The 110626-nt window shown below is 68.1% G+C and carries 114 protein-coding genes and 2 pseudogenes (1 of these 116 only partly in view); 59 read left to right on the plus strand and 57 right to left on the minus strand.

Translation table 11 applies throughout. The features are described 5' to 3' along the window. Positions 1-367: 367 nt before the first annotated feature. The 6 genes from LCL61_RS40250 (at position 368) to hisS (ending at position 5370) form a co-directional block, all read left to right on the plus strand. On the plus strand, positions 368-760 hold the full coding sequence (locus LCL61_RS40250; RefSeq protein WP_340684582.1) for a helix-turn-helix transcriptional regulator: 393 nt from the start codon (positions 368-370) through the stop codon (positions 758-760). Further along, positions 757-1278, plus strand: a complete 522-nt coding sequence (locus LCL61_RS40255; RefSeq protein WP_016331300.1) for a hypothetical protein — start codon at positions 757-759, stop codon at positions 1276-1278. Before LCL61_RS40250 ends, LCL61_RS40255 begins: the two co-directional genes overlap by 4 nt. Next, on the plus strand, positions 1275-2408 hold the full coding sequence (locus LCL61_RS40260; RefSeq protein ID WP_340684583.1) for an MAB_1171c family putative transporter: 1134 nt from the start codon (positions 1275-1277) through the stop codon (positions 2406-2408). Before LCL61_RS40255 ends, LCL61_RS40260 begins: the two co-directional genes overlap by 4 nt. Next, entirely contained in the window at positions 2405-3589 is a 1185-nt protein-coding gene (locus LCL61_RS40265) for an amidohydrolase family protein (RefSeq protein ID WP_340684584.1), read from the plus strand. Before LCL61_RS40260 ends, LCL61_RS40265 begins: the two co-directional genes overlap by 4 nt. 91 nt (positions 3590-3680) lie before the next feature. Further along, complete coding sequence (locus LCL61_RS40270; protein ID WP_340684585.1) at positions 3681-4073, plus strand: hypothetical protein; 393 nt, start codon at positions 3681-3683, stop codon at positions 4071-4073. Between the two features lie 10 nt (positions 4074-4083). Further along, positions 4084-5370: a histidine--tRNA ligase gene (hisS, locus tag LCL61_RS40275; RefSeq protein WP_340684586.1), complete on the plus strand. Its 1287-nt coding sequence runs from the start codon at positions 4084-4086 to the stop codon at positions 5368-5370. Between the two features lie 57 nt (positions 5371-5427). Here hisS and LCL61_RS40280 read toward each other — a convergent pair whose 3' ends face one another. Genes LCL61_RS40280 through LCL61_RS40290 form a run of 3 tightly spaced genes read right to left on the minus strand, consistent with a single transcriptional unit; the run spans position 5428 to position 7836 of the window. Further along, positions 5428-6429, minus strand: a complete 1002-nt coding sequence (locus tag LCL61_RS40280; RefSeq protein ID WP_340684587.1) for an aldo/keto reductase — start codon at positions 6427-6429, stop codon at positions 5428-5430. A gap of 25 nt (positions 6430-6454) precedes the next feature. Then, the gene (locus tag LCL61_RS40285; protein ID WP_340684588.1) at positions 6455-7438 is read right to left on the minus strand and encodes an aldo/keto reductase; all 984 of its coding nucleotides are present in this window, start codon (positions 7436-7438) and stop codon (positions 6455-6457) included. Further along, positions 7435-7836, minus strand: a complete 402-nt coding sequence (locus LCL61_RS40290) for a MerR family transcriptional regulator (RefSeq protein ID WP_340684589.1) — start codon at positions 7834-7836, stop codon at positions 7435-7437. The genes LCL61_RS40285 and LCL61_RS40290 overlap by 4 nt, the downstream gene beginning before the upstream one ends. An 84-nt stretch (positions 7837-7920) precedes the next feature. Between LCL61_RS40290 and LCL61_RS40295 the strand changes: the two genes are divergently transcribed. Next, positions 7921-8514, plus strand: coding sequence for a TetR/AcrR family transcriptional regulator (locus tag LCL61_RS40295; protein ID WP_340684590.1), 594 nt, complete (start codon positions 7921-7923; stop codon positions 8512-8514). Positions 8515-8731: 217 nt separating this feature from the next. Here LCL61_RS40295 and LCL61_RS40300 read toward each other — a convergent pair whose 3' ends face one another. Genes LCL61_RS40300 through LCL61_RS40315 form a run of 4 tightly spaced genes read right to left on the minus strand, consistent with a single transcriptional unit; the run spans position 8732 to position 11741 of the window. Further along, positions 8732-10012, minus strand: a complete 1281-nt coding sequence (locus LCL61_RS40300; protein WP_340684591.1) for a hypothetical protein — start codon at positions 10010-10012, stop codon at positions 8732-8734. Continuing rightward, positions 10009-10602 (minus strand): RNA polymerase sigma factor, encoded by a 594-nt coding sequence (locus LCL61_RS40305; RefSeq protein ID WP_340684592.1) that lies wholly within the window; start codon positions 10600-10602, stop codon positions 10009-10011. Before LCL61_RS40305 ends, LCL61_RS40300 begins: the two co-directional genes overlap by 4 nt. A gap of 53 nt (positions 10603-10655) precedes the next feature. Further along, positions 10656-11279 (minus strand): uracil phosphoribosyltransferase, encoded by a 624-nt coding sequence (upp, locus tag LCL61_RS40310; RefSeq protein ID WP_037332384.1) that lies wholly within the window; start codon positions 11277-11279, stop codon positions 10656-10658. A gap of 18 nt (positions 11280-11297) precedes the next feature. Next, positions 11298-11741 (minus strand): protein-tyrosine phosphatase family protein, encoded by a 444-nt coding sequence (locus tag LCL61_RS40315; RefSeq protein WP_340684593.1) that lies wholly within the window; start codon positions 11739-11741, stop codon positions 11298-11300. A gap of 105 nt (positions 11742-11846) precedes the next feature. On the opposite strand from LCL61_RS40315, the gene LCL61_RS40320 reads away from it, so the two are divergent. The 5 genes from LCL61_RS40320 to LCL61_RS40340 are packed head-to-tail and all read left to right on the plus strand — an operon-like array spanning position 11847 to position 16934. Then, a complete protein-coding gene (locus LCL61_RS40320; protein WP_340688803.1) occupies positions 11847-12458 on the plus strand; it encodes a DUF1707 SHOCT-like domain-containing protein in 612 nt (203 codons plus the stop codon). Between the two features lie 22 nt (positions 12459-12480). Continuing rightward, positions 12481-13644: a serine hydrolase domain-containing protein gene (locus tag LCL61_RS40325; RefSeq protein WP_340684594.1), complete on the plus strand. Its 1164-nt coding sequence runs from the start codon at positions 12481-12483 to the stop codon at positions 13642-13644. A gap of 19 nt (positions 13645-13663) precedes the next feature. Then, positions 13664-14638: a deoxyribose-phosphate aldolase gene (gene deoC, locus LCL61_RS40330; protein ID WP_340684595.1), complete on the plus strand. Its 975-nt coding sequence runs from the start codon at positions 13664-13666 to the stop codon at positions 14636-14638. Positions 14639-14641: 3 nt separating this feature from the next. Next, the gene (locus tag LCL61_RS40335) at positions 14642-16075 is read left to right on the plus strand and encodes an aldehyde dehydrogenase family protein (protein WP_340684596.1); all 1434 of its coding nucleotides are present in this window, start codon (positions 14642-14644) and stop codon (positions 16073-16075) included. Continuing rightward, entirely contained in the window at positions 16068-16934 is an 867-nt protein-coding gene (locus LCL61_RS40340; RefSeq protein ID WP_340684597.1) for an aldehyde dehydrogenase family protein, read from the plus strand. The genes LCL61_RS40335 and LCL61_RS40340 overlap by 8 nt, the downstream gene beginning before the upstream one ends. A gap of 444 nt (positions 16935-17378) precedes the next feature. Here the strand turns inward: LCL61_RS40340 and LCL61_RS40345 are convergent, their stop codons facing one another. Beyond that, on the minus strand, positions 17379-18017 hold the full coding sequence (locus tag LCL61_RS40345) for a helix-turn-helix domain-containing protein (protein ID WP_340684598.1): 639 nt from the start codon (positions 18015-18017) through the stop codon (positions 17379-17381). Between the two features lie 216 nt (positions 18018-18233). Between LCL61_RS40345 and LCL61_RS40350 the strand changes: the two genes are divergently transcribed. Together LCL61_RS40350 and LCL61_RS40355 are read left to right on the plus strand one after the other, a co-directional pair. Beyond that, positions 18234-19448, plus strand: coding sequence for a cytochrome P450 (locus LCL61_RS40350; protein ID WP_340684599.1), 1215 nt, complete (start codon positions 18234-18236; stop codon positions 19446-19448). Between the two features lie 8 nt (positions 19449-19456). After that, positions 19457-19651 carry a ferredoxin gene (locus LCL61_RS40355; RefSeq protein WP_034304647.1) on the plus strand — a complete coding sequence of 65 codons (195 nt, stop codon included), beginning with the start codon at positions 19457-19459 and terminating at the stop codon, positions 19649-19651. A gap of 102 nt (positions 19652-19753) precedes the next feature. Here LCL61_RS40355 and LCL61_RS40360 read toward each other — a convergent pair whose 3' ends face one another. From LCL61_RS40360 to LCL61_RS40375, 4 genes are read right to left on the minus strand one after another with little or no spacing between them, the layout of a single operon-like run. Next, positions 19754-20569 carry a carbohydrate ABC transporter permease gene (locus tag LCL61_RS40360; protein WP_340684600.1) on the minus strand — a complete coding sequence of 272 codons (816 nt, stop codon included), beginning with the start codon at positions 20567-20569 and terminating at the stop codon, positions 19754-19756. Beyond that, entirely contained in the window at positions 20566-21501 is a 936-nt protein-coding gene (locus LCL61_RS40365; protein WP_038519394.1) for a carbohydrate ABC transporter permease, read from the minus strand. Before LCL61_RS40365 ends, LCL61_RS40360 begins: the two co-directional genes overlap by 4 nt. Further along, positions 21501-22841 (minus strand): sugar ABC transporter substrate-binding protein, encoded by a 1341-nt coding sequence (locus LCL61_RS40370; protein WP_340684601.1) that lies wholly within the window; start codon positions 22839-22841, stop codon positions 21501-21503. Before LCL61_RS40370 ends, LCL61_RS40365 begins: the two co-directional genes overlap by 1 nt. Continuing rightward, complete coding sequence (locus tag LCL61_RS40375) at positions 22834-23838, minus strand: zinc-dependent alcohol dehydrogenase family protein (RefSeq protein ID WP_340684602.1); 1005 nt, start codon at positions 23836-23838, stop codon at positions 22834-22836. Before LCL61_RS40375 ends, LCL61_RS40370 begins: the two co-directional genes overlap by 8 nt. 129 nt (positions 23839-23967) lie before the next feature. On the opposite strand from LCL61_RS40375, the gene LCL61_RS40380 reads away from it, so the two are divergent. Continuing rightward, positions 23968-24948 carry a sugar-binding transcriptional regulator gene (locus LCL61_RS40380; RefSeq protein ID WP_340684603.1) on the plus strand — a complete coding sequence of 327 codons (981 nt, stop codon included), beginning with the start codon at positions 23968-23970 and terminating at the stop codon, positions 24946-24948. 56 nt (positions 24949-25004) lie between these two features. Here the strand turns inward: LCL61_RS40380 and LCL61_RS40385 are convergent, their stop codons facing one another. Continuing rightward, a complete protein-coding gene (locus LCL61_RS40385) occupies positions 25005-25370 on the minus strand; it encodes a helix-turn-helix domain-containing protein (RefSeq protein WP_340684604.1) in 366 nt (121 codons plus the stop codon). A gap of 76 nt (positions 25371-25446) precedes the next feature. Here LCL61_RS40385 and LCL61_RS40390 point away from each other — a divergent pair, with 76 nt between their 5' ends. Together LCL61_RS40390 and LCL61_RS40395 are read left to right on the plus strand one after the other, a co-directional pair. Then, entirely contained in the window at positions 25447-26037 is a 591-nt protein-coding gene (locus LCL61_RS40390) for an NADPH-dependent F420 reductase (RefSeq protein ID WP_340684605.1), read from the plus strand. Between the two features lie 54 nt (positions 26038-26091). Then, the gene (locus LCL61_RS40395; RefSeq protein ID WP_340684606.1) at positions 26092-26730 is read left to right on the plus strand and encodes a hypothetical protein; all 639 of its coding nucleotides are present in this window, start codon (positions 26092-26094) and stop codon (positions 26728-26730) included. On the opposite strand, the gene LCL61_RS40400 is transcribed toward LCL61_RS40395, so the two are convergent. Continuing rightward, positions 26693-29212 carry a DEAD/DEAH box helicase gene (locus tag LCL61_RS40400; RefSeq protein WP_340684607.1) on the minus strand — a complete coding sequence of 840 codons (2520 nt, stop codon included), beginning with the start codon at positions 29210-29212 and terminating at the stop codon, positions 26693-26695. The two genes, LCL61_RS40395 and LCL61_RS40400, sit on opposite strands and share 38 nt — an antisense overlap. Before the next feature lie 151 nt (positions 29213-29363). Here LCL61_RS40400 and LCL61_RS40405 point away from each other — a divergent pair, with 151 nt between their 5' ends. After that, the gene (locus LCL61_RS40405) at positions 29364-30608 is read left to right on the plus strand and encodes a primosomal protein (RefSeq protein WP_340684608.1); all 1245 of its coding nucleotides are present in this window, start codon (positions 29364-29366) and stop codon (positions 30606-30608) included. A 169-nt stretch (positions 30609-30777) separates the two neighbouring features. Here the strand turns inward: LCL61_RS40405 and LCL61_RS40410 are convergent, their stop codons facing one another. Together LCL61_RS40410 and LCL61_RS40415 are read right to left on the minus strand one after the other, a co-directional pair. Beyond that, the gene (locus LCL61_RS40410; protein WP_340688804.1) at positions 30778-31983 is read right to left on the minus strand and encodes an MFS transporter; all 1206 of its coding nucleotides are present in this window, start codon (positions 31981-31983) and stop codon (positions 30778-30780) included. Between the two features lie 56 nt (positions 31984-32039). Further along, the gene (locus LCL61_RS40415) at positions 32040-33149 is read right to left on the minus strand and encodes an adenosine deaminase (protein ID WP_340688805.1); all 1110 of its coding nucleotides are present in this window, start codon (positions 33147-33149) and stop codon (positions 32040-32042) included. Positions 33150-33359: 210 nt separating this feature from the next. On the opposite strand from LCL61_RS40415, the gene LCL61_RS40420 reads away from it, so the two are divergent. After that, the gene (locus LCL61_RS40420; protein WP_340684609.1) at positions 33360-34448 is read left to right on the plus strand and encodes a PA containing protein; all 1089 of its coding nucleotides are present in this window, start codon (positions 33360-33362) and stop codon (positions 34446-34448) included. A gap of 376 nt (positions 34449-34824) precedes the next feature. On the opposite strand, the gene LCL61_RS40425 is transcribed toward LCL61_RS40420, so the two are convergent. The 6 genes from LCL61_RS40425 to LCL61_RS40450 form a co-directional block, all read right to left on the minus strand. Then, on the minus strand, positions 34825-36105 hold the full coding sequence (locus tag LCL61_RS40425; protein ID WP_340684610.1) for a thymidine phosphorylase: 1281 nt from the start codon (positions 36103-36105) through the stop codon (positions 34825-34827). Continuing rightward, on the minus strand, positions 36102-36491 hold the full coding sequence (locus tag LCL61_RS40430) for a cytidine deaminase (protein ID WP_340684611.1): 390 nt from the start codon (positions 36489-36491) through the stop codon (positions 36102-36104). Before LCL61_RS40430 ends, LCL61_RS40425 begins: the two co-directional genes overlap by 4 nt. Before the next feature lies 1 nt (position 36492). Beyond that, positions 36493-37767, minus strand: coding sequence for an ABC transporter permease (locus LCL61_RS40435; RefSeq protein WP_340684612.1), 1275 nt, complete (start codon positions 37765-37767; stop codon positions 36493-36495). Beyond that, entirely contained in the window at positions 37764-38861 is a 1098-nt protein-coding gene (locus tag LCL61_RS40440; RefSeq protein WP_340684613.1) for an ABC transporter permease, read from the minus strand. The genes LCL61_RS40435 and LCL61_RS40440 overlap by 4 nt, the downstream gene beginning before the upstream one ends. Beyond that, the gene (locus LCL61_RS40445; RefSeq protein ID WP_340684614.1) at positions 38858-40441 is read right to left on the minus strand and encodes an ABC transporter ATP-binding protein; all 1584 of its coding nucleotides are present in this window, start codon (positions 40439-40441) and stop codon (positions 38858-38860) included. The genes LCL61_RS40440 and LCL61_RS40445 overlap by 4 nt, the downstream gene beginning before the upstream one ends. Before the next feature lie 77 nt (positions 40442-40518). Next, on the minus strand, positions 40519-41658 hold the full coding sequence (locus LCL61_RS40450) for a BMP family ABC transporter substrate-binding protein (RefSeq protein ID WP_340684615.1): 1140 nt from the start codon (positions 41656-41658) through the stop codon (positions 40519-40521). Positions 41659-42200: 542 nt separating this feature from the next. Here LCL61_RS40450 and sdhC point away from each other — a divergent pair. From sdhC to LCL61_RS40470, 4 genes are read left to right on the plus strand one after another with little or no spacing between them, the layout of a single operon-like run. Beyond that, complete coding sequence (gene sdhC, locus LCL61_RS40455; protein WP_081809635.1) at positions 42201-42644, plus strand: succinate dehydrogenase, cytochrome b556 subunit; 444 nt, start codon at positions 42201-42203, stop codon at positions 42642-42644. A gap of 2 nt (positions 42645-42646) precedes the next feature. Further along, complete coding sequence (locus LCL61_RS40460) at positions 42647-43066, plus strand: succinate dehydrogenase hydrophobic membrane anchor subunit (protein WP_016331258.1); 420 nt, start codon at positions 42647-42649, stop codon at positions 43064-43066. Between the two features lie 33 nt (positions 43067-43099). Continuing rightward, entirely contained in the window at positions 43100-44854 is a 1755-nt protein-coding gene (sdhA, locus tag LCL61_RS40465; protein WP_340684616.1) for a succinate dehydrogenase flavoprotein subunit, read from the plus strand. After that, positions 44854-45624, plus strand: coding sequence for a succinate dehydrogenase iron-sulfur subunit (locus LCL61_RS40470; RefSeq protein ID WP_125680091.1), 771 nt, complete (start codon positions 44854-44856; stop codon positions 45622-45624). The genes sdhA and LCL61_RS40470 overlap by 1 nt, the downstream gene beginning before the upstream one ends. Positions 45625-45906: 282 nt before the next feature. Here the strand turns inward: LCL61_RS40470 and LCL61_RS40475 are convergent, their stop codons facing one another. From LCL61_RS40475 to LCL61_RS40485, 3 genes are all read right to left on the minus strand, one after another. Beyond that, positions 45907-47124 carry a M14 family zinc carboxypeptidase gene (locus LCL61_RS40475; protein WP_340684617.1) on the minus strand — a complete coding sequence of 406 codons (1218 nt, stop codon included), beginning with the start codon at positions 47122-47124 and terminating at the stop codon, positions 45907-45909. A 119-nt stretch (positions 47125-47243) separates the two neighbouring features. After that, complete coding sequence (locus LCL61_RS40480) at positions 47244-48656, minus strand: S8 family peptidase (protein WP_340684618.1); 1413 nt, start codon at positions 48654-48656, stop codon at positions 47244-47246. A 78-nt stretch (positions 48657-48734) separates the two neighbouring features. After that, a complete protein-coding gene (locus tag LCL61_RS40485) occupies positions 48735-48989 on the minus strand; it encodes an SCO4848 family membrane protein (protein ID WP_340684619.1) in 255 nt (84 codons plus the stop codon). A gap of 43 nt (positions 48990-49032) precedes the next feature. Here LCL61_RS40485 and LCL61_RS40490 point away from each other — a divergent pair, with 43 nt between their 5' ends. After that, a complete protein-coding gene (locus LCL61_RS40490) occupies positions 49033-50271 on the plus strand; it encodes a D-alanyl-D-alanine carboxypeptidase family protein (protein WP_340684620.1) in 1239 nt (412 codons plus the stop codon). A 2-nt stretch (positions 50272-50273) separates the two neighbouring features. Here the strand turns inward: LCL61_RS40490 and LCL61_RS40495 are convergent, their stop codons facing one another. Together LCL61_RS40495 and trpS are read right to left on the minus strand one after the other, a co-directional pair. After that, complete coding sequence (locus LCL61_RS40495) at positions 50274-51302, minus strand: YhjD/YihY/BrkB family envelope integrity protein (protein WP_340684621.1); 1029 nt, start codon at positions 51300-51302, stop codon at positions 50274-50276. A gap of 35 nt (positions 51303-51337) precedes the next feature. Then, positions 51338-52357, minus strand: coding sequence for a tryptophan--tRNA ligase (trpS, locus tag LCL61_RS40500; protein ID WP_340684622.1), 1020 nt, complete (start codon positions 52355-52357; stop codon positions 51338-51340). Between the two features lie 163 nt (positions 52358-52520). Here trpS and LCL61_RS40505 point away from each other — a divergent pair, with 163 nt between their 5' ends. Further along, entirely contained in the window at positions 52521-53267 is a 747-nt protein-coding gene (locus tag LCL61_RS40505; protein ID WP_340684623.1) for a serine protease, read from the plus strand. Between the two features lie 516 nt (positions 53268-53783). Here LCL61_RS40505 and LCL61_RS40510 read toward each other — a convergent pair. Continuing rightward, entirely contained in the window at positions 53784-54107 is a 324-nt protein-coding gene (locus LCL61_RS40510) for a hypothetical protein (protein ID WP_340688806.1), read from the minus strand. A 398-nt stretch (positions 54108-54505) separates the two neighbouring features. On the opposite strand from LCL61_RS40510, the gene LCL61_RS40515 reads away from it, so the two are divergent. Further along, positions 54506-55393, plus strand: coding sequence for a glycoside hydrolase family 19 protein (locus LCL61_RS40515; RefSeq protein ID WP_340684624.1), 888 nt, complete (start codon positions 54506-54508; stop codon positions 55391-55393). A gap of 231 nt (positions 55394-55624) precedes the next feature. Here the strand turns inward: LCL61_RS40515 and LCL61_RS40520 are convergent, their stop codons facing one another. Beyond that, entirely contained in the window at positions 55625-56125 is a 501-nt protein-coding gene (locus tag LCL61_RS40520) for a MarR family transcriptional regulator (RefSeq protein WP_340684625.1), read from the minus strand. A 65-nt stretch (positions 56126-56190) separates the two neighbouring features. On the opposite strand from LCL61_RS40520, the gene LCL61_RS40525 reads away from it, so the two are divergent. Further along, a complete protein-coding gene (locus tag LCL61_RS40525; protein ID WP_340684626.1) occupies positions 56191-56691 on the plus strand; it encodes a cupin domain-containing protein in 501 nt (166 codons plus the stop codon). Here LCL61_RS40525 and LCL61_RS40530 read toward each other — a convergent pair. The 3 genes from LCL61_RS40530 to LCL61_RS40540 form a co-directional block, all read right to left on the minus strand. After that, complete coding sequence (locus tag LCL61_RS40530) at positions 56685-57533, minus strand: hypothetical protein (protein ID WP_340684627.1); 849 nt, start codon at positions 57531-57533, stop codon at positions 56685-56687. The genes LCL61_RS40525 and LCL61_RS40530 overlap by 7 nt on opposite strands. A gap of 71 nt (positions 57534-57604) precedes the next feature. Further along, positions 57605-57856 (minus strand): HepT-like ribonuclease domain-containing protein, encoded by a 252-nt coding sequence (locus tag LCL61_RS40535; RefSeq protein ID WP_340684628.1) that lies wholly within the window; start codon positions 57854-57856, stop codon positions 57605-57607. Positions 57857-58123: 267 nt separating this feature from the next. Next, positions 58124-58930 (minus strand): exodeoxyribonuclease III, encoded by an 807-nt coding sequence (locus LCL61_RS40540; RefSeq protein WP_340684629.1) that lies wholly within the window; start codon positions 58928-58930, stop codon positions 58124-58126. 56 nt (positions 58931-58986) lie between these two features. Between LCL61_RS40540 and LCL61_RS40545 the strand changes: the two genes are divergently transcribed. After that, complete coding sequence (locus LCL61_RS40545) at positions 58987-59730, plus strand: MBL fold metallo-hydrolase (protein WP_340684630.1); 744 nt, start codon at positions 58987-58989, stop codon at positions 59728-59730. Positions 59731-59833: 103 nt separating this feature from the next. Here the strand turns inward: LCL61_RS40545 and LCL61_RS40550 are convergent, their stop codons facing one another. After that, complete coding sequence (locus LCL61_RS40550; RefSeq protein WP_340684631.1) at positions 59834-60139, minus strand: SH3 domain-containing protein; 306 nt, start codon at positions 60137-60139, stop codon at positions 59834-59836. Between the two features lie 191 nt (positions 60140-60330). After that, positions 60331-61554, minus strand: coding sequence for an NADP-dependent isocitrate dehydrogenase (locus LCL61_RS40555; RefSeq protein ID WP_340684632.1), 1224 nt, complete (start codon positions 61552-61554; stop codon positions 60331-60333). Positions 61555-61792: 238 nt separating this feature from the next. Between LCL61_RS40555 and LCL61_RS40560 the strand changes: the two genes are divergently transcribed. The 3 genes from LCL61_RS40560 to LCL61_RS40570 all read left to right on the plus strand — a co-directional run bounded on the left by LCL61_RS40560 (position 61793) and on the right by LCL61_RS40570 (position 63986). Continuing rightward, the gene (locus LCL61_RS40560; RefSeq protein WP_340684633.1) at positions 61793-62302 is read left to right on the plus strand and encodes a hypothetical protein; all 510 of its coding nucleotides are present in this window, start codon (positions 61793-61795) and stop codon (positions 62300-62302) included. A gap of 82 nt (positions 62303-62384) precedes the next feature. After that, positions 62385-62969 (plus strand): hypothetical protein, encoded by a 585-nt coding sequence (locus LCL61_RS40565; protein WP_340684634.1) that lies wholly within the window; start codon positions 62385-62387, stop codon positions 62967-62969. Between the two features lie 21 nt (positions 62970-62990). Beyond that, positions 62991-63986, plus strand: coding sequence for a DUF2203 family protein (locus tag LCL61_RS40570; protein WP_340684635.1), 996 nt, complete (start codon positions 62991-62993; stop codon positions 63984-63986). 3 nt (positions 63987-63989) lie between these two features. Here LCL61_RS40570 and LCL61_RS40575 read toward each other — a convergent pair whose 3' ends face one another. Further along, positions 63990-64844 carry an esterase/lipase family protein gene (locus LCL61_RS40575; protein WP_340684636.1) on the minus strand — a complete coding sequence of 285 codons (855 nt, stop codon included), beginning with the start codon at positions 64842-64844 and terminating at the stop codon, positions 63990-63992. Between the two features lie 108 nt (positions 64845-64952). Next, positions 64953-65387, minus strand: coding sequence for an Lrp/AsnC family transcriptional regulator (locus LCL61_RS40580; protein WP_340684637.1), 435 nt, complete (start codon positions 65385-65387; stop codon positions 64953-64955). 115 nt (positions 65388-65502) lie between these two features. Between LCL61_RS40580 and LCL61_RS40585 the strand changes: the two genes are divergently transcribed. Together LCL61_RS40585 and LCL61_RS40590 are read left to right on the plus strand one after the other, a co-directional pair. Then, positions 65503-66342: an NAD-dependent epimerase/dehydratase family protein gene (locus LCL61_RS40585; RefSeq protein ID WP_340684638.1), complete on the plus strand. Its 840-nt coding sequence runs from the start codon at positions 65503-65505 to the stop codon at positions 66340-66342. A gap of 5 nt (positions 66343-66347) precedes the next feature. Further along, positions 66348-67172: an aldo/keto reductase gene (locus LCL61_RS40590; RefSeq protein ID WP_340684639.1), complete on the plus strand. Its 825-nt coding sequence runs from the start codon at positions 66348-66350 to the stop codon at positions 67170-67172. On the opposite strand, the gene LCL61_RS40595 is transcribed toward LCL61_RS40590, so the two are convergent. Further along, positions 67173-67787, minus strand: coding sequence for a LysE/ArgO family amino acid transporter (locus tag LCL61_RS40595; RefSeq protein ID WP_340684640.1), 615 nt, complete (start codon positions 67785-67787; stop codon positions 67173-67175). It abuts the gene before it with no gap. 66 nt (positions 67788-67853) lie between these two features. Between LCL61_RS40595 and LCL61_RS40600 the strand changes: the two genes are divergently transcribed. Further along, a complete protein-coding gene (locus tag LCL61_RS40600; RefSeq protein WP_340684641.1) occupies positions 67854-68732 on the plus strand; it encodes a LysR family transcriptional regulator ArgP in 879 nt (292 codons plus the stop codon). A 93-nt stretch (positions 68733-68825) separates the two neighbouring features. Further along, the gene (locus LCL61_RS40605) at positions 68826-69413 is read left to right on the plus strand and encodes an HhH-GPD-type base excision DNA repair protein (protein WP_340684642.1); all 588 of its coding nucleotides are present in this window, start codon (positions 68826-68828) and stop codon (positions 69411-69413) included. 7 nt (positions 69414-69420) lie between these two features. Here LCL61_RS40605 and LCL61_RS40610 read toward each other — a convergent pair whose 3' ends face one another. Beyond that, entirely contained in the window at positions 69421-71109 is a 1689-nt protein-coding gene (locus LCL61_RS40610; RefSeq protein WP_340684643.1) for an FAD-binding oxidoreductase, read from the minus strand. 505 nt (positions 71110-71614) lie between these two features. On the opposite strand from LCL61_RS40610, the gene LCL61_RS40615 reads away from it, so the two are divergent. Both LCL61_RS40615 and LCL61_RS40620 read left to right on the plus strand, forming a co-directional pair. Further along, a complete protein-coding gene (locus LCL61_RS40615) occupies positions 71615-72202 on the plus strand; it encodes an LmbU family transcriptional regulator (protein ID WP_340684644.1) in 588 nt (195 codons plus the stop codon). Between the two features lie 230 nt (positions 72203-72432). After that, entirely contained in the window at positions 72433-73209 is a 777-nt protein-coding gene (locus tag LCL61_RS40620; RefSeq protein WP_340684645.1) for an SDR family NAD(P)-dependent oxidoreductase, read from the plus strand. Positions 73210-73299: 90 nt separating this feature from the next. Here LCL61_RS40620 and LCL61_RS40625 read toward each other — a convergent pair whose 3' ends face one another. Then, positions 73300-74793 (minus strand): DHA2 family efflux MFS transporter permease subunit, encoded by a 1494-nt coding sequence (locus LCL61_RS40625; protein WP_340684646.1) that lies wholly within the window; start codon positions 74791-74793, stop codon positions 73300-73302. Positions 74794-75338: 545 nt separating this feature from the next. Next, on the minus strand, positions 75339-75800 hold the full coding sequence (locus tag LCL61_RS40630; RefSeq protein ID WP_340684647.1) for an Rrf2 family transcriptional regulator: 462 nt from the start codon (positions 75798-75800) through the stop codon (positions 75339-75341). 404 nt (positions 75801-76204) lie between these two features. Between LCL61_RS40630 and LCL61_RS40635 the strand changes: the two genes are divergently transcribed. From LCL61_RS40635 to LCL61_RS40705, 15 genes are all read left to right on the plus strand, one after another. After that, the gene (locus LCL61_RS40635) at positions 76205-77290 is read left to right on the plus strand and encodes a 3-deoxy-7-phosphoheptulonate synthase (RefSeq protein ID WP_340684648.1); all 1086 of its coding nucleotides are present in this window, start codon (positions 76205-76207) and stop codon (positions 77288-77290) included. Between the two features lie 89 nt (positions 77291-77379). Next, positions 77380-78726: a salicylate synthase gene (locus LCL61_RS40640; protein WP_340684649.1), complete on the plus strand. Its 1347-nt coding sequence runs from the start codon at positions 77380-77382 to the stop codon at positions 78724-78726. Next, positions 78723-79766, plus strand: coding sequence for a ketoacyl-ACP synthase III family protein (locus tag LCL61_RS40645; RefSeq protein WP_340684650.1), 1044 nt, complete (start codon positions 78723-78725; stop codon positions 79764-79766). Before LCL61_RS40640 ends, LCL61_RS40645 begins: the two co-directional genes overlap by 4 nt. A 1-nt stretch (position 79767) precedes the next feature. Beyond that, positions 79768-81396 carry a (2,3-dihydroxybenzoyl)adenylate synthase gene (locus LCL61_RS40650; RefSeq protein WP_340684651.1) on the plus strand — a complete coding sequence of 543 codons (1629 nt, stop codon included), beginning with the start codon at positions 79768-79770 and terminating at the stop codon, positions 81394-81396. Position 81397: 1 nt separating this feature from the next. Further along, positions 81398-81655, plus strand: a complete 258-nt coding sequence (locus tag LCL61_RS40655; protein ID WP_340684652.1) for a phosphopantetheine-binding protein — start codon at positions 81398-81400, stop codon at positions 81653-81655. Continuing rightward, positions 81652-82068, plus strand: a complete 417-nt coding sequence (locus LCL61_RS40660) for a cupin domain-containing protein (protein WP_340684653.1) — start codon at positions 81652-81654, stop codon at positions 82066-82068. The genes LCL61_RS40655 and LCL61_RS40660 overlap by 4 nt, the downstream gene beginning before the upstream one ends. Beyond that, entirely contained in the window at positions 82065-82391 is a 327-nt protein-coding gene (locus LCL61_RS40665) for a hypothetical protein (protein WP_340684654.1), read from the plus strand. The genes LCL61_RS40660 and LCL61_RS40665 overlap by 4 nt, the downstream gene beginning before the upstream one ends. Then, the gene (locus LCL61_RS40670; RefSeq protein WP_340684655.1) at positions 82388-82789 is read left to right on the plus strand and encodes a cupin domain-containing protein; all 402 of its coding nucleotides are present in this window, start codon (positions 82388-82390) and stop codon (positions 82787-82789) included. Before LCL61_RS40665 ends, LCL61_RS40670 begins: the two co-directional genes overlap by 4 nt. Further along, complete coding sequence (locus LCL61_RS40675; protein ID WP_340684656.1) at positions 82782-83501, plus strand: cupin domain-containing protein; 720 nt, start codon at positions 82782-82784, stop codon at positions 83499-83501. The genes LCL61_RS40670 and LCL61_RS40675 overlap by 8 nt, the downstream gene beginning before the upstream one ends. Further along, on the plus strand, positions 83498-83884 hold the full coding sequence (locus LCL61_RS40680; protein ID WP_340684657.1) for a cupin domain-containing protein: 387 nt from the start codon (positions 83498-83500) through the stop codon (positions 83882-83884). Before LCL61_RS40675 ends, LCL61_RS40680 begins: the two co-directional genes overlap by 4 nt. Before the next feature lie 18 nt (positions 83885-83902). Further along, entirely contained in the window at positions 83903-85480 is a 1578-nt protein-coding gene (locus LCL61_RS40685) for a GMC oxidoreductase (RefSeq protein ID WP_340684658.1), read from the plus strand. After that, positions 85449-86684, plus strand: coding sequence for a DegT/DnrJ/EryC1/StrS family aminotransferase (locus LCL61_RS40690; RefSeq protein WP_340684659.1), 1236 nt, complete (start codon positions 85449-85451; stop codon positions 86682-86684). The genes LCL61_RS40685 and LCL61_RS40690 overlap by 32 nt, the downstream gene beginning before the upstream one ends. A 2-nt stretch (positions 86685-86686) precedes the next feature. Beyond that, positions 86687-88201, plus strand: a complete 1515-nt coding sequence (locus LCL61_RS40695) for an iron-containing alcohol dehydrogenase (protein WP_340684660.1) — start codon at positions 86687-86689, stop codon at positions 88199-88201. Further along, positions 88198-88746, plus strand: coding sequence for a VOC family protein (locus LCL61_RS40700; protein ID WP_340684661.1), 549 nt, complete (start codon positions 88198-88200; stop codon positions 88744-88746). Before LCL61_RS40695 ends, LCL61_RS40700 begins: the two co-directional genes overlap by 4 nt. Before the next feature lie 8 nt (positions 88747-88754). Continuing rightward, positions 88755-89243 carry a quercetin 2,3-dioxygenase gene (locus LCL61_RS40705; protein WP_340684662.1) on the plus strand — a complete coding sequence of 163 codons (489 nt, stop codon included), beginning with the start codon at positions 88755-88757 and terminating at the stop codon, positions 89241-89243. Between the two features lie 3 nt (positions 89244-89246). On the opposite strand, the gene LCL61_RS40710 is transcribed toward LCL61_RS40705, so the two are convergent. From LCL61_RS40710 to LCL61_RS40725, 4 genes are read right to left on the minus strand one after another with little or no spacing between them, the layout of a single operon-like run. Continuing rightward, complete coding sequence (locus LCL61_RS40710) at positions 89247-89813, minus strand: GNAT family N-acetyltransferase (protein WP_340684663.1); 567 nt, start codon at positions 89811-89813, stop codon at positions 89247-89249. 7 nt (positions 89814-89820) lie between these two features. Next, positions 89821-90402: a hypothetical protein gene (locus LCL61_RS40715; RefSeq protein ID WP_340684664.1), complete on the minus strand. Its 582-nt coding sequence runs from the start codon at positions 90400-90402 to the stop codon at positions 89821-89823. After that, positions 90384-91028 carry a spermidine synthase gene (locus LCL61_RS40720; RefSeq protein ID WP_340684665.1) on the minus strand — a complete coding sequence of 215 codons (645 nt, stop codon included), beginning with the start codon at positions 91026-91028 and terminating at the stop codon, positions 90384-90386. The genes LCL61_RS40715 and LCL61_RS40720 overlap by 19 nt, the downstream gene beginning before the upstream one ends. A 22-nt stretch (positions 91029-91050) precedes the next feature. Next, the gene (locus LCL61_RS40725; RefSeq protein WP_340684666.1) at positions 91051-91569 is read right to left on the minus strand and encodes a TrmH family RNA methyltransferase; all 519 of its coding nucleotides are present in this window, start codon (positions 91567-91569) and stop codon (positions 91051-91053) included. 105 nt (positions 91570-91674) lie between these two features. Here LCL61_RS40725 and LCL61_RS40730 point away from each other — a divergent pair, with 105 nt between their 5' ends. Beyond that, the gene (locus LCL61_RS40730) at positions 91675-91863 is read left to right on the plus strand and encodes a DUF1918 domain-containing protein (protein WP_125680051.1); all 189 of its coding nucleotides are present in this window, start codon (positions 91675-91677) and stop codon (positions 91861-91863) included. 3 nt (positions 91864-91866) lie between these two features. Here the strand turns inward: LCL61_RS40730 and LCL61_RS40735 are convergent. After that, a pseudogene (locus LCL61_RS40735) lies at positions 91867-93036 on the minus strand (MFS transporter). Positions 93037-93213: 177 nt separating this feature from the next. On the opposite strand from LCL61_RS40735, the gene LCL61_RS40740 reads away from it, so the two are divergent. Beyond that, positions 93214-93528, plus strand: coding sequence for an ArsR/SmtB family transcription factor (locus LCL61_RS40740; protein WP_034304518.1), 315 nt, complete (start codon positions 93214-93216; stop codon positions 93526-93528). Positions 93529-93711: 183 nt separating this feature from the next. After that, entirely contained in the window at positions 93712-94884 is a 1173-nt protein-coding gene (locus tag LCL61_RS40745; protein ID WP_340684667.1) for an MFS transporter, read from the plus strand. Between the two features lie 110 nt (positions 94885-94994). On the opposite strand, the gene LCL61_RS40750 is transcribed toward LCL61_RS40745, so the two are convergent. From LCL61_RS40750 to LCL61_RS40785, 8 genes are all read right to left on the minus strand, one after another. Continuing rightward, positions 94995-95582: a pentapeptide repeat-containing protein gene (locus LCL61_RS40750; RefSeq protein WP_340684668.1), complete on the minus strand. Its 588-nt coding sequence runs from the start codon at positions 95580-95582 to the stop codon at positions 94995-94997. A gap of 22 nt (positions 95583-95604) precedes the next feature. Continuing rightward, entirely contained in the window at positions 95605-96675 is a 1071-nt protein-coding gene (locus LCL61_RS40755; protein ID WP_340684669.1) for a reverse transcriptase family protein, read from the minus strand. A 139-nt stretch (positions 96676-96814) separates the two neighbouring features. Then, a complete protein-coding gene (locus LCL61_RS40760) occupies positions 96815-97297 on the minus strand; it encodes a VOC family protein (RefSeq protein WP_340684670.1) in 483 nt (160 codons plus the stop codon). Positions 97298-97364: 67 nt separating this feature from the next. Beyond that, the gene (locus LCL61_RS40765) at positions 97365-97874 is read right to left on the minus strand and encodes a hemerythrin domain-containing protein (RefSeq protein ID WP_340684671.1); all 510 of its coding nucleotides are present in this window, start codon (positions 97872-97874) and stop codon (positions 97365-97367) included. Positions 97875-97980: 106 nt separating this feature from the next. Beyond that, positions 97981-101334, minus strand: coding sequence for an error-prone DNA polymerase (locus LCL61_RS40770; RefSeq protein WP_340684672.1), 3354 nt, complete (start codon positions 101332-101334; stop codon positions 97981-97983). 3 nt (positions 101335-101337) lie between these two features. Further along, entirely contained in the window at positions 101338-101490 is a 153-nt protein-coding gene (locus tag LCL61_RS40775) for a hypothetical protein (protein WP_340684673.1), read from the minus strand. 2 nt (positions 101491-101492) lie between these two features. Continuing rightward, entirely contained in the window at positions 101493-103094 is a 1602-nt protein-coding gene (locus LCL61_RS40780) for a DNA polymerase Y family protein (protein ID WP_340688807.1), read from the minus strand. A 14-nt stretch (positions 103095-103108) separates the two neighbouring features. Further along, a complete protein-coding gene (locus LCL61_RS40785) occupies positions 103109-103783 on the minus strand; it encodes a hypothetical protein (protein ID WP_425342086.1) in 675 nt (224 codons plus the stop codon). 414 nt (positions 103784-104197) lie between these two features. On the opposite strand from LCL61_RS40785, the gene LCL61_RS40790 reads away from it, so the two are divergent. The 3 genes from LCL61_RS40790 to pip all read left to right on the plus strand — a co-directional run bounded on the left by LCL61_RS40790 (position 104198) and on the right by pip (position 106113). Then, positions 104198-104527, plus strand: a complete 330-nt coding sequence (locus tag LCL61_RS40790; protein WP_340684675.1) for a tyrosine-protein phosphatase — start codon at positions 104198-104200, stop codon at positions 104525-104527. A 70-nt stretch (positions 104528-104597) separates the two neighbouring features. Beyond that, the gene (locus LCL61_RS40795) at positions 104598-104957 is read left to right on the plus strand and encodes a tyrosine-protein phosphatase (protein ID WP_425342087.1); all 360 of its coding nucleotides are present in this window, start codon (positions 104598-104600) and stop codon (positions 104955-104957) included. A gap of 208 nt (positions 104958-105165) precedes the next feature. Next, entirely contained in the window at positions 105166-106113 is a 948-nt protein-coding gene (pip, locus tag LCL61_RS40800) for a prolyl aminopeptidase (RefSeq protein ID WP_340684676.1), read from the plus strand. A 222-nt stretch (positions 106114-106335) separates the two neighbouring features. Here pip and LCL61_RS40805 read toward each other — a convergent pair. After that, a pseudogene (locus LCL61_RS40805) lies at positions 106336-106821 on the minus strand (pyridoxamine 5'-phosphate oxidase family protein). A 181-nt stretch (positions 106822-107002) separates the two neighbouring features. On the opposite strand from LCL61_RS40805, the gene LCL61_RS40810 reads away from it, so the two are divergent. Next, positions 107003-107707, plus strand: coding sequence for an SRPBCC domain-containing protein (locus LCL61_RS40810; RefSeq protein WP_340684677.1), 705 nt, complete (start codon positions 107003-107005; stop codon positions 107705-107707). Here the strand turns inward: LCL61_RS40810 and LCL61_RS40815 are convergent. The 3 genes from LCL61_RS40815 to purN form a co-directional block, all read right to left on the minus strand. Then, a complete protein-coding gene (locus LCL61_RS40815) occupies positions 107704-108462 on the minus strand; it encodes a hypothetical protein (protein WP_340684678.1) in 759 nt (252 codons plus the stop codon). The genes LCL61_RS40810 and LCL61_RS40815 overlap by 4 nt on opposite strands. A gap of 198 nt (positions 108463-108660) precedes the next feature. Then, positions 108661-110223: a bifunctional phosphoribosylaminoimidazolecarboxamide formyltransferase/IMP cyclohydrolase gene (purH, locus tag LCL61_RS40820; protein ID WP_340684679.1), complete on the minus strand. Its 1563-nt coding sequence runs from the start codon at positions 110221-110223 to the stop codon at positions 108661-108663. Next, positions 110220-110626, minus strand: partial view of a phosphoribosylglycinamide formyltransferase gene (gene purN, locus LCL61_RS40825; RefSeq protein WP_125680035.1) — the 3' portion only. 211 nt of this gene lie beyond the right edge of the window; the window shows 407 of its 618 coding nt (coding positions 212-618); the start codon falls outside the window, past its right edge; it ends in the stop codon at positions 110220-110222. The genes purH and purN overlap by 4 nt, the downstream gene beginning before the upstream one ends.

Raw genomic sequence — 110626 nt, forward strand, 5'->3', positions numbered from 1 at the left:
TGGCCATACGAACGACCGCATTCAGAGGACGAAACGCGGGAGAAAATAAAGGGGCCTGTCACCGGAAGCCCTGGGGGTCGACCTCCGGCAACAGGCCGAGACCAAGGGTTCGCCGTGACGGCGATCAACCTTGGCTGCCTCAGCGTACTACATCCGGCACGATCTTGTGCACCCACCGGGAAAAACGGCTCTCACTCCGGCGTCCGTACACCCCCAGGGCACGGATTCCGGAGTGAGAGACCGGACACGGCACGAAACCGCTTGACAACTGTAAACCACTGCATACAGGCGCTGTCAACAGCTGCGGACAGGCTGTATCGCGTTACACTCCCACTACGGAACGGGACCAGTGAACGGATGGGGGGTCATGTCGCCGTACCAGACCTTCGCCCAGAAACTGAGCGCGCTGATCGATTCGGCACGCGCACACGAAGGCGCCCCGCACAGCTATCGCGAGCTGTCCGCGGCGATCGATCGCGCCGGCGGGCCCACCATGTCGCCCGCGTACCTCCAGCAGCTCGCCACGGGCAAGCGCGTCAACCCGAAGATCCACTACGTCGAGGCGCTGGCGAAGCTGTTCGGGGTTCCGATCACCTACTTCTTCGAAGACCAGGAACCGCAGCCCGTCGGAGAGGCGAAGCTCATGGCCATGCGCGCGCAGGAGCTTTCCCCGCAAGGCCGTCGCCAGGTCATGGACCTGCTGGAGCTCGTCGAGCGATACGAACGGGCCGAGCGCGACCAGCCGGACGAAAGCCGATGAAGGAACGGGAGCTCCGCAAACGCTGCCGCAAGATGCTGAACAAGCTCGACATCGAGCCACCGCTCGACGTCGGCGTGCTCTGCGAGCGGCTCGGCGAACAGCGTGGCAGGCCGATCCGGCTGATGCCGTATCCGCTGGAGGTACCCGGTCCGTTCGGCTGCTGGATAGCCACCGGTTCGGCGGACTACATCTTCTTCCAGCAAGAGACCACGAAGTCCCACCAGGATCACATCATCCTGCACGAACTCGGGCATATGCTCGCCGATCACCATCCCGGCGGCGACGCCGAACCCGCCGACTTCCTGCGCGGCCCCGCCCCCGGGCTCGACGGCGACGCGGTACACCGCGCTTTACGCCGCACCTCCTACGATGAGGCGCACGAATGGGAAGCCGAGACCGTGGCGACCATCATCCTCGAATGGGCGTCGGTCTTGAACTACACGATTCCCCGTCGCGCCGACGACGATGACGTCCGCCGCGTCCAAGGCGCGCTGGGCGACCATCAAGGGTGGCTGTGAACTCGCTGTTCTCTCCTCTCAACGTCGTGGCGATGGTGCTGTTCGCGACCGCGCTCGCCTGGCGGATCTACCAGACATACCGGGCGCCCCGGCTGCTGCCGAACTGGGCGATCACCATCACGATCGTCTGCGTCGCCGGATCCTTCCTCGCCCAGCAGAAGGTCATCTCCGGCTGGCTCGACGGCCTGACCGGCAAGGGCACGGGGCGCCTGGTCAACAACATCATGCTCGCCATCGGGGTATGCGCGCTGTTGATCGTTTTCCTCGGCTCCGCGCTGGGCCCGCGCAGGCCACGGCGCGTCCTGTTCGAGCTCGTCCCGCTGTCCGGCGCGATCGCGCTCATGCTGGTCGCGATGGCCCTCACCCCGCCGGAGGTACGCGGGCTCGCGCTGAGCCCGAAGCTCGTGCACGTGCCCGGGGTGGCGCTGTTCTACCTCGGCGCCGGGATCTACCTGATCTACGGCCTCGCCGCGTGCGCCTGGTGGATCTTCCGCTACATCCGCACCGCGGACCGCCATCTGAAGACCGGGCTGAAACTCAGCGCCGCCGGGCTGATCTGCCTTTCCGTCGGCAGTGTGTTCCGCGCGCTCTACATCGTGATCGCGTGGGCGTTCGGACCGTCGGTCCCGCTTCTGCTCACCGTCGCCGTCCCGCTGGTGATCCTCGGGATCGCGCTCTTCCTCGCCGGGATCACCTATCCCGGCGTCCGCGCGCGGTTCGCCGCGCTGCGGCGCCGCCGCCAGCACCGGCGCCACCACGACGAGCTCACCCCGTTGTGGACCGCACTGGCCGGGATCTACCCGAACATCGTGCTCCGGACCACGCCGCAGGGCAGGTGGGAGCGGTGGCGCCCGCGCACGGTCCACCGCCGGTACTACCGCCGCGTGATCGAGATCCGGGACGGGCTCGTACAGCTGAGCCCCTATCTGGAAACCGACCTCACCGCGCTCGCCGCCGACGACCCGCGGGCGGCGGCGGAAGCGCTGAAGACGGCGATCGCCAGGCAGACCGCGGGCGAGGAGACCGACGGGCGGGCGAAGCTCGTGCTCCCGGGCGGCGCCTCCGACATCGAATCCGACGTGCGCCCCCTGCTCGCCCTGTCCGCCGCCGTCTCCAGGAGCGAAGCATGACCGCACAACTGCTGCTGACGGCCGGCCGCGTCCTGCCGCGTCCGAGCACACCGGTCGAGGACGGCGCCGTGCTCGTGGAGGGCGGCCGGATTCTCGCGGCGGGCCCTCGAGCCGAGGTCGTGGCACAGGCGTCGCCGGACGCCGAAAGGCTCGGCTTCCCCGAAGCGACGCTGCTGCCCGGCCTGTTCAACGCCCACGTGCACCTGGCGTTCGACGCCTCCCGCGAGATGTTGCCGAACTTCCTGGCGAGCGAAGACGAAGCGCTGCGCGCAGGCGCCAAGGAACGCTTGGGACAGCTGCTGCGCAGCGGCGTCACGACGGTGCGGGATCTCGGCGATCGCGACGCGCTGGGCGCGCGGGTCCGGGCGGAACTCGACGCCGAAGGCGCCGCCGCTCCGCGCCTGCTGACCGCGGGGTCACCTCTGACCGTCCTCAAAGGACATTGCCATTTCTTCGGCGGCGAGGTCGCGGACGACGACGCGATCCGGGCCCTGATCGACGCCAACGCGGCCGCCGGCGCGGACGTGATCAAGGTGATGGCCAGCGGCGGCCAGATCACCGAGGGCGGCGCGGACATGTGGGAGTCCCAGTTCGACGTCCGGACGCTGCGCCTGATCGTCGAGCACGCGGCGCGCCACGGGCTCCCGGTCGCGGCGCACGCCCACGGCTCCGACGCGATCGAGGCATCGGTCGAAGCGGGTGTCCGGACGATCGAGCATTGCACGTGGATGACCGGGCCCCAGCGTCAGGACAGGCGCGAAGGCGTCGCCAAGCGCATGGCGGCCGAGGGTATCGCGGCGTGTTCGACGAGCAGCCGCAACTGGCGGATGCTGGCCGAGCGCATGGGCGAGGAGCTCGCGAGGACCGTCTACGGACGGCTGTCCTGGCTGGAGGAGCTGGGTGTCCCGCTGCTGTCGGGGACGGACGCCGGGCTGCCCGGTTCGGTCTTCGACGATCCCGTCGGCGCCCTCGAACTCTACGAATGGCTCGGTTTCGGCAGGCGCCGGATCCTCGAAATCGCGACCGAGGACTCCGCCGCCGGGCTCGGCCTCGGCGACGTCACCGGACGGCTCGCGCCCGGTCTGAGCGCCGACGTCCTGGCGGTCGACGGCGATCCGCTCGCCGATCTTTCCGCGCTCCGGAACGTTCGCCTGGTCCTTTCGCGGGGCATCCGAGCCTGACTCCCGAAAGTGGGACGCCAGCTTTGGTGACACTGTTTTAAAACGGTGTTATCGTTGTCGTCGCTCCCCACCCGCCGCGAAAGGAACCACCATGGAAGGCCCGATCAGGCTCTTCACCGTCATCGCGCTCGTCTCGCTGCCGACGGTGATGTACGGCGGTTACGCGCTGATGGGTGTCCTGCGCGAGAAGAAGCTGACCGAACACCAGCGCGGGATGTTCCGCGCCGGCCACGCGCACGCCGGTGTCCTGCTGGTTCTCGCGCTGGTCGCGCTGCAGATCCTCGGGCAGACCGGGCTCCCGGCCGCCGCGCTGTGGGTCGTCTGCTTCCTGCTGCTGTTCGGCGTGCTCGCCCAGTCCGGCGGCTTCTTCCTGCACCTGGCACCGGGCAAGGGCAAGCTCGGCGGGCGGGTCACCAGTGCCGGGGCGGTGCTGCTCGGGGCGGCGATCCTGACCACCGCGTACGGCGTGGCCTTCGCTGGTTAAGCTGGTTGACGTGCCTGAATACCTGCCGACAGCCCCCGCCAAGGGGACCCGCGACTTCCTGCCCGCCGAGATGTCCGTCCGGACGCAGGTGTTCGGCCATCTCTACGACGTGCTCGAACTGCGCGGTTTCCTCCGCTACGACGGGCCGATCCTCGAACCCGCCGAGATCTACGAGCGGAAATCCGGGCAGGAGATCGCGGACCAGCAGCTGTACACGCTGACCACCAAGGGCGGCGAGCGGCTGGCGCTGCGCCCGGAGATGACGCCGTCGGTCGCCAGGATGATCGCGGGCAACGCCAAAGCACTGCAGTTCCCGGTGCGCTGGTACAGCCACCCGAACTGCCACCGCTACGAGCGGCCGCAGCGTGGCCGGGTCCGTGAGCACTGGCAGATCAACGCGGACATCTTCGGTTCGGACAGCGCGAACTGCGAGATCGAGATCTTCGAGCTCGTCCACGACATGATGAGCGCGCTCGGCGCGACCCCGGACATGTTCCAGGTGCGGGCCAACGACCGGAACCTGCTCTCTTCGGCGCTCACCGACATCGTCGGCGTGACCGCGGAACAGCTGCCGCAGGTGTTCACCCTGGTGGACCGCTGGGAGAAGTCGGACCGGACGAAGCTGAGCGACACCGCGAGCGAGATCGGCCTGACCGACAAGCAGTTCGAGAAGCTGACCGAGATCCTGACCTCCGGCGCGGCCCTGCTCGACGAGCTGCCGGACCAGGTCAAGGAGAACTCGAACCTGGTCAAGGTGCTGAACAGCGGCGCCGCGGACCTGATCACGTTCGACCCGATGATCGTGCGCGGGCTCGCGTACTACACGTCGACCGTGTTCGAGGTCTTCGACACCTCTCCGGAGAACCGTCGCGCCCTCTTCGGCGGCGGCCGGTACAGCGACCTGGCGTCGCTGTTCACGTCGCAGCAGATCCCCGGGATCGGCTTCGGCATGGGCGACGTCACGCTGATCGACTTCCTCGACACGCACGGCCTCACCCCGAAGCCGCGCAGCGAGGTCGACGTCGTGGTGATCCCGGTGACCGAAGAACTCACCGACGCCTCGCGCGAGGTCGCGGGACGGCTTCGGAAGGCCGGACTGCGCACGTCCACGCCCGTCGAACTCCGCAAGCTGGGCAAGGAGCTCACCCGCGCGGACAAGGCCGGGGCGCGGGGCGTGGTGATCGTCGGCCAGGAAGACTGGGACGCCGGGAACGTGACGGTGCGCGGTCTCGCGACCCGCGAGCAGCAGACGGTGGCCGTCGACGGCGTGGTCGACGCGGTCACTTCTCTGCTCTGACGACGCTCTGACAACAAAGGCCGGCGCCCTTGATCGGGGCGCCGGCCTTTGTCGTGTTCAGCGGGACAGCATCCGCATGGACGCCTCGGGGTAGCGCTCCCCCGCGACCGCGTCGGCGGGGACCGCCTCCTCGATCGCCGCCACGTCTTCGGCGGTCAGCTTCAGGCCGACGGACGCCACGTTCTCTTCGAGGTACTTGCGGCGTTTGGTGCCCGGGATCGGCACGACGTCGTCGCCTTGGGCCTGCACCCAGGCCAGCGCCAGCTGACCGGCGGTGACGCCCTTCTGCTCGGCCAGCGCGCGCAGCGCCTCGACGATCGCCAGGTTCCGCTCCAGGTTGCCTTCGGCGAACCGCGGCTGGGTCGTCTGGCGGAAGTCGCCGTCCGCGAAGTCCTCTTTGGACTTGAAGCGCCCGGTGAGGAAACCGCGGCCCAGCGGGGAATACGGCACCAGTCCGATGCCGAGCTCCCGGCAGGCCGGGACGACCTCGTTCTCGATGTCGCGCGACCACAGCGACCACTCGGTCTGCACGGCCGTCACCGGATGCACGGCGTGTGCCCGGCGGATCGTCTCCGGGCCGGCCTCGGACAACCCGATGTGCCGGATCTTCCCCTGCTCTACCAGCGAGGACAGCGCACCCGCGGTCTCCTCGATCGGCACGTTCGGATCGACGCGGTGCTGGTAATAGAGGTCGATGTGATCGACGTTCAGCCTGCGCAGCGAAGCCTCGACCTGTTGCCGCACATAGAATTCGTCCCCCCGGATCCCCCGCTTCGAGGGATCTTCCTCGTCGCGCACGATGCCGAACTTGGTCGCCAGCACGACCTGGTCCCGTTTGCCCGTCAGGGCGCGGCCGACCAGTTCCTCGTTGCGGCCGAAGCCGTACATGTCGGCCGTGTCGATCAGGGTGACTCCCAGTTCGATCGCGCGGTGGATCGTCGCGATCGATTCGGTGTCGTCCCCTTGGCCGTAGAACTCGCTCATGCCCATGCAGCCGAGCCCCTGCGCGCCGACTTCCAGCGTGCCGAGCCTGCGGGTGGGCAGGGTGGAACCCGTCATGATTTCTCTCGCAATTCTTCCGGTTTTACTTGCCGGCGGCGCGGGCGAGCCGCTCCGGGTAACGCTCACCGGCGATCGCCTCGACGGGCGCGGCCTTTTCGATGGCCTCTATGTCCGCTTCGGACAGTTCCAGCTCCGCGGCGGCGGTGTTCTCTTCGAGGTACTTGCGCCGCTTGGTGCCAGGGATCGGCACGACGTCGTCGCCTTGGGCCTGGACCCACGCGAGCGCCAGCTGACCGGCGGTGACGCCCTTCTGCTCGGCCAGCGCGCGCAGCGCCTCGACGATCGCCATGTTGCGCTCGAAATTGCCCTCGGCGAACCGGGGCAGCCCGCGCCGCAGGTCGTCCGCCGGAAGGTCCTTCACCGACGTCACGCTGCCGGTGAGGAAACCGCGGCCGAGCGGCGAGAACGGCACGACGCCGATGCCCAGCTCGCGAACGGTCGAGAGGATCTCGCCTTCGATGCCGCGGGTCCAGAGGGACCACTCGCTCTGCAGCGCGGTCACCGGGTGGACGGCGTGCGCGCGACGGATCGTCTCGGCACTGGCCTCGGAGATCCCGGCGAATCGGATCTTCCCCTCGCTCACCAGCTCCGCGAGCGCACCCCAGGTCTCCTCGACCGGCGTATTCGGGTCGACACGGTGCTGGTAGTAGAGGTCGATGTGGTCGACGTTCAGCCGGCGAAGGGACTCTTCGCAGCTCTGCTTGACGTACGCCGCGTCGCCGCGAGCGGACATGCCGCCGTCCTGATCCCATACGATGCCGAACTTGGTCGCCAGCACGACCTGGTCCCGCTTGCCTGCGATCGCCCGGCCGACCAGCTCTTCGTTCGCTCCGGCGCCGTAGACGTTCGCGGTGTCGATCAGGGTCACGCCCAGCTCGAGCGCGCGGTGGACGGTGGCGATCGACTCCGTGTCGTCGTCGCGGACGCCGTAGGCCTGGCTCATCCCCATGCAGCCGAGCCCCTGCGCCCCGACCTCCAGACCGCCGAGCCTCCTGGTGCTGATCACGCTGAAATTCCCTCCACGGTGGCTCCGGTGCCGAGCACCTTCCGCTCCACCTGGTCGTAGTGGTCGATCTTGTAGTCGAGGATGTCGAGGCAGGTCTGCAACTCGGCGATCCGGTCGGCGACCGATTTACGCTGGTCGACGAGGATCGCCTTGCGCCTTCCCGCGCTCGCCGCCCCGTGGTGGCGCAGGGAGGCGTACTCCCGCATCCGCTTGATGGGCATGCCGGTCAGGCGGAGCTTGGTCAGGAACCCCAGCCACCCGAGGTCGTCGTCGCTGTAGGCGCGGCGGCCCGCGGCGTCCCGCGCCGGGGGCTCGACGAGTTTGATGCGCTCGTAGTACCGGAGAGTGTCGATGGACAGTCCGCTACGTCGCGCGGCTTCCGCTATCGAGTAGCTCATGCGAACGACACTACGACCTGGAGTGCGCTCCAGGTCAACTCCGAATCCGAGCGATTGATAACAGCGTTGCGATACCCTCTGCGCATGCCCCGCCCCAGGACGCACGACGAGAACCTCCGGCTGAAACTGCTGGACCGCGCCGGTGAACTCATCTCGGCCGACGGTCCCAAGGCGCTGAGCCTCCGCAAACTGGCCGCCGACGTCGGCACGTCCACCACCGCGGTCTATTCGCTCTTCGGCGGGAAGACGGACCTCGTCAGCGCTCTCTTCACCGAGGGCTTCCGCCGCTTCGGCCGCCGGATGTCCGGGGTCACGCTGAGCGGTGACCCGGTCGAGGATCTGGTGCGGCTCGGCGTCGCGTACCGGGAAAGCGCGCTGGCCGACCCGCATCTCTACGCGATCATGTTCACGAAGTCGGTGCCGGGTTTCGAACCGGCGGAGGAGACGTCCGAGCAGGCTCGCGCCACGATGGCGCCGCTGGAGGGAACGATCCGCAAGGCCGTCGCCGACGGCGTCTTCCTCGACGTGCCGCCCGAGGTCGTCACGGTGGCGTGCTGGGGGTTCGTGCACGGGCTCGTGTCGCTGGAGCTGAACGGGAACCTTCCGGAGCAGTACACCGTGAGCACGGCTTACGAGACCGCGCTGCGGGTGAACGCCACGGGCTGGCTGCGCCGGTGACCTGCGTTCAGCGGGCTAAACGCGATCCGGCGGACTTCGGGACTGGGGTGTGCCGGGCGCGCAAGTCCGTGAAGGCCTCCTTGCCTACCTTCAGAGTAGGGAAGGAGGCCTTCACTACCTCGCCGATCCGGCAAGTACATGAAGGTCCTTCAGGTACTTCCTCATAACGCGCCCCAGCCCCGGATCGCGTTTAGCGGGCTAAACGCGATCCGGGTACTCAGTAGAGCGCGAGGGTGCCCTCATGGAGCGTCTTCCCTGCGGCATCGAGGACGACGACGCCCACCTGCGCGTTCGGGTCCATGGCTCCGGGAAGCTCAGGTCGCCAGACCGCGAAAGTCCCTTCGGTGACCGCCGCGTCGACCTTCTTGCCCGCCCCGAAATCGAGTTTCACCGTGGTCGCGGTCCGCGGCACGACCCCGATGAACGGGGTTTGCGCGTTGCCTGTCCCACCCTGCTCGGCGGCGCCGAGCGTTTCGGTCGACAGTTTGCGCACCGGTGGCCGCTCGGCTGTCAGGTCCTCGAAGACGCGGTAGTACTCGCTCGTTCCGTCGCGGTAGCCAAGCCCGCCTTGGCAGACCGCGACCCTGTCGCCGAGCCGCGCGGTCACCACCTTGACATCGTCGCCTTCGAGCAGTGTGCCGAGCTCGTACGCGTCTTCGTCCGGCAGCGGTTCGGACGCTCCGGCGACACAAGTCTTGAAGAACTCCCCCGCCGGCGTGTCCCGGATCGGCACCGCCGGTGGGACGCGATCGATCTCCGTCACGACCGGCTCGGGCGCGGGCGGGAGGACGTGCGGCGCGTCGGTGAGGGCGTCGTCCGACTCCCCGGTGTACGGCCCGACCGAGTACGTGGTCGTCGAAGGCTTAGATCGCGCGACCTCCACGAACAGGTTCCCGTTCCGGAAGAGACGCACCTCGGACGAGGCCGTCGAGTCGGCGGTCCGGCCGAAGAGCTCCATCTTGTCCCAGCCGGGGTCGGCCACCCCCGCGACCGTCCCGGCGCGAGTCATCAGCAGTGCGGCGGTCCTGGTCCCGGCGGCGTAGGGCGGCGAGGCGTTCGGATCGGAGACAGTCACCGTGATCGACGTGGTTTCACAGAAGAAGGTCTTGTCGCCCGCACGCACCGCGACGACCGTGATGGACGTCCAGGTGGGAGTGGTGGTGAACTGCGGCACCCACTCGTCACGGGCGGGGAAGTCCGCCGTCCTGCCCTTCTTCTCGATCGCCGCCCAGCACCGGTTCATCGCCTCCGCGGCCTTCGGCCGGTCGAGGGAGAAGTCAGGGTTCGCGACGACGGGCCCCTGCCTGTCCGGCTCCCGGATGAGCACGGTCGTGACCAGAGCGCCCGCGAGGACCAGGACCACGGCGGCCGCGGCGACGGCGATCGGCCATCGCCGCCGCTCGGGTTTTCCCATGCCCTCCCGCAGGGACATCCGCAGGTTGTCGAGCACTTCCGGAGGGAGTTCGCGCCTGCCGGGCAGGCCGAGGTCGTCGGTCATTTCTCCTCCAGGGCGGCCCGCAGCTGCGTACGGGCCCGCGAGATGTGGGCGCGAACGGTCACCTCGGCGACACCGAGCAGTTCGGCGGCGTCGGCGAAGGAGAGATCTCCGAGCAGGCAGAGTTCGACGGCTTGCCGCTGCGATTTCGGCAGCTTCGCGACCAAGGCGAGCACCTGCCGGAGGCGGTCTTCGCCGTCGAGCTGGTCGACGACGGTGTCGGCGTGGTCGGACACCGACCGGGGCTCCGGCAGCCGCCGGACGAGCCGGAGCCGCCGGCCGGTGCTGCGGTGTTCGCTGCGAGCGAGGTTCCCCGCGACGGTGTACAGCCAGGGCAGCGCGCTGTCGCGGATGAGCGTGATGTCCGCCCGGCGCCGCCAGGCGGTGAGAAACGTCGTCGACGTCAGGTCTTCGGCCGACGCCCACGACCCGGTGAGCCGGTAGGCGTGGTTCCACACCGACTGGACATGCCGTTCGAACAGCTCGGTGAACGCCGGGTGATCACCGCCCGCGGCCGCCCGCCAAAGCTCCGTGTCGCTCCTGTCGGGAGGAGGTTCGCACGAGTCCACCGGCACCCCCACCGTTCCGGTCACTATTCTGGTCACACCTGTCAGTGACCGGCAACGGCGGAGTTGTTGCGAACCGGTCAGACGGCCCCGTACTGCCGGTCCCCCGCATCCCCGAGGCCGGGCACGATGAACCCGGAGTCGTTCAGCCGCTCGTCGATGCTCGCGGTCACCACCCGCAGCGGCAGCCCGGTCTTCTCCAGGTGCTCGATGCCCTCGGGCGCGGCGAGCGCGCAGATCGCGGTGACGTCGGTGGCGCCCCGGTCGGTGAGCAACCGGATCGTGTACTCCATCGAGCCGCCGGTCGCGAGCATCGGGTCGAGCACCATCACCGGCCGGTCGGCGAGCGATTCGGGCAGCGACTCGAGATACGGCGTCGGCTTGAGCGTCTCTTCGTCGCGGGCGAGGCCGACGAAACCCATTTGGGCGTCCGGGATCAGCTTGTGCGCCTGGTCCGCCATCCCGAGCCCGGCCCGCAGCACCGGTACGAGCAGCGGCGGGCTCGCCAGCGCGTAACCGTCGGTGCGCGCCACCGGCGTGTGGATCCGCTCGATCCGCACGGGCATGTCGCGGGTGGCTTCGTAGACCAGCATGACGGTCAGTTCGTGCAGCGCCGCGCGGAAGGCGGCGCTGTCGGTGCGCGCGTCGCGCATGGTGGAGAGCCTGGCCTTGGCCAGCGGGTGATCAACGACGTGCACATCCATGCCGGTCAATTTAGCCCGTCACGCCTGCCGCGCGAACCAGCCGACCCAGCGGCGCTGCCAGGGCGTCTCCACCGAACGCTTGTCGTGGTTGGCCCGCGCCCATGCCACCGCCTCGTCGGCGCTCAGCCCGGAAAGGGTGGCGAGACAGGACAGCACCGTGCCGGTCCGCCCGACTCCGCCGTAACAGGCGACCTCGACGCCTTCGCCCGCCGCCGCCCTGGCGTGCAGGTCGACGATCCGGCGCCGCGCGTCCGCCCAGTCCGTCGGCAGCAGGAAGTCGGGCCAGCGGATCCACGCCCGCTCCCAGTCCATTTTGTGATCGTGCTTCCGGCGCAGCTTCGCGCCGCCCAAATACAGTCCGAAATCCGGTGAGGGCCCGTCTGGCCAGGGACGACCCAGGCCTCGTCCGCGCACCCTGATTCCGTCCGGCAGCTCGACGGCGCCGGGTAGTGAGTTCCCCATCACGGGAGGATGCCACTGTCGACCAGAAGATGGACGCTTGGCCCTCTCGTCGGCGCTAGGCTCCTCCAGGTGAGTGAAGAACCGGCCCTGCCGGGCCCCGAACAGATGCGCATCTCCGACGCCGATCGCGAACAGGTCGCGCAGGTGCTGCACGCGGCGATGTCCGAAGGGCGCATCACCATCAACGAGCTGGAAGAGCGGCTCACCACCGTCTACGCGGCCAAGACCGTCGGCGACCTCAAGCCGGTCACCGCGGATCTGCCGCAGCATTCGCGGTCGGCGATCGAGCCGGCGACCTCGCGCGCCCTGGGCCTGCCCGACGACCGCATCGGCGGGCATCCGGGCTCCGGCGCCTCGATCGCCGTCATGTCCGGCGCGTCGCGCAAGGGAAGCTGGGTCGTCCCGCCGCAGCACAACAGTTTCGCGTTCTGGGGCGGCGCCGAGCTCGACCTGCGGCACGCGCGGTTCGCCGAGAAGCACTCGACGATCACCGCGGTCGCGATCATGGGCGGGATCGACATCACCGTGCCCGACGACATCAACGTGGACGTCACCGGAATCGGCTTCATGGGCGCCTTCGAGCTGGAAGATCGCGCCGGCACGCCCGCGGCGCCGCCGACGGCGCCGACCGTGAAGATCACCGGCCTGGCATTCTGGGGCGGAGTCACCGTCATCCGGAAGCCACGCAAGAAAGACGTACCCGAACTGGAAGCCTGACCTGAACTGGGGGGTTCACCACATGCGCCGAAGTTTCGTCGCGATCGCTTGTGCCGCAATGCTTTCCGTCACCGCCTTCCCGGCGGTGGCCGCCGGGAAGACCGATCCGCGCCAGGCCGCGATGGACGCGGCGGTCGCCGCGGGCATTCCCGGTATGGTCGCCGTCGCCGACGATTTCCGCGGTGTCAGCGGCGTCGCGAGCATCGAGCGTCCCGGCAAGCCCGACGCGTCGGGCCGCTGGCGGATCGCGAGTGTGTCCAAGGTGTTCGTCGCGACGCTGGTCCTTCAGCTCGTGGCCGAAAAGCGCGTCGGGCTCGACGAGCCCGTTCAGCGGCACCTGCCAGGGCTGCTGCCGTATCCGGAGCCGATCACCGTCCGCCAGCTGCTGCAGCACACCAGCGGCCTCCCGCGTGACCTGCTCCCCGAAGACACATGGTCGTCGCCGGCGGAGGTCGACACCGAACGCTTCGAGCATTTCGACAGCGACGACATGATCCGCCTGAGCGTCACGAAGCAGCCGCTGCAGTTCAAGCCAGGGACGAGCTGGGCGTACTCGAACACCGGCTACAACGTCCTCGGCCTTCTGGTCGAGAAGACCACCCGGAAGCCGCTGGAACGCGCGCTCGCCGAGCGGATCACCGGGCCGCTGCACCTGCGCGACACCTCGCTCCCCCGCGACTTCCCGTTCCTGATCCGCCCGGCCGCCCGCGGCTACGAGCAGCTGTACGACGCGCCGCGCGGCCTCACGGACCTCACCACCTACAACTACACGCGCTATTTCGGCGCGGGCGGCATGGTGTCGTCGGGCAAGGACCTCAACCGCTTCTTCGAGGCGCTGTTCGGCGGCCGCCTGCTGCCCGCGGACCTGCTGAAGCAGATGAGGACGACGGTCCCGATGGGCGGCGGCTCGGAGTACGGCCTCGGTCTGATGAAGGTGAACCTCAAGACCGCCGGCGCCTGCGCGGAGGACCACGTCGTCTGGGGTCACGGCGGTGACCTGCCGGGCTTCAACACCCTCAGCTTCCACGACGACTCCGGCAAGGACATCTCGACGCTGGCCACTGTCGACCTCACCGCGTCGCCGGACGCCGACCTCAAGCGCCAGCTGCCCATGGTCAGCGAGTTCTGCACCCCGGTCGTGCCCTCGACCAGGGCGGTCGCCCAGGCCCCGGTGCCCAGCTTGTAGGCCGCTTACACTCACCCGTATGACAGCTACGACCAGCTCGTCAGCGGCGACGGCCACCCCGTCGCCGCTGGCGGACGCGACTCGCGACGAGGCGAGCCTGCGCCGGTTCCTGCACGGGCTGCCTGGTGTCGACCAGGTCGGCGTCGAGCAGCGGGCGGCCGGACTCGGCACGCGCAGCATCAAGAAGGCCGCCAAGCTTTGGGCGATCGACACCGCCATTTCGATGGTCGACCTGACGACCCTCGAAGGCGCCGACACCCAGGGCAAGGTCCGCGCGCTCGCGGCCAAGGCCAAGCGGCCGGACCCGGAACGCCCGGACACCCCGCGGGTCGCGGCCGTCTGCGTGTACCCGGACATGGTCGAGACGGCTGTCGAGGCGCTTCGCGGCACCGGCATCCACGTCGCGAGTGTGGCCACCGGCTTCCCGGCGGGCCGCACGAGCCGCGAGATCAAGCTGGCCGACACCAAGATCGCCGTGGACGCCGGCGCCGCCGAGATCGACATGGTGATCGATCGCGGCGCGTTCCTGGAAGGCCGCTACCTGGAGGTCTTCGAGGAGATCCAGGCCATCAAGGCCGCCTGTGGCAGCGCTCACCTCAAGGTCATCCTCGAAACCGGTGAGCTCGCCACCTACGACAACGTCCGCCGCGCGTCCTGGCTCGCGCTGCTCGCGGGCGGCGACTTCATCAAGACCTCCACCGGCAAGGTCTCGCCCGCCGCGACGCTGCCGGTCACCCACGTGATGCTGCAGGCCGTCCGCGACTGGTTCGTCCAGACCGGTGAACTGCGCGGCGTCAAACCGGCCGGTGGCATCCGGACGACCAAGGACGCGATCAAGTACCTGGTCGCGGTGCACGAGGTCGCCGGCGAGCAGTGGCTGAACCCGGATCTCTTCCGGTTCGGGGCGTCCAGCCTGCTCAACGACCTCCTGCTGCAGCGCCGCACCCAGGCCGACGGCCACTACAGCGGTCCCGACTACGTGACGGTGGACTGATCCATGGGCATCTTCGAGTACGCGCCCGCGCCCGAATCGCGCGACCTCGCGAACCTCAAGTCGCATTACCGGCCGTTCGTGAACGGCGAATTCGTCGACGGCTCCGGTGAGCCGCTCAAGACGATCAACCCGGCCACCGAAGAGGTGCTCGCCGAGGTCGGCACCGCGTCGGTGTCCGATGTGGACACCGCGGTGAAGGCCGCGCGCAAGGCGTACAACGGCGTCTGGTCCAAGATGCCGGGCTCTGAACGCGCCAAATACCTGTTCCGTGTCGCGCGCCTGATCCAGGAGCGGTCGCGGGAACTGGCCGTGCTGGAAAGTCTCGACAACGGCAAGCCGATCAAGGAATCGCGCGATTCCGACGTGCCGACGGCCGCCGCGCATTTCTTCTACCACGCCGGCTGGGCCGACAAGCTCGGCTACGCGGGCTACGGCCCGAACCCGAAGCCGCTCGGCGTCGCGGGCCAGGTCATCCCGTGGAACTTCCCGCTGCTGATGCTGGCGTGGAAGATCGCGCCCGCGCTGGCCACCGGCAACACCGTGGTGCTCAAACCCGCGGAGACCACGCCGCTGACCGCGCTGGTGTTCGCGGAGATCTGCCAGCAGGCGGAACTCCCGCCCGGCGTGGTGAACATCCTGCCCGGCGCCGGGGACATCGGCGCCGCGCTCGTGGGCCACGGTGACGTGAACAAGGTCGCCTTCACCGGATCGACCGAGGTCGGCAAGGCCATCCAGCGTCAGATCGCGGGCACCGCGAAGAAGCTGACGCTGGAGCTGGGCGGCAAGGCGGCGAACGTCGTCTTCGATGACGCTCCGCTGGACCAGGCCGTCGAGGGGATCGTCAACGGGATCTTCTTCAACCAGGGCCACGTGTGCTGCGCGGGCTCGCGCCTGCTGGTGCAGGAGTCCATCGCCGAGGAGCTGCTCGAGAAGCTGCGTTACCGCGTCTCGACGCTGCGGCTGGGCGATCCGCTGGACAAGAACACCGACATCGGCGCGATCAACTCCGCCGAGCAGCTCGCGAAGATCAAGGGCCTCGTGGAGTCCGGCGACGCCGAGGGCGCGCAGCGCTGGACCAGCCCGTGCCCGGTGCCGGAACGCGGTTTCTTCTTCGCCCCCACCGTGTTCTCCGATGTCCAGCAGTCGATGCGCATCGCCCGCGAAGAGATCTTCGGGCCGGTGCTTTCGGTGCTGACCTTCCGCACGCCGGACGAGGCCGTCACCAAGGCGAACAACACGCCGTACGGGCTCTCCGCCGGAATCTGGACCGAGAAGGGTTCGCGCATTCTCTGGATGGCGAACCAGCTCCGGGCCGGCGTCGTCTGGGCCAACACGTTCAACCGCTTCGATCCCGCCGCGCCGTTCGGCGGCTACCAGGAGTCGGGTTTCGGCCGCGAAGGCGGACGCACCGGACTGGAGGCCTACCTCGATGTCTGACCGTATTTCGGTGGCGAAGACCTACAAGCTCTACATCGGCGGCAAGTTCCCGCGCTCGGAATCCGGCCGCGTGTACCCGGTCACCGACACCAAGGGCAAGTTCCTCGCGAACGCCTCGCACGCGTCCCGCAAGGATGTCCGCGACGCGGTTTCCGCCGCCCGCAAGGCTTTCGGCGGCTGGTCGGCGGCGACCGCGTACAACCGCGGCCAGGTGCTGTACCGGGTGGCGGAGATGCTGGAAGGCCGCCGCGAACAGTTCGTCGCGGAGGTTTCGGCGTCCGAAGGCGTCGCGGCGAAGAAGGCACAGTCCCTTGTGGACGCTTCGATCGACCGCTGGGTCTGGTACGCGGGCTGGACGGACAAGATCGCGACCGTGCTCGGCGCGGCCAACCCGGTCGCGGGCCCGTACTTCTCCTTCACCGTGCCGGAGCCGACCGGTGTCGTGGGAGTGCTGGCTCCGCAGGAGTCGTCGCTGCTGGGCCTGGTCAGCGTGCTGGCCCCGGTGCTGGCGACCGGCTCGACCGCGGTGGTCGTCTCCAGCGCGGACCGGCCGCTGCCCGCGATCACGCTTTCGGAGGTCTTGGCGACGTCCGACCTGCCCGGCGGGGTCGCGAACATCCTGACCGGCCGCGCGTCGGAGCTGGGCTCGTGGCTGGCGTCGCACGGCGACGTCAACGCCCTCGACCCGACCGGCGCCGAGCCGTCCGCTCGGGCGGACCTGGCGCGCGAGGCCGCGGGAACCGTGAAGCGGGTCCTGACCGTTCCGGACACCGAGCCGGACTGGACCGCCGACGCCGACATCTCGCGGCTGCGGCGGTACCTGGAGGCGAAGACCGTCTGGCATCCGCTGGGCGTCTGACCCGCCCGGTTTGCGCAGTTGGACACCTGAAGTCCGTGAAGGCCTCCTTCCCTACTTTCGGGGTCAGGGTCCCGGCAAAGTCGTGTTCGCGCTGCCCAAGTGGGGAGTGAAGGACCCGTCACGGTGGCCTGACACTTCTCGACTGTCCGCAGGGGACGCTTTCGGGGTGAACGTGCCCGATTCGGGCGTTTTGTGAAGGGGTCGTGAGTGATAAGGACGGTTAGAACCGTCCTGACCGCTCACGACCCCGATCAAAACCGTACAGATAAGCATCAAACGGACATTCATTTGTCCTCTGGCGTCCTTTGTGGACATCGTCCGTTCAGGGCCTCTGTCATCCTTTCGGAAGGTCCAGTTCGAATCACCAAGAACGGCACCGGCCAGCGTTCAGGCGACTTCGCCGGGACCCTGACCCTCAAGGTAGGGAAGGAGGCCTTCACGGACTCACGGATCCAGGTCGGCCCCGGTCAGCGCCCGGCCCGGCAGCGGCTGGTGCGTGCCGACGGCCCGCAGGCCGTCGATCATGATCCCGATGCACCGCCTCGTCGCCATCCGCGCCACCTCCTCACCCTTGCCCGGCATCTGCCGCAGCAACGTCGCGAACAGGATCGCGACGTCACCGGTGGCGACGTCCGTCCGCAGCCTGCCCTCCGCCTGCGCGCCCCGGACGAAAGTGTCCATCACCAGCAGCAACTCGTCACGCAGGGCCTTGATCGCGGGATCACTCTTCAGGATCGCCAGCGCCCGGGGCGACACCATCGCGAGCTGGATGCTCAGCTGTAGCTCCATCGACTGGTGCAGCAGCCGGATCAGCGCCTCCCAGTCCGAGGCCTCCTGATCCCTCGCGGCCTTCGCGTCCCTCAGGACCCGGTCGAAGTTGTCGACGGCGACCGCCCGGATCAGCGCATCGCGGTCCGGGAACCGCCGGTACAGGGTGCCGACACCGACGCCGGCCGAGCGCGCGATCTCCTCCATCGGGACCTCGGCGCCTTGGGCGGCGAAGATGGCTCTCGCGGCGGCCAGGATCTGATCCCGGTTCCGGCGCGCGTCGGCGCGCAAGCGGGTCTCGGGGTCGGCAGTCATGATCCTCGCCTCTCGAAGGGTCCTTCAGGGCCGTGATTCTCGCACGTGAGGGCGCGCCCTTCACGCTTCCCGGGAAACCACCCCTTCGCGAGTGGACGACCCGCCTCCGCTTGAGTACCTTGGTGGCATAAGCGGAATGAAATCATCCGCATACGTTTTGGGGTCCCCTGTCCGCTATCGCCCGAGCCACCCGACACCTGGGGAAAGGACAACCCGATGACCGACGTCGAGGAAACCACCGCGACCTTGCCGATGGCGCGAAAGTGCCCGTTTTCGCCCCCTCCCGAATACGAGACGCTTCGCGAGAAAAGTCCGGTTTCCCGGGTCGGTCTCCCGTCCGGGCAGACGGCTTGGGCGCTCACCCGGCTGGAAGACATCCGCGAAATGCTGAGCAGTCCGCATTTCAGTTCCGACCGGCGGAATCCGTCGTTCCCGATGCTGGTGGCGCGCCCGGTCCGCCCGGAGGACGATTCGTTCCGCCCGTCCCTCATCGGGATGGACCCGCCGGAGCACAGCCAGGCCCGGCGTGACGTCGTCGGGGAATTCACGGTCAAACGCATGAAGGCGTTGCAGCCGCGGATCCAGCAGATCGTGGACGACCATATCGACGCCCTGCTCGCGGGCCCCCGGCCCGCCGATCTCGTCCAGGCGCTTTCCCTGCCGGTTCCGTCACTGGTGATCTGCGAACTGCTCGGCGTCCCCTATTCGGACCACGATTTCTTCCAGGCGTGCAGTTCCAAGATGCTCAGCCGGGAGGTCAGCCCCGAAGAACGGCAGACGGCGTTCGAGAGTCTCCGGAACTATCTCGACGAACTCGTCACCAAGAAGGAAGCGGACGCCACCGAGGACGACCTCCTCGGCCGTCAGATCCTGAAGCAGCGGGAAACGGGCGAAGCCGACCACGCCGAACTCGTCAGCCTGGCGTTCCTGCTGCTCATCGCCGGACACGAGACCACGGCGAACATGATCTCGCTCGGCACGGTGACCCTGCTGGAGAATCCCGATCAGCTGGCGAAGATCAAGGCGGACCCGGGCAAGACCCTCGCCGCCATCGAGGAACTCTTGCGGGTCTTCACGATCGCGGAAACGGCGACCTCGCGCTTCGCCACGGCGGACGTCGAGATCGGCGGAACGCTCATCCGCGCGGGAGAAGGCGTCGTCGGCCTGAGCAACGCGGGCAACCACGATCCGGACGGCTTCGAGAACCCGGACACGTTCGACATCGAACGCGGCGCGCGGCATCACGTCGCCTTCGGATTCGGAGTGCACCAATGCCTCGGCCAGAACTTGGCGAGGTTGGAACTCCAGATCGTCTTCGATACGTTGTTCCGGCGAGTACCGGGCCTCCGGATCGCCGTTCCGGTCGACGAACTGCCGTTCAAGCACGATTCGACGATCTACGGCCTCCACGCCCTTCCGGTCACCTGGTAGGAGGAGCCATGAAGATCATCGCGGACACCGGGAAATGTGTGGGCGCGGGCCAGTGCGTGCTCACCGATCCCGATCTGTTCGATCAGAGCGAGGACGACGGGACGGTCCTCGTCCTGAACGCCGAGCCCGAAGGCGAAGAGGCGGAAGAGAACGCCCGCACCGCCGTGCATATTTGCCCGGGGCAGGCATTGTCGCTCGCGTGAGGCGTGGGGCGTCGTGAGTGGCGTTTCGGGCTGAACCCGGACGGCACNTGGCAATGAGGGTTCTAACCCGAAACGCCACTCACGACCACCCCGGCCCAGGCCCTACTTGACCGCGCCCATCGACAGGCCGCGGACCAGGTGGTTCTGCGCGATCCAGCCGACGATCATCACCGGCAGCGACGCGAGCAGCGCGGCCGCGGAGAGCTGCGCCCAGTACAGGCCCTCGCTGGTGATGAACCCGACCAGGAACACCGGCACCGTCCCGGCGCGCGCGGCGGTGAGGTTGACCGAGTAGAAGAACTCGGTCCACGAGAAGATCACGCAGATCAGCGCGGTCGCGGCCACCCCGGGCGCGACCACCGGCATGATGATCTTCCGCAGCAGGATCGGCAGGGTCGCTCCGTCGATCCGCCCCGCCTCGATCATCTCGTGCGGCACCTCCAGGAAGAACGACCGCATCATCCAGATGGCCAGCGGCAGGTTCATCGAGGTGTACAGGATGATCAGCGCCCACACGTTGTCCAGCAGCTGGGTGTTCTGCGAGATCACGTAGAGCGGGATGATCGCCGCCACGATCGGCAGCATCTTCGTCGACAGGAAGAAGCCGAGCGCGTTGCTCGTCCCCTTCACCGGCGCCAGCGAAAGCGCGTACGCCGCCGGGATTCCCAGCAACAGCACGAAAAGCGTCGAAACGACGGTCACGAACGCCGAGTTCGACAGGTACGGCAGGAAGCCGCGTTCGAGCACGCCCGCGAACTGGTCGAGGGTCGGGCTGAAGAACAGTCGCGGCGGATCGGTGTAGGCGTCGGCCTCCTGTTTGAAGGCCGTGAGGATCATCCACAGCAGCGGGAATACGAACAGGATCGCGATCACCCAGGTCGCGACCGTCAGCGCGCCGGGGCCGAAGCGGCTTTTCATTTCGCGCCTCCCTGGACCGAAAACGTGCGGAACATCAGCCGCAGCGCGAAGGTCGCGACGATCATCGTCAGGATCACGACGATCACGCCCATCGCGGACGACTGCCCGATGTCGAAACCTTGGAACGCCCGCTGGTAGATGTAGAACGGCAGGTTCGTGCTGGCCGTCCCCGGACCGCCTTGCGTCATCAGGAAGATCGCGTCGAAGCTGTTGACGATGTAGATCGCGCCGAGCAGCGTCGCCAGCTGCAGGAACCGGCTCAGATGCGGCAACGTGATCGCGGTGAACGTCCGCCAGCGGCCGGCGCCGTCGACCGACGCGGCCTCCAGCACGTCCTTCGGCTGACTCTGCAACCCGGCCAGGATCAGCAGCATCATGAACGGCGTCCACTGCCAGACGACCTGAGCCATCACGGCGGCCAGCGGGAACTCCGAAAGCCAGTCGACGTCGGTGCCGAACACGAAGTGCAGCAGCCCGTAGGTCGGGTCGAACATCGTCGTCTTCCACAGCAGCGCGCCCGCCGCGGGCAGGATCAGGAACGGCGTGATCAGCAGGGTGCGGACCACACCACGGCCGAGGAACTTGCGGTCGAGCAGGATCGCCAGCCCGAGGCCGAGCAACAGCGAAAAGAACACGCACACGACCGTCAGCACCACGGTGTTCAGCAGCGCCCCGAGGAACGTCGAGTCGGCGAAGACGTCAATGTAGTTTTGCAGCCCGACGAAATGCCGCGAGCCAGGGCGCACCAGGTTCCACGACTGGAACGAGTAGAACACCGTCAGCACGAAGGGCAACTGCGTCACGGCGACGACGAACAGCAGGGCGGGCAGGAGCGGCAGCCGTCGTTTGAACGGCGTATCGGTGCCGCGCTTCGGAGCCGCCTTCTTCGCGTGGGCGGGCTCCGGACGGGCAGGAGCGGAGATCGTGGCCATCACTGCACCTCCTGATACGACTTGCCGACGGTCTGCGCGTACTCCTGTGACTGTTCGAGTGCTTCGTCCACGGTGATCTGGCCCGCGATCGCCGCCGAGAGCTGCTGGCTCACGCGGGTGCCGAGATCCTGGAACTCGGGGATGCCGACGAACTGGATCCCGGGGTAAGGCACCGGATTCGCCATCGCCTTGCGCTGGTCGGCGTCCGCGATCCCGTCCAGCGTCGGCTGCGCGTAGGCCTTGGCGGCCTCGCGGTATTCAGGGATGTCGTAGGTCGATTTCCGCACACCCGGCGGGACGCGGTTCCAGTCGCCGAACTCCTGGGCGACCCGCTGCACGTACGCCTTGTCGGTCATCCAGGACATGAACTTGAAGGCCGCGTCCTTGTCTTTGGCGACCTTGGGGATAGCCAGAGCCCATGTGTAGAGCCACCCGCTCGACTGCGTCTTCTCCACCGGCGCCGGGGCGTAGCCGGACTTCCCGACGACCTTGCTGGCCGACGGATCCTCGTTCGTCCCCGCCATGACCGTGGCGTCGTACCACATCGCGGCCTGGCCCTGCGTGTAGCGCGTGCCGCATTCGGAGAAGCCCGCGCTCGACGCGCCGACCTCGCCGTGGTTCCGCACGAGGTTCACGTAGAACTCAGCGGCCGCCTTGAACTCGGGGCTGGTCAGCTTCGCGTTCCAGTCCTTGTCGAACCACTGCGCGCCGAAGGTGTTGGCGACCGTGGTGAACGGCGCGAGGCTCTCCCCCCAGCCCGGCTTGCCACGCAGGCAGATCCCGGCGATGCCCTTGGCCTTGTCGTCGAGTTTCGCGGCGTACTCGGCGATCTGTGTCCACGTCGGCTTGGCGGGCATGGTGATCCCGGCCTGCTCGAACAGATCCTTCCGGTAAGCCAGGAACGACGACTCGCCGTAGAACGGAACCGCGTAGAGCGATCCGTTGTGCGACAACGATTCCTTGATGCTCGGGATGAAGTCGTCCGCGTCGTAGGAGGGGTTCGCCGCGATATGCGGTCCGAGGTTCTCCAGCCAGCCGTTCGCGGCCCACTGCGGCGCCTCGTAGTTGCTGATCATGACGACGTCGAACTCGCCGCCTTCAGTGGCCGTCGACGCGGTGATCTTCGCGCGTGCCTGGTTTTCCGGCAGCGACACGAACTTGAGGCTGATGCCGGGATTCGCCTTCTCGAACTCGCCGGAAAGCTCGATGGCGTCCTTCATCTGCGGGTTCGCGACGATCGCGACGACGAGCGTCCGGTCACCGGTCCCGAGCGCGCCCGCACCGGCGCACCCGGTGAGAGTCAGCAGGAGGACCACGAGCAGAGCGGCTGCTTTACGCACCTTCGCCTCCCGGTATGACCTGCACCTTCAGGCCGGCGCCGCTGCGCATGAGGGCGAGAGCGTCGGGGTACTGCTCCAGCGGCAGGGTGTCGGTGAGCAGCGCGGCGGTGTCGACGGCGCCGTCGGCGACCAAGTCGAGCGCGGCACCGAAACTGTTCATGACGGCCATCGAGCCCACGACGGTGATCTCGTCGTTGTAGATCCGGAACGGCGAAAGCGCGACGCGTGCTTCGGCGGGCGCGACGCCGAAGACCAGCAGGCGGCCTCCGCGCTGAAGCGAGTCGAAAGCGGCTTCGATGGCGGGCGCGGCGCCGGTGCAGTCCGCGGCGGCATCGAACTTCTCGTCGTCCAGGTCCTTCACGTCGCCCGCGACCGCGGCCGCGCCGAGGTCCATCGCCCGGCCGAGGCGGGAAGTGTTGCGGTCGACCACCGTGACGTGGGCGCCCGCGCGCTGCAGCAACTGCTGCATGATCAGCCCCATAGTGCCCGCCCCGACGACGAGGAACCGCTCCCCCGCCTCGACGCCGATCCGGCGCACGCCGTGGACCGCGCAGGAGACCGGCTCGACGAGGGCACCCTGTTCCCAGGTCATCGTGTCCGGCATGCGGTAACAGTTCGCGGACGGGACGGCGACGTACTCGGCGAAAGCGCCGTTCACGGTGTCGCCGGTGGCGTTCCAGTTCTCGCAGAGGTTGCCGCGGCCGGACCGGCAAGGCTTGCAGTAGCCGCAGAACAGCGACGGGTCGACGGCCACCCGGTCGCCGACCTTCCAGCCGCCCGGCACGTCCGCGCCGAGTTCGACGATCTCGCCGGCGAACTCGTGGCCGGGGACGATCGGATAGGGCGTCGGCGGGAAGTGCCCGTCGGCGATGTGGAGGTCGGTCCCGCAGATCCCGCAGGCACCCACCTTGACGACGACCTGGCGATCCCCCGGTTTCGGATCGGGCACCTCGCCGACCCTGATCTCACCGGGCTTGTCCACGATCGCGGCACGCATGCCAGCTCCTCTTCTCTCCGCTCAAATGAGCGGGATGGGCCTATGCTTCGGACTGCATGTTCAGGCATGGTGAACTTTTCCCTGTTGTTACGTCAACCTTTCGGGTTGATTTCGCGCTATAGTGCTCAGATGAGCGGGAAGAAGCAGGGTCCCGGCCTGGTGGAGTCACTACGCCTGGCCGCGGTGGCCCGGCGGTTCTACGACCAGGGCGCCTCGAAACTCGAGATCGCCGACGAGTTCGGGATCAGCCGGTTCAAGGTCGCGCGAATGCTGGACGCGGCCAGGGAAAGCGGCATCGTCCGGGTCGAGTTCCGGTTGCCGGCGCCGGTCGATCTCGTGCTGTCCGAGGAGATCCGCGAGGCGTACCGGCTCGACCGGGTCCTCGTGCTCGAACGAGCGCCGGAGCCCGAATCCCGCGAAGTGGCGCGACGCAAGATCGGCACGCTCGCCGCTCGCCTCCTGACCGAAATCGTCACTCCCGGCGACGTCCTCGGCCTGTCGTGGGCACGTTCGGTGAACGCGATGACCGACGCGATCGAGTCATTGCCGAAATGCCCGATCGTGCAACTGTGCGGGGTGCAGGCGGGGATGGACATGCGCGACCGGTCGGTGGAGACGGTCAGCCGGGTCGCGTCGGTGTCCGGCGGCGAGCCGTACCCGATCTTCGGCCCGCTCGTCCTCCCCGACCGCCGCACCACCGAAACGCTGCGCAGGCAGCCGGGCATCGCGGAGACCTTCGGGCAGTTCAAGAACCTGACCAAGGCCGTCGTCAGCATCGGCGCGTGGAAGCCCGAAGAGTCGACGGTGTACGACGCGCTCGACGAGGCCGAGCGCGGCGCCATAGCGAAACGCGGGGCCAAAGCCGAGGTTTCCGCGCGCCTGTTCGACGCCGACGGGACCCCGATGTCCACCGGCCTTGCCCACCACGTGCTGGCCATCAGCGCCGAGGACCTCCTGGCCGTCCCCGAAGTGATCGCGCTGGGCTACACGGAACCGAAGGCCGAAGCGATCGACGCCGTCTTGCGCTCCGGCATGGTCTCGACCCTGATCACCGACGCCGCCGCGGCCGTCCCGCTGCTCAAGCTGGCCGAGGCCCGCCCGCTCCCCTAGTGCTGCTGAAGGACGCTTTCCCCGCATGCGATGAGACGAAAGCGCCCTTCACCGCGTCAGATGCGGGGAAAGCGTCCTTCAGCGCCCGCCTCGTCCTGCGCCGCCATCACCTCGTCGCCGTGCCTGAACGCCCACTCCCCGAAGGCTTCGATGGGCGCCAGCAGCGTGGTCCCGAGTTCCGTCAGCGAGTACTCGACCTTCGCCGTCCGGCCACAGTCGCGCCTGCTGACCAGGCCGTTGAACTCCAGCCGCCGGACCGTCTCCGTGAGCACCTTCGTGCTGATCCCGCCGAGCCGCCGCCTCAGTTCGGCCGGGCGCAGCGGTCCTTCGCGCAAGGCCCACAACACGACCGGGTTCCACGTGTTCGCCATCAGGTCGAAGGCCAGCCGGGCACGGCAATCGGCGAGGAAGACGTCGTTCATCGGACCTCCGGTAACCATTCGGTACCCGCGCGGCTTTCTACCGTCGTGTTGTCCACTCGATCTTAGGGAGCAGCACATGCGTATCGGTATTTTCGGCGCGGGCGGGATGGCGGAGGCGCTCGGTGGCCAGTGGGCCGAGGCCGGGCACGAGGTGATGGTCGCCGCCCGCGACCTGGCCAAGGCCGCCAAAATCTCCCCGCGGGTGGGGACCTGGGAGGAGACCGCCCGCGACAGTGACGTGATCCTGCTCGCCATTCCCGCCGCGTCGGTGACGGAAGTTCTTGCCGCAGCAGGGGATCTCGCCGAGAAGGTGCTGATCGACTGCACCAACGCGGTCGGCCCGGGCGCCACGCTCACGGTTTCCGGCCAGGCCGCGCGGATCGCCGCCGCCGCACCGGACGCGCATGTGGTCAAGGCGTTCAACCTGTGCCACGTGGACGTCTGGCGGATGACTCCGCCGGTGTTCGGCGGCCGTCCGCTCGCGGTCCCGATCTGCGGCGACAAGGTCGGCGAAGTGAGCGAACTGGTCCGCGACATCGGGTGCGTTCCGCTGGTCGCGGGCGGCCTCGACCGGGCCGCGCTCATGGAGGCGACGATGGCGTTCATGGTCGGGCTCTGGTTCGACGGCCACGACGCCCAGGCCTGCTTCCCGCCCCTTCCGGTGTGATTTCAGGGTCGTCCCCGATGTGCCGGGCCTGGCGGTCACGCGAGCCTGTGCGCCATGGGGACGAAGATCTGGCGGCAGCTGACCGTGTGGCTGCACGTCGTCACTTCGGTGGGCTGGATGGGGCAGGCCCTGGCGCTGTTCACCCTCCTGGCGATCAGTCGGGCGAGTGAGGACGGCGCGGTCCGCGTCGCGGCGACGTCGATGGCGCACGAAATCGACACGCTCCTGCTGGCCCCACTTGCCAACGCCTCGGCGTTCACCGGTTTCATGCTCGCCGCCGCGACGGCTTGGGGCTTCACCCGGCACTGGTGGGTGCTGGCGAAGTTCGCGATCACGCTCGTCCAGCTCTACGCCGGGATCTTCCTGCTGTCGGGGGCTTTACGGGATTCCGTGGGCAGTGATCCACCGCCGGTGGCGCTGGTCGCCGGTACCGCGCTGATGGCGAGCGCGCTCGCGTTCCAGGCGTGGCTTTCGGTGGCGAAGCCGTGGGGCAAGGTCCGCTCGGGCGCGAAGCCGCCGACCGCGCCGACGTGGGTGTTCGTCGCCGCGGTCCTCGCGCCACTCACCGACATCACGGTGGGCCTGCTGCTGGGCTATCCGCTGCCCGCGCTCTCGCTGATCGTGCTGATCTTCCAGCTGGTCCGCCGCCGCGCCGTCACCCGGCCGAAAGTCCCAGCTGGTCCACCGCCGTGATCCGGATGACCGCCGAACCCGCCTCGTCCGAAGCCGCCAGGTCGACCTCGGCGCTGATACCCCAGTCGTGGTCGCCCGCCGGATCGTCGAAGATCTGCCGCACCCGCCAGATCTCCTTCTCCTGCTCGATGATCAGCAGCTTCGGCCCGCGCGCGTCCGGCCCGATGCCGAGCGTTTCGTGCTCGTCGAAGTAGTCCTCGACGGCGTCTTCCCACGCGTCCGCGTCCCAGCCCGTCGCGGCGTCCAGTTCGCCGAGCGTCCCGTAGGCACGCCGCGACGCCAGCTCCACCCGGCGGAACAGTTCGTTGCGCACGAGCACCCGGAACGCCCGCTCGTTCCGCGTGACCGCGGGCGGCTCGGACGGCGGCCGCGTCGAAACCGGGCCCTCCTCTTCGGGATGCCGCAAGGCTTCCCACTCGTCGAGGAGGCTGGAGTCGACCTGGCGCACCAGTTCGCCGAGCCATTCGATGAGGTCCTGCAACCCCTCGTTCTTGGCCTCGTCCGGAACGGTGTGCCGCAGCGAGTCGTAGGTGTCGGTGAGGTACCGCAGCACCAGCCCCTCCGAGCGCGCCAGCTGGTAGAAACCGATGTACTCCACGAAGTTCATCGCGCGCTCGTACATGTCGCGCACGACGGACTTCGGCTTGAGCTCGTAGTCCTCGACCCACGGATGCCCTTGCCGGTAGCGGGAATACGCCGCCTCCAGCAGTTCCTCCAGCGGCTTCGGGTACGTGACGTTTTCGAGCAGTTCCATCCGCTCGTCGTACTCGATGCCCTCGGCCTTCATCGCCTGCACGGCCTCGCCGCGCGCCTTGAACTGCTGCTGCGACAGGACCGGACGCGGATTGTCCACAGTGGATTCCACAATGGACACGACGTCGAGCGGGTAGGACGGTGACTCGACGTCGAGGAGCTCGATCGCCGCCAGCGCGAACGGCGAAAGCGGCTGGTTCAGCGCGAAGTCGAACTGCAGGTCCACGGTGAGCCGCACGATGCGGCCCTGCTCGTCGGGCTCGTCGAGCCGTTCCACGACACCCGCCGCGAGCAGCGCGCGATAGATCGCGATCGCGCGCAGGATCAGTTTCCGCTGGGCGGAACGGTCGGAGTGGTTGTCCTCCAGCAGATGCCGCATCGAGTCGAAGGCGTTGCCCGGCCGGGAGATGACGTTCAGCAGCATCGAGTGGCTGACGTGGAAACTCGACGTCAGCGGCTCCGGCTCGGCCGCGATCAGCCGGTCGAAGGTGCTCTCCGTCCAGTTGACGAACCCCTCGGGCGCCTTCTTGCGGACGATCTTCTTTTTCTTCTTCGGATCGTCGCCCGCCTTCTCCAGCGCCTTGGCATTTTCGACGACGTGGTCCGGCGCCTGCACGACGACGTAACCGTCGGTGTCGTAGCCCGCACGGCCCGCTCGGCCGGCGATCTGATGGAACTCGCGCGCCTTGAGATGCCGTTGCCGCACACCGTCGTACTTCGTCAGCGCTGAAAAGACCACTGTGCGGATTGGTACGTTGATGCCGACACCGAGCGTGTCGGTCCCGCAGATCACCTTCAGCAACCCGGCCTGCGCGAGCTGCTCGACCAGGCGCCGGTACTTCGGCAGCATGCCGGCGTGGTGCACGCCGATCCCGTGCCGGACCAGCCTCGACAGCGTCTTCCCGAACCCTGCCGAGAAGCGGAAGTCGCCGAGCATCTCGGCGATGGCCTCCTTCTCCGCCTTCGAGGTGACGTTGATGCTCATCAGCGTCTGCGCGCGCTCGATCGCCGCGGCCTGCGAGAAGTGCACGACGTAGACCGGTGACTGGCCCCCGTTGAGCAGCTCGGACATCGTCTCGTGCAACGGCGTCAGCGCGTAGCGGAAGGTGAGCGGCACCGGCCGCTGCGCCGAGGTGACCACCGCGGTCGGACGGCCGGTCCGGCGGGTGAGATCTTTTTCGAAGAACGAGACGTCGCCCAGCGTCGCCGACATGAGCACGAACTGCGCGTTCGGCAGCTCCAGCAGCGGCACCTGCCACGCCCAGCCGCGATCCGGCTCCGAGTAGAAATGGAACTCGTCCGCGACGACCTGGCCCACCGGCGCGTCGGCACCGAAGCGCAACGCCATGTTCGCCAGGATTTCCGCCGTGCAGCAGATGATCGGCGCGTCGGCGTTCACCGCCGAGTCACCGGTCATCATGCCGACGTTCTCCGGGCCGAAGATCTCGATCAGCTGGAAGAACTTCTCCGAGACGAGCGCCTTGATCGGGGCCGTGTAGTAGCTGCGGCGGCCGTGCGCGAGCGCGGTGAAGTGCGCCCCGACCGCGACCAGGCTCTTTCCCGAGCCCGTCGGCGTCGACAGGATCAGGTTCGCTCCGGAGACCACCTCGATGATGGCCTCTTCCTGCGCGGGGTACAGCTCCAACCCGCGCTCGGCCGTCCAGGTGGAGAAGGCTTCGAACAGCGAGTCGGGGTCGGGATCCGCAGGCAGGAGGTCTGTAAGTGTCATCAGAGGACCTATCGTGCCATCCGTTGGTCGCTTCTTGCCCAGGGGTGATCGCGCCCTCCGCCGGAAACCCGTAGGCTTCGCGGTACCGCGCACCTTCCGGGCACCATCACCCGGCCGCGCACACAGGCGGTAATCCGAGAGGGCTAAAGGAATGGCACAGGACATCATCCCGATCGAACTCGGCCTGCCACAGGGTGACGTCGTCACTCTCTGGGCGCCGCGCTGGCGGGAAGACGGCGAGGAGTGGGAAGCCTTCCTCGGCGACGAGGAGGACCTGTACGCCTTCCCGGACGCCGCGCATCTCGCCGCTTTCGTACGGACCTCCGAGCAGCACGACCTGCTCGACCACCCCGCGTGGGAGGTCGTCCCGGCGCTGAACGTGCCCGAGCTCATCCCGGACGACGACCACACCTACGACCTGGTGGGCGTCCCCGAGCTGGTCGCCGAGAAGCCGGACCAGTGGACGCTCGGCGAGCTGGCCGAGATCATCGGCATCGTGCGTTCGCTCGCGGACGTGTGCGAGCTCGAAGAGGTCCACGAAGTCCTCGACGCGCACGAGAGCTTCTCGCTGCTGGACCAGGGCACGCTGCCCTTCTCCGGCCGTGACGGCGAGCGCCTCTGGGCGGACCTGTCGCAGGCGGTCTCCGAGAAGTGGGACACCGTGCTCGACGCGATCGACGGTCTCGTGACCGTCCCCGACGTCGACGAGAAGGTGCTGGAGCAGACCGCGGAGGAACTCGCGACCTTCCTCGCGGAGTCCGCCGAGGCCGAAGCGGCCGCTGTCGACGCGGATCTGGTGGACGACGCGGACGAGGACGACGACGAAGACGACGAGCCCGTCGGCTTCTGGGGCGAGGTCGGCATCGACCCGATCAAGATCATCACCTCCGGCGCCGAGTACTACACGCTGCGCTGCTACCTCGACGACAAGCCGATCTTCCTCGGCAGCGAAGGCGAGATCGACGTCTTCACCTCCGAGAAGGCCCTGATCCGCGCGATCGCGGACGGCAAGGACCTGGCGGACAACGACCTCGCCCAAGTGTCCACTTGGGACGAGGTGGCCACGAAGGCCACCGCCGGTGAGCTCGAGATCGAGGTCGACGCCGAGAACACGTACGTGCTGAACGGCATCGCCGAGGACATCGCCGAAGGCCCGGAGTCGATCGACCCGACCCAGCTGGAGCTGGCCGTCGAGCTGATCACCGACGCCGCCGAGTGGGCCGACGACGACAGCGTCGAAACCGCGCTGGCCGCCAACGAAAGCCTCGGCTGGCTGGTGTCGTTCGTGCTGCGGCCGGACCCCTCGCGCCTCGAGCCGAGCGCTCCGTTCGACGCCGAGCAGTCGGAGTGGCGCAAACTCGTCGAGACCTTCGAGAACCGGCTAGCTGTGTTGTAGCTCGCGCGCTGACGAAAAGCGCGCCGAAGGGGCGTCGTTCCGCTTCAACGTCGAGTTGAGCGGGAGGCGCCCCTTCATCGCGTTTTCGTGGGCCTTCGGCCCGAAAGAGGCGCGCGAGGTGAAGTCTCCGTCGGGCGCGGAGCGCCCTTGGGGAGACCTCCTTGGTCACCTAGTGGGGCCCCTCAGCTCTTTCGTGGTTGACGGGGACCAAGGCAACGGCGAGTGCTGGGAAGACCGCGGCCACGCAGAACGCCAGGGCGTACCGCGAATCACCGATCACGAGCCCCAACATCGGCGGCGTCAGGGCCGCGGCGATGTTCTGGCCGGTGTTCTGCGTGCCCATCGCCCGCCCCGCCCACGCGAGCCCGGCCATCTCCGCCGACGCGGTGAACCCGAGCCCGTTGTCGGACACGGTGATCACCGCGGCCAGGACGAGCGCGAGCAGCACCAGCCACGGCCACGTCGCGTCCCCGAGCGCGACCAGCAGCATCACCGCGGCGCTCGCGACCGCCAGCCGCCGCATCGGCCGCAGCCTGCTGCCGACGCGGTCGGACCAGTAGCCCGACGCGATCCTGCCCAGCGCGCCGAGGATCTGGACGGCGCCGACGAACCAGCCCGCGGACGCCGCCGTCCAGCCGTGCACGGTCACCAGGTACACGGGGGTGAACGCGGAGACCGCGAACTGCGGGACGACGAGCAGCGCGCTCGCGCCATGGACCCGCCACAACGCCGGCTTCCGGTACGGCGACGGCGGTTTCTCCACCTTGCCCGCTTCGGCCTCCGGACGCGGCGGATCGACCAGGAGCCAGGCGACCAGGAGCGCGACACCGATCGCGGTCAGCGCGGGCAGCAGGAACGAGACTTGGAAACCCCAGCGGTCCGCGATCGGCGGGAGCCCGAAGGCGGCGACACCCACCCCGAGCGGCTGGGCCATCTGGCGGATGCCCATCGCGAGGCCGCGTTCGGCCGGGCCGAACCAGCCGAGGACGGCCCGGCCGCTCGCGGCGTTCACTGACGCGGTGCTCGCGCCGGCGAGCAGAAACACCCCAAAGAGGGTCCCGAGCGAGTGGTCGCCGACGGCGGCGTACACGAGGAGTAACCCCGAGACGCCGAGCCCGACGGCCATTACCAAACGCTCTCCGTAACGGTCTGCCGCCGCACCCCACAAGATCAAGGTGAACAACAGGCCAAGGCTCGGCGCCGCGACCACAGTCCCCGCTTCGGCGAGCGAGAGCCCCTCCGCACTCTGCATCGACGGCACCAGGAACGGGATCCCGTAGAGGAACGAACAGCTCGCGGTCTGCGCGGCAAGACCGAGCGTGAGGATGAGCCAGCGTCGTTTGCCGCCGTTCCTCACGTCCACGACCTGCGCCATCTTCGCCACCGTTTCACTATATGGGAAATAACTCCTATATAGTGAACAATAGTTGGCTATGCTAACGAACGCAAGGACGCATACCCCGGCTTGATGACCGTGTTGATGATGTCGAGCCGCTGGTCGAAATCGAGGAAGGCGGATTTCATCGCATTGATCGTGAACCACTCGAGATCGGCCAACCCGAAGCCGAACGCCTCGCTCAGCGCCGCGAATTCGCTGGTCATCGAGCAGCCGCTCATCAGCCGGTTGTCGGTGTTGACGGTGACCCGGAACCGCAGCCTGGCGAGCAGGCCGATCGGATGCTCGGCGATCGAGCGCGCCGCTCCCGTCTGGACATTGGACGTGGGACAGATCTCGAGCGGGATGCGCCGGTCGCGGACGTAGGCGGCCAACCGTCCCAAATGGACCGTGCCGTCACTGTCGGTCTTGATGTCGTCGACGATGCGCACGCCGTGTCCGAGCCGCTCCGCGCCACAATGCTGAATCGCCTCCCAAATGGACGCGAGCCCGAACGCCTCACCGGCATGAATGGTGAAATGCGCATTATTCGTCCGCAGGAACTCGAATGCGTCGAGATTTCTGGTAGGCGGAAATCCGTCTTCCGGTCCGGCGATGTCGAACCCGACCACACCGGCGTCGCGGTAGCGGACGGCGAGGCCGGCGATCTCGAGCGCCCTGGCGTGCTGGCGCATCGCGCAGAGCAACGTCCCGACGCGGATCCGGCCGCCGCCGGCCGCCACTCTCCGTTCACCTTCGGCGAACCCGGCCTGAATGGCCTCGACCACCGCATCGAGTGACAGTCCGCGTTCGACGAAGAGTTCGGGGGCGTAACGCACCTCGGCGTAGACGACGCCGTCGGCCGCGAGGTCTTCCACCGCCTCGGCGGCCACTCTGACCAGCGCTTCCTCGGTCTGCATGACGCCACAGGTATGCGCGAACGTCTCAAGGTACGAGACGAGGGAGCCGGAATCGGCCGCGTCGCGGAACCAACGGCCGAGTTCGACGGGATCGCTGGTCGGCAAGGCCTGATACCCGGTCTGTTCGGCGAGTTCGGCGACCGTGGCAGGCCGCAATCCGCCGTCCAGGTGGTCGTGGAGGAGAACCTTGGGAGCGCGGGCCAGTACCGCCTCCGGGATGCTGGGTCTGCTGCTTTCAGAGGACATACGTAACGGTAACCAGCCTGTCATTCCCCTACATGGTGGTAACTTCCGCGAGCCGGTTAACCCTCGGCTTTGTCGATCACGAGCTGAATCGGCCATCAGGGGCAGAGCTCGGCATTGTCCGATACCCGGGGGCCATACGCAGAGCAATTTCGCAATGGATAAGCTTCACGTCACGTCCCTCCCATTTCCCCGCCCACGAAGGACACCGCAGTGACCACTGACAACCACATTGCAGCCCCGTCCTTCGACCGGATGCGCAACATGCTGGTGCGCGCGGCCGAAGTGCGTGAGAGCGAACAGCAGCAGATCTTCGACGCGCTCGACGACATCTACGCACGTCTGGCCCCCGTCGACTCGCTCGGCGCGGTGCGCAAGCGGCTCTCGGAGATGCCCGACCGCACCGAGACCAGCGTGCTCGCCGAACGTCTCGACGAGACCATGTCGCGGCTCGAAGCGCAGGACACCGCGATCGCCGCGCTGACCCGCGCCGTCGAAAGCATCGTCGACAAGCTGGCCAAGCCGTTCGCTCAGCTCGACGGCCGCCTCGACGGCATGGCCGCGCGTCTGGAAGGCGTCGGGGGCCGGATGGACGGGCTCGAGGACAAGCTCCAGAACATCCACCGCCGCCTCGACGAGCTCGGCGCGCACCTCGACAAGCAGGACGTGAGGACCGACGCGCTGCCGCAGTCGGTGATCGGCCCGGTGCGCGAGCGCGTCGAGCAGGCCGAGTCCACCTTGCGGGACCGCGTCGACACCGTCGACCGCGAGCTGCGCACCCGCGTCGAGAACCTCGACAAGGCGACCAAGGAAAGCCTCACCGCGAACACGGAGGCGCTGAAGACCGCGCTGACCGAGACCGGCGAGATGATCGACGCCTCGGAGCGCCTCGACGGCCTCGGCGACCGCCTCGAGAAGGTCACCTCGCGACTGGACGACCTGGCCGAGCGGCTCGACAAGGTCGAGGACGGCTTCACCGGGCGCCTCGGCGACCTCGACGGCTCGATCCGCTCCGGCCTGTCGAAGGTCGAGAGCACGCTGCAGAAGCAGCCGGACACCGATTCGGTCGACTCGCTGGTGCGCAAGAGCAACGACGAGTCCGTGCGCCGCATCGGCGGCCAGCTGGACGAGGCCATGGCGACCTTCGCGGAGCTGATGCTCGGCGGCGGACCGGCCGTGCAGCAGATCGCCCCGCCGCCGCCCGCCCCGCGTCAGCCGCGTCGCAGCTCGCGCAACGGCCGGGCGCCCAAGGCGGCCGACGCCAAGGCGAAGGCCGACGGCGCCGACGAGACCACCGACTGACGCTCTCTTAACGCGTGAAGGTCCCCTTCCTCCGGCTCCGCCGAGGGAAGGGGACCTTCACGCTTCTCGGGCCACGACCTGCGTTTAGCGGGCTAATCGCGATCCGCCGCCCCCATGCGTTTCGTCCTCTGGATGCGGCAGGGCCCAACCTCGACGAGGGTGCATGTCCGGGGCCCGGCGTCGGTCGGGCCGGGTCGATGTCCCCAATGCCACATTGGGGACACTCTCGCTCCCGGCAAGACCCAGCCGCCACGCCCTGCGCCTTAGGCATTTCGTCCTCTGGATGCGGTAGTTGCACGCGCAAGTACCGCATCCAGAGGACGAAATGCGGGGGTCCGGGGCGCGGACAGATCGCGTTTAGCCCGCTAAACGCAGGTCAGGGCCGCACGGTCTCCAGGACGAGCGGAGCGGAGGCCGGAGCGTCCGAGGAGACGGCGTAGGCGTCTTCGAGCGCAGCGAGAGCCGAAGGAACAGCGTCCGGCGTATCGGTGTGCAGCTCCAGCAGCGGCTGCCCGGCCGAAACCTTGTCGCCCGGCTTCGCCAGGCATAGAACGCCGGCCGCGGCCTGCACCGGATCCTCCTTGCGCGCCCGTCCGGCCCCGAGCCGCCAAGCGGCGACCCCGACCGAATACGCGTCCAGAAACGTCAACACTCCATCAGTGGGCGCCGAGACGACGTGGACGTGCTTGGGTCGCGGCAAAGGAGCGTCCGGATCACCGCCCTGCGCGGCGATCATCCGGCACCACGTCTCGTAAGCCCGACCCGACGCAAGCACCGCTGCGGGGTCCACATCGGACAATCCCGCCAGCGCCAGCATCTCCCTGGCCAAAGCCACGGTCAGCTCGACGACGTCGGCCGGGCCACCGCCGCGCAGCACCTCGACCGACTCCGCGACCTCGATCGCGTTGCCGACGGCATGGCCCAACGGCACGTTCATGTCCGTGATCAGCGCCGTCGTGGCGACGCCGTGCGCGGTCCCGATCTCCACCAGCGTCCGCGCGAGTTCGCGGGCCTGCGGAAGCGTCTTCATGAACGCGCCCGAACCGGTCTTCACATCGAGGACCAGCCCCGCCGAACCTTCCGCGATCTTCTTGCTCATGATCGAGCTCGCGATCAGCGGGATCGACTCCACCGTCGAAGTCACGTCCCGCAGCGCGTACAGCTTCTTGTCCGCCGGAGCCAGCCCGGAGGTCGCCGCGCAGACCACCGCGCCGACCTCGTCGAGCTGCTGGATGATCTCCGATGTCGACAAAGAGGCACGCCAGCCCGGAATCGACTCCAGCTTGTCCAGCGTTCCGCCGGTGTGCCCGAGCCCGCGCCCGGACAGCTGCGGCACGGCCGCGCCGCAGGCCGCGACGAGCGGCGCCAGCGGGAGCGTGATCTTGTCGCCGACCCCGCCCGTCGAGTGCTTGTCGATCGTCGGACGGCTGACCTTCAGCTCCAGCCGCTCCCCCGACGAGATCATCGCGCCGGTCCAGCGCGCGATCTCCCCGGAGTCCATCCCCCGCAGGAAGATGGCCATCGCGAGCGCGGCCATCTGCTCCTCGGCGATGTCGCCGCGCGTGTACGCGTCGATGGTCCAGTCGATCTGCTCGTCGGACAGCCGTCCGCCGTCCCGCTTCGCGCGGATGACGTCGACGGCGGCGAACGCGCTCACGGCAGGTCGTCCGGCCCGAACGCGTCCGGCAGCACCGCGGACATCGGCAGGATGCCACTCGGGGTGTCCACCAGGCAGTCGGATCCGCCGTGCTCGAACAGGATCTGACGGCAGCGCCCGCACGGCATCAGCAGGTCACCGGCGCCGCTGCGGCAGGCGACGGCGACGAGCTTGCCGCCGCCGGTCAGCCGCAGCTGCCCCGCCATCGTGCATTCCGCGCACATTCCCAAGCCATACGAAGCGTTCTCGACGTTGCAGCCGACGACGATCCGGCCGTCGTCCACCACGCCCGCCACACCGACGTGCAGACCGGAGTACGGCGCGTACGCCGACTTCGCCGCCTCGACGGCCTTGGCCCGCAAGGCTTCCCAGTCGTACTCCGCCATGTCAGTCCTCACCTCGCCGGTACAGCGCACCATCGGCCTTCGGCGGCCGCAGCCGCTGCGAAGCCACCGCCAGCACGATCAGCGTCACGAAGTGCGCGGTGTACGGGATGAGGTCGCTGGGCAGGTCGTCGTTGGTCCAGTAGATCGCGTACAGCGCGCCGGCGCCGACGACACCGAGCGCGGAAGCGATCCACTGACGGCGGAACAACTGCACCGCCACGATCACGGCCAGCAGGATCACCGCGCCGTACAGCAGCGCGAGCACCGCGGTGCCGCCACCGGCGAGCTGGAGACCGTCCGCGTAACCGAACAGCGCCGCGCCGCCGAGCAGGCCGCCCGGCCGCCAGTTGCCGAAGATCATCGCCGCGAGGCCGATGTACCCGCGGTTGTTGGTCTGGTTCTCCAGGTAGTCCGCACCACCGGCGAGCAGCACGAGCGACGCGCCACCCATCCCGGCGAGCCCGCCGGAGATGATCATGGCGACGTACTTGTGCAGGTAGACGTTCACGCCGAGGGATTCGGCCGCCACCGGGTTCTCACCGCAGGACCGCAGCCGCAGGCCGAACCGCGTCCGCCACAGCACGAGGTAGCTGATCGGGACCAGCGCGATCGCGATCATCGTCAGCGGCGCGACCTCGGTGATCAGGCCGTTGAGGATGCCGGCGAGGTCGGAGATGAAGACGCGCTGCATCTTCTCCAGATCCGAGAGCCAGTCCGAGAGGAACGTCGCCGAATAGGTGTCGAACTTCGGGACCGGCGGCGACTGGCGCGGGTTCCCCGAAAGCGGGGTGAACACCAGGTTCGCCAGGTACTTCGCGACCCCGAGACCGAGCAGGTTGATCGCCACGCCGGAGACGATGTGGTTGACGTTGAAGGTCACCGTCGCGACGGCGTGCAGCAGGCCGCCGAGCGCGCCGAACACGACCGCCGCGATCAGCCCGGCCCAGACACCGCCGTGGTACGCGCCCCAGGCGGCACCCCAGGTGCCGAGGATCATCATGCCTTCGAGACCGATGTTGATCACGCCCGCGCGTTCGGCCCAGAGGCCGCCGAGCGCGCACAGCAGGATCGGCAGCGCCAGCCGCAACGCGGTGTGCGCGGTGTTGGTCGAGGTCAGCGTGTTGACGCCGGTGGCGTACGACGCGATCGCGAGCACACCGACCGCCAGCAGACCCCAGATGGCGCCCTTGAGCCAGCCGGGGATGCGCCGCTTCGGCGGCTTCACCGGCATGGTGGTCCCGCCGGTGTTGGGCGAAAGAACGTCCGCGGTGGTCACACCGCACCTCCCTCGGACACGCTGGAACCCTTGCGGCCGTTGCCTGCCAGCGCGCGACCCACGCGGTGTTGTTCGGCGGCCAGTTCGGCGCGGCGCACGATCTCGTACGCGATGACGACCGACAGCACGATCACGCCCTGCATGATCGTGGCGATCTCTTTGGACACGTTGATCTGCTCCAGCGACACCGCGGACCGGTCGAGGAACGCCCACAGCAGGGCGCCCAGCGCGATCCCGGCCGGGTGGTTACGCCCGAGCAGGGCGACCGCGATGCCGGTGAAGCCGTACATCTGGGTCGAGGTGATGCCGTAGCTGAAGTCGCGGCCGAGCAGTTCCGGCATCGCGACCAGACCGGCGACACCACCGGAAAGCAGCATCGCGATCAGCGTCATCTTCTTGGCGTTGACGCCACCCGCCGCGGCGGCCGTCGTCGATTCGCCGGAGGCCTTGAGCTCGAAGCCGAACCGGGTCCGGTTGAGCATGAACCAGTAGGCCGCGCCGATCAGCGCCGCGATGAGCACGAAGCCGAACAGCTCGCCGGACCCGATCGGGATACCGGGGATCCGGCCGGTCTCGGCGATCTCGCGGGTGGCGATGTTGTTGCCGGTCTGCACGCCGAACTGGTCCGCGTTGACCAGGAACGCCACGATGCCGCCGACGATCGCGTTCAGCATGATCGTCGAGATGACCTCGGAAACACCTCGGGTCACCTTCAGCACGGCGGGGATGGCCGCGTAGAGCATGCCGCTCGCCACCGCGACGATCAGGATCGCGATCACATGGATCACCGGCGGCAGCTGCAACGCCCCGCCGATGATGGCGGTGACGATGGCGGCGAACCGGTACTGGCCCTCGACACCGATGTTGAAGAGGTTCATCTGGAAGCCGATGGCCACCGCGAGCCCGGACAGGTAGTAGACCGTCGCGAGGTTCACCGTGTCGACGGCGGTCGAGCCCTTGAAGAGCTGGCCGATCATCGTGCCGTAGGCCTGGAGCGGGTCGGCGCCCGAGATGATCAGCGCGATGGCCGTCAGGATGACCGCGAATACGATCGCGAGCAGAGGCGGCAGCAGCCTCGTACGCCAGGAACTCACGCTGTGCCTCCATTTTCTTCGGAGTCTTCGGAGGCACCCGTCATCGCGGAGCCCAGTTCCTGCGGGGTCACGGTCGCGGGGTCGGCCTCGCCGGCCAGTCGTCCGCGCAGCATGACCTGAATGGTGTCGGAAAGCCCGATCAGCTCGTCGAGGTCGGCCGAAACCAGCAGCACGGCCAGCCCGGCCGCGCGCGCCTGGCGGATCTGCTCCCAGATCAGCGCCTGCGCGCCGACGTCGACACCGCGCGTGGGATGCGACGCGATCAGCAGCACCGGGTTGCCGGAAAGCTCGCGCCCGACGATCAGCTTCTGCTGGTTACCACCCGAAAGCGCGGCGGCGGGGACATCGATGCCCGGCGTGCGGACGTCGTACTCCTCGACGATGCGGCGGGTGTCCTCCCGCGCGCCGTCGATGTCGAGCAACTGTCCTTTCGCGACCGGCTTGCGGGTCTGGTAGCCGAGGATCCGGTTGACCCACAAGGGTTGCCTGAGCAGAAGGCTGTGCCGTGTGCGGTCTTCGGCGATGTAGCCGATCCCGGCCTCGCGGCGGGCGAGCGTCCCCAGTTTGTGCAGTTCGACGGTCTTGCCGTCGGCCCCGGTCAGTTCGATCCGGCCGCCGCCCTTGCGCATGCCCATGATCGTCTCGACGAGTTCGGTCTGGCCGTTGCCTTCGACGCCGGCGATCCCGAGCACTTCACCCGCGTGCACGGTGAAGGAGATGTGGTCGAGCACGTTGCGCTCGGAGCCCTCGACGCTCAAGCAGACGTCGTCCAGGCGGAGGACCGGCCGATCGGTCACAGTGGACTCACGGGTCTCCGGGCTGGGCAGCTCCGTGCCGACCATCATCTCGGCCAGCTGACGTGAGGTGATCGTCTTCGGATCGGCCGTGCCGACGGTGGTGCCGCGGCGGATCACGGTGACCGTGTCGGCGATCGCGCGCACCTCGTCGAGCTTGTGCGAGATGAAGATGAAGGTGAAGCCGTCCTTCTGCATGGCGCGGACGGTCTCGAACAGCGCGTCGACCTCCTGCGGGACGAGCACCGCGGTGGGCTCGTCGAGGATGATGATCCGGGCGCCGCGGTAGAGCACCTTCACGATCTCCACGCGCTGGCGGTCGGCGACGCCGAGTTCTTCGAGCAGCGCGTCCGGCCGGGCGTGCAGGCCGACGCGTTCGGCCAGCTCCGCCAGCCTCGCCCTGGCCGCGCGGCCGATGCCGTGCAGGTTCTCCGCGCCGAGGAAGACGTTCTCCCCGACGGTCAGGTTGTCGGCCAGCATGAAGTGCTGGTGGACCATCCCGATCCCGGCCTTGATGGCGTCCTGCGGGTTGCGCAGTTTCACCGGTTCGCCGTTGATCGCGATGTCGCCCTCGTCCGGCTGCTGCATACCGTAGAGGATCTTCATCAGGGTCGATTTGCCCGCGCCGTTCTCGCCGCAGACAGCGTGCACCTCGCCCTTGGTGACGGTGAGGTTGACGTCGGAGTTGGCGACGACACCGGGGAACCGCTTCGTGATCCCGGTCAGCTGCACGGCCGGTTCACCCCGGTCGGGGGCGTCGGTGACCTCGGCCTGGGGAGCGCTCATGAAAAGCCATCCAGTTCTGGGTAAACAGGTTGGGGCTCGGAAGGGGTTACCCTCCCGAGCCCCGTACCTGGTGAAGCTTACTTCTGCGGCTTGTCCGAGACGGTGATCGCCCCGGAGACGATCTGCGCCTTGTACCCGTCGAGGACGTCCTTGATGTCGTCGACCTTCCCACCGGAGGTGGCGTAGCCGATGCCGTCGACCTTGAGGTCGAACCGCTTCGGCAGCGACGTCAGGTCGCCCTTCGCCAGCGCGCGCAGGTAGTCGAACACCGCCACGTCGACGCGCTTGAGCATCGAGGTGATGATGACGTCCTTCGACGCCTCGACCGTCTTCTGGTTGTACTGGTCGGAGTCGACGCCGATGGCGAACGCGTTGTTCGACTTCGCGGCCTCGAAAACGCCCTTACCGGAGGCGCCGGCGGCGTGATAGATCACGTCCGCGCCCTTGGCGATCTGGGCGGCGGCCTTCACGTTGCCCTTCGCCGGGTCCTGGAACCCGGAGAAGTCACCGGCCGGGGTGAGGTACTCGTCCTCGATCTTGGCCTTGGTCGAAGCGGCCTTCACCCCCTGGAGGAAGCCGGCCTCGAACTTCTGGATCAGCGGCGTGTTCACGCCACCGACGAAGCCGACGTGGCACTTCTTCGACTTGTAGGCGGCGGCGACACCGGCCAGGAACGAGCCCTGCTCCTCGGCGAAGACGAGCGAGGTGACGTTCGGGGCCTTGACGGAGTCGTCGTCGACGATCGCGAACTGGGTGTTCGGGTACTTCGGCGCGATGGCGCCGACGGCCTTGGCGTAGGCGAAGCCGACCGCGATGATCGGGCTGAAGCCCTGCGAAGCGAGCTGGTCGAGACGCTGCGACTTGGCGGCCTCGTCCTCGGTCGCGGCGGCGGTGCTTTCGGTGACCGTCGTGACGCCGAGCTCGGCCTTCGCCTTGTCGGTACCGGCGGCGGCGGAGTCGTTGAAGGACGCGTCGCCGCGGCCGCCGACGTCGAAGGCCAGCGCGACCTTGAGCTTGCTGCCGTCGACCTTCTCGGTCGACTGCGCGGAGCTGCTCGACGCGGCCGGCGCGGCGGGCGGCTTCGGCGCCGTCACGCAGCTGGCGGACTGGTCCCCAGAGCCCGCGTTGTTGTTGTTCCCCGCACCTGAATCCTTCGCGCATCCGGCCAGTACCAGAGCACCGGCCATGGCGGCGGCGGCCAGCGCGGTTCCACGCATGCGACGCAACGTGTGTCTCCCTCCCCGCTGATCCAGCGGATGGTCCGAAGAAAGCGACCCGGCGACACTGCCGGGTTCGACCGAGAGACGGTACCTAACGGCCGCTTTGCTGCCATAGGAAAGGCACGCTACGTAACACAAACGTTTACTCATGAGTCGTACGCGCGACGAATGGAGTACTCACCGTGAGCACAACGGAGTAATCGCAGCCAGCACTCGGCCCACCGGCCGCGGGGAAGACCCAAGATCGTCACGCACCGTTCTGGGCGCCCCCGACGACCTTCGCGTCCACAGTGGACGAACCGGTGAGTTACCGGCCCGCATCACCCGATCGGGCAAGGGCCCCGATGTCTGGTCCATCACACAGAGGAACCCGGAGGTGAGCCCACCGTGAGGTGCGGGTCTAGCATCCCTGGTATCCACGCTCGATGACCATGATCTCGGCACCGTCGCCGGAGCCGTCCCCAGGTGGACGTCCCGGCGGCAGGCGCGGAAACCAGCGGTCAGCGGGCCCAAGCCATGACGTTGGAGGCCGTTCACCGATGTCCACCACGGCTAGCACCGCCACCGAGGCGGCCGCGAGCGATCGGGCGGGTGCCTCACGCCGGCAAGGGACCTTCTACCGGGGCGACCCCGGTATGTGGTCCTGGGTGCTGCACCGCATCACCGGCGTGCTGACATTCTTCTTCCTCTTCGTGCACGTGCTCGACACCGCGCTCGTGCGCGTGTCGCCCGACACGTACAACGAGGTCATCGAGACCTACAAGACCCCGCTGGTCAACCTCCTCGAGGTCGGCCTGGTCGGCGCGGTGCTGTTCCACGCGCTCAACGGCATCCGGGTCATGCTGGTCGACTTCTGGGAGAAGGGACCGAAGTTCCAGAAGCCGATGCTCTGGACCATCCTGGCCATCTGGGTCGTGGTGATGATTCCCGGTGCCTTCTTCATGATGAAGCGCACCGTCGAAGTTATGTTCGGGGGGCACTGACCATGGCAACCGAAGTTCTCGCACTCGACAAGCCGCGTTCGCCGAAGCGCCCGGCCGCCCGCCGCAGCAACTTCGAGCTCTACAGCTGGCTGTTCATGCGCATCTCGGGCCTCGCGCTGGTCGTGCTGGTGCTCGGCCACCTGTTCATCATGAACATCCTCGACGGTGGCGTGCACCGCATCAACTGGGGCTTCGTCGCCGGCCGCTGGGCCTCGCCGTTCTGGCAGTTCTGGGACCTGTCGATGCTCTGGCTCGCCGAGATCCACGGCGGCAACGGGCTGCGGACGATCATCGACGACTACGCCCGCAAGGACAGCACCCGGTTCTGGCTGAAGATCGTGCTCTACGTCTCGATGGTGCTGATCCTCGCCGTCGGCACGATGGTGATCTTCACCTTCGATCCCGGCATCTCGGCCAACTGACGGCCCCACCACACACGTAAAGCGGAGTTCTCAATGCAGTTCCACAAGTACGACGTGGTGATCGTCGGCGCCGGTGGCGCCGGCATGCGCGCGGCCATCGAATCCGGCCAGCGTGCCCGCACCGCGGTGCTCACCAAGCTCTACCCGACGCGTTCGCACACCGGCGCCGCCCAGGGCGGTATGTGCGCCGCGCTGGCGAACGTCGAAGAGGACAACTGGGAGTGGCACACCTTCGACACGATCAAGGGCGGCGACTACCTGGTCGACCAGGACGCCGCCGAGATCATGGCGAAGGAAGCCATCGACGCGGTCCTCGATCTCGAGAAGATGGGCCTGCCGTTCAACCGGACGCCCGAGGGCAAGATCGACCAGCGCCGTTTCGGCGGGCACACCCGTGACCACGGCAAGGCCGCGGTGCGCCGCGCCTGCTACGCCGCGGACCGCACCGGGCACATGATCCTGCAGACGCTCTACCAGAACTGCGTCAAGCACGGCACCGAGTTCTTCAACGAGTTCTACGTGCTCGACCTGGTGCTGACCCCGGACGAGGACGGCAACCCGATCGCGTCCGGCGTCGTCGCCTACGAGCTGGCGACCGGTGAGCTGCACGTCTTCCAGGCGAAGTCGATCGTGTTCGCCACCGGCGGCGCGGGCAAGATCTTCAAGACGACGTCGAACGCGCACACCCTCACCGGTGACGGCCTCGGCATCATCTTCCGCAAGGGCCTGCCGCTGGAGGACATGGAGTTCTTCCAGTTCCACCCGACAGGTCTGGCCGGGCTCGGCATCCTCATCTCCGAGGCCGTGCGCGGTGAGGGCGGCATCCTCCGCAACGCCGACGGCGAGCGGTTCATGGAGCGCTACGCCCCCACCATCAAGGACCTCGCGCCGCGCGACATCGTCGCCCGGTCGATGGTGCAGGAAGTGCTGCAGGGCCGCGGTTGCGGGCCGAACAAGGACTACGTCGTCCTCGACGTCACGCACATCCCGGAAGAGACGCTGAACGCGAAACTGCCGGACATCATGGAGTTCTCGCGGACGTACCTGGGCGTCGACCCGGTCACCGAACCGGTGCCGGTGTTCCCGACCTGCCACTACGTGATGGGCGGTATCCCGACCAACGTCCACGGCGAGGCGTTGCGGGACAACGAGAACGTCATCCCCGGCCTGTACGCCGCGGGTGAGGTGGCGTGTGTGTCCGTGCACGGCTCGAACCGGCTCGGCACCAACTCGCTGCTCGACATCAACGTGTTCGGCCGCCGCGCCGGCATCGCCGCCGCGGAGTACGCGCTGGCGCACGACCACGTCGAACTGCCGGAGAACCCGACTCGCGTGGTGGAAGACCAGCTCGCGCTGCTGCTTTCGGAGCACGGTGACGAGCGCGTCGCCGACATCCGCACCGAGCTGCAGCGGACCATGGACTCGCACGCCTCGGTGTACCGCACGGAGGACACGCTCAAGCAGGCGCTGACCGACGTGCAGGCGCTGAAGGAGCGGTACAGCCGGATCACCGTGTCGGACAAGGGGAAGCGGTACAACACCGACGTCCTCGAGGCCGTCGAGCTGGGCTTCCTGCTCGAACTGGCCGAGGTCCTCGTCGTCGGCGCCCTGGCGCGTAAGGAATCCCGCGGTGGGCACGCGCGCGAGGACTACCCGAACCGCGACGACACGAACTTCATGCGGCACACCATGGCCTACAAGCAGGGTGAAGGCCTGACGGCCGACGTCCGCCTCGACTACAAGCCGGTGACCTTCACCCGCTACGAACCGATGGAGCGGAAGTACTGATGACCACGGCCACCCCCGAGAAGTCGGAGGCCGTGTCCTCCGACCACACGCCGATCACCGTCACGCTGAAGATCCTCCGGTTCAACCCCGAAGTCGACACCGAGCCGCACTGGGAGTCCTACGACGTCCCGGCGCAGCGCACCGATCGGCTGCTGAACCTGCTCTTCTACGTGAAGGACTACATCGACGGGACGTTCTCGTTCCGGCGCTCGTGCGCGCACGGCGTCTGCGGTTCCGACGCGATGCAGATCAACGGCATCAACCGGCTGGCGTGCAAGGTCCTGATGAAGGACCTGCTGTCGCAGGACGGCAAGAAGACGACCATCACCATCGCGCCGATCAAGGGTCTGACCACGCTCAAGGACCTTTACGTCGACATGGACCCGTTCTTCGAGGCGTACAAGGCCGTCAAGCCGTACCTCATCGCCTACGGGAACGAGCCCACGCGCGAGCGGATCCAGTCTCAGGCCGACCGCGACCGGTTCGACGACACGACCAAGTGCATCCTGTGCGCCTGCTGCACGTCCTCGTGCCCGGTGTACTGGAACGACGGCTCGTACTTCGGCCCGGCCGCGATCGTCAACGCGCACCGGTTCATCTTCGACTCGCGTGACGAAGGCGCCGAAGAGCGTTTGGACATCCTGAACGACTCCGAGGGTGTCTGGCGCTGCCGGACGACGTTCAACTGCACCGATGCCTGCCCGCGCGGCATCCAGGTCACCAAAGCAATCCAGGAAGTCAAACGCGCCCTGCTCTTCAAGCGCGTCTGACGGAGCGGAGCGTTGGGGTTCTCGAATTCGCCACCGAAGCAGGTCGCATTCATTTCATCGGCCACGTGCCCCAGGCGGAACTTGCTGGTCCGCTCACCATCGATGCTGACCGCGGTCAGCTTGGAGACGATGTCGGACTTGCGGTCCATGTACACCCAGGCCGATGCGCTGAAGCTCTCGTCCGTGCGCAGATCGACACCGGTGGTGCCGACGGCTCCGGTCTTGCCGTCGAACTGCACGGAGNACTCTCAGGGTAGGGAAGGAGGCCTTCACGGAAAGCCGCTACTCCAGCACCCGAGCGAGAGCGGCCGAGTCGGCTGTACCCGGCAGCCGGTCGAAAGCCTCCGGGTCGATGTACCCGACAGCGCCCGTGCTCACGTCCCGCAGCATGTTGTACAGCCCCGCCATCACCGCGCGCGTGAACCGCTCCCGGTGCTGCTGCCCGAGCGTCTGCGTCTGCCCGCGTACCTCGAACAGCACCGTCCCCGTCCCGTTCAGCGCGAACGAAGACCGCGCCTGCCCCGGCAGATCCCGGTCCGGCGCATGCGGATACCGCGCCCCGACGAAACCGCGCGACGTCATCCCGTTGAACGCGCTGATCGCCAGCTGCCGCGATTCGTCCTTTGTGTACACATCGCGGTACTTCGCGTACTTCTGGCCTGGCTCGAAGAACTTGTCGGGCAGCGGCGGGTAATCGATGCCGACGTCGAGCAGCCGGTTGCTGCCTTCCTGCCGGACGCAGGCGCCTTGATGGTGGAGATCGACATAGACGTCGGGCACCTTCCCCCGCGAAGCGGTCAGCTCCAGGTAAACCGAACGCAGCGCCCGCGCCTCGGGCGTGACGAACCACCCCGGCCGATCCGGCGCGCCCGGGAAGTCCTCCGCGCGCGGGACGTAGGCCAGGTCCGGGTTGAAGTCGCGGTTGACGTCGAATCCCGGCCGCTTGCGGTAGTCGTCGCCCTGGAGGACGCCGCTGAGGTAGTTCCAGGCGGGCGGCCGGTCCTTCAGCTGAGGGAACTTCCGCTGTACCTCCGCCCACGAAAGGTCGTTGCCGCGCCGGTCGAGTTCGGCGCCGTCCGGGTTCAGTTTCGGCACCGCGACGAAGGTGATGGTCTTCCGCAGCCGCTCGGCGTCCCGCGACTCCGACGTGCCGAGGTAGTCGAGGATGCGCAGCAGGGCGTCGGTGCCGGTCTTCTCGTTTCCGTGGATCTCGCTGGAGACCACGAAGACCTTCGGGCCGGTCCCGACGGTCGCCTGGTGGATCACCCGGCCGCGGTTGGACCGCCCGGCCTCCTTGACCGCCACCCGCCCTTTGCTCACCCGTTCGAGCCTGCCGAGTTCCCGCACCATCTCGCGATAGTCGGTGAACTCGTCGATGGGCAGCTCCCGCGGCTCGTCGCTGCAGGGCGCCACCGGGGCCGCCACCGCCGCGGGCGCGCTGACGAGCGGGAGCATCGCCAGCCCCACCACCAAGGGAACCAACCGACCGGACAACGACATCGTGAACTCCCCACTGTCGAAGGTGCTCACAACGTAGCGAGGACACCATCGGAAGGGCCAGGAAAACGAAACCGGGGCCGAGCCACGAACGTGGACCGGCCCCGGCGATCGCGCGAAAACTACTTCACCGCGTCCAGAGCGTTGACGCGGCCGTGACCGTAGTACGAGTTGTCCTTGTCCGGACCTTCACAGACCGGCGCCGCGGTTCCGCAGGGAACCGTGTCCGCCTGGTGTTCGAGCAGCCACCTCAGCGCCGCGGGCGGAGCGTGCCGGAAACGGGACGCCAGCAGCGCGGCGACACCGGCGACGTGCGGAGACGCCATCGAGGTGCCGCACTTGGCGCCGTAGCCGCCGTTGAAGATGGTCGACAGCGGGCAGCCGACCCCCTGTCCGGTGGGCGGCAGCTGGGCGCGGTCGCCACCGGGGGCGGTGACCGAAACGTCGTCACCGTAGTTGCTGTACGACGACTTCGTGCCCGCGTAGCCGATGGCCGAGACGTTGACGACGCCGTCGATGGCCTTGGGCAGGATGCCGCAGCTCTCGTCGACCGGGTGAGGACGGTTCGGGTCGGTGGTCTGCTTGTCCGGGTCGAAACCGCTGTTGCCGGCGGCGGCGACGTTCAGCACGCCACGGCCGGTCGAGTAGACCACCGCGCGGCGGACGGCCTCGTACGCGGCCGCGTCGCCCGGCTCCTTCGAGCAGTAGAACATGCCCGGGTCGATGTAGTAGCTGTTGTTCGTGACCGGGAAGCGGTGCTTCGCCGCCCACATGAACCCGCACACCGCGGCCTCGGGGAGGATCAGGCCGTCGTCGTTCACGACCTTCACCGACGCCAGCTTGACGCCGGGCGCGACACCGGTGAAGCCGCGTGCGGCGTCCTTGCCCGCGATCGTGCCGGCGACGTGCGTGCCGTGGTCGGAGTTCGTGGGTGCCCAGGCGGCGGGCGTGGTGTCGGGCGCGCCGCTGTTGCAGCCTGCCGACACCTTCGGGTCGAGGGCCGCCTTCAGCGCGGGGTGGGTGGGCTCGATGCCCGAGTCCAGCACGCCGACGGTCACCGACCGGCTGCCACCGGAGATCTTGTTCGCCTCGGGAGCCTGGATCGCCCGCATGTCCCACTGCTGGGCCGACAGGTCCTCTTCGACGGCGACGCTGGTGGTCTCTTCGTTTTCCTTGGTGTCGACCACGGCGGAGCGGGTCGAGCGGGTGGTGGCCGCGGGCGGGAACGCGACGTCACGGCCGCCCGAGTAGGCGCGGAAGACGCCGATCTTCGCCTGGAAGTCGGCGTTGCGGGAGGTCGCGACCGCGACCCCGATCTCCGGGTAGTACGCGACCTTCTCGCCGCACTTGGCGCGCAGCTCGTTGTCGACCTTGCGCTCCGGGGTGCGCGGGTCGTAGAGCACCACGTAGTTGAACGGGGCGCTCGCGGTGTCGCACTGCGGCGCGGGCGCGGCGCTCGCCGACGGAGCCGCGAACACGCTTCCCGCCGCCGCCGCGACGAGCGCGGGGACGAGCAGGCGTCTGATCCGGGACATTCCACCTCCATGATTCGGTGGAGTGAACGTAAGGGAGCCGAAGGCCGGCCACCACCGTCAAAAGGACGACAAACCTGATCAGGCGTCAGCCTTTTCAGCGCCCCGTGACTTGGCGCCACGCAGCGTGCGCAGACCGATGAGCCCGATGATGGTGCCGAGCACGAACGAGACGACCGTCAGCACGGCGTGCACGATGAAGTAGGCGGTGGGCGAGCCGTCCGCGGCCCAGGCGCGGTCACTGTCCCAGAGGTTCTTGGCGAACGTGATCCAGATGATCCACGACCACACGCCGAAACCCAGCAGGAACATCGAAGTACCTCGCGAAATGCGCATGCCCCTGAGTATGCAGCGAGCCCGGCGACGCTACATTGCTCGGGTGCACAGCGCTATCTCCCGGTTGCTCCTGGTCCTCGTTTCCGGTGTGCTCGCCCTCGCGGTGACGCCGGTGGCCACAGCCGCCCCGAAGCCACCAGCCCAGGCGCAGCCGTGCGCGAACAAGGTGACGCCTCCCCCGCCCGTCGACACCTCCGAGAAACCGCGCCCCGGCGAGGCCGCTCCGGCGCCGCTGCCGGTGCCGCCGGTTCCGGTGGGCGGCGAACGGATGGCCGAATGCGGGCTCGTGCTCCCGAAGCGCGCGCTGAACCCGCCCGAGGGGAACACCTCCGCGTCGTGGGTGCTGCAGGATCTCGACACCGGCGACGTCATCGCGGCGAAGGATCCGCACGCCCGTCAGCGGCCGGCGTCGCTGATCAAGGTCCTGCTCGGGCTGGTCGTGGTCACCGAACTCCCGCCCGCCAAGATCGTCGTGCCGACCAAGGAGGACGCCGAGCAGGAGTGCACCTGCATGGGCATCGCCGCGGGCGGTCAGTACACAGTGGACCAACTGTTGCACGGCCTGCTGATGCACTCGGGCAACGACGCGGCGCACGCGCTCTCCACCGTGCTCGGCGGCCTGGACGCGACCCTCGCGAAGATGAACGCACTGGCCACCCGTATCGGTGCCACGGACACCCGGGCCGCCACACCGTCCGGGCTCGACGGCCCCGGTATGTCGACCTCCGCCTACGACATGAGCCTGATCTTCCACTACGCGATGAAGAACCCCGAATTCGCCAAGGTGGTCAAGACCAAGAGCTTCGAAGTCCCGGCCACCGCGGGAAAACCGGTCGTCACGATCTACAACGACAACAAGCTCCTCGGCAGCTATCCCGGGTTCACCGGCGGGAAGACCGGCTTCACCGACGACGCGCGCCACACCTACGCCGGCAGCGCGGTCCAGAACGGTCACCGGGTCGGGGTCGTGATGCTGCGCGCCGAGCAGCGTCCGACCCGGGTCACCGAGCAGGCCGCGAAGCTCCTCGACTACGGCATCGCGCTACGCGAGTCCAAGGCCGAATCGGTGGGACGCATCGAATACCGGTCACCGGAAACGGTGAACGCGGACCCGGCCAACGCCGCGCCGAACGCCGATGGCGCGGCGAACAGCGGAGCGGCGGCCGCGGCCGAAGACCCGTTCGGCGTGACGGGCTGGATCATCACGCTGGTCGTCTTCCTGATCATCGTGGCGTCGTTCGTCGTCGGCCACCAGCGCAAGAAGGCCATGGCCGGCGAATAACGTCAGGACTTGCGACGGCCGAACCAGCCCAGGAGCGCGCCGGTCGCGAAAGCCCCGCCGACGGCGCCGAGCCCCGGCCCCTGCTGAACGGTCACCCGCGGGTGGATCAGCACCGGGGCAGGCGGCTCGATGACCGTCTTCAGGTTCTCCTTCGCCGTCGCCGTCCACGCGGTGACGAACAGTAGGAACCGCGAAACGAGGTTCGCGAACACGAGCAGGCCGATCACCGGGCCGAACAACGTGAACGCCGGTGATTTCGTGACGCTGCCGAGGTAAACGGTCGCGGCCTGCTGGAGCACGACGAAACCGACCGCGGCGAAGATCGCGCCTTTGACCGCGCTGCGCAGCGCGACATGCTCACGCGGAAGCCTCGCGATGACCCACAGGAAGACCAGGGTGTTCGCGAGCAGGCCGAGCAGGATCGTCGCGGCCTTCAACAGGAACACGGCCCAGCCCTGGTTCTCGAGGCCGACCAGTTCGAGCAGGAACCGCCCGACGCCGCTGCCCGCGGCGGTGAGCCCGAACGAGATCACCAGCGCGACCCCGAGCCCGACGAGGGACAGCAGATCCTTGATGGTGGTCGAAACCAGCGGGAGCTTCTGCTTTTCCTGCCCCCATTGGGCGGTCAGCGCGTCACGCAGGTTCGACATCCAGCCGACCCCCGAGTACAGGGCGAGCAGCAGCCCGAAGATCCCGATACCGCCGCCGGAGTCCAGCGCCGCCTTGATGATGCTGCCGACGAGGTCGCTCAGCCCTTCCGGGACGGACTTCTTGATGCCGTCGACGAGCTGGTTCGTCACCACCTGGTCACCGGCGAGCACGATCTTGATGATCGCGAAGGCGACCATCAAGATCGGGATCACCGAAAGCACGCTGAAGTAGGTGATGGCGGCGGCATAGTGATTGCCGTAGCGCTCGGTGAAGGCGTCGTTCGCCCGGATGAGGTGATCGAGCCAGCCGTACTTCCGCCTCAGGCGCGGTAACAGCTTGTCCTGTTCCGGCTTCGCGCCGTCATCATTCGCCACCGTCAAACGCTAACCACACCGCGACGACATCGCAGCGCGAATCAGCCCGCCGGGGGAAGGAACCCGATGTTCTCGTAGACGTTCCGCAACGTCACCGAAGCGACTTCCCTGGCCCGTTCCGCACCGAGCGCCAAGGCCTTGTCGAGCTCGGCGACGTCGTCCAGATAGGACTGGACGCGTTCCTGCACCGGCGTGACCCAGTCGACGAACGCCTCCGCGACACCCTTCTTCAGGTCACCGTAACCCTTGCCCTCGTACGAGTTCTCGAGTTCGGCGACCGGCTGGTCGGTCAGCGCGGAGAGGATCGTCAGCAGGTTCGAGACGCCCGGCTTGTTCTCGGCGTCGAAGACGATCTCGCGGCCGGTGTCCGTGACCGCCGAGCGCACCTTCTTCGCCGACTTCTTCGGTTCTTCGAGCAGCTCGATGAGGCCGTTGCCGGTCGACGAGGACTTGCTCATCTTCGCGGTCGGGTCCTGCAGGTCGTAGATCTTCGCCGTGTCCTTGACGATATGCGGCTCCGGCACGGTGAACGTCTTGCCGTAGCGGTTGTTGAACCGCTGCGCGAGGTTGCGCGTCAGCTCCAGGTGCTGCCGCTGGTCCTCGCCGACGGGGACCTCGTTCGCCTGGTACAGCAGGATGTCGGCGGCCTGCAGGACCGGGTACGTGAACAGGCCGACACTGGCGCGATCGGTGCCCTGCTTCGCGGCCTTGTCCTTGAACTGCGTCATCCGGCTCGCTTCGCCGAACCCGGTCTGGCACTCCAGCACCCAGCCCAGCTGGGCGTGCTCGGGCACGTGGCTCTGGACGAACAGCGCGCTGCGGGCCGGGTCGACCCCGAGCGCGAGCAGCTGCGCGGCCGAGCGGCGCGTGCGATCGCGCAGCACCTTCGGATCCTGCTCGACGGTGATCGCGTGCAGGTCGACGACCATGTAGAAGGTGTCATGGGTGTCCTGCAGCCGCACCCATTGCCGCAGCGCACCCAGGTAGTTGCCCAGGTGGAACGAGTCGGCGGTCGGCTGGATCCCGGAGAGCACGCGCGGGCGCTTCTGTTCGTCGGACACGCCCGGATTCTCTCAGGCCACGCCGCGGCGGGTCATTCGGCCTCGCCCCGGCCGAACGGTCTAAACGGTTAAACGCCACATACTTCCGACGGTTCTGGGCACGGTGCCCGATTCCTAGCGTTCAAGGCACCGGATCTTCCGGCCACACCGAAGGAGAACCCAGATGAAGGCACGATCCCTACTGATGGGCTTGGCCATGGCGGCCGCGGCCGTCTTCTCGCTTTCCGGCGTCGCGGCGGCGGCCGAGCCCACCGGAGGCGTCCAGCCGAACATCGTCGGCGGCGGCAACGCGACCCAGGTCTACTCGTTCATGGTGTCCCAGCAGTCGAGCTCCGGCGGCCACCAGTGTGGTGGCTCACTGATCAGCTCGACCTGGGTGGTCACCGCGGCGCACTGCGGCACGCCGTACCAGGTGCGCGTCGGCACCACGAACCGCACCAGCGGCGGCACCGTCGCCCGCGTGGCCCAGCGCATCGCCCACCCGAGCGCCGACCTGGCGCTGCTGCGTCTCTCGACGGCGGTGCCGCAGGCGCCGGTCACGATCGCCGACGCGTCCGGGGCCGTTGGCACCGCGACGCGGATCATCGGCTGGGGCCAGACCTGCCCCGTCCGCGGTGGTTGTGGCGCCCCGATCAACCTCCAGGAGCTGAACACCTCGATCGTCTCCGACAGCCGGTGCCTCGGCATCAACGGCGCCAGCGAGATCTGCACCAACAACCCCAACGGCAACTCGGGTGCCTGCTACGGCGACTCGGGCGGCCCGCAGGTCAAGCAGGTCAGCGGTGTCTGGCAGCTGGTCGGCGCCACCAGCCGCGCCGGGAACAACAGCAGCACCTGCGCGACCGGGCCGTCGATCTACGTGGACGTCCCCTACTTCCGCAGCTGGATCCGCACCAACTCCGGCGTCTGATCCGGTCCCCGCGTCGCCCCACCGCCCCCGGGGGCGACGCGGGCCCAGCCGGTTCAGCAAGGAACCGTGCGGAAGTTCGAAGAGCCGCTCCAGCAGCGCGACCGCCTTCAGGGAGTCGCATCGCTCGGGGCGGCTTCTTCCTGTCCGCCAGTAGCTCAAGGTCGCGACGCTGACCCGGACACCCTCCAGGGCGAGCCGGTGCCGGATCCGGTCGAGACCGAGGCCGCTGTCCGTGATCGCCCGGTCCAGGGCGCGGGGGAAGGGGTCACCGGGCCGGCTGCGACGCCGTGTCACCGTCATGGACCCGAGCGTGGCGATCAGCGAGCGGCTAAACAATCCGGGCCGGACTAGGTGTACCTACCCAAGAAATCCGCCGACCTGCGTTTAGCCCCCTAATCGCGATCTGCCTCGTCCCGGCACCGACCTGCCTTTAGCGGGCTAATCGCGATCCGCCAGGCCCAGGGCACCGACCTGCGTTTAGCCCCCTAATCGCGATCCGGGGCCGGGAGGCGCAGGTCAGGGGCGCTGCTGGCGAGTGAGGGCGTCGTCCGCGAGCACGGCTTCGGCCATCGCGGCGACGTGCGGGGTGGCGGGCTGCGCCGGGGCGGGAGCGGGGGCGGCGGCCGCGCGGGCCTTCCGGCGCTGGCGGAACACCCCGAAGGCCATCCCGACGACGCCGAGCGCGACGGCGATCAAGCCGACCGGGCCCAGAAGACCGAACGCCATCTCCGACCGCGACGTCGTGTCCGCGGCCGATGCCGGTACCGCGCCCGCGACGAGCAGCGCGACCGGGATCGCGACGACCGCCGCGGCCCTAGCCGCGGGCATGGCCGATCGCACCAGGAGATGAACTGGGTTCCGCACCGGAGTGCCTCCCGTGACGTGACTTTGCCGAACCGGAACGCTAACCCGAACGAGTGAGCATTTCCAGGCTGCTGGTCAAAAAACTACCGAGCGTGTCAAGACCTGTGAGTTCTGATCAACTCGGGGCACGAGACTAGCCCCTCACAGGGGGGATGTTTCGAGCACCCCTCTTCTCAGAGTTGTCGAGCTCGAGATCGGTTTCTGACAAAACCGGACAGGGTTGGACCATTCGACTGTCACACGCGGCCGAACAGGCGGTATCCGGCTTTCCGCGGTTGGTTTCTTGTCCGTAATGGTCTATACCTGTTGGCCATACCCCTTAAAAGGTATAGACCAATCTCCCTGCATGGTCCCCTCGTACGAAGGAGCCACCGATGTCTCTTCGACGTATTCTCGCGGCGGTCGCCGCCACTTTCGCCGCCACCACGGTCGCCGTGGTCGTCCCGGCCCAGTCCGCCTCCGCCGCGGACTGCGTGGCGCCGTGGAACGCGAGCTCGGTCTACTGGGGCGGCAACACCGCCTCCCACAATGGGCACAACTGGTCCGCGAAGTGGTGGACGCAGAACGAAACCCCTGGTAGCGCGCAGGTCTGGGCCGATCAGGGCACCTGCGGTGGCGGCACGACCAACCCGCCGAACCCGTCCGGCTTCGTGGTCAGCGAGGCCCAGTTCAACCAGATGTTCCCGAGCCGGAACCCCTTCTACACCTACAACGGCCTGGTCACCGCCCTAAGCGCATACCCGGCCTTCGCGGGCACGGGCAGCGACACCGTGAAGAAGCAGGAAGCGGCGGCCTTCCTGGCGAACGTCAGCCACGAGACCGGCGGCCTGGTCCACATCGTCGAACAGAACGAGGCCAACTACCCGCACTACTGCGACACGAGCCAGTCCTACGGCTGCCCGGCGGGCAACGCCGCGTACTACGGCCGCGGCACGATCCAGCTGAGCTGGAACTTCAACTACAAGGCCGCCGGCGACGCGCTGGGCCTGCCACTGCTGACCAACCCGTGGCTGGTGCAGAACGACGCGGCGGTCGCTTGGAAGACCGGCATCTGGTACTGGATGACCCAGAACGGTCCCGGCACGATGACCCCGCACAACGCGATGGTCAACAGCCGCGGCTTCGGCGAGACCATCCGCAGCATCAACGGCAGCATCGAGTGCAACGGCGGCAACCCCGCCCAGGTGCAGAGCCGCGTGAACAAGTACCAGCAGTTCACCGGCATCCTCGGCGTGAGCCCGGGCGGCAACCTGTACTGCTGATCCATCCAGGGTGCTGAAGGGGCCCCGAAGCGGCGCCCCGGAAGCGCTTCTCACGCGCCTGGCTGGTGCNGTTGCTGGCCTGTTTTCTCGGGACTGCCGCCGTCCTGCAGGCCTCGGCCGCGGGTGGCGCGGCCGTCACGCATCAGTCCGGCATCGTGTGCCCGGACTACTACGGGCCGGTCTTCAGCAAGGACAACGTGCCCGCCGCATGTGACGCGGCGAAGGGCCCCTTCAGCTTTCAAGGGACGTCAGCAGTCGTCGCAGCGAAGCGTCCAGGACGCCGAGGTCGTCACCAAGCGGCGCGAGCAGCTTCGCGACGTTCGCCGTGTGCTCGGTCATCGCGGCGTCGACGACTTCGAACCCGCGCCCGGTCAGCGTGACCCGGAAGCTGCGCCGGTCTTCCGGATCCAGCGCCCGTTCCACCAGCCCCGCCGACTCGAGCCGGTCGATCCTGCTGGTCATCCCGGCCCTGGACATCATCAGCGTCGCGGAAAGCTCGGACGGGATCAGCGTGTACGGCTTCCCGGATCGCCTGAGCGCCGCGAGCACGTCGAACTCCCCTTGCTTCAAGCCGTGCTTCGCGAACACGGCTTCCACTTTGGGAGTGGTCAGCATCGCCACGCGGCCGAGGCGGCCTGCGACCCCGATCGCGGTCAAGTCCAGCTCCGGCCGCTCGCGGCGCCACGCGCCGACGACCGCGTCGATCGCGTCCGTGTTTCGTTCTTCGCCCACGGACGCAGTCTATTCGACAGGAGATAGTTTGACAGCGAACTATCAGTGATGGAACTATCGCGGGCATGACCCAGCGCATCGAAACCCGTGAAGCCGTCCTCGTCCGCGCCGCCGAAGCCGAAACCGTCGGTGCGGCCCCCACCCTTGTCACCCTGCTCGCCGACGTCTCGACCACAGGCGGAGTCATGAGCGGCGCGCGAACACGGTTAGGCGTCGGCGCCGATGGGGCCGCGCCGCACTACCACACCGGCTCCTCCGAGATGTTCTTCATGCTCGGCGGAAGGCTGGAAGTCCTTGTGGGAGAGGAAATCGTCACCGTTTCCGAAGGCGACATGCTGGTCGTCCCGCCACTGACCACACACGCGTTCCGCGCGGCCGTCGACTCGCCGGCGGACGTTCTGATCGTGTTCATCCCCGGCGTGGAACGGTTCGACTACTTCCGCCTACTGGAGAAGGTCGGACACGGCGAAGCGACCGTCCAGAATCTCTTGGAAAGCCAGGAAAAGTTCGACAACCACTTCGTCGAGAGTCCAGTGTGGACGGAGAGCGCGAAGTCCCGTCAGTAGCCGCGCGGCGGGTACCCCGGCGGCGGATACCCGGGCTGCGGGTACTGCGGTGGCGGGTAGTGCGGCGGCGGATAACCGTGATGCCGCGGCGGGTACGGCTGCTGTCCGTACTGCGGCGGAGGCAGGTACTGCTGCGGATAGCCGGGGTTCTGCGGCGGATACGGCTGGCGCGGGTACTGGGGCTGCTGCGGGGCGGGCTGACCGCCGCCGAGGTGGAACGGCAGCAGCGACACGAGTTGCGCGAGACGCCCGAGCGTCGAGAGCACGTCATCCGGCTTGGTCCGCCCGAAGGTCGGATTCTCGACGTAGACCAGCTCCGCACCCACCAGCGACCAGGTGTGCAGCTTCAAGGACCGCATCGTGGCGGCGACCTGTGGTGTCAGCACGCCGACCGCGACGTTCGGGTCGGTGTCGATCAGCTTGTACCAGCGGTTGAACTTCCGGTCCGCGGTGGCGGGCTCCGGATACTGCTCGACGTCCCAGGCGGACTCGATGCTCGACACGATCTGGAAGTTCGGCATCGGCGCGGGCAGGGTGACGGCCCAGACCGTGTCGATCGAGATCGTGTCGAGCTCGTTGACCTTCTTGTTGGTCCAGCGCGTGTGCACGCTCGTGACCGTCGGGCGGCGGTGGTAGTCGAAGACGCTGAACCGCAGCCCTTGATACATGCCGCTCAGCGCGCCGAACGCCATCCGCTTGTCGCCGCGCTGGTTGAACGGCAGCACCGTCCACCGTTCCAGCATGTTCGGCGCGTCCGGGCTGAACTCCCACCCGTACTGGCCGGACATCGCGTAGCGCTCGGCGTTCGTCGCCTCGATGCGCCTGGCTTCGTTCGTCTCCATCGCGACCCCCGATTCTCCCGGCGTGCAGCCTATCCGGAGTACATCGGCGTCACGGGCGCGCGTGGTCGGACCTACGCGTCTTGCAACTCCTCGACCGTCGCGTAACCATGGATGAGGATGGTACGGAATGCGACGATACGCCCGAGGTCAGGCACTTGCGCCGCCAAGTCGCCATCCGCTTGGGACAGCTGGTTCAGTGCCTCACCAACGATTTCGAGCTGGCGCTCGACCGCCGAGCGCAACATGGCGTTCGACCGGTAGGCATCGAAGTCCTCGCCTTTGCTGAACTCACTCAGCGGTCCGCTGCCCTCAAGGCGTCCCAAAGGTAGGTTCGAGCGTCACGCTGCATAGAGCAGCTCCCGGGTCTCCACCACCTGTTGCTTGAAGTACGGATTGCGAATGCTGGTCACGCTGACGAGGCCCACGGGAGGACCCAGGACCCGCTCAAGGCCTTCCTTAAGACCGAAGCATCGAACTCGACAAGCACGTCGACGTCGCTGGATTGCAGGTCGAACCTACAGCTGCTCGTGCCTGACCGGATCCCGGAGGTCACGGCGAACAGCCGGGACCCGGAATTGCCTGCCGACTGCTCAGCCGGAGTAGGTGGCCGTCACCGGCGCGTGGTCGGACCAGCGCCGGTCGTAGGAGTCGGCGCGCTCGACCACGACGGAGGTGCACCGCTCGGCCAGGCCGGGGGTGGCGATCTGGCAGTCGATGCGCCAGCCGGTGTCGTTGTCGAATGCCTTCCCGCGATACGACCACCAGGTGTACGGGCCGGGGCCTTCCGGGTCGAGCTTGCGCTGTACGTCGACGTAGCCGGCCTCGCTGAACACGCGGCCGAGCCATTCCCGCTCCTCCGGCAGGAAGCCCGAGCTCTTCTGGTTTCCCCGCCAGTTCTTCAGGTCGATCTTGTCGTAAGCGATGTTCCAGTCGCCCACGACGACGACCTCACGGCCGCCGGCCTCGGCCTTGGCGCGCAGGTCGACGAGGTACGGCAGGAACGCCGTCATGAAGCGCTCCTTTTCGTCCTGACGCGGGGTCCCGACGTCGCCGCTGGGCAGGTACAGGCTCGCGACCACGACATTCGGCAGGTGGATCTCGGCGTAGCGGCCGCTGTCTTCGAATTCGGGCTCGCCGAAACCGATGCGGACCTCTTCCGGCTCCGCCCGGCTGAAGAGCATGACGCCATTACGCCCCTTCTGCGCCGACGGCGCGTGCACCACGTGCCAGCCTTCGGGCGCGGCGGCACCGGCCGGGAGCTCCTTGAGCTCGGCCCGGACCTCCTGGCAGGCGACGACATCGGCCTTCGTCGAGCCCAGCCACTCGACGAAGCCCTTTTTCGCGGCGGCACGAAGGCCGTTGACATTCACAGTGGAGACGGTCAGCACCCGTCGCACGCTACCCGGGGGGTCCGACAGAACCGGCAGGGCGTTCGCTCTGCGAGACTGCGCACATGAGCGAGCTGACCGTGCTGGGCAGCTGCGGCGCCTGGCCGGAACCTGGCCGGGCCTGCGCCGGCTTCCTCCTGGTCCACGAGGGCTTCAAAGTGGTGCTCGACCTCGGCTACGGCTCCGCGTCACGGCTGTTCGAGTACTGTCCCGGCGGCCGGGTCGACGCGGTGGTGGTGACGCACGAGCATCCCGATCACTGCGCCGACGTGAGCGCGCTCGGCCGGGCTCGCGCCTATGGGCTGCCGGGCGAGCCGAGGATCCCGCTGCACTGCACGCCGGGCACGGTGCGACGGCTCGAAGCGATGGAACCGCGACCGCATCCGACGACGATCTTCGACGTGTACGAACTCGGCCCGCCGCGCGAGGTCGGCCCGTTCCGGATGACCACGTTCCTGCTTCCGCACCATGTGCCGAACTACGGGGTCCGCCTGACCGCGCCCGGGCTCACCGTCGCCTACACCGGCGACAGTGGGCCAAGCCCGATCCTCGCGGAACTGGCGCGCGACGCCGACCTCCTCATCGCCGACGCCACGCTTCAGGGGCCGTCGCCCGACGAGACGCCGCGTCTGGTGTCCACGGCGGGCGAGGCCGGATACTGGGCCAAGCGAGGCGGTGCCCGGCGGCTGCTGCTGACCCACTTCTGGCCCGGTTCCGACCGCGGGATCTCGGTGGCCGAAGCGCGGAAGGAGTTCAGCGGCGAGGTGCTGGCGGCCGAGGAAGGCACCCACTTGCGTTTCGCGGGCTAAACGCGATCCCCCAGGTCAGGGCCCACTTGCGTTTCGCGGGCTAAACGCGATCCCCCAGGTCAGGGCCCACTTGCGTTTCGCGGGCTAAACGCGATCCTGCAGGTCACGGGCCGCATTTCGCGCCTTCGACGGGGGGCGCGAACTCGGCGGAGACCCACTTGCCCTCGGCGATCTTGCGGAAGCCCTTCTCGACCACCGGCTGCGCGTCGATCTTCGTGTCCTTGACGTACTTGCCGACGATCTTCTGCCCACCGGGGGTGTCGCGCGCGTTGAGCACGTCGGCCGTCACCACGACCTGGCAACCGGTCGGGCTCGACGCGCTCGACTCCCTGTCCTGCCCCGAGATGGCGACGACGACGATCAGCGCCAGTCCGCCGCCGATGAACAAGACCGGTTTCGAGATGGCCATGATGGTCACTCCTCGAACAAGGGAATCGTTTTCTGTCCGGTCCAGAGTGGCAGAAGCCGGGGCGGTCGCCCAGATCCCGGATTGCCAACCACCCGGAGGCGCCAACCCCGGCCGGTCACGGGCTACCCACCGTCACCACGCGAAAAGGCCCCCTTCCGCGAGGGAAGGGGGCCTTCAAGCGTTCACGAGACTCAGCCCTGGGCGATCTTCTCGGCCAGGTTGGCGTCCAGCGTCGCGAGGAACTCCTCGGTGGTCTGGAACGGCTGGTCCTTGCTGATCAGCAGCGCGAGGTCCTTGGTCATCTTGCCGCTCTCGACGGTCTCGACGACGACCTGCTCCAGCTTGTTCGCGAAGCCGATCAGCTCCGGGTTCGAGTCCAGCTTGCCGCGGTGCTCGAGCCCACGAGTCCACGCGAAGATGGACGCGATCGGGTTGGTCGAGGTCGGCTTGCCCTGCTGGTGCTGGCGGTAGTGCCGGGTCACCGTGCCGTGCGCGGCCTCGGCCTCGACGGTCTTGCCGTCCGGGGTACGCAGCACCGAGGTCATCAGGCCCAGCGAGCCGAAGCCCTGCGCGACCGTGTCGGACTGCACGTCACCGTCGTAGTTCTTGCAGGCCCAGACGTAGCCGCCCTCCCACTTCATCGCCGCGGCGACCATGTCGTCGATCAGGCGGTGCTCGTAGGAGATGCCCTTGGCGTCGAAGTCGGCCTTGAACTCCGCCTGGTAGATCTCCTCGAACACGTCCTTGAACATGCCGTCGTAGGCCTTCAGGATGGTGTTCTTGGTCGACATGTAGACCGGGTACTCACGGTCGAGGCCGTACTGCAGCGAGGCGCGCGCGAAGTCCTCGATGGACTTGCGGAAGTTGAACATGCCCATGGCGACGCCGCCGCCCTCGGGGTACTGCGCGACCTGGAACTCCATCGGCTCGGAACCGTCGGCCGGGGTGTAGGTCATCGTCAGCGTGCCGGGGCCGGGGACCTTGAAGTTGGTCGCCTTGTACTGGTCACCGTGCGCGTGACGGCCGATGATGATCGGCTTGGTCCAGCCCGGCACCAGGCGCGGGATGTTCTGGATGACGATCGGCTCGCGGAAGATCACGCCGCCGAGGATGTTGCGGATCGTCCCGTTGGGCGAGAGCCACATCTTCTTCAGGCCGAATTCTTCGACGCGCGCCTCGTCCGGCGTGATCGTGGCGCACTTGACGCCGACGCCGTGCTTCTTGATCGCGTTGGCGGAGTCGATGGTGATCTGGTCGTCGGTGCGGTCCCGCTCCTCGATGCCCAGGTCGTAGTACTCCAGGTTCACGTCCAGGTACGGGTGGATCAGCCTGTCCTTGATGAACTGCCAAATGATGCGGGTCATCTCATCGCCGTCGAGCTCGACGACGGTGCCCTGGACCTTGATCTTGGCCATGAGCAGCGGTGCTCCTTCCGCGGATCTTCGCGTTCTACTTCAGTCTCCGGTAGCGGTACAAGCGTACTGCTTAACGGTGCTGGATGGTTCCAGTAGTGGTCGGTATCAAGTCTCCACGAGGCGAATGTGTCCGACGTCACTCGGTCGTACGACGGCCATCCGGCCGTCACGGGAACGACGGCGACCGCGTCATCATCGAACAACACTCCTCCGCCGGCCCACCGGAAAGGGCGATCCCATGTCGACCAACCCCTACGCCGTGCCTCCGTACGAGCAGCCTCAGGCGCCGGAGCCCTACGCCCAGCCTAGGCAAAGCAGTCGCGCGGCGCCCCGGGTGCTCAGCGGGCTCGGCGGTGTTCTGCTCACGCCGGTCGCGCTCGGCCTGACGATCTACGGCGGCTCGCTGCTCCAGCGGGGTTTTTCGCGCTCCCTGTCCATCAGCGAGGACCCGCTCGGCATCGTCCTCCTGGTCCTGGGCGGCCTGCTCCTGCTCGGCGTCGCGTTCCTCGGGGCGCTGTCCGGGCTCGGGCCGGTACTGGGCGGGCTGCTGTGGGGAGTACTGCCGGGCCTGGCGTTCCTCCTGAGCCCGCGCGATGCCATGAGCCTCGTCTACGACGTCGGCGGCAGCGGCCTCGGCGTCGGCCTGGTGACCTGGCTGGTGATGGGCGCGCTGGTCGGGAGCGGTTTCCTGTTGATCGGGGCAGGCCTGGTCGGCACCTTCTCGCGGCGTCGCTCAAATCGCGTTTAGCGGGCTAAACGCGATCCGCGGAGATCGAAGTGAACCGAAGGGGGCCGGCGTCCGTAGTCCGGTGCAGGGAGGTGACCCGCCCATGTCAACGCACCGGTACGTCGCGGAGTACGACGACGAGGACTACCAGGAGTACGGCGAGTACGAGCAACCCAAGGATCCCCGGAGGCCGTACGAGGACGTCGAGTCGTACGAACCGTACGAGCCCTTCGACGACGAACTGGGATCCGAAGACCCGCGCGCGGGCCGAGGCGTGCGGCGCGTCCTCAGCGGCGCGGGCGGCCTGATCCTGACGCCGGTCGCCCTCGGCCTGCTGGCTTGGGGCGGGCTGCGGCAGCAGATGCTCGTCCAGGCGACGCTCAGCACCCAGCGTGACGTCTTCAGCATCGGCCTGCTCGTGGGCGGCGGGATCCTCCTGCTGGCCGTTGGGCTGCTCGGCGCGCTCTCGGCGACCGGCCCGATCCTCGGCGGCCTCGTCTGGGGTGTCGCCCCCGGCGTGGCCACGATCGCGGTCCCGGAATGGGGCTTCCGGCTGGTGAAACTGTTGCCGCAGAACGATGTCACCTACGGCGTCACGAGCTGGCTCTTCATCGGCGGCCTGCTCGCGACGGGCTTCCTCCTGATCGGCGCGGGCCTCGCGTCGAGACTCGCCCGGCGGCGCCGCTGAGCGGGCTGGGACCATCGGCACATGGGTTTGTTCACCGTTCCCGAAGCCCGCGCCGAGCTCGCCCGGCTACGCCCCGTGCTCGACGAACTGGTCCGTCTCCGCGCCGACGCGGCCGAGCTCGCCGCTTCCCTGCGCCCGGGCGGCCGGGAGACCTCGCTCGGCGGAATGCCGGAATGGAAGGCCGCGCAGGCCCGGCTGGACGACCTGATGACCACCGTCCAGCGGACGGGCGCGGAGCTGAAGGGATTCGCCCCGCTCCTGATCGACTTCCCCGCCGAACTCGACGGCGCCGACGTCCTGCTCTGCTGGCTCGAAGGCGACGCGGAGCTGTCCTGGTACCACCGCGCCGACCTGGGTTTCGCCGGACGCCGCCGCCTCCCGGATAAGGTCGCGGTCGTGAGCGAGGAGATCGCGGCCGGGCTGTTCGACGGCATCGCCGCGCGCTACGACGAAGACACCTTTCACGGCTTGGTCGCCGACGCGCTCGTCGACGGCCTCGGCTGCACGGCACCCGAGCGTGTTCTCGACGTCGCGACCGGGACGGGGGTGGCCGCGTTCGCCGCGCTGCGGCTGGAGCCGGGTGAAGTGCTCGCGATCGACATCTCGCCGGGCATGATCGCCCAGGCCGAGACGAAGGCGGCGACGCACGATCCCGGCAAGCGCATCACCTGGCAGGTGGCTTCCGCGGTCCCGTCGCCGGTGGAGGACGAAGGCGCGGACGCCGTGCTGTGCGCGTCTTCGCTGCATTTCCTCGGCGCGGCCGCCCTGCGCGACTGGCTGCGCGCGCTGCGCCCCGGCGGACGCGTCGGCTTCAGCCTGCCGATCGCGTCGGCGTTCCGGCCGTCGGAGGCGTTCGCCGCGATCGTCCCCGCCGACCTGAAGCTGCCGGAAACCGAGGACGACGCGGCGGAACTGGCCTCCGAAGCCGGCTTCACCGAGGTGACCGTGAAGCGGCTCGACGTCGAGTCCGAGGATCGGGTCCGGTCGGTGTTCGTGGTGCACGCGACCAGGCCCTGAGGTCTACAGCGGCGCGAAGAACGGCACGCACTTCGGCGCGGGAGCGCCTTCCGGGTCGAGCGCCTTGAGGATCAGGCTCGTCACGTTCGGGTCGATCGCCTGGCTGAGGTGCCCGGAAACGTCCGCGCCACAACGGTCCTGCAACACGATGTCGGTCGTGCCCGGCTCGTCCAGCACGCCGCTGGTGTACGGCGTGACCACTCGATCATGCCGGCTCACGATGCTCGTGTACATCGGTCCCGGCACGCTCACCCCACCGCGGGCGAGGTCGTCGAGGAACGCCGATGGCGCGAGGTATTCGCGGCACGCGCCGCACACGCCGTCGGCGAGCAGGTCGATCCCGGGTAGCGACAGCACGGCCTTCGCCAGCTCGGAGAACCCGTTGAGCGACGTGCCCTTGAAGTTCGAGCCGAAGCCGACGAAATGCTTCACCTTCTCCGCGCCTCCCTCGAATTTGAGGTAGTACGCGGGCATCGTCGTGCCCTCGGAATGCCCGACGATGTCGACCTTGTCCGCGCCGGTGCTCGTGCGCACGCGGTCGACGAACGCGCCGAGTTCGACCGCGCTCTTCCGCATGGAGGCGAGCCCGCCGAACAACTGTCCACCCAGGACGGTGGAGCCGTAGGTCAGCGAGTAGACGCAGTAACCGGCGTCCTTGAGCTTCGGCGCGTGGTGGAACCAGTTGGTCGTCGCGTTGCCGCCGAGGCCGTGCACCAGCACGACAGGCTCGGGATGGCTCGCGCTCGGTTCGCACGACCAGTCGTTCCAACCGCTCGACGGCGCCGCGCTCGCCACCGCCGGGACGGCGATCGTGAACGTCAAAGCCGCGACAAGCGTGGTGAGGATCCGAGCCCGCATCCCTGCCTCCGGTTACTCGTCAGTATGTGATGCGAGTCATCCTGCGTCACAAACTGATGGCCGGAACCGGGAGAAAGACCAGACTTACGCGCCACCTCTTGTGATGGATCACAAGGGCAGCAGCACTCGCCTCTCGATCGGGCTGGACATGACGATCGACGTCGTCGTGGCGCCCAGCACGGAGAGATCCTCCAGCAACTCCTCCAGGTGGGTGGTGTCGCGCACGGCGATCTTCAGGATCCAGCAGTCCTCGCCCACCACATGGTGCAGCTCGAGGATTTCGGGGCGGTCCATGATCTTCCGCGTGCGCGGATGGCGGACGGTGAACCCGCTGTGCGGCGCCATCCGCACGAACGCCCGCAGCCCCAGTCCGATCCCGGCGGGCGAAACGAGCGCCGCATAACCGGTGATCGTGCCGTCGGCTTCGAGCCGTTTGACCCGCTCGCCGACGGCGGCGGGACTCAGCGAAACGCGGCGCCCGAGCTCGCTCAGAGTGATGCGGCCTTCCTCCTGGAGGAGTTCCAGGAGTCGCCGGTCGATCACGTCCAGTGAGCTTTCAGCGAAACCGCGATTCGACCGAGATTCTTTCAGTGATTCCGCGGATTCACCCATGTTCTCCCCTTCAAGTGCCCGGATCGCCACCGTAACACTGGTGGGCATGAATAAAGTGCTCGTTCTCGGCGGAAGCCGGTACTTCGGCCGCGGGGTGGTCGAGCGACTGCGGGACGCCGGGATGGACGTCACCGTCCTCAACCGCGGCTCCACGCCCGCGCCGTCCGGCGTCGCCCACCTGATCGCCGACCGCGACGACGAAGCCGGGCTCAAGGCCGCGCTGGGCTCTCGTTCGTTCGACGTCGTGCTCGACCAGGTCTGCTACACGCCGGTCCAGGCGGAGATCGCGCGCCGTGTGCTCCGCACGGACCGCTACGTGATGACGTCCACGATCGAGGTCTACGACCAGGTCCGGACGGAGACGCCGATGGCTGAATCGCTGGTCACCCCGGCGACAGTCGACCTCGGGCTTCCCGAGTACGAGTACGGCGAAGGCAAGCGGCAGGCAGAGGCGGTCTTCTCGGCGGGAGACACGCCGTTCGTTTCGGTACGCGTCGCGCACGTCCTCGGTGGCGAAGACTTCACCGGGCGGCTGCGCCATTACGTCGAACGGCTGGACGCGGGGGACGCCGTGGACATCCACGCGGGACCGCGGCCGTCGACGTTCATCCACGCGAGTGAGATCGCGGACTTCCTGACCTGGGCCACGCTCGCGGACTTCACCGGTCCGGTCAACGCCGGTTCACACGGCGGGCTTTCCGCTGTGGACATCGCCCGCGCGATCTCGATCGAGCCCCGGTTCCGGGTCGTCGAGCGGGACGCCTCGCCGTTCTCCTTCGACCGGTACGCCGTCCTGGACACCTCGCGCGCGACCGGCCTCGGCTTTTCCTTCTCCTCCACCACCGATTGGCTCGGCGAAGCCATCGAAGACGCCAGAAAGGGATGACCCCCATGCGTTACCGCAACATCGGAGACGTCGAAGTGAGCGCGATCGGGCTGGGCGCGATGCCCCTGTCGATCGAGGGCCGTCCTGATCGGGACCGCGCGATCGCCACGATCCACGCCGCGCTCGACGCCGGGGTCACGCTGATCGACACGGCCGACTCCTACCACTGGCACGCGGGCGAAACCGGCCACAACGAGATGCTCATCGCCGACGCGCTGGCCGTCCGCGGCGACTCGGCCGGGGTTCTCGTCGCGACCAAGGGCGGCCGTGGCCGTCCCGGTGACGGTTCGTGGACCGTCACCGGGACTCCCGCGCACCTCAGGAACGCCTGCGAGGGGTCTCTGAAACGCCTCGGCGTCGACGCCATCGGGCTCTATCAGCTGCACAAGCCCGATGAGAACGTGCCGTGGGCGGATTCCGTGGGCGCGATCAAGGAGCTGGCCGACGAAGGCAAGATCCGGCTCGCCGGGATATCCAATGTGTCCCGCGCGCAGATCCTCGAAGCGCGGGACATCCTCGGCGAGACACTGGTTTCGGTGCAGAACGAGCACGCGCCCGCGAATCTGTCGCACGAACCGGAACTGGCCCTGTGCACCGAGCTCGGGCTCGCCTACCTGCCGTGGGGCCCGCTCCGCGGCATCGGCGGGGAATTCCTTTCCGTGGCCGAAGATCTCGGGGTCAGCCCGCAACGGGTATGCCTGGCCTGGCTGCTCGCGAAGTCGCCGTCGATGATCGTGATCCCCGGCTCGACGAGGCCCGCGACCATACGCGATTCGGCGGCCGCAGCCGATCTGGTGCTCACCGCCGAGATGCTGGCTCGCTTGCCGTGATCAGGCCCCGGCCACCAGTGCCACCCCCAGGCCGATCATCGTCGCGGCGACCAAACCGTCCAGCACCCGCCACGACGACGGCTTGCGGAAGAACCCGCTGAGCAGCCGGGCGCCGAAACCCAGCGCGAGGAACCAGATCACGCTGGCCGACACCGCACCCACGCCGAACGCCCACCGGTCGCTGCCGTGTCCGGCCGCGATGGCGCCGAGCAGGAGAAGGGTGTCGAGGTAGACGTGCGGATTCAGCCAGGTGATCGCCAGCGTGGTCAGCACGATGCGGCGCAACGATCCGCCGGTCTCCGGGCCGCCGGTCTCCAGCGCGGACGGCTTGAACGCGCGACGGGCCGCGAGGGCGCCGTAGCAGAGCAGGAAAGCGCCGCCGACCAGCGCGACGATGGTGAGCGCTTCCGGTGACGACCCCACCAGAGCTCCGACCCCGCCGACGCCGAGGCTGACCAGGATGGCGTCCGAGAAGATGCAGATCAGCACCACGACGAGCACGGCTTCGCGCCGGATGCCCTGGCGCAGCACGAAGGCGTTCTGCGCGCCGATCGCGACGATGAGGGCCATGGTGGCGCCGAACCCGGCGACCGCGCTGAACAGAACGTCTCCCATGCGAACAACACTAGGAAGCCACTCGTCAACAGTACAGCTAAAGATTCTTACGTAAGATTAGCGTTCGTGATGACAGATCTGCCCCTCGAACTGGTCCGCACGCTGCTGGTGGTCGCCGACGAAGGCACGTTCGACGCGGCGGCCTCGGCACTGCACGTGACCCCGTCGGCGATCAGCCAGCGCGTCAAGGCGCTCGAACAGCGCACCGGCCGTGTCCTGCTGATCCGCACGAAACCCGTGCGCCTGACCGAATCCGGGCAGGCGGTGGTGCGGTTCGGCCGTCAGGTGGCGCTGCTGGAGGCCGACACCCGGGCCGAACTCGGCCTGACCACCGGCGACGAGCCGGTCCGGTTGCCGATCGCGGTGAACGCGGATTCGCTGGCGACCTGGTTCCTGCCCGCCCTCACGAGGGTGCCGTCCGAGCAGAAGATCTGCTTCGAACTGCATCGCGAGGACCAGGACCACACCACGACCCTGCTGCGGGAGGGCCTGGTGATGGCCGCCGTGACGTCGTCACCCGATCCGGTCGCAGGGTGTTCGGTGCAGCGGCTCGGGCACATGCGCTACCTCGCCGTCGTGAGCCCGGCACTCGGCACCGACCTCGACCTCGCCGAAGCACCCGTCGTCGTCTTCGACCGCCGTGACGACCTCCAAGACCGCTTCGCTCGCGAGCGCGGCACGATCGCGAGCCGGCTGCGGCACTACGTCCCGTCCTCCGAAGGGTTCTTCGACGCCGTCGCGGCCGGGATGGGCTGGGGCATGGTGCCGCTCGCGCAGATCGGCGACCGGCTGCGCGACGGCAGTTTCGTCTGCCTCGACCCCGATCACCCGATCGACGTACCGCTGTTCTGGCAGCAGTGGAAACTCGACTCCCCCGCGCTGGCGGCGGTTTCGGCCGCCATCACCACGGCGGCCGCGGACCTGCTGGTCGACCCACAAGGATGAAGACGCGCGGATCGGCCGGGTCGTGAGATCCTGGGCGCAGGACGCGCATCGCGGGTAGCCGCCGTGCCACCTCTGATCCGGGAAGATGAGGCCATGCCGAACGAGCTCCGACTGACCGGCGACGCCGACGCCGACAAGCTGCTCAACGACGATCCGTTCGCACTGGTGACCGGTCTCCTGCTTGATCAGCAATACCCCATGGAACACGCCTTCCGCGGGCCGAAGAAGATCGCCGACCGAATGGACGGCTTCGACATCCACAAAATCGCCGAAGCCGACACCGAGACCTTCGTCGAACTCTGCGTCACACCACCGGCCATCCACCGCTATGGCGGCTCCATGGCCCGGCGCGTCCAAACCCTCGCCCAGTACATCATCGAGCACTACGACGGCGACACCGCCGCGATCTGGACGGCCGGGCGACCGAAACCCAACGGCGAAGAGGTCCTCAAACGCCTCAAAGCCCTCCCCGGTTACGGCGAACAAAAAGCCAAAATCCTCCTCGCGCTCCTCGGCAAACAACTCGGCGTCCAGCCCAAAGGCTGGCGCGCCCTCGCCGGCGCCTACGGCGACCGCGGCTCCCGCCGTTCCATCGCCGACGTCACCAGCCCCGAAACCCTCGCCGAAGTCCGTGCGTTCAAGAAAGCGGCCAAAGAAGCCGCCAAGGCGACCGCCGAATAACCACGGATCAGGACGGACGTTTGACGGACTGCTTGTGCCGGAAGACGTCCTTCGGGTCCCACTTGGCCTTGACCTGTTGCAGGCGAGCGTAATTGGACTTGTAGTACAGGTCGTGCCAAGGAACCTTGGACGCGTTGTACGCGGGGTCGGACAGGTCGGTGTCGGGGTAGTTGATGTAGCAGCCGTCGGTGCGGTCGTTGGGGACCGGGACTCCACCGGTGGCGCCGTAGAGCTCAGCATAGAACTTGCGGACCCAGGCCAGGTTCTTGGCGTCGTCGCCGGGGGCGGACCAGAAGCTCTGGCAGAGCGCCTGGAACGCCGAACTCCGGTGCGAAGCGGCGGTCGCGGCCGGGTCCACGGCGTTCACCTTCCCGCCGTACGGAAGCAACAGCAGCATCGCGTTCGGGTTGTCGATCGCGGCGCTCGTGAGGTGCTTGTAGATGACCGCCAGGTCCGCGTCGCTGAAAGCCTTGCGATGGTAGGCCGACTTGTGGTCCGCGCGTAGCGTCGGATTCGTCAGCATGGGCGAATTGGTCGCCAGCAGCCGAACGGACTGGAACCAAGGCAGCCGCTGGGCATTGACCAGCTGCGGCATCGCGCTGTACTCGCCCACGGTTCCGCTCAGCGGAAGCACCGTCGCCGACACGCCGTCGCGAATTTCGTTCACGAAATCCTCGAGCAACCGCTCCGCGTTCGGCACATCACCGTCGACCTGGACGAACATGCCCACATTGCCATTGGACTTGTGATTCAAGGCGAGCGAAGCCGACAATGCGGTACCCGGCGAATCCGGCGCGCTGTTGCGCTCGTGCCATCCGCTGAAGTTCTTCACCAGCCTGGCGAATTTCGCCTCGGTGAGTTCCGCCCACGAGAACGACATTCCGTTGACCAGAACGGTCGACGGCGGTTTGGGCAGCGCGCCGGCCGGATCGGCACCGGTCACGCCGGGCGAGCGCAGCCAGTAGCGGGTGACCACGCCGAAGTTCCCGCCGCCTCCGCCGGTGTGCGCCCACCACAGATCCCGGTGGGGATCGGAGGGCTCGCGGGTCGCCACGACACTGCGCGCCTTGCCCGCTTGATCGACCACCACGACCTCGACGGCGTACAGGTGGTCGACGGTGAGCCCGTGGCGCCGGGACAACGGACCATCGCCGCCCCCGCAGATGTGCCCGCCCGCGCCCACCGAGTAACACCGTCCACCGGGGAGGGTCACCCCCCAGCCCTTGTACAGGGTGGCGTACAGATTCAGCAGCCGCGCACCGGGTTCGACGGCGAAGGCCTTCATGTTCGGGTCGTAGTGAACCGAGTCCATTTCGGACATGTCGATCACCGTGCGCACGTCGGGATTGCTGACGAAGTCCTCGTAGCAGTGTCCGCCACTGCGCACGGCGATCCGCCTGCCCGACGTGACCGCGGCTTGGACCGCGTCGACGACCTGCTGGGTCGAACCGACCAGCTGGAAACAATCGGGGGATCCCACCCAGCGCTGATTGTTTCCGGTGATCAATTCCCCATAACGAGGATCACCCGGCTTGACGGTGAAGGGACCGAAAGCGTCGGTCATCCGGTCGGTCGCGTTCGCGGTTCCGGAACCCAGCAACGGAAGCGCGGCGGCGCCGACAGCCAATCCCGCGGTCGCACTGAGAAATGCCCGCCTGCCCTTTCCGCGCGCGACATCGGAGGTTATTTCGTTCATTGTTTTTCCCCACTGAAGTCATGTCGAATACAGCGCTGGAGATCACGGCAGAACAGGATGACGGGCGTCGTCATCGAGACAAGCCGTCGGAGAATATACGCCGCTGCCCCCACAGCACCCCATCCTCGGCGGGCCCCCGTGCCACCAAGTGAGCGCGAGCCTACCAGAGCACCACATCCGTTGGGGCGCATTCGGAGTAGCCCGTAACAGGCGTCACGGGCAACGCACATGAGTAACGACTGGGCTACTATCGAGGGTGGCCTATGGGGGGTGTCTATGCGGTGAGTTCACGACGTCGAGCCGGTATACCCGGAGCGGTTTCACGGAGTGAGACGCGCCGGGGCCGTCCCTTATCGTTTCGACGACGGCTCCGTCAGGTCGCCCATTGTCTGCTGCGTCGATCCACGCCGTCTGGAATTCATCGCAAGTACACCAATCGACAATGTCCGACCCTTCAGGGGGAACTGTGCCACCAACCAACCGAAACGTTCTCGAGCCGGCGCGAATGGAACCGAAGGCGCAGGTCCGCGCCGACCAGGTGCTGATCTCTCGCCTTGGCCTGCGAATCCCGCCCAGCCTCTCCTACAGCGACTGGGAACGAGCAGGAGTGCAGCTTTCTCGGATCTTCGACTCGTCGGCCTGGTGTCTTGGCGACTGGCTGGTCTGCGGTCAGGAGAACTACGCGGATCGTTATGTACGGGCCATCGACGCCGCAGGGCTCGACTATCAGACCCTGCGTAACTATGCCTGGGTCACTCGCCGATTCCAACTGGAGAGACGCAGGGAACTGCTGAGCTTCCAGCATCACGCCGAAGTCGCCGCACTGGACGCCTGTGAACAGGACCATTGGCTGGACCTTGCCGAGGAAGGGAGGTGGTCCCGCAACGAACTTCGCCGCCGGCTGCGCGGGATCAAGCCGGAAAAGAAGGCCGCCGCGGAATCGACCTCTGTGATACCGAGACTCGCCGTCGCCAGGGAACGCGTCGAGCGCTGGCGGGCCGCCGCGCAACAGGCTGATGATCACCTGGAGAACTGGATGGTACTGATCCTGGACCGGGCGGCGGAAGATATATTGAGAACGAAATCGAAGTGATGACGGTAAATGCCTGCCGGTGGAGCTGAGAAGCGCACCGAAAGGGATATTACACGTGAACGCGGTTTCAGCAGAGCCCGATCGACGGCCGGAGGTTCGTCCCGCTGGCGGGACGAACCTCCGGGGCGGTCGCATGTCCGGGCGAATGTGGGATTCGGTCACCTGAGACCGGGCGACGGTATGACGATCCAGCACGACTATTGCCGCTGAAGCGGTGGAGGAAATTTCCCATGACGACGAAGACGACGCGTGTCGCTGTAGTGACCGGAGCTGGAAGGGGGATCGGCCTGGCGATTGTTCGCGCGCTGGTCGAGGACGGATACACGGTCGTTGCGGGCAGCCGCACCGTCACCGCCGGATTGAAGGAATTGACACCGGACGCGCTCGAGGCCGATCTCGGTCACCCCGACGAGCCCGCCCGCGTCGTACAGCACGCTCTCGACCAGCACGGCGGAATCGACTTGCTGGTCAACAATGTCGCGGGCACGTCGACGCCGCCCGGCGGATTCCTTCAGCTCGATGACGAGGCATTCCTGCACACCTTCAATGTGACGTTCATGTCGAACGTCCGCGCGACGCGCGCCGCGCTTCCGAGCCTGCTGGAGCGCCGCGGCGCGGTGATCAACATCAGTTCGGTCAACGCGAAACTGCCCCAGCCGCGATTGGTCGCGCAATCCGCGGTCAAGGCCGCGGTGTCGAACCTGGGCAAGGCACTCGCCGAGGAGTTCGGCGGCCAGGGTCTGCGGGTGAACACGATTTCGCCCGGCCCGGTCTGGACCGATCTGTGGACTTCGCCCGGCGGTCCCGGTGAAATGATCGCCAAACGAGCGGGTGCCACGCTGGACACGTTCAAGGACCAGCTGCCCGCCACCGTCGGCACCTCGACCGGCGAGTTCGCCGACCCCGAGGAGATCGCGGCACTCGTGGTGTTCCTCGCCTCCGGCAAGGTGGCAAATATGAGCGGTGCGGATCTCGTGATCGACGGCGGGATGATGAAAACGGTCTGAGCCGGTGACCGGTTAGCCGAGAGGCCCCTTTCATCTGACGAAAGGGGCCTTTCGGCAATCTGGGGTCCGCCGGGGTTTTCCGTACGGGCTTCAGCGCCTCGCGGCGGATTTCGCCGTCCGCGCCGTCGGCGCTTCGGCGGTACGGCGCGCTCCCGCGAACAGCGCGGACGCGACCAAGCCGACCAGCAGGACCAGTGCCGGCAGGTACATGGACTGACCGAGCGCGGTACTCAGCTTGTGCAGCACCGTTTCTCGCAGTTCGGGTGGCAGGTCGCGCACACTGGTGCCGTCACCGCTTTCGCCGATCGGGCCTGCCGGAAGTCCCTGTGCCGCGATACGCGTCGACAACAGCGCGCCGATGGCGGCCGAGCCGAGCGTGAAGCCCATCTGGCGGGTGGTCAGGAACACGCCGGAGCCCGCTCCTGCCTGTCGTATGGACAAGTTCCGGATGGCGGTGGCCGCGAGCGGCGCCCAGACGAAGGCGTTCGCGATGCCGGCGATGGCGCCGAGGACGACGAACAGTGCCAGGGACGAGTCCGGCGTCATGATCCACGCGTAGCCGAACAAGGTACCGGCGAACAGGGCGAAACCGATGGTCGGGATGATCCGCGGCGGCAGCCGATCGGCGATCTTGCCGACGAAGGGCGCGAGCAAGCCGGTGAGAATCGCCATCGGCGCGAACACCATCGCCGACTTCGTCGGTGACAGGTCCCGCACCTGTTGCAGATAGAAGTAGGCGACCACGAACAGGCCGTTCACCGCCGCGGCCATCGAAGTGACGGCCACATTAGACAGTGAGAAGTTGCGGTCCTTGAACAGACTCAGCGGCACCAGCGGTTCCCGCGTGTTGCGGGACTGGTTGACGACGAACAGGATCAACACGGCGATCCCGGCGACGATCAGCGCCCAGATGACGAGGTCCCAGTTCCGTGCGTTGCCCTCCTGGATGCCGAAGACCAGCAGGAACATGCCGATCGCGGACAGGGCCATCCCGGTGATGTCGAACTTGTGCTCACGAGTCTCCAGCGCGGGCACCAGCCAGGCCGCCAGCACGAACGCGACGATGCCGATGGGCACGTTCACGTAGAAGATCCACTGCCAGCCCTGCCAGTCCACCAGCACGCCGCCCACGATCGGGCCGACCAGCGCCGCCAGGCCCGCCGCGCCACCCCACAGGCCCATGGCCGCGCCGCGTTTGTCCGGCGGGAAGGTCCGGGTGATGACGGCCATCGTCTGGGGCGTCATCAGAGCCGCGCCCAGTCCCTGCGCGACGCGCGCCGCGATGAGCATGTCGATGCTGGTGGACGCTCCGCACCAGAGCGAGGCGCCGGTGAACACCGCCAGCCCGAGCAGGTAGACGTTCTTGGGGCCGAAGCGGTCGCCGAGCCTGCCGGTGATCAGCAGCGGCACCGCGTAGGCCAGCAGGTAAGCGCTGGTGGCCCAGATGGCTTGGGAGACGTCGGCATGCAGGTCCGCCATGATCGCCGGGTTGGCCACCGCGACGATGCTCATGTCCAGCAGGAGCATGAAGAAACCGACGATGACCGCGTAGAGCGCGGGCCACGGGCTGGATTTCGAGGACATGGCTTCCGTTCTGGTGTCCCGCACCGGAAACGCGGTGCGCGTGTCGGTGGATCGGGTCGGTCGTGAGCGGCGTTTCGGGCCGGGCGAAGGGGACTTTCGCCGCATCGCATGCTGCTGTTGCCTTATTCGGGCGAGTGGGTCTCGGCTGCCAAGTCTGGCTGGTGCATGCAGGTGCCGATGGTGTCGTTGTGGCAGGTGGGGCGTCGGTAGAGCTGGTCGTGAGTGGCGATTCGGGCTCTAACCCGAACCGGCATTNGGGCTCTAACCCGAATCGCCACTCACGACCCCGTCTTCAGCCCACTCGCGACCGCAAGAAAACCGCGCAGTTAGGTATCGATCAGACATTCCACTCTCGACGATTGTCCTTTATGGACAGATGTGACCGGTTCTGCCACTTTGGGCTCACCGCGCCTGATCGGCCCGGTCTTGACTAAACCAGCAGCGTCATCGCATGCGAGGAAAGTCTTCTTCACTCCAGGTGTTCCGGCCTGCGATGACTGGACCGACGCCTCTCGTTTCGCGTGACGACACGGCCTCTCTGACCTTCAGACGCGGCCGGCGCGAAGACCCTCTTCGCGGGCGAGCTCGCGCCCCTTGGCCAGTACCTGCTGGACGAGATAGGCGATCGTCGTGCGGCCGAGCCGTTCCTCCATGGCCTGTTCGGCTTCCCGGAACTCCGCGTCGAGCAGCGCGCGCATATGACGGCCGACATCGCACGTGCTGCTCGGCGGATGGGCATGACGGGTCAGGATCGGTCCCTGTTCGACCGCGGTGTACGCGTCGTAGAGCGTGATCTCCTCCGGAAGGCGGGCCAGCGTCCAACCGCCGCCGCGTCCCTCCGTCGACCGCACCAGTCCGGCGTCACGGAGACTGCCGAGAATGCGTCGAACCAGCACCGGATTGCTCGCCAGGCTGTCCGCGATCTCCGCGGAGGTCAGCGAATCGTCCCAGCGCGCCAGCATCGTCAATGCGTGAATGGCCGCCGCGCTCCTGCTACTGAGAGCCACCCAACCCCCTTTCTCAACTGCAACCAGCATAGTTTCAGTTCGGACCGGCGTCAACGACGGGGTGCGGGCCGTCCCGATCGGGCGCGAAGCAGCGGATTCGCCGCCGATAGCCGGCGGGCGCATTTGTCCCGCTGGCGAGACGGCGGGAACGGCGGACCTACTCAGGTGCCCGGTGTTCTGATAGATTCGGTGATCGAATCCACCGCGAATTCCAGCGGTATTTGGCGAGCATATTCGCCGCCCGTGCCCAGCGGCAGATAAATGGTCGAACGCCGCCAGTCAGGCAATCAAGTCCTGGCGGACTTGGCTCATTGGGGGAGGCTCTGGTGCGAAGTGAGCTGCCAGTGATTTCGGCCGAATCGGCTTTGCAACAGCCGGAATGGCCCGATCACCAGCATGTGCGAATGGTGAGAGAGGTACTCGCCGATCGGCCGCCTTTGGTACACGCGGACGAGGTCCGGACCTTGAATTCCCGGTTGTCCAGGGTCGCGGCGGGTGAGCTCCTGGTCGTGCAGACGGGCGACTGTGCCGAGGATCCGGCGGAATGCACGCCCGGGTACGTGGCCCGCAAGATCGCCCTCTTGGACATGCTGGCCGGGGCACTGAAGATGGCAACGGGCAAGCCCGTACTGCGAGTGGGGCGGATCGCGGGCCAGTTCGCCAAACCGCGGTCCAGGCCGACGGAGCGGGTCGGCGGTGCCGACTTGCCCGTCTATCGCGGACACCTGGTCAACAGCCCGGAGCCGGACCCGCTGCTTCGGCGGCCGGATCCGGAGCGCCTGCTCGACGGCTACGACGCGGCGGGCGCGGCGATGGAGTACCTGCGCCTACGCAACGGTGAACGGCCGGAGGCGTCGGTTTGGACCAGCCACGAGGCGCTGCTGCTCGACTACGAGTTGCCGTTGCTCCGCCGGGACGAGACCGGCCGGTGGCTGCTCACCTCGACGCACTGGCCGTGGATCGGCAACCGCACCAACCAGCTGGACGGTGCCCACGCCGCCCTGCTGGCCACGATCGACAACCCGATCGCCTGCAAGGTCGGGCCGGATATGACGCCGGACGGGCTGGTCGCGCTCTGCGAGCGGCTCGACCCCTTCCGCACCCCCGGCAGGCTCACCCTCATCTCCCGGATGGGCGCCGGGAACGTGGCCGAGCGATTGCCGCCGCTGGTCGCCGCGGTCCGCGAGGCGGGCCATCGGCTCCCCTGGCTCACCGACCCCATGCACGGCAATACCGTGAGCGGCCCGGACGGGCTGAAGACCCGGTTCGTGGAAACCGTCGTACAGGAGATCGTCGAATTCCGGCGTGCGGTCTCCGCGGGGCGGGGAGTCGCCGCCGGGCTGCATTTGGAGACCACGCCCGACGAGGTCACCGAATGTGTCGCCAACGAGTCGATGATCGGCCACGTCGGAGACAAATACACCAGTTTCTGCGATCCGAGACTCAACCCGAAACAGGCCATTGAAGTGGTTTCAGCCTGGCGTGGATAGCGTCCGGATGCCGAGCGTGAGCATTTTCCGCGAACGCGGATCCGTATTCCTTTTCCTGTCGTCATGTCAGCAGAATCGAGGTCTTTGGAATGGGCGGGACAGAGTGGGCGCAATACGTCGAGACGTCGATCGAGGTGGCGGGGGATCCGCTCGACCTGTCGGCCCGGTTGGCCGAGGCGGGCCCGCACGGCGAATTCGTCATCTACGAGGGGGACGGGCACTGGTCCTACGCGGGCGGGGTGCTCGCCGAGGTGACCCTCGATCGGGACGGGGCCCGGCTCGGCGGCGTGCGGACCGCGCGACTGCCCTGGAGTGATCAGCCGTTGCGCCAGGTCAAGGAACTGCTCGGGATGGTGCCGGTCCGGGGCTGGCGGGCCTATGGCACCGCGACTTTCGAACTGTCCTACGCCAAGGACGGTGATCGCGAGCATGTGGACGGCAAGCCCCTGCTGTACCTCGTGGTGCCGAAGAGCGAGGTGCGCATCGGCTCCGGCCGGGCATGGGTGCGCTCCACCGACCCGGACACCCTCGCCGTCCTCGTCGACCTGCTCGTCCGCCCGGTCGAAGGCCGTGCGAACGACGCGGTTCCGCTCGACGTCAGGCAGACCGGCCGCGACGAGTACCGCGCCGCGGTCGCGGATGCGGTGCGGGACATCGCCGACGCGCGGTTGCAGAAGGTGATCCTCTCCAGGCTCGTGCAGGTGGACGAGGACATCGACCTGGTCGGCACCTATGTGCTGGGTCGCCGTCGGAACACCCCGGCCCGCTCCTTCCTGGTCCGGCTGGGCGGCCTGGAGGCCGCCGGGTTCAGCCCGGAGATCGTGGTCAGCGTGACCGAGGACGGCACGGTCGTCAGCCAGCCGCTGGCAGGCACCAGGGCGCTCACCGCGGATGCCGCGACCAACGACCGGCTGCGCGGGGAACTGCTGTCGGACGAGAAGGAGATCTACGAGCACGCGATCTCGGTGAAGGTAGGCAACGACGAGCTGCTGACCGTCTGCGAACCGGACTCGGTGGGTGTCCGCAACCTGATGACGCTGGAGGAACGGGGCAGCGTCCAGCACATCGCCTCCCGGGTGACCGGCCGGCTCGCCGACGGTCACGACGCGTGGGACGCCTTCGCCGCCGTCTTTCCCGCGGTGACCGCGTCCGGGGTCTCGAAAGAGGCCGCGTACGAGGCCATTCGCCGCTACGAGACCGAGAGCCGCGGCCTGTACAGCGGCGCGGTACTGACCGTGGACGAGTCAGGAGCGATGGACGCCGCGCTGGTGCTGCGGACCGTCTACCGCCAGGACGGCCGGACCTGGCTGCGCGCGGGCGCGGGCATCGTCGGCCGCTCCCAGCCGGACCGGGAGTTCGAAGAGACCTGCGAGAAGCTCGACAGCGTCGCGCGTTTCCTGGTCGCCGCCGAGGTCAAGGCGGAGGTGCCCGCGTGAGGACGGAGGACGTCTATCTTTCCGGGATCGGCAGCGTCCTGCCGGACCGGGTGAGCACCGAACACGCGGTGGCACAAGGCTGGTACGACGAGGCGGCACGCGAGGCGTCGGGGATCTTGTCGGTCACGGTCGCCGGGCCGACGCCCGCGCCGGACATGGCGGTCGAGGCCGCGAACCTCGCGATCCGGCGTTCCGGCCGGGCCGCGGACGACTTCGGGGTCCTGCTGCACAGCCACGCCCACCACCAGGGACCGGACGCCTGGTCGCCCGCGCACTACATCCTGAACAACACCCTGGACCGGCCGATCCCGGCGATCGAGGTCAAGCAGGGCTGCCTCGGCGGACTGGCCGCGCTCGAACTCGCCGCGACCCGGTTGCTGGCCAATCCCAGCCACCCGGCCGCGCTCGTGACCGCCGCGGACAACTTCTCCATCCCGCTGGTGGATCGCTGGCGCACCTCTTCGGCGTTCGTGCTCGCCGACTCCGCCGCGGCGGTGGCCCTGTCCCGCGGGGACGGGTTCGCCCGGCTACTGGCGATCGGTTCGGTGTCCGACGCCCGGATGGAGGCACTCGACCGCGGCGGCGACCCGCTGTTCCCACCGGGGGTGACCGTCGGAGAGCCGTTGGACTTCACCAAGCGGCGGGAGTACATGCGCGAACAGTGGGCGCTGGGTGTCACCCCGCCCATCGGCTACTTCGGCGACAAGATCGTCGCCGCCACCGAGTCGGTGCTCAAGGAAGCGGGTGTGACCCTCGACGAGATCGCCAGGGTCGCGCACCCCGGTTTCGGCTGGGAATCGCTGGAAACGATGTTCCTCGACCCGCTGGGCATCGACTCCGAACGCGGGATCTGGGATTACATCAGGCGAATCGGGCACGCCGGGGTGACCGAGGTGTTCCTCGGGCTCGAACACCTGTGGACCTCCGGGCAGGTCGGCCCCGGTGACCGTGTGCTCCTGGTGTCCTCGGGAGCGGGTGCCTCCATGGGTGCCGCCGTCGTCGAAATCCTCACCGCCCACCAGCCAGCGACGGAGAACTGACGTGTTGGAAGGATGCACCCCCTGGCCCGCCGAACTGGCGCGGCGATACCGGGAAGCCCGGCTGTGGCGGGGCGAGACACTCGGCACCGTGCTGCGGACGGCCGCCGCCGAGCACGGCGAGGCCACCGCGCTGGTGCACGGCGACCGCCGGATCGGTTACGCCGAACTCGACCGCTGGGCGGATCGGATGGCGGCGGGGTTCGCCCGGTACGGCATCGCTCCCGGCGACCGGGTCGTGGTTCAGCTGCCCAATGTGCCGGAGTTCGTCGCGGTGTGTTTCGCGCTGTTCCGGCTCGGCGCCAAACCGGTGTTCGCGCTGACCGCGCACCGCTCGCAGGAGATCGGGCATCTGTGCCGGAGCACCGGCGCGGTGGCGTACGTGCTGCCCGGTGTGCACCGCGGGTTCGACCACCGGGTGCTGGCGAAGGAGGTCCGCTCCGGCGCGCCTTCGCTTCGGCTGCTGTTCAGTCTCAGCGGCCAAGGCGGCGACGTCATCGACTTGTCTACTGTGGACGCCGAACCCGGCGAGCTCGCCGAACAGGATCCGTCGGACGCGGCGTTCTTCCTGCTCTCCGGCGGGACGACGGCACTGCCGAAGGTCATCCCGCGCACCCACGACGATTACGCCTACCAGGTGCGTGCCACGTCCGCGGTGCTCGGAATGTCCACTTCGGACGTCTATCTCGCGGTTCTGCCACTGGAGTTCAACTTCACCTGGGGCTGCCCCGGAGTACTCGGCACGCTGGTCTCCGGCGGCACGGTGGTGCTCGCCGACGACCCGACGGCCGACGACTGTTTCGCCCTGATCGCCGGCGAGCGGGTCACCGTGACCTCGGTGGTGCCGAGCATCGCCCAGCTGTGGCTGGAGGCGGCGGAGTGGTCCGAGGCGGACCTGTCGAGCCTGCGGGTCGTCCAGATCGGCGGCGCCAAACTGCAGCGGTCGGTCGCCGAGCGGATCACCCCGGTCCTCGGCTGCGAGCTCCAGCAGGTCTTCGGCATGGCAGAGGGACTGCTCACCCTCACCAGGCTCGGCGACGCGCCGGAGGTGGTGCTGGGCACCCAGGGCAGGCCACTGTCCGAAGAGGACGAACTCCGGATCGTCGGCCCGGACGATCACGATGTCGCCGACGGCGAGGTCGGCGAACTGCTCACCCGCGGCCCCTACACCTTGCGGGGCTACTACCGCGCACCCGAGCACAACGCGATCGCGTTCACCGAGGACGGCTTCTACCGCAGTGGGGATCTCGCCCGGCTGACCGCCGACGGCGACCTGGTCATCGAGGGCCGGATCAAGGACGTGATCATCCGGGGCGGCGACAAGATCTCCGCGGCGGAGGTGGAGGGGCACCTGCTCGGCTACCCGGGTGTGCTCCGCGCGGCGGTGGTCGGCGTGCCGGACGGCTTCCTCGGAGAACGAACCTGCGCCTATCTCGTGGTGGCCGGTGAACGCCCGTCACTGCCCGACCTCAAGCGCGCACTGCACGACCGCGGGCTGGCCGGCTACAAGCTTCCCGACCGGGTGGAGTTCGTCGACGAACTCCCGGTCACCCCCTTGGGGAAGGTCGACAAGGTGGCGCTGGTGCGGCTCGCCGAGCGATCCCGCCCGCCGGTAACGAACCAGAAAGGCTGACATGGACACCGATTCCCCATCGAGTACGCAACCACCCGGCGAGCAGGAACTGCGCGAACTCCTGGCACCGTTGCTGGATACCCGGCCCGAGGACGTTCCCGGCGACGCCAACCTGATCCTGCTGGGGCTGACTTCGATCGACATGATGCGACTGGTCGGCCGCTGGCGCCGGGCGAAGGTGCCGGTCGTCTTCGAGGAGCTGGCTTCCGCTCCCACGCTGAACGGCTGGCTCGCCCACTTCGACGGACTGCGGACATGAGCGACGGCACGGTGGTCGCCGACCTCGACCAGGCGTCGGTCGTCCACGGCGTGCACGGCGCGGACGGCGCCTCCGAATGGAAGGCGTTCGCCCGCCGCCATGACCTGTTCGGCTCCTGGGAGGCGGTCGAATGGGCCGCGCTACCGCCCGGCGGGATCAGCGGCGAACACGTGCACACGCGGACCGAAGAACTGTATTTCATCATCTCCGGTTCGGGGACCATGCTCCTCGACGGTCAGGAGCACCCGGTGCGGGGCGGTGACCTGATCCTGAACGGCATCGGCACCCGGCACGGCCTGATCAACACGGGGAACGACCGGCTGACCTGGCTGGTCATCGAAGTGGTCGGTCCGCGAATGGCCGCCGTCTATTCCGAACACCAGAAGCTGACCGAAAATGGGGGAAAACGATGAGCAACGCCGTGGTGATCAATCTTCGCGAGGTGCGAGAGATCGACGCGCGTGTCTTTCTGAGCGGGCCGCTCGGCCGGATCCGGCTGCCGCAGTTCGAGCCCGGCCAACGGGAGACGCTGCTCGCCGAGGACCAGGAGCACACCCTGTTCATCGTGCGCGGCAACGGAACCGCGGTGACCGGATCGACGACCGTGCCGCTGCGCGCCGGCGTCGCACTGACCCTTCCCCTGGGCAGCAGTGTCACGGTGGAAGCGGGCGACGAGGGCCTGGAACTGTTCATCGCCAGCCTTTCCACGCCGCAGGCCGCCGGGGCGTCGCGGTGATCGTCACCAACGCCGAGGGACTGAGCAGAAGCCACGACGGCGGCGCCTGGCGCTGTCTGGCCCGGCGCGGCATGTTGCACAGCGAATGCGAGGCCTTCGACTATCTCCGCTTGCCGCCGGGCGGGACGCGGGACGGGCGCGGCCGGGAAGGTGTCGACGCGGTCTGGTTCGTACTCAACGGTGAAGGGGAATTCCGGAGCGATGCCGAGGATTCCGTCCCGCTGCGGCCTGGTGACCTGGTCTTCTGGTCCGGCGGAACGCGCGGGTCACTGCACAACCCGTCCTCCGCCCACCTCGAACTGCTGTCCTTCGCGGTGCTGCCCACCGCGGTGGCCGACCGGCTCCCCGCCCGGATCCCGGTGGCGCCCGCGCCCTTGACCGGAGCCGAACATGGCTGACCGGCTGATCGTCACGACCCTGGACGAGCTGTCCGAGGTCTACGAAATGCACGGCGGCGAGAAGGTCGCCCGGTGGAAATGCCTTGCCAGGCGGAACAACCTGTTCGGGCCGTGGGAAGCGGTGGAGTGCTCCTTTCTGCCCGCGGGCGGGGCCAGCGGTGTGCACCTGCACAGCCGGACCGAGCAATTCGACTACGTGGTGTCCGGCAGTGGTGTGATGACGATCGACGGCATCGACCATCCGGTCACCGCGGGCGATCTGCTCACCACCTGTCTCGGTACCCGGCACGGCATCCGCAATATCGGTGACGAAGACCTGATCTGGCTGGTCATCGAGGTTTCCGGGCCGGGAATGGTGCCGGGGCTACCCGCACAGGACACCAGTGGCGACCGCGCCGCGGTGATCAAACTCCGCGAAGTCCGCGAGGTCGACGCGCTGGACTATCTGTCCGGGCCGCTGCGCCGGGCACGGCTGATCGAGCTCGCCCCTTGGCAGCGCGAGACCTTGGTGGCCGACGCGCAGGAGCACGTGCTTTTCACGCTCGACGGCATCGGGTCCGCGACGTCCACCTCCACCACGGTCCCGTTGCGCTACGGGGTCTCGGTCGGGGTGCCGTTCCAGAGTTCCGTCACGGTCGAAAGCGGGCCGGACGGGCTGGAGTTCTTCGTGGTCAGCCTGGCCGTCCCGGCGAACGCGGGTGGTGCGAAATGATCGTCTCCAACTCCGGCGACGGACTCACCCGGACCGTCGACGGCAGCGCCGGCGAAGCGGTGTGGCGGTGCCTCGGGCGCCGCGGGATGTTGTTCAGCGAATGCGAATCCTTCGATTTCGTCCGGCTCGCACCGGGGGCGGTTCTCGACGAACGCGGCCGGGGCGACATCGAGGAAGCCTGGTTCGTACTCCGCGGCGAGGCCGAATTCGTCGAAGACGGCGAAGATCCGCTGCTTGCCCGAGAGGGCGAGCTGGTCTTCTGCGCGCACGCGGCGGCCGGCCGATGGCGGAACATCGGCGACTCCCCACTGGAAATGCTGTTCCTGGCGTTGATGCCCGCTTCGGTGAGCCTGCGGTTGCCGACCCGAACACCGTCCGACTGACCAGGAAAGGAGGGCCCTATGAGTCATCAGCGTATCGAGGCCGACGTTCTCGTCATCGGTTCCGGGCCGGTGGGCGCGACCTTCGCGCGCACGCTCGTCGAAGGCGGGCGCAGCGTCATGATGGTGGACGCCGGACCGCAGCTCTCCAGCCGGCCGGGCGAGCACCTGAAGAACCACTTCGCCTACCAGCACAGCCATGAGCGCTTCGGCAGCCTGGTCCGCGGGCATCTGCACCCGCTGTCGAATCCAGGCGCCGATGCGGCGGAGCGTGACCGGTTGATCAGCCTGGACGCGGGCGTCGCCACGTATGCGGTCGGCGGAATGGCCACCCATTGGACCGGCGTGACCCCGCGGCACCACCCGTCCGTCGAACTGTCCGACGCCTTCACCGCCGCCGAGTGGGACCGGCTCTACGGCGACGCCGAGGCACTGCTCGGCACCGGAACCGACCTGACGGCGAACGCGGTCTCACACCAAGTCGTCCTGGGCGCGCTCGCTTCGGAATACCGGGAACTGCCCGACGCGTACGGAGTGCGGCATCTCCCGATGGCGGCGCGGCGCCGCGCCGACAACCCCCGGCTCGTGCACTGGACCGGAACGGACACGGTGCTCGGTCCGCTCGCGGAGAGTGGCGGGGAGGAGTTCGTGCTGCGGGAACAGCACCTGTGCCGCCGCCTCGTACCGTCGGCGGACGGCGAGCGGATCGAGTACGCCGAGATCGAGGACCACCGCGACTGGCGAACGCTGCGGGTCACGGCGAGCACGTATGTCCTCGCCGGTGGCGCCGTGCTCACCCCACAGCTGTTGTACGCCTCCGGTATCCGCCCGCCGGCGCTCGGCCGCTACCTCACCGAACAGCCGGTCGCCTTCTGCCAGGTCGTACTCGGCGACGACCTGGTCGCTCGCGTGGCGGCCGATGAGCGGTTCGCCGAGCGGGTCGCCGCCCACCGGGAACGCCATCCCGCCGATCCCCTGCCCATCCCGCTGGACGACGCCGACCCGAACGTCTGGATCCCGGTGTCACCGGACCGTCCGTGGCACTGCCAGATCCATCGCGACCTGCCCTACGACGATCCGGTGCCGAATCCGGCGATCGACAACCGGCTGGTGGTCGACCTGCGCTGGTTCGGACTCGTCGACCCGCGTCCGGAGAACCGGGTGTGGTTCTCCGACACCGAGCAGGACGTCTTCGGCCTGCCGCGACCCGGCTTCGAATTCTCGCTCAGCGACCGAGACCGCGAACGGCAGCATCGGATGATGGCGGACCTGCGGCGGGCCGCGGCCGCGCTCGGGACGTACCTGCCCGGCTCCGAGCCACGCTTCATCGTTCCCACCCTCCCGTTGCACATCGCGGGAACCACCCGGATGGGCACCGACGCGGACACCAGCGTGGTCGACCCCGGCTCGAAGGTCTGGGGCGTCGAGAACCTCTATCTCGGCGGAAACGGCCTCATCCCGACGCCCAACGCGAGCAACCCGACCCTGACCAGCGTCGCGATGGCCTTGCGGGCGGCGCGCGGAATTCTCGGCACTGCACATCCATCCTCGGCGGAAAGGCGCACAGATGAGCGGCCCCGGCTACTTGTTCCTCGGTGATGAAGAGAAGGCGTTGGTCACTCGCGCGCTGGATACCTGGCAGCTCAACAGGTACCGGTTCGACGAGACCGCCGAACCGTCCATGGTGTTCACGCTCGAACGCGAATTCGAGCAGCGCACCGGCGCCGGCCACTGCTTGGCGGTGAACAGCTGTACCTCCGCGCTGCTCACCGCGCTCGCGGCCTTGGGCGTCGGCCCGGGCGACGAGGTGATCGTCCCCGGCTACACGTTCATCGCCTCCATCGCCGCCATCGTCCACCGCGGCGCGGTCCCGGTGCTCGCCGAGATCGACGAGTCGCTGACCCTCGACCCCGAGGACGTGACGCGCCGGATCACCCCCGCCACCAAGGCCATCCTCGCGGTGCACATGCTGGGGGCACCCGCCGCGCTGGACGAGCTGCGCCGGATCGCGGACGACCACGGCCTGTTCCTGATCGAGGACGCCGCCCAGGCCACCGGCGGCCGGTACCGGGGCCGTGCCCTCGGCACCGTCGGCGACGCAGGCGCCTTTTCCCTCAACCTGTTCAAGATCATCACCAGTGGTGACGGTGGGCTTCTCACGCTCGCGGACGACGCCGTCTACGAACGCGCTTTCGCCTTCCATGACCACGGGTTCAAACCGATGCGCCACGGCATCGCCGACGCCGACTCGCTGTTCGGGCTGAACCTGCGGATGCACGAACTGAGCGGCGCCGTCGCGCTCGGTCAGCTGCGCAAGATCGAGAACATCCTGGAAACACTGCGCAAGCAGAAGACCGCGCTGTCCGAGGCGATCGGCGAGCTGCCCGGTGTCGAGCGCCGGAAGCTCAACGATCCGGACGGCGAATGCCACTCCTTCTTCGTTCTCCGGTTCGAGACCGTGGAGGCGGCGCGCGCGGTGGCCGCCAAGCTCGGCACCACCACGCTCATCGACTCCGGCCGTCACTACTACGGGAACATGCCCCAGCTGATCAGCCGTCGCATGCCCACCGCGTCGGAACATCCCTTCGGCTGCCCGGCCCATCCCACCGAAGCGCGGTACGAGCCGCACATGCTCCCCCGTACCGACGACATCCTCGGCCGGTCGATCACGCTGTCGGTCGGCGTGGTCGACGGCTATCTCGGCGCCGGTTTCGGCATCACCCCGCTCTCGTCACCCGACGAGATCGCGGCCGTCGCCACCGCAGTGAAGTCAGCCGTCAACGAAGTGGTCGCGAGGACATGAACATGCAACCGGTCGAATCGAAACTGGTGGAGACGGGCTTCCCCGCCCACCACTGGCGGGTCGAGGCCCAGCTGCCCGTCGGCTACGACGTCCAGCTGACCACCGGCGTACTCGACCCGTCCAACCCGGCGCTATTGGACGCGGGCACCACCGTCCGCGCCGAACGGCTTCGGCGGTTCGTCGTGGTCGACGCCAACGTCTATGCCATCTACGGCGACAACGTGCGCAAGTACCTGGAGCACCACAACATCGAATACAGCCTCTGCGTCCTGCCCGTCTCCGAGGAGACCAAGACGATGGAGTCGGTGTTCACCGTGGTGAACGGACTCGACGCGTTCGGTATCTCCCGCCGGAACGAGCCGATCATCGCCATCGGTGGCGGCGTCGTGCTCGACATCGTCGGTCTGGTCGGCAGTCTGTACCGGCGCGGGACCCCGTACGTCCGGGTCCCCACTTCGCTGATCGGGCTGGTCGACGCCGGAGTCGGCATCAAGACCGGGGTGAACCACGGCAGCCACAAGAACCGCCTCGGCTCGTACTTCGCGCCGACGGTGGCGCTGCTCGACCGCGATTTCCTGGCCACGGTGGACGCTCGGCACATCAGCAACGGCCTCGCGGAGATCCTCAAGATCGCGCTGATCAAGGACGTGAGGTTGTTCCAGCTGCTGGAGGACCACGCCGAGTTGCTCCTCGCCGAGCGGCTCACCGGTCAGACCCAGACCGGCGACCTCGTCGCCAGTGAGGTGTTCAGCCGGGCGGTGGGCGGCATGCTGGAGGAGTTGCAGCCGAACCTGTGGGAGAAGCAGCTGGAACGGGTGGTCGACTACGGTCACTCGTTCAGTCCCACGCTGGAGATGCGAGCACTCCCCGCGTTGCTGCACGGCGAGGCCGTGACCATCGACATGGCACTGACCACGGTGCTCGCCGAGGGCCGCGGCCTGGTGTCCACAATGGACCGTGAACGGATCTTCCGGCTCATGCGACGGCTGCGCCTGCCCGTCTGGCATCCGTTGATGGAAGCCGAACTGCTGGAACACGCACTCCGGGAGACGGTCCGGCACCGGGACGGGTTGCAACGTATGCCGATCCCGGTCGGGATCGGTGCGGCGTGCTTCCTCAACGACCTCACCGCCGCCGAACTCGCCCGTGCGGCGGAGATCCTTCGCACGCTGCAGGAGACGAAAGCGGACGAGGTGATCGTCACCGACGTCGGCGGCCGGTCCGATGCCGCCGGGAACCGGCTGATCGACCGGGGCGGGCTGAGCAGCACCTGGCAGGCCATCCACTGGGCTTCGCTGCCACCCGGCACCTTCCGTGAGGAGGACACGCGGGCCGGTACGGACAAGTTCTGTTTCGTGCTGGCAGGCGAAGGTGAACTGCGTATCGACGAGGTGCGGCACGATTTGCGCCCCGGCGACCTGATCGCCACCCGAGCCGGTGCGGTGCACCGTTTCGCGAACCAGGGCACGGAGCACCTGAGCTGGCTGATGATCGAAGTGCCCGGAGGTGCGGCATGACCCGGCGGCGGGGCATCCCCGGGGCCAGGGCGGTGCACCATGTCGCCTACACCGTTCCGGATCTGGAGCAGGCGATCGAGTTCTTCGTCGAGGTCATCGGCGCGGAGCTGATCTACACCGAGGGCCCGGTGCAGGACCGGGAGGGCGACTGGATGACCCGCAAACTCGCCGTGGACGCCGCGGCGGTCGCCAGGGTCGCCATGCTCAGGCTGGGGCCGGTGACCAACCTGGAGCTCTTCGAGTACACGGCGCCGGATCAGCGCCGCGAGCTTCCCCGCAACAGCGACTGGGGCGGTCACCATCTGGCGATCCACGTCACGGACGTCGACGCCGCCGCGGCCTATCTGCGAGCCCAACCGGGTGTCCGGGTCCTCGGCGACCCGGAGACGATCACCGACGGGCCGATCGCGGGAGATCGGTGGGTGTACTTCGTGGCGCCGTGGGGGATGCAGCTGGAGTTGATCAACATCCCCGCGGGCGCGCCGTTCGAACAGGAGACCGCCGCGCGCCCGTACCAGTCCGACCGGCCATGGTCCAATCACTGAGGAGCAGCATGACCGAACCATCCGCGCTCGTTCCCGCCGGCCACGGGCCGACGACCTGGTTCGACGGCAATGTCTACACCGTGAAGGCGAGCGCCGAGAGTACCAACGGCGCCATGTCCGTCCTGGAGTCCTCGATCCTGCCGGGAAGCGGTCCGCCGCTGCACGTCCACACGCAGGAGGACGAGGCGTTCTACGTCCTGTCCGGCCAGCTGAGTTTCACCGTCGGCGACGAGCAGTTCCTGGGCAAGGCGGGGGATTTCGTGCTCGTCCCCCGCGGCACCCCGCACTGCTTCAAGAACATCAGCGCCCACGTCGCTCACACGATCTTCGTCTACACCCCCGCCGGGTTCGAGAAGTTCTTCCAGGAGGCGGGAGATCCGGCCGTGCCGGGTATGCCGGTCCCGAAGTGGGGACCGGCGGAGTTCGAACGGGCGGCGGAGATCGCCGTCCGCCACGGCTGGGAGGGACCGAGGACAGGGCAGGAGGCCGGTCGGTGAGCCTCACTTCCTCCCCGCTCCCGGCCACGGTCCCGGTGTCTCGGCGGGCAGTTCGGCCTGCTCGACCTCGGTGCGGAACAGCCGGAAGCCGCGTGCCTGGTAGTTCTTGAGCGCGGCCGGGCCGTCCGTGGTGCAGGTGTGGACCGTGACGCGGCGCGTCGTCGCCTTGCCCGGCCAGCGCTCCGCGAGCGCCCAGGCCTCCCGCAGCGCGACGGTCAGCAGGTGCCCGCCGACGCCCTTGCCGACAAAGGACGACATCAGGCCGAAGTACGCGAGCTCGACTTCGCCGTCCACAGTGCCGTCGAGTTCGAAGTAGCCGCACGGCGTCCCCTGTGCGTAGGCCACCCAGGTCTCGACGCCCGGCCTGTCCAGCCACTCGACCCACTGTGCCCACGTCCAGCCGAGCCGGTCGATCCAGAACCAGTCGCCGCCGACCGCGGTGTAGAGATAGCGGTTCAGTTCCGGGCTGACCAGCTCGGCACGGGTGACCGTCACCGGGACGGCCGGCGGTTTCGCGGCGCTCAGGTCGTCCGGTGAGGTCTGCTCGAGGTGCCAGGTCGTGATCTCCATACGGCGATCATTTCAGCCAGACCCGCAGCGGCCCCAGGGCCGTGTAGCCGTTGCGGAGGGCGGCGTCGAGATCTTCGCCGTGCTCGTAACCGGTGATCGGCAAGCCGGGGAAGCTCGCCGCGACGGCCGAGGTCGCGCCGCGCCAGGCGTCGTCCAGGTCGCCTTGAGTGTACAAATTGGACAGTCCGGCGAAGTCGCCGTCCCGGTTGGCCGTCACCCCGGCGACCCCGTTCGACCACAGGGCGACGGACGGATCTTCGAACCGGTCGCCGACCCGGGCCCAGCCCGGTTCGAGCGGCAGCCGAACCGTGCGGGTGATCCAGGTGGCCTCGAAGAGCACCTCGAAGCCCGCCTGCGAAAGATCCAGGCAGCCGAAGCTGTCCTTGACCGCACAGCCCGGCGAAGTGTCGATCCCGTCCAGCACCTCCGCCGCCGTCGCGTCCGGCGTCAGGGTCATCGCGTCGGGGTACAACGGCGGTGTCCGGCGCGCCGACTTCCAGACGCGGGCGGTGAAAGTGCCCGTCCGGCATGCCGTGTCGCACCAGCGGGCGTTGACCCGCACGGCGTCCGCTACACCCGCGCGAACCACAGCACGTCCGGCTCCCCTTGCGGCACTGGGATCTTCAGCTCGCGCACCTCACCGAAACGCGCCCGGAGCCGCTTCGCGAACGACGGCACCGACTCGGCGCTCCACACTCCGAGCACTCCGCCGGGCCGAAGCCGTGCGGCGAGCATGTCGAGGCCTTCGTCCCGGTACAGCTTCGCGTTCCCGTCGGTGACCGTCCACTCAGGACCGTTGTCGATGTCTAGGCACAGCGCGTCGAACCGTTCTTCCGTCCGGCGCAACCACTTCACCAGATCGGCCTCGACGACGGTGACCCGGTCGTCGGACAGGGCGTCGTCGTGGACCTCCCGGAGCGGGCCCTCCCGGTTCCAGCCGATCACGGCGGGCTCGCGCTCGACGACCACGATCTCGCCGACACCGGGATGGTCCAGCGCGGCGCGCAGCGAATAGCCGACGCCGAGGCCGCCGATCAGCATGCGTGCCTTGCCCGGCACCAGGTCCGCCGCCACCGACACGAGCAACCGTTCGGATTCACCGTTCCGGGTGTCCATCAGGAAGACGCCGTTGGCGATGACCTCGAAGTCGGCTCCGGCCCGGCGGAGCACCAGTTCGCCGCTTTTCCCGGCGACTTTGTCGAGTACGTCGGTCATCCGGGCAGCTTATCGGCGACGGTCACAGCAGTCCCGCCAATTTGTACAGGACGAGGCTGCCGGCGACGGCGACGTTGAGACTCGCGCCGGTGCCCACCATGGGGATTTCGACGACGGTGTCGAGAAGGTCGAGCGCGTCCGGCGGAATGCCCTGCTGCTCGTGGCCGAGCACGGCGATCGTCCGCCCCCGTGCGGGCGCGAGATCGGCGAGACGCACGGCCTCGTCGGCGAGTTCGACACCGACGATCGCCGTGCCCGCCACCCTTTCCCGCTCCAGCCAGCCCGGCGGATCGTGCACCCAGTGCACACAAGCCGGACGGCGCAACGTGTTCCCCCGGCGCAGCGCCTCGGGCACCCACGGAAACCGCGGCACGGCGAGGCAGGCCCCCACCGCGTCACAGGTTCGCAGCAGGGTGCCGAGGTTCGCTCCGTGCAGTGGCCACAGCGGCGCGGCGACGAGATGTCCCCAACAGGAGTGGGCTTTGCTTCTTCTGGCCGCACGCAGTTCCGAAGGCGTGCGGACCCGGATCGACGGGCTCACCGGACGTGAGGCGTCGCGCCTCCAAGGATTGCGAGGATCATGAGGACACTGTAGCGAGAATCACCCCGACGCTCCTAACCTGGTAAGCGTCGGAGGTGATTTCTCATGCAGGCGACCGTCGGAGACGAGATCCACGTGCACGGGCGCACGGTCGGCTCGGCAGAGCAACACGGTGAGATCCTCGAGGTACGCGGCGAGCACGGTGCTCCGCCGTACCTCGTCCGGTTCGCGGACGGACACGAAGGGCTGGTGTTCCCCGGCCCCGACTGCGAAGTCCAGACCCGCGCCGAGTAGTCGTCACTCGGCCAACGCGGGCCGCGGCACGCGGTTCCGCCAGCCCGCCACGACCACGGCCGCGCCGAGCGCGGTCAGCACCGCCGCGATCTCGGGCAGCAGGAGCGGCCCGCCGCCGCTCAGCACCGCTCCGCCGACCAGGCCGGAAAGGCCGACGCCGAGATAGATCGCGGAGGCGTTGAGCGAGAGGACGAGCCCGGCGTTGTGCTTGGACAACTCGATCAGCCGGTGCTGGATCGGCGGGTTGACCGACCAGGTGGCCAGGCCCCACAGGAAGAGGACGACGGCCGCGCCCGCGACGGTGGTCGCCACCAGCGGCAGCAGCGCGAGCACCACGGTGATCCCGCCGAACACGACCAGCAGCGGTCCCCTGGCGCCCCAGCGATCGGTCGCGCGGCCGCCGAGGACGTTGCCGAGCGCGCCGCCCGCGCCGTAGACGAACAGCAGCAGGCTGACCGTCGTGCCGTGGACACCCGCGGTGGCGGACAGGACCGGCGAGATGAAGGTGTAGACGGAGAACGCGGCGAGGCAGCCGAGCACGGTCGCGCCGAGCATGGCGAGGACGCGCGGATCCTTGGCGACGGTGAACCGTTCGGCCAGCCGGACCGGGGGTGGCGCCGGGACGGCGGGCAGGACCAGCCGGACCGCGAAGGCGCCGAGAAGCGAGAAGGCCGCGACGAGTGCGAAGACGGCCTGGTAGCCGACGCTCTGCGAAAGGACGCTGCCGAGCGGCACGCCCAGGATCGTCGCGACAGTGAGCCCGCCGAAGACGAGCGCGACCGCGCGGCCCCGGCGTTCCGGCTAAGTGAGTTCGGCGGCGACGGCGCTCGCGGCCGGGGTGAAGACCGCCGCGCCGATCGCGGTGACGACCCGGGCGAGGAGCAGGGTGACGTAGCCGGGCGCGAGAGCGGCGAGGGCGTTGCCGACGGCGGTGACGACGAGAGCGGCGACCAGGAGCGTGCGCCGCTCCCAGCGGCCGGTGACCGCGGCGAACAGCGGTGAGCCGACCGCGTACGCGATGGCGAAGGCGGTGACCAGCTGCGCGGCGGCCGTCTCGGAGACCGCGAGCTCGCCGGTCAGCGCCGGCAGCAGCCCGGCGACGACGTAGCCGCTGGTGCCGACCGCGAACGTACCGAGCGCCAGCACCGCGGTCCTGGGTGGTGCGAAAGTCATGACTCCCCAGCTCCAGACCCTTCAGATCGCGATTAGCCCGCGAAACGCAGGTCGGCGCCGGATCGCGATCAGGCCGCTAAAGGCGACATGGGGGTCGTTGTTCGATGGTTGTCGTAGTTCGATGGAGACCGTACTACGAACTCGCCGGAAGTTCGAGGGGCGTCGTACTATGGACGGATGGCCGCGACGCAGCAGTACGTCTATCCCGATCAGGACGAGATCCGGATCGAGGCGGTCCTCGCCGCGCTCGCGGACCCGGTCCGGCTCGACATGGTCCGCCAGCTGGCCGAACCCGGCACCGAGATCTCGTGCAGCGGATTCGACGTCGCCGTGACCAAGTCCACACTCACCCATCACCTGCGCACGCTGCGCGAAGCGGGCATCATCATGGGCCGCCAGCAGGGCACCGCGCGCTACAACTCGTTGCGCCGCAAGGATCTCGACGAACTCTTCCCCGGCCTGCTCCAGGGCGTGCTCGCCGCCCGCCGCTGAGGGTGGTCAGCCTCACCCGAAACCGGGATGACAAAGGCACCCTCGATCGGTTGAACTGAACGCAGGACAGCGGGGCCGCACGCGCTGTCTTCTTTTGCGCCTGAGACCTAAATCGATTCAGCTCCCCATCCGCGACGCTGGGCGAGTAATCGTTTACCCAAGTACGACCCCGGAAGGAGAGCCGTGCCCGTCGCGCTGCTCGCGCTCGCCATCGGTGCCTTCGGCATCGGGACCACCGAATTCGTCATGATGGGCGTGCTGCCCGAAGCCGCCGCGGACTTCGGCGTGTCGATCCCGTCTGCCGGTTACCTCATCTCCGGCTACGCGCTGGGTGTCGTGGTCGGCGCCCCGCTGCTCACCGCCGCCGCCGTCCGCCTGCCGCGCAAGACGATGCTGCTGGCGATGATGGGGCTGTTCACGCTGGGCAATGCCCTCTTCGCGCTCTCACCGAACCAGGAGTTCGGCGTCGCTTTCCGCTTCCTCGCCGGCCTGCCGCACGGCGCGTTCTTCGGCGCCGGCGCGGTCGTCGCGTCCAGCCTGGCCAAGCCGGGCGAACGCGCGAAGGCCGTCTCGATGATGTTCATGGGCCTGACCCTGGCCAACGTCGTCGGCGTGCCGCTGGGGACGCTGCTCGGCCAGAAGGTCGGCTGGCGCGCGACCTTCGGCGTCGTCGCCGTGATCGGCCTGCTCGCCATGGCCGCGATCGCGAAACTGGTCCCCCACCAGGGCAAACCGGTCGAGCCGTCGCTGCGTGGCGAACTCGGCGCCTTCCGCCGCCCGCAGGTATGGCTCGCGCTCGCGATCGTCACCTTCGGCCTCGGCGGCGTGTTCGCCTGCCTGTCCTACATCGCGCCGATGCTGACCGACGTCACCGGCTACTCGCCGTCCGACGTCACGCTGCTGCTCTCGCTGGCGGGGGTCGGCATGACGATCGGCAACTACCTCGGCGGCAGGCTCGCCGACAAGGCGCTGATGCCGAGCCTCTACGTCTCGCTGATCGGGCTCGCTTCGGTGCTGGCGATCTTCACCTTCACCGCGAACGGCAAGGTCGGCGCGGCGGTGACGATCTTCTTCGTCGGCCTCGCCGGGTTCATGATCGGCCCGATGATGCAGGCCCGGATCATGGAGAAGGCAGGCGGGACGCCGTCGCTGGTCTCCGCCGCCGTGCAGTCGGCGTTCAACATCGCGAACTCCATCGGCGCCTACCTGGGCGGCCTGGTGATCGCGGGCGGGCTCGGCCTGGTCGCGCCCAACTGGGTCGGCGCGTCGCTGGCCGTGCTGGGGCTCTCGCTGGCCGTGGTGTCCGGCGGCATGGACCGCCGCGAGGCCCGGCTGGCCCCCGCCATGGCTTCCTGACCTCATCAACGCGCGTGAAGGCCCCCTTCCCTCGGCTCAGTCGAGGGAAGAGATCGNGGGGCCCTTCATCGCAAATTTTGCGATGAAAGGCCCCTTCATTGCATCTGGGGTCAGTGGATGACGAGGCCGTGCGCGGCGGCGTAGGCGATCGCGGTCTCGGTGTCCACGTGGACACCGGAGAGGTTCGCCTGCACCAGGCCGTTGGCGTCGAGCCGCGCGCCGCGCAGGTCCGCGCCTTCGAGTTTCGCGCCCGCCAGCCGGGCGCCGGTGAGGTCCGCACCGCGCAGGTCGGCGCCGGTCAGGTCCGCTTCGAGCAGGTTCGCCTCGCGCAGCCGCAGGCCCCCCAGGTCCACTTTGGACAATCGTGCCTTGCCGAGCGAGACCAGCGAGAGATCGCATTCGGTGAAGGCGACCTTCTGGAATCGGCAGTCCACAAAGGACGATCCGAGCATCGAGCAGGAGCTCCACCGCGTGCTCGCCAGCACACTGCGATCGAAGGTGCACGAGCGGAACGCGGACGCCTCGTGGCGCGAGCCTTCGAAGTCGACCTTGGTGAAGTCGCACTGGTCGAAGGTGCAGCCCTGGGTACGCAGCCCGCGCAGGTCGGCTTCGGTGAAATCACAGCCGACGAAACTGCGTTTTTCCCACCATTGCTGGGAAAGAACGGCTTCTCGGTAGTCCTCCGCGGTCTCGATCACCCGTCCAGGATCGCATACCCGTTCACGTCCAGGTGATCCCGCCGAACAAGGCGCGCAGCTTCGCCGCCCGGCGCTCGGACGACGCGGCGATCCAGCCGATCCGGCCGAGCAGATGGGCGCGGAAGTCCGGATGACCGGCCCGGTTCTGCTCCTCCGGGCCGGTCCGGGCGCAGTTGTGGAGCAGTGCGCGCAGGGCGTCGTAGTCGGCCCGCGTCGCGGCGGGCGCGCTGTTGACCACCAGTCCCGCGACCCGTTGCCGCTGGTGCGCGGCGGCGATCGACGTCTTGTCGTCCCTGAGCCGGAACCCCTCGTCGGTCACGATCCGCCGGACCCCTGGCAGCAACCGGTGCAGCGGCAGGGAATCACCGGAGAACGCCAGATCGTCGGCGTATCGCGTGTAGACCGCGCCCAGCGCATGGGCGAGGCCGCCGAGCCGGCGGTCCAGATGGTGCGTGACCGCGTTCGCGACCGCGGGCGATGATGGCGCGCCCTGCGGAAGATGCGTGGCCGCCAGGTTGTTGAGCAGCCGCACGCGCGCCGGGTCCCGCCGTCCCCCGGGAACGGTGGCGAGGACATCCGGCGGAACGGCCGTGGTGAGCACGCCCGCCAGCGCTTCCGCCACGGCGGGCGGATAGCCGGCGAGTGCGAGCAGCGCCGAGATCCGGCGCGCGGACACCGCCGGGAAGAACCCTTCGAGGTCCATCCTGACCACGGTCTCGCGGCCGGCGTGGGGTGCCGCGCACGACAGCGGCGACCGGCCGCGCCGGAATCCGTGTGCGGCCTCGTGCACCGGCAGCGCGTCGACGACGTGCCGCACGATCCGGCGTTGCAGTTCGGCGATCCGCGGCTTCGGCCGCTCGATGAGCCGCACGCCGCCCGAAGCGGTCGGGATCCAGCGGTAGGTGTAGTGCCGGATCGGATCGGCCGCACACCTGTTCCAGCTCCTCGCGTCGGCGAACCACGAGAGTTCGCCGGGCGTCAGGTCGAGGGCGGCAGCGCAGTCGTCGAAGGTCGCCCAGCGGGCCACCTGGAATCGCCAGACCGACGGCAGGGGTTCGAGGAGCGACGCGGAGGTGACTCTTTCTCCTGTCATCCGCGCGGACTCGCACGCGGAGCGTGCCGCCCTCGCGCGGGACGCCTTGTCTCGCTGTCTTCGTGCCCCCCGGGGTTGCCCCGGAGTGGGTGGCGATCCACCGGCTCACCTCCGCGTCGCTGTCGCCACCCTACCGACTTCAGCGACTGGGGATGATCTCCGTGCCGGAGACGTAGCGCATGGCCTCGATGAACTTCGGGTCGTTCATCCGGCGCTCCATCTCCGGATAGTCGAGGTCGACCAGCCGGGTCTGGATCCACCACAGGTTGCCGAACGGGTCGCGGACCCGGCCGACACGGTCGCCGAAGAAGAGTTCGGTCTGCCTCGTCACCTCTTCGGCGCCCGCCTCGACCGCCCGGCGCTGCGTCTCCACGCTGTCCTCCACGTAGAGCCGCAGATACGCCGGGGTGTCGACCCAGTCGTCACGCGAGTCGAACAGCATGACGACCGAGTCGCCGATCCGGACCTCGGCGTGCCCGATCTTCCCGCCTTCGACGTACACCGGTTCACCGATCGGCTCCGCATCGAAGACCCGCTTCAAGAAGTCGATCACGCTCGCGGTGTCGCGCGAGATGATCCACGGGGTGACCGAGTGGTAGCCATCGGGGATCGGGTTGCTCATCGGGGTTCTCCTCAGTCGTCGTGTGCGATGAGAAGAACGCTAGAGCCCGTATAGGACAGATCGTGTCCTAGTGCGATTTCAGCAGAAAGGGCGGCTTCGACTCCTGCCACTCCGGCATGTCCAGCGAGTTGAGCACCTCGACGATCCGCTTCTCTTCGTAGCGGAAATGCGTCTCCATGATCGCCGTGAGGCCGTCCAGTTCCCGTTGGACGTGCAGGATCTCGGCCTCACTCGACCCGGGGCCGACACCGGCGACCAGCTCTTCGAGCCGTTCGATGATCCCGGTCATGACCTCGTGGTCGTGCGCGAGCTCTTCGAGCGACGACCGCAATTCGGGGAATTTCTCCGCCAGCACAAGGAAAGCGCCACCGTCTTCCCCGGTGTGATGCCTGGTCAGCGCCGAGCAGAAGGTGAGGCAATGAGCCCGAAGATCTCGCAGCCGCTCCGCGCGCCCGGCCGCGACCGATTCGAGGTCGTCGTGCAGTGCGGCCAGCTCTTTACGCAGCCAGTTGTGAACCTGAACGAGTTGATTTCCGAACGCCGTCAACCGGCCGTCCGTTCGAGAAGGGGTTTCCATGATTTCCCATGGTCCGGCGCCTCCATGCCCGCGACGGTCTCTTTGCCGGGTGCACTGCGACGCTGGGAACACTTCAGCACGGCCGCCAGGTGATCGTCAAGGGACTTCAGCGGAAGTCGCGGGACTTGGCGGTGATCCGCAGCGGCAGGTGCCTGATCTGTTCGGCGAGGACGTTCACCACCTCGCCCGTGCGCTCGACCACGCCCCGGACCAGCAGCGCGGGACTGCCGCGGGCGACCCGGTGATAGCGCTGCCACACCCCCATCGTGCAGATGACGTTGATCATCCCCGTCTCGTCCTCGAGGTTCATGAAGGTGACGCCGCCCGCGGTCGCCGGCCGCTGGCGATGGGTCACCGCGCCACCGGTCAGCACCTGCGCGCCGTGCGGGATCCCGCGCAGGCCCGCCGCCGTGACGACGCCGAGTTCGTCGAGGTGCTCCCGGATGAACTGGGTCGGGAAGCTGTCCGGCGACACCCCGGTGGCCCAGACGTCCGCGACCGCGATGTCGATTTCGTCCATCCCCGGCAACATCGGAGCCTTGGCCCCGGTGATGAGTCCCGGCAGTTTCTCCGGGCTTTCGTCGGCGACCGCGCCCGCCGCCCAGAGCGCGCTTCGCCTGCTCTCGCCGAAACACCCGAAGGCACCGGCCGCGGCCAGCGCCTCGACCTGCGGTTTGGTCAGCCGCACCCGCCGGGCGACCTCGGACAGACCCGCGAACGGGCCGCCGCGTTCCCGCTCCTCGACGATCTTCTTCGCCAGGTTCTCGCCGATCATCCGCACCGTGGACAGGCCACCCCGCACGGCGAGCAGTTCTCCCCCTTCCGGCAAGGGTTCCAGCGTCGCGTGCGGAAGACTCGCGTTGATGTCCGGGCCGAGCACCGGCACCCCGTGCCGCCGCGCGTCGGCCACCAGCGACTGCGGCGAGTAGAACCCCATCGGCTGCGCACGCAGCAAACCCGCCAGGAACGCGTCCGGATGGTAGTACTTGAAGTACGCGCTCGCGAACACCAGCAGGGCGAAACTCAGCGCGTGACTCTCCGGGAAGCCGAAATTCGCGAACGCCTTGAGCTTGCCGAAGATCTTCTCGGCGAGCTCGTCCTCGATGTCGTTCTTCGCGGCGCCTTCGAGGAAGCGCCGTTTGAGCCGCTCCATCTTCTGTTCGGAACGTTTCGCCCCCATGGCATGGCGCAACTGATCCGCCTCCGCCGGCATGAAATCGGCGATATCGAGGGCGATCTGCATCATCTGTTCCTGGAACAACGGGACACCGAGGGTCTTTCCCAGCGCGTTGGCCAGTTTCGGATGGTCGAAATCCCATTTCTCCTGGTCGTTCTTGCGCCGGATGTAGGGATGCACCGAACCACCCTGGATCGGGCCGGGGCGGATGAGCGCGACCTCGACCGCCAGATCGTAGAACGTCTTGGGACGCAAGCGAGGCAGCGTGGCCAGCTGCGCACGGCTCTCCACCTGGAAGACACCGATCGCATCGGCGCGGCAGAGCATTTCGTAGATGTTCTGATCCTTGAGATCCAATTCGGAGATGTCGACCTCTTCCCCTTTGTGGTCACGAACCAGATCGATCATATAATGCAGGGCCGACAACATTCCGAGGCCGAGCAGGTCGAATTTGACCAGCCCCGCTGCAGCACAGTCGTCCTTCTCCCACTGCACGACACTGCGGTTCTCCATACGGGCCCATTCGATCGGGACGACCTCGCTCACCGGCTGACGGCAGATCACCATCCCGCCGGAATGGATGCCCAGATGCCGCGGGAAGTCTTCGAGCGCGCAGGCGAGTTCCACGACCTCTTCGGGGATGTCGTGATCGTGGTCCTTCTCCGTGGCGCGCAACGCACCCCAGCGGTCGATCTGCTTGCTCCACGCGTCCTGCTGGCCTGGCGAGTACCCGAGTGCCCGCGCCGCGTCCCGGACCGCGGACCGGGCCCGGTAGGTGATCACGTTCGCCACCTGCGCGGTGTTCAGCCGCCCGTATTTCTCGTAGACGTACTGGATCGCCTCCTCACGGCGATCGGATTCGATGTCGAGGTCGATGTCCGGGTAACCGTCGCGATCCGGGGCGAGGAAGCGTTCGAAGAGCAGGCCGTAGCGCACGGCGTCGACCTTGGTGATGCCGAGCGCGTAACAGACCGCCGAATTCGCGGCCGATCCCCGGCCCTGGCAGAGGATCTTGTTGGCCCGGCAGAAGTTCACGATGTCCCAGACGATCAGGAAGTAGCCGGGAAAGCCCAGTTCTTCGATGATGTCCAGTTCGTGGTCGATCAGCTTCCTGGCTTTTTCGCGGTACTCCTCGTCCTTGTTCTTCTCGTGCTCCTCCGCGCCTTTCTCGGTGAGGTACCGCAAGTAGGACGCTTCGGTGTGGCCTTCCGGAACGGCGAACGGCGGCAGTTCCGGTTTGATGTGATGGAGCTCGAACGCGCACTCCCGGCCGAGCAGCGCCGCTCGCTGCACCGCGCCCGGGTACCGCTCGAAGATCTCGGCCATCTCCTCCCCCGACCGCAGGAACGCCGTCCCCGCGGCGGGCAGCCAGCCCTCCATGTCCTCCAAGCCTCGCCGGGCGCGGATGGCGCTGAGCGCGTCGGCGAGCGGAGCTCGCTCCGGCCGGGCGTAGTGCGCGGCCGTGGTCGCCACCGTCGGCAGGCCGAACTCGTCGGCCATCTCGCTCAGCAGATCATTGTGCGTGCTGTCCAAGGGAAGGCTGTGGTCGATGAGCTCGACGTAGACGTTCTCCCGGCCGAAGCAGTCGATGAGTTCCTTCAGCCGCACGACGGCCGCGGCGGGGCCTTCGGTGACGAGCGCCTTGCGCACCGCGCCCTTGCGGCAACCGGTGAGCACCACACACTTCCCGCGTACCTCTTCGGCGACCGCGCGCAGGTCGTAGACCGGCCTGCCCTTCTCCGCCCTTTCCTTGGGGGACAACGACTGCCTGTCGAAGCCGTACAGCTGGCCGGCGGTGATCGCCCGGTTCAGGCTCAGGTACCCGTCCTGTTGCTTGGCCAGCAGGAGCAGATGCTCGCCCTCGGGGTCGGCGGACCCGTTCTGCGGCCCTGAAAGGCCGAAACTGAGCTCCGTGCCGAAGACGGTGTGCACGCCCAGCTCCCTCGCCGCCTCGGCGAAGCGCACCACTCCGTACATGCCGTCGTGATCGGTGAGCGCGATCGCGTCCAGGCCCAGCCTCGCCGCTTCCTCCACCAGCTCCTCGGGATGACTCGCCCCGTCCAGGAAGCTGAAGTTCGAATGGCAGTGCAGTTCGGCGTACGGCACCCGGTGCGCGGTGGCGCCGTCGTCGTCACCGATCAGCCCGGTCAGATCCGCGGGCGGCTGATAACCCTGCCGTTTGGCACTCCAGGCGGGGCTGTCCCCGCCGTCGCCGGGCGGCACCTCGCCCGCGAGCTCGCGGGCGAGGTCCTTCCATGGCCGCGGAGGGTTGTTCCAGCCCATCGGTCACCGGTTCTCGGTCGAGGTTCTCGGCGCGGGGACGAACACTTCCGCGCGCGGGACGCGGGCCGCCCAGGCGGTGTCCAACTCGGCACGTTGCACCGGGATGGCCGGTTCCTCCAGCCAGCGTCGCACCAGCCGCGTGTACTCCTCGTCCATGGTCAGTCGTACTTCCCTTCCAGTGTCCACATCGGATTCTTGTGGTGCTCGAAGCGCAGCAGCACCGCCTCTTCTGCGTCCTGCCCGTCGGCCAGCAGCACCTGCACCCGCATCCGGGTCCCCGACCGGGCGTGCCCCGCTCCGGCCCGGACACCGACGAGCCACGGCCCGGCCCAGGCGATGACCTCACGCGGCTCACCACCCTCGAAACTCACGAGGAACGGAGCGGCGGTGACCCGGCGCCGCGCGGTGATCTCCACGACGCGCCCGTTCTCGTCCAGCACTTGAGCGGGTACCGGGCGGGCGAACACCGTCGCCGGGGAGGGCGACGGGAGCCGCCCTGCCCAGTTCGCGTCCGCCTGCGCCGACTTCTCCCGCCTGTCGCCCCACGGCACCAGCCGGACCCGCTCGGCGGGATCGCGACCGCCGTCGAGCACCGCGGTGAAGACGCTCTCCGGGCCGAGCAACCCCTGCACCCGCACCAGCGCGCGGCCGGCACGTTCACCGGACAGACTTTCGTCCTCTGTGGACGGACGCAGCACACCCGTCGCACCCGCCTGCCACAACCCCAGCTGGAGCGACCGCCCTTCGACCGTCTCCTCCGGCTCCAGCCGCAACCGCACGACGCCGGAGTGGGGACGCGCCGAGGTGTCCCGGACCTTCAGCCAGCCTTCGAACTGCCAGCGCACCCTGTCCGCGACACCGAGCGGGGTCAGCGGTTCGGCGCAGCGCCACACCCGGCCGAGTTGTTCGCCGGTCTCGGTGGTGGCGTAGATGCCGAGCCGGGTGCAGGCCAGCCCGTGCGCGGCGAGCCCGGCGTGGAAGCGTTCGCCGAGTCCTTTCGCCACGAACGCGGCGGCGTCGACCCGGTCGATCGGCGGGTCGAACGCCTTCGCCAGGGAGAGTTCCGGTGGCGGCCGTCGACGCGACGGCGGACGTTCGGACCGTCCTCGCGCCAGCCGGTGCGCGAGCACACCCTCCGCCCCGAAGCGCGCGGAGACGTCGCTTTCGTCGAGCGCCGCGAAGGCGCCCAGCGTGTGCAGGCCGAGCTGTTTGAGCAAGGTGACCAGCTCGGCGCGGCCCGCCTCGGGCTGATCGAGCTCGCGGATGGGCAACGGGGCCAGGAATTCCGCCGTGCCACCGGGTTCGACCAGCGTCGAACGGTGGGCGGCGAGCGTCGCGGCGAACAGGCCGTCGGCGACGCCGACCTGACTTTCCACTCCCGCCGCCACGGACACCTCGTCCACGAGTCTTTCGAGAAGGCCGTGCTCACCGCCGAAGTAACCGGCCGCGCCGTCGACCGGGACGGCGACGATCCCCGGGCGTACCACCTCGACACCGACGGCCAGCTCCTCCACCGCCCGTGCGACGGACTCGAAGAGCCGGGCGTCACGACCGTCGTCCTCGCCGAAGACCGCCAGCTCCGGACAGCAGGACTGGGCCTCGCGCCGCCGCATCCCGCGGCGGACGCCGTATCCCCTGGCCACCGCGGTGCAGGCGACCACGCGGTTCGCCGAGAAGACCGCGGCGGGACGGCCGACGGGTTCGCCCGCGACGGCCGCGGCGGCGACCGCGGGCCAGTCCGGGCACCACAGCACCAGCATGCGCACGGGTGGGTTCACGCCGTCCCCCACCTGGTCGTGGGGAAGTCGGCCCGCTCGACCTCGCCCTGGCCGGGAAATCGCAGCAAGGCCGACATCGGCCGGGCGGCCGCACCCCGGCCACCCGCCCGTACCTCCACCTCACGGGTGCGCAGGTAGCCCGCGCCACCGCCCTCGAAGCCCGTCCAGCGCGAGCGACGGCGGCTCAGTTCGACCTCCGCACCGGGCCAGGAGCCCAGCGAAAGCAGCACCGAACCACGGTTGCGCGCGCGGGCGGACAGCTTTCTCGCCACCTCGGGCCGGGCGAGCCCCGGACCGACGACCACGAGGTCGAAGCCGTCGAGCAGGGCCGCGGTCACCGCCGGGAACTCGGCACCGGGACGGGGGACCAGCGCCAGCCTGCCCACCTCGACCCCGAGTTCCGCGGCGGCGACCACCCCGAGCGCGGGCAGGCCGACCGCGACCGCCCACGCACCGCCGGCGGTCGCGGCGGCCAGCAGGGTGAGCATCAGTGACGTGGACCCCAGCACCGAAACGGTGCTCCCGCGCCGGAGCCCCGCGGCGGGCAGCAGACCGGACAACGCCGGGGACACCGGGAGCACCCTTCCCGTCGTCCTCGCGTGTTCGGCCGCGGAAGCCACGCCACTGGCCGTGCTCACACCTGGCAAAGCCGCCAGCCTCGCCAACGGCAAGGCCCGCGCCTCGACCACCTCCGCTGTCACCGGACCTCGCCTCCCCACGACACCTAGACCGTCCTTTGTGGACGGCACCGGCGTGCCACGGGGAAGGCGGCACTTCGAACGCTTGTTCGATGACTCCATCGTAGACCGGGTGGCGCAGCGGTTGTCAAGCGAGCTGTGCCGACAGGCGCCAGTGGGCATGGAAGCGGCCGAGGTCACTCTGCCTGAGGTGCCTGTGATTGCTGACTGGCCCCTGTGATCGACAGGTAGCCCCTCGGTCCGCGGCTCGGGTTTGATTCGCTTGAGTCCCCGGCTGGGGTCGTAGTCGGCCCACTGTGACGCTGCTCCGTGCGAGTGGTCCGGTCAGGTCACGGGCGTGTCCTAACCCGAGCCGCGTCCGGCGGACCGAGGGAAGAATGCTCAACCATGAGTACGAGCAGAGCAGTGACCTGGGAAGGCTTCTACAACACCAGAGATCTTGGCGGCTTGCCGACCAGGTCGGGCCATGCAACTCGTTACGGCGCTTTCTTCAGGGCGGCTGATCTTCGTTTTGTCACCGACGAGGGCTGGTCCCAGGCGCGACAATCCGGTGGACGAGGTCCGGCCTGCAACGGCAAAGTCCCCGACAGCGCTGGCGGGCTCGGCGCAATTCATTGCCACCACCGCAGGTGCAATCACACCGACCGGCGTCGACCGCATCGAGGTACCCCTCGACGATATCGAGGACATCGAGTTCTGGCAGCACATCAACAGTGAGCAACTCAACGGCAGTCCGCTCTACTACCGTCTTTTCCTCGAACGGAAAGCCGGCCGGTGCGCCGCTGTCATCACTGCGCTCGCCCACTGCAGACCCGGCGGTGTCCTGTTCAACTGTGGCGCAGGCCGAGACCGCACCGGCCTGATCACCCTCCTGCTGTTGGCGCTGGCCGACGTCCGGCCGGAGGCCATCGCAACGGACTACGACCTGTCCACCGAGGCCCTGAAACCCCTGTTCGCCGCGATGGGCACCGAGGACCAAGGACCGATCATCCAGTCCATCCTCACCAACCGCGGCACCACAACTCAAGCCGTCATCCTGAGCACCCTAGAGGGCCTCGACGTCGAGCGATATCTCCTCGCTACCGGTGTCGGCAACACCGACCTCGACGGCATCCGCAGCAGACTCCTGGGACCACGCTCCGACTGATCCACCCTGTCCAAGCCCGGTCGGAGTCGACATCGAATGACCACGCGACCCACAATTCTGCGGCTGAAGGTTCCGAGACGCGACCTATCAGCTGTAATCAGCCGAGGAACACCAGGTCAACCAAGACAGCGACGCCGACTATCGCCTGTTGTCACACGAACCGGGACCGGGCCTCCGTGAACCGCGCCGCGTGTCCGACGATAGGCCCATGTACCCGGAGATCGAGCCCTACGCGTCAGGCCACCTGGACACCGGTGACGGCAACCTCGTGTACTGGGAGGAATGCGGGAACCCCGGCGGCAAGCCCGTGGTGTTCCTGCACGGCGGGCCCGGTGGCGGCTGCTCACCGTCGCACCGCCGGCTGTTCGACCCGTCCGCCTATCGGATCGTCCTGTTCGACCAGCGCGGGTGCGGGCGGTCGCTGCCGCACGCTTCGGTGTCCGGTGATCTTTCGTCGAACACGACCTGGCATCTCGTCGACGACATGGAACGCTTGCGGGAGTCGCTGGGCATCTCGCGGTGGCAGGTGTTCGGCGGATCCTGGGGGTCGACGCTGGCGTTGGCGTACGCCGAGAAGCACCCGGAACGCGTGTCGGAGCTGGTGCTGCGCGGGGTGTTCACGCTGCGTTCGTCCGAAGTGGACTGGTACTACCGGGGTGGCGCGGCGAACGTCTTCCCGGACCTGTGGGAGCAGTTCACGGCGCCGATCGCCGGGCTCGACGGCGATCCCGTCGAGCTGTACGCGAAGCTGCTCGCCGACCCCGATCCCGCGGTGCACGGGCCCGCCGCCGTCGCGTGGAGCACCTGGGAGGGCGCGACGGGGACGCTGCTCCCCCGCCCCGAACTGGTGGCGGATTTCGCCGTGCCGGAGTACGCGCTGGCGTTCGCGCGCATCGAGAACCACTATTTCGTGCACAACGGGTGGCTCGAGGAGGGGCAGCTGATCCGAGACGCCGCCGCGTTGAAGGACATTCCCGGCGTGATCGTGCAAGGAAGGTACGACCTCGCCACGCCCGCGGTTTCCGCGTGGGACCTGCACAAGGCGTGGCCGGAGTCGGAACTGGTGATCGTGCCGGACGCCGGGCACGTGTACGACGAGCCCGGCATCCTGGCCGCGTTGCTGGCGGCGACGGACCGGTTCCGCGCTCAGCCCTAGCGAGGAAGCGGAGCCGGGTGGTACCGCCGGAACGCGGGTGCGGCGGTGCCGCCTTCACCGTGCAGCCAGTCATAGAGGAAGCGGAACTCCGGGTACTTGATCAGTTCCAGACCGCCGTGACCGTCCGGCGGGCGCAGCAGCGCGATGTCCGCCCGGACTCCTTGGCCGCGTCGAGATCGTTGACCACGACACCGACGTGTTCCAGCTTCTTGAGTGTCATGTTCAGGCACCCTTCCGGCGGATGAGCTCCTCGACGGCGGAAGGCAGGGTGGTCTCGAAGTCGATGAGCTTGCCCCAGGTCGGGGTCAGCACGACGCGGACCTTGCCGTCGTAGAGCGACCGCACGTTTTCCTACCATTCGACCCGCTGCTCGGGCGTCATCTCGTAGGTGCCGTTCCACTGGAGGTACTCATCGGGGATGCCGTCGACGTAGTCCAGCTCGACGGTGCCGCGGAGGAGCAGGACCTTCGGTGGGTGCGATTCGGTGTCGATCGTCAGCGCGACGGCGGGGCTGCGGCGCAGCGCCGGCGGCTTCGGGGCGTTCGTCGAGGTGCACATGACGATCTCCGTGCCGTTCCAGTGGATGCCGATCGGGATCGCGCGCGGCGTGCCGTCGAGCGCGGTGTAGGCCAGGCGGGCCAGGTCACGGGCCGGGAGTTCGTGGCTGAGTGGGCGGTTCAGGATCTCGTCGATCGTGTTCTGCCGCATGTCGCTCTCCTCGGGTCGTTGCCTTCGGGGGCTCCCCCTGGGACGCCGCTGCCGGCACACTTCGACACTCCAGAATGTGACACGCGCCACGTCGACTTTAGCGGGCTAAACGCGATCCGGTTGTCGAAAGCGCCCCTGGCCAGGCGTCGCTCTTGTGAAGGCATACGAGAGAGGGACAGTCATGGCGAAGGAATCCGAGGTCCGCTTCGAGGGCTTCCTCCCCACCACACCCGCGGACAGCTGGGCCGCGATCACCACGGGCAGCGGCGGCTGGCTCTGGCCGATCCAGTACGAACCCCGCGACGGCGGCGCCGAGTCCGGCCTCACCCCGGACGGCGGCATGGTCACCGTCTGGAAGCCGTCACAGCGCTTCGTCACCTACGCGGAAGACGAGAGCGGCTGGTTCAACACGCTCGAATACGTCCTCGAACCGAAGGACGGGGGCACGTATCTGCGCTACGAACACACCACCGTCCTCGACGACTGGGACGTCGAATACGACGCGTGCCGGCAGCACACGTCGTTCTACTACCACTCGCTGAGCGAGTACCTGAAGCACTTCAACCGGCGTCAGGCGAAGTACTTCAAGGCCAACGCCCCCGAAGCGTCGAAGGCTCCGAAGGCGTTCGAGGCCGTCCGGGCGGCGATAGGTGCGAAGGCCGTGGGCGACCGGGTGTATCTCGATGTCCCCGGCGTCGAGGGCGTCGTCGACTACCTGACACCGGCCTTCATCGGCGTCCGGACCGAAGACGCGCTGTACCGCTTCTACGGCCGGAACGTCTGGGGCTGGCCTGTCGGCATCGGGCACCACCTGTTCGCCGAAGACGCCGACGCGGACGAGGCCGCGAAGGCGTGGACGGCCTGGCTGAACGACCTGTACGCCTAGCGGGGCAGGTTCTTCACGAGCTCAGCGCCCACGGACTTCGCCACTTCGGCGGACTCCGCGGGCGGGATCGGCGAGTTCGTGAAGAACCCTTTGTCCCATCCTTTGTAGGTGACGATGACGACGTACACACCCCGGGTGACCCGCAGCTCCGCGCCGCTGAAGGCGCTGTCGGTGTCGAGGGAGACGAGAACCGCTTTCTCCCCGATGCCCTGCACCTGCTGCTGACGCTCGGACGGCGCGGCCGACCCGGTGGAAGACTCCGACGCGCGCTTCTCGGCGTCCGGCCCCTCGTAGCGGTACACCATGACCTGGAGGGCGCGGTCGTGGACGTTGTCGCTCTCCGGCGGCAGCCAGGAACAGCCTTGCTGCTTGGTGACTATCTCGCCCGCTTTGAACTCGTTGTCGCGGACGCCCTGGAAGCTGCTGGTGAACGTCTTGTTGAGGGTTTCCGGGGAGAGGGCGCACTCGGCGGGCGGCTGCTGCGAGACCGGTGCCTTGCCGACCGACGAGTAGTACTCGGACGCGAAGATGCCGCCGGGGATGCCCAACCCGAGTAGGACGACGCCGCCCACGACCAGGCCGACGATCAGCCCGGTCTTTTTCTTCTTGGGCGGCGGCCCGTAGCCGGGCGGCGGACCGTACCCGGGCTGGGGCGGGCCGTAACCCGGCTGCTGCCCGTAGCCCGGCTGACCTCCCTGCCCAGGCGGCGGGCCGTAACCCGGCCCCTGGCCGTACCCCTGCGGCGGCTGGTGCACCGATCCTCCCCCTACCGATTCGCGTACGTCCGCATCGCGTTTAGCCCGCTAAAGGCGACACGCGCCCGGACCTGCGTTTCGCGGGCTAAACGCGATCTGCGGCCAGCATGGCACGACGGCCGGAGCCGGGCACCGGGAATGCCGTGGTCCCGTCGCGGGCACCCGGATCGCGATTAGCCCGCTAAACGCAGGTCGGCGTCAGTGGGCGAAGTGGCGCGTGCCGGTCAGGTAAAGGGTGACCCCGGCGGCCTCGGCGGCGGCGATGACCTCGGCGTCGCGGATCGAGCCACCCGGCTGGACGACGGCACGGACGCCGGCCTCCAGTAGGACCTCGAGCCCGTCCGGGAACGGGAAGAAGGCGTCCGACGCGGCGACGGAGCCCTTCGCCCGCTCTCCCGCACGCGACACCGCGAGCCGCGAGGAATCGACCCGGTTCACCTGGCCCATGCCGACGCCGACGGTCGCGCCGTCGTTCGCCAGCAGGATCGCGTTCGACTTCACCGCGCGCAGCGAACGCCACGCGAACTCGAGGTCGGCCAGCGTCCGCTCGTCGGCGGGCGCGCCGGTCGCCAGGGTCCAGTTCGCCGGGTCGTCGCCCTCGGCGGCGATCGTGTCGACGGTCTGCACCAGCATGCCGCCGGAGATCGGCCGGAACTCGATCGGATCCGGCGACGTGATTGCGGGCAGCTTCAGCAGCCGCACGTTCTTCTTGCGCTGCAGGATCTCCAGCGCCTCGGCGTCGAAGTCCGGCGCCAGGACGACCTCGGTGAACACCTCGGAGATCTGCTCGGCGGCCTCGCGGCTCACCGGCCGGTTGGTCGCGATCACCCCGCCGTAGGCCGAAACCGGGTCGCACGCGTGCGCCTTCCGGTGCGCCTCGGCGATGTCCTCGCCGACCGCGATCCCGCACGGGTTGGCGTGCTTGATGATCGCGACGGCCGGGGCCTCGAAGTCGTAGGCGGCACGGCGCGCGGCGTCGGTGTCGACGTAGTTGTTGTACGACATGGCCTTGCCGTGCAGCTGTTCCGCGTGCGCGAGGCCCGGCCGCCAATGCTTGTACAGCGCGGCCTTCTGGTGCGGGTTCTCGCCGTAGCGCAGCACGTCGCCGCGCTCCCACGAAGCGCCGGTGAAGTCCGGGAAACCGGAGTCGTCCGCGGGCGCGTAGACGTTCGCGAACCACGATGCGACTGCGGTGTCGTAGGCCGCGGTGTGCGCGTAGGCCTGCGCGGCGAGCCGCTTGCGGTCGGCCAGCTCGAAACCACCGGCGGCGACGCGCTCCAGCACCCACTCGTAACGGGAGGGGTCGACCACGACGGCGACGCTGTTGTGGTTCTTCGCCGCGGCGCGCACCATCGCCGGGCCGCCGATGTCGATGTTCTCGACACAGTCCTCGGGGCTGGCACCTGACGCGACGGTCTGCGTGAACGGGTACAGGTTGACCACGAGCAGGTCGAACGGCGCGATGTCGAGCTGCTTGAGCTGCTCGACATGCTCCGGACGCTCACGATCGGCGAGCAGGCCCGCGTGCACCCGCGGGTGCAGCGTCTTGACCCGGCCGTCGAGGGACTCCGGGAACCCGGTGACCTCTTCGACCGGCGTCACCGGCACCCCGGCGTTCGCGATGACCTTCGCCGTGCCGCCGGTCGACACGATCTCGACACCCGCCGCGTGCAGCCCGGTGGCGAGTTCGAGCAGGCCGGCCTTGTCGGAGACGCCGATCAGCGCGCGCCGGACGGGACGCTGTCCCTGTGCGGTACTCACGAAAACCTCACCTTTCGTCCCTCGACCGCGCACCCGCTCCGGCCGAGTTTTTCGATCGTTTCCACCAGGAGCCTGCGTTCCACGGCCTTGATCCGCTCGTGCAGGACGTGCTCGTCGTCGTCGGGCTCCACGATCACCGGCTCCTGCGCGATGATCGGCCCGGTGTCGACTCCGGCGTCGACGAAATGGACCGTCGACCCGGTGACCTTGACGGCCATCGCCAGCGCGTCGGCCACGGCGTGCGCGCCGGGGAACGACGGCAGCAACGCCGGATGTGTGTTGATCACGCGGCCGGGGAACCGCGCGAGGAATTCGGCGCCGAGGATCTTCATGAATCCGGCCGAGACGACCAGGTCCGGCTGGTAGGCGGCGACGGCTTCGGTGATCGCCTTGTCCCAGGCCG

Source organism: Amycolatopsis coloradensis (assembly GCF_037997115.1).
GTDB classification, from domain to species: Bacteria; Actinomycetota; Actinomycetes; order Mycobacteriales; family Pseudonocardiaceae; genus Amycolatopsis; species Amycolatopsis coloradensis_A.

What these genes read in the sequence shown, in the direction of transcription:
- LCL61_RS40250 (WP_340684582.1), top strand. Translation starts at nt 368, where the DNA reads ATGTCGCCGTACCAGACCTTCGCCCAGAAACTGAGCGCGCTGATCGAT.
- LCL61_RS40255 (WP_016331300.1), top strand. Translation starts at nt 757, where the DNA reads ATGAAGGAACGGGAGCTCCGCAAACGCTGCCGCAAGATGCTGAACAAG.
- LCL61_RS40265 (WP_340684584.1), top strand. Translation starts at nt 2,405, where the DNA reads ATGACCGCACAACTGCTGCTGACGGCCGGCCGCGTCCTGCCGCGTCCG.
- LCL61_RS40270 (WP_340684585.1), top strand. Translation starts at nt 3,681, where the DNA reads ATGGAAGGCCCGATCAGGCTCTTCACCGTCATCGCGCTCGTCTCGCTG.
- LCL61_RS40280 (WP_340684587.1), bottom strand. Translation starts at nt 6,429, where the DNA reads ATGACGGGTTCCACCCTGCCCACCCGCAGGCTCGGCACGCTGGAAGTC.
- LCL61_RS40290 (WP_340684589.1), bottom strand. Translation starts at nt 7,836, where the DNA reads ATGAGCTACTCGATAGCGGAAGCCGCGCGACGTAGCGGACTGTCCATC.
- LCL61_RS40295 (WP_340684590.1), top strand. Translation starts at nt 7,921, where the DNA reads ATGCCCCGCCCCAGGACGCACGACGAGAACCTCCGGCTGAAACTGCTG.
- LCL61_RS40300 (WP_340684591.1), bottom strand. Translation starts at nt 10,012, where the DNA reads ATGACCGACGACCTCGGCCTGCCCGGCAGGCGCGAACTCCCTCCGGAA.
- upp (WP_037332384.1), bottom strand. Translation starts at nt 11,279, where the DNA reads ATGGATGTGCACGTCGTTGATCACCCGCTGGCCAAGGCCAGGCTCTCC.
- LCL61_RS40315 (WP_340684593.1), bottom strand. Translation starts at nt 11,741, where the DNA reads ATGGGGAACTCACTACCCGGCGCCGTCGAGCTGCCGGACGGAATCAGG.
- LCL61_RS40320 (WP_340688803.1), top strand. Translation starts at nt 11,847, where the DNA reads ATGCGCATCTCCGACGCCGATCGCGAACAGGTCGCGCAGGTGCTGCAC.
- LCL61_RS40325 (WP_340684594.1), top strand. Translation starts at nt 12,481, where the DNA reads ATGCGCCGAAGTTTCGTCGCGATCGCTTGTGCCGCAATGCTTTCCGTC.
- deoC (WP_340684595.1), top strand. Translation starts at nt 13,664, where the DNA reads ATGACAGCTACGACCAGCTCGTCAGCGGCGACGGCCACCCCGTCGCCG.
- LCL61_RS40335 (WP_340684596.1), top strand. Translation starts at nt 14,642, where the DNA reads ATGGGCATCTTCGAGTACGCGCCCGCGCCCGAATCGCGCGACCTCGCG.
- LCL61_RS40340 (WP_340684597.1), top strand. Translation starts at nt 16,068, where the DNA reads ATGTCTGACCGTATTTCGGTGGCGAAGACCTACAAGCTCTACATCGGC.
- LCL61_RS40345 (WP_340684598.1), bottom strand. Translation starts at nt 18,017, where the DNA reads ATGACTGCCGACCCCGAGACCCGCTTGCGCGCCGACGCGCGCCGGAAC.
- LCL61_RS40350 (WP_340684599.1), top strand. Translation starts at nt 18,234, where the DNA reads ATGACCGACGTCGAGGAAACCACCGCGACCTTGCCGATGGCGCGAAAG.
- LCL61_RS40355 (WP_034304647.1), top strand. Translation starts at nt 19,457, where the DNA reads ATGAAGATCATCGCGGACACCGGGAAATGTGTGGGCGCGGGCCAGTGC.
- LCL61_RS40360 (WP_340684600.1), bottom strand. Translation starts at nt 20,569, where the DNA reads ATGAAAAGCCGCTTCGGCCCCGGCGCGCTGACGGTCGCGACCTGGGTG.
- LCL61_RS40365 (WP_038519394.1), bottom strand. Translation starts at nt 21,501, where the DNA reads ATGGCCACGATCTCCGCTCCTGCCCGTCCGGAGCCCGCCCACGCGAAG.
- LCL61_RS40375 (WP_340684602.1), bottom strand. Translation starts at nt 23,838, where the DNA reads ATGCGTGCCGCGATCGTGGACAAGCCCGGTGAGATCAGGGTCGGCGAG.
- LCL61_RS40380 (WP_340684603.1), top strand. Translation starts at nt 23,968, where the DNA reads ATGAGCGGGAAGAAGCAGGGTCCCGGCCTGGTGGAGTCACTACGCCTG.
- LCL61_RS40385 (WP_340684604.1), bottom strand. Translation starts at nt 25,370, where the DNA reads ATGAACGACGTCTTCCTCGCCGATTGCCGTGCCCGGCTGGCCTTCGAC.
- LCL61_RS40390 (WP_340684605.1), top strand. Translation starts at nt 25,447, where the DNA reads ATGCGTATCGGTATTTTCGGCGCGGGCGGGATGGCGGAGGCGCTCGGT.
- LCL61_RS40395 (WP_340684606.1), top strand. Translation starts at nt 26,092, where the DNA reads ATGGGGACGAAGATCTGGCGGCAGCTGACCGTGTGGCTGCACGTCGTC.
- LCL61_RS40400 (WP_340684607.1), bottom strand. Translation starts at nt 29,212, where the DNA reads ATGACACTTACAGACCTCCTGCCTGCGGATCCCGACCCCGACTCGCTG.
- LCL61_RS40405 (WP_340684608.1), top strand. Translation starts at nt 29,364, where the DNA reads ATGGCACAGGACATCATCCCGATCGAACTCGGCCTGCCACAGGGTGAC.
- LCL61_RS40410 (WP_340688804.1), bottom strand. Translation starts at nt 31,983, where the DNA reads ATGGCGCAGGTCGTGGACGTGAGGAACGGCGGCAAACGACGCTGGCTC.
- LCL61_RS40415 (WP_340688805.1), bottom strand. Translation starts at nt 33,149, where the DNA reads ATGTCCTCTGAAAGCAGCAGACCCAGCATCCCGGAGGCGGTACTGGCC.
- LCL61_RS40430 (WP_340684611.1), bottom strand. Translation starts at nt 36,491, where the DNA reads ATGGCGGAGTACGACTGGGAAGCCTTGCGGGCCAAGGCCGTCGAGGCG.
- LCL61_RS40445 (WP_340684614.1), bottom strand. Translation starts at nt 40,441, where the DNA reads ATGAGCGCTCCCCAGGCCGAGGTCACCGACGCCCCCGACCGGGGTGAA.
- LCL61_RS40450 (WP_340684615.1), bottom strand. Translation starts at nt 41,658, where the DNA reads ATGCGTGGAACCGCGCTGGCCGCCGCCGCCATGGCCGGTGCTCTGGTA.
- sdhC (WP_081809635.1), top strand. Translation starts at nt 42,201, where the DNA reads ATGTCCACCACGGCTAGCACCGCCACCGAGGCGGCCGCGAGCGATCGG.
- LCL61_RS40460 (WP_016331258.1), top strand. Translation starts at nt 42,647, where the DNA reads ATGGCAACCGAAGTTCTCGCACTCGACAAGCCGCGTTCGCCGAAGCGC.
- sdhA (WP_340684616.1), top strand. Translation starts at nt 43,100, where the DNA reads ATGCAGTTCCACAAGTACGACGTGGTGATCGTCGGCGCCGGTGGCGCC.
- LCL61_RS40470 (WP_125680091.1), top strand. Translation starts at nt 44,854, where the DNA reads ATGACCACGGCCACCCCCGAGAAGTCGGAGGCCGTGTCCTCCGACCAC.
- LCL61_RS40475 (WP_340684617.1), bottom strand. Translation starts at nt 47,124, where the DNA reads ATGTCGTTGTCCGGTCGGTTGGTTCCCTTGGTGGTGGGGCTGGCGATG.
- LCL61_RS40480 (WP_340684618.1), bottom strand. Translation starts at nt 48,656, where the DNA reads ATGTCCCGGATCAGACGCCTGCTCGTCCCCGCGCTCGTCGCGGCGGCG.
- LCL61_RS40485 (WP_340684619.1), bottom strand. Translation starts at nt 48,989, where the DNA reads ATGCGCATTTCGCGAGGTACTTCGATGTTCCTGCTGGGTTTCGGCGTG.
- LCL61_RS40505 (WP_340684623.1), top strand. Translation starts at nt 52,521, where the DNA reads ATGAAGGCACGATCCCTACTGATGGGCTTGGCCATGGCGGCCGCGGCC.
- LCL61_RS40515 (WP_340684624.1), top strand. Translation starts at nt 54,506, where the DNA reads ATGTCTCTTCGACGTATTCTCGCGGCGGTCGCCGCCACTTTCGCCGCC.
- LCL61_RS40525 (WP_340684626.1), top strand. Translation starts at nt 56,191, where the DNA reads ATGACCCAGCGCATCGAAACCCGTGAAGCCGTCCTCGTCCGCGCCGCC.
- LCL61_RS40530 (WP_340684627.1), bottom strand. Translation starts at nt 57,533, where the DNA reads ATGGAGACGAACGAAGCCAGGCGCATCGAGGCGACGAACGCCGAGCGC.
- LCL61_RS40545 (WP_340684630.1), top strand. Translation starts at nt 58,987, where the DNA reads ATGAGCGAGCTGACCGTGCTGGGCAGCTGCGGCGCCTGGCCGGAACCT.
- LCL61_RS40550 (WP_340684631.1), bottom strand. Translation starts at nt 60,139, where the DNA reads ATGGCCATCTCGAAACCGGTCTTGTTCATCGGCGGCGGACTGGCGCTG.
- LCL61_RS40555 (WP_340684632.1), bottom strand. Translation starts at nt 61,554, where the DNA reads ATGGCCAAGATCAAGGTCCAGGGCACCGTCGTCGAGCTCGACGGCGAT.
- LCL61_RS40560 (WP_340684633.1), top strand. Translation starts at nt 61,793, where the DNA reads ATGTCGACCAACCCCTACGCCGTGCCTCCGTACGAGCAGCCTCAGGCG.
- LCL61_RS40565 (WP_340684634.1), top strand. Translation starts at nt 62,385, where the DNA reads ATGTCAACGCACCGGTACGTCGCGGAGTACGACGACGAGGACTACCAG.
- LCL61_RS40570 (WP_340684635.1), top strand. Translation starts at nt 62,991, where the DNA reads ATGGGTTTGTTCACCGTTCCCGAAGCCCGCGCCGAGCTCGCCCGGCTA.
- LCL61_RS40575 (WP_340684636.1), bottom strand. Translation starts at nt 64,844, where the DNA reads ATGCGGGCTCGGATCCTCACCACGCTTGTCGCGGCTTTGACGTTCACG.
- LCL61_RS40585 (WP_340684638.1), top strand. Translation starts at nt 65,503, where the DNA reads ATGAATAAAGTGCTCGTTCTCGGCGGAAGCCGGTACTTCGGCCGCGGG.
- LCL61_RS40590 (WP_340684639.1), top strand. Translation starts at nt 66,348, where the DNA reads ATGCGTTACCGCAACATCGGAGACGTCGAAGTGAGCGCGATCGGGCTG.
- LCL61_RS40595 (WP_340684640.1), bottom strand. Translation starts at nt 67,787, where the DNA reads ATGGGAGACGTTCTGTTCAGCGCGGTCGCCGGGTTCGGCGCCACCATG.
- LCL61_RS40605 (WP_340684642.1), top strand. Translation starts at nt 68,826, where the DNA reads ATGCCGAACGAGCTCCGACTGACCGGCGACGCCGACGCCGACAAGCTG.
- LCL61_RS40610 (WP_340684643.1), bottom strand. Translation starts at nt 71,109, where the DNA reads ATGAACGAAATAACCTCCGATGTCGCGCGCGGAAAGGGCAGGCGGGCA.
- LCL61_RS40615 (WP_340684644.1), top strand. Translation starts at nt 71,615, where the DNA reads ATGGAACCGAAGGCGCAGGTCCGCGCCGACCAGGTGCTGATCTCTCGC.
- LCL61_RS40620 (WP_340684645.1), top strand. Translation starts at nt 72,433, where the DNA reads ATGACGACGAAGACGACGCGTGTCGCTGTAGTGACCGGAGCTGGAAGG.
- LCL61_RS40625 (WP_340684646.1), bottom strand. Translation starts at nt 74,793, where the DNA reads ATGTCCTCGAAATCCAGCCCGTGGCCCGCGCTCTACGCGGTCATCGTC.
- LCL61_RS40635 (WP_340684648.1), top strand. Translation starts at nt 76,205, where the DNA reads ATGGTGAGAGAGGTACTCGCCGATCGGCCGCCTTTGGTACACGCGGAC.
- LCL61_RS40640 (WP_340684649.1), top strand. Translation starts at nt 77,380, where the DNA reads ATGGGCGGGACAGAGTGGGCGCAATACGTCGAGACGTCGATCGAGGTG.
- LCL61_RS40655 (WP_340684652.1), top strand. Translation starts at nt 81,398, where the DNA reads ATGGACACCGATTCCCCATCGAGTACGCAACCACCCGGCGAGCAGGAA.
- LCL61_RS40660 (WP_340684653.1), top strand. Translation starts at nt 81,652, where the DNA reads ATGAGCGACGGCACGGTGGTCGCCGACCTCGACCAGGCGTCGGTCGTC.
- LCL61_RS40665 (WP_340684654.1), top strand. Translation starts at nt 82,065, where the DNA reads ATGAGCAACGCCGTGGTGATCAATCTTCGCGAGGTGCGAGAGATCGAC.
- LCL61_RS40675 (WP_340684656.1), top strand. Translation starts at nt 82,782, where the DNA reads ATGGCTGACCGGCTGATCGTCACGACCCTGGACGAGCTGTCCGAGGTC.
- LCL61_RS40680 (WP_340684657.1), top strand. Translation starts at nt 83,498, where the DNA reads ATGATCGTCTCCAACTCCGGCGACGGACTCACCCGGACCGTCGACGGC.
- LCL61_RS40685 (WP_340684658.1), top strand. Translation starts at nt 83,903, where the DNA reads ATGAGTCATCAGCGTATCGAGGCCGACGTTCTCGTCATCGGTTCCGGG.
- LCL61_RS40690 (WP_340684659.1), top strand. Translation starts at nt 85,449, where the DNA reads ATGAGCGGCCCCGGCTACTTGTTCCTCGGTGATGAAGAGAAGGCGTTG.
- LCL61_RS40695 (WP_340684660.1), top strand. Translation starts at nt 86,687, where the DNA reads ATGCAACCGGTCGAATCGAAACTGGTGGAGACGGGCTTCCCCGCCCAC.
- LCL61_RS40700 (WP_340684661.1), top strand. Translation starts at nt 88,198, where the DNA reads ATGACCCGGCGGCGGGGCATCCCCGGGGCCAGGGCGGTGCACCATGTC.
- LCL61_RS40705 (WP_340684662.1), top strand. Translation starts at nt 88,755, where the DNA reads ATGACCGAACCATCCGCGCTCGTTCCCGCCGGCCACGGGCCGACGACC.
- LCL61_RS40710 (WP_340684663.1), bottom strand. Translation starts at nt 89,813, where the DNA reads ATGGAGATCACGACCTGGCACCTCGAGCAGACCTCACCGGACGACCTG.
- LCL61_RS40720 (WP_340684665.1), bottom strand. Translation starts at nt 91,028, where the DNA reads ATGACCGACGTACTCGACAAAGTCGCCGGGAAAAGCGGCGAACTGGTG.
- LCL61_RS40730 (WP_125680051.1), top strand. Translation starts at nt 91,675, where the DNA reads ATGCAGGCGACCGTCGGAGACGAGATCCACGTGCACGGGCGCACGGTC.
- LCL61_RS40740 (WP_034304518.1), top strand. Translation starts at nt 93,214, where the DNA reads ATGGCCGCGACGCAGCAGTACGTCTATCCCGATCAGGACGAGATCCGG.
- LCL61_RS40755 (WP_340684669.1), bottom strand. Translation starts at nt 96,675, where the DNA reads ATGACAGGAGAAAGAGTCACCTCCGCGTCGCTCCTCGAACCCCTGCCG.
- LCL61_RS40760 (WP_340684670.1), bottom strand. Translation starts at nt 97,297, where the DNA reads ATGAGCAACCCGATCCCCGATGGCTACCACTCGGTCACCCCGTGGATC.
- LCL61_RS40765 (WP_340684671.1), bottom strand. Translation starts at nt 97,874, where the DNA reads ATGGAAACCCCTTCTCGAACGGACGGCCGGTTGACGGCGTTCGGAAAT.
- LCL61_RS40770 (WP_340684672.1), bottom strand. Translation starts at nt 101,334, where the DNA reads ATGGGCTGGAACAACCCTCCGCGGCCATGGAAGGACCTCGCCCGCGAG.
- LCL61_RS40775 (WP_340684673.1), bottom strand. Translation starts at nt 101,490, where the DNA reads ATGGACGAGGAGTACACGCGGCTGGTGCGACGCTGGCTGGAGGAACCG.
- LCL61_RS40780 (WP_340688807.1), bottom strand. Translation starts at nt 103,094, where the DNA reads ATGCTGGTGCTGTGGTGCCCGGACTGGCCCGCGGTCGCCGCCGCGGCC.
- LCL61_RS40790 (WP_340684675.1), top strand. Translation starts at nt 104,198, where the DNA reads ATGAGTACGAGCAGAGCAGTGACCTGGGAAGGCTTCTACAACACCAGA.
- pip (WP_340684676.1), top strand. Translation starts at nt 105,166, where the DNA reads ATGTACCCGGAGATCGAGCCCTACGCGTCAGGCCACCTGGACACCGGT.
- LCL61_RS40810 (WP_340684677.1), top strand. Translation starts at nt 107,003, where the DNA reads ATGGCGAAGGAATCCGAGGTCCGCTTCGAGGGCTTCCTCCCCACCACA.